The 94902-nt window shown below is 32.3% G+C and carries 85 protein-coding genes, 1 tRNA gene, 1 pseudogene and 1 other annotated feature (1 of these 88 cut by a window edge); of the genes and pseudogenes, 27 read left to right on the top strand and 60 right to left on the bottom strand.

The annotated features are described in order from the left end of the window. Positions 1-612: 612 nt before the first annotated feature. From ABEY15_RS14075 to ABEY15_RS14060, 4 genes are all read right to left on the bottom strand, one after another. Positions 613-894 (bottom strand): LysR family transcriptional regulator, encoded by a 282-nt coding sequence (locus ABEY15_RS14075; protein WP_429890758.1) that lies wholly within the window; start codon positions 892-894, stop codon positions 613-615. 165 nt (positions 895-1059) lie between these two features. Continuing rightward, entirely contained in the window at positions 1060-1374 is a 315-nt protein-coding gene (locus ABEY15_RS14070; protein ID WP_429890757.1) for a methyltransferase domain-containing protein, read from the bottom strand. 470 nt (positions 1375-1844) lie between these two features. Beyond that, entirely contained in the window at positions 1845-2231 is a 387-nt protein-coding gene (locus ABEY15_RS14065) for a FixH family protein (RefSeq protein ID WP_429890756.1), read from the bottom strand. A 100-nt stretch (positions 2232-2331) separates the two neighbouring features. Continuing rightward, positions 2332-3723 carry a PepSY-associated TM helix domain-containing protein gene (locus ABEY15_RS14060; protein ID WP_429890755.1) on the bottom strand — a complete coding sequence of 464 codons (1392 nt, stop codon included), beginning with the start codon at positions 3721-3723 and terminating at the stop codon, positions 2332-2334. 162 nt (positions 3724-3885) lie between these two features. On the opposite strand from ABEY15_RS14060, the pseudogene ABEY15_RS14055 reads away from it, so the two are divergent. After that, positions 3886-4047: pseudogene (locus ABEY15_RS14055) on the top strand (hypothetical protein); the annotation flags it as partial. A gap of 691 nt (positions 4048-4738) precedes the next feature. On the opposite strand, the gene ABEY15_RS14050 reads toward ABEY15_RS14055, so the two are convergent. Further along, the gene (locus ABEY15_RS14050; protein WP_429890753.1) at positions 4739-8866 is read right to left on the bottom strand and encodes a S8 family serine peptidase; all 4128 of its coding nucleotides are present in this window, start codon (positions 8864-8866) and stop codon (positions 4739-4741) included. Positions 8867-9961: 1095 nt separating this feature from the next. On the opposite strand from ABEY15_RS14050, the gene ABEY15_RS14045 reads away from it, so the two are divergent. Together ABEY15_RS14045 and ABEY15_RS14040 are read left to right on the top strand one after the other, a co-directional pair. Continuing rightward, entirely contained in the window at positions 9962-10096 is a 135-nt protein-coding gene (locus tag ABEY15_RS14045; protein ID WP_429890752.1) for a hypothetical protein, read from the top strand. 126 nt (positions 10097-10222) lie between these two features. Continuing rightward, entirely contained in the window at positions 10223-14335 is a 4113-nt protein-coding gene (locus ABEY15_RS14040; RefSeq protein ID WP_429890750.1) for a S8 family serine peptidase, read from the top strand. A gap of 560 nt (positions 14336-14895) precedes the next feature. Here ABEY15_RS14040 and ABEY15_RS14035 read toward each other — a convergent pair. The 6 genes from ABEY15_RS14035 to ABEY15_RS14010 form a co-directional block, all read right to left on the bottom strand. Then, positions 14896-16101 carry a CaiB/BaiF CoA transferase family protein gene (locus ABEY15_RS14035; RefSeq protein WP_429890749.1) on the bottom strand — a complete coding sequence of 402 codons (1206 nt, stop codon included), beginning with the start codon at positions 16099-16101 and terminating at the stop codon, positions 14896-14898. A gap of 19 nt (positions 16102-16120) precedes the next feature. Next, positions 16121-17296, bottom strand: coding sequence for an acyl-CoA dehydrogenase family protein (locus ABEY15_RS14030; RefSeq protein ID WP_429890748.1), 1176 nt, complete (start codon positions 17294-17296; stop codon positions 16121-16123). A gap of 60 nt (positions 17297-17356) precedes the next feature. After that, positions 17357-18127, bottom strand: a complete 771-nt coding sequence (locus tag ABEY15_RS14025) for a 3-hydroxyacyl-CoA dehydrogenase (RefSeq protein ID WP_429890747.1) — start codon at positions 18125-18127, stop codon at positions 17357-17359. Positions 18128-18157: 30 nt separating this feature from the next. After that, on the bottom strand, positions 18158-18934 hold the full coding sequence (locus ABEY15_RS14020; protein ID WP_429890746.1) for an enoyl-CoA hydratase/isomerase family protein: 777 nt from the start codon (positions 18932-18934) through the stop codon (positions 18158-18160). A 91-nt stretch (positions 18935-19025) separates the two neighbouring features. Beyond that, a complete protein-coding gene (locus tag ABEY15_RS14015) occupies positions 19026-20216 on the bottom strand; it encodes an acyl-CoA dehydrogenase family protein (RefSeq protein WP_429890744.1) in 1191 nt (396 codons plus the stop codon). A gap of 65 nt (positions 20217-20281) precedes the next feature. After that, entirely contained in the window at positions 20282-21460 is a 1179-nt protein-coding gene (locus ABEY15_RS14010; RefSeq protein ID WP_429890742.1) for a lipid-transfer protein, read from the bottom strand. Positions 21461-21773: 313 nt separating this feature from the next. Between ABEY15_RS14010 and ABEY15_RS14005 the strand changes: the two genes are divergently transcribed. Next, a complete protein-coding gene (locus ABEY15_RS14005) occupies positions 21774-22688 on the top strand; it encodes a LysR family transcriptional regulator (protein ID WP_429890740.1) in 915 nt (304 codons plus the stop codon). 67 nt (positions 22689-22755) lie between these two features. Here ABEY15_RS14005 and ABEY15_RS14000 read toward each other — a convergent pair whose 3' ends face one another. From ABEY15_RS14000 to ABEY15_RS13960, 9 genes are all read right to left on the bottom strand, one after another. After that, complete coding sequence (locus tag ABEY15_RS14000; protein ID WP_429890738.1) at positions 22756-23157, bottom strand: PaaI family thioesterase; 402 nt, start codon at positions 23155-23157, stop codon at positions 22756-22758. 31 nt (positions 23158-23188) lie between these two features. Next, positions 23189-24817: a long-chain-fatty-acid--CoA ligase gene (locus ABEY15_RS13995; RefSeq protein WP_429890737.1), complete on the bottom strand. Its 1629-nt coding sequence runs from the start codon at positions 24815-24817 to the stop codon at positions 23189-23191. A 49-nt stretch (positions 24818-24866) separates the two neighbouring features. Then, positions 24867-26420, bottom strand: coding sequence for a class I adenylate-forming enzyme family protein (locus ABEY15_RS13990; protein WP_429890736.1), 1554 nt, complete (start codon positions 26418-26420; stop codon positions 24867-24869). Between the two features lie 121 nt (positions 26421-26541). Continuing rightward, positions 26542-26922, bottom strand: a complete 381-nt coding sequence (locus ABEY15_RS13985) for a MaoC/PaaZ C-terminal domain-containing protein (protein ID WP_429890734.1) — start codon at positions 26920-26922, stop codon at positions 26542-26544. A gap of 11 nt (positions 26923-26933) precedes the next feature. Beyond that, positions 26934-27344, bottom strand: coding sequence for an FAS1-like dehydratase domain-containing protein (locus ABEY15_RS13980; RefSeq protein ID WP_429890733.1), 411 nt, complete (start codon positions 27342-27344; stop codon positions 26934-26936). A 102-nt stretch (positions 27345-27446) separates the two neighbouring features. Beyond that, positions 27447-28415 carry an electron transfer flavoprotein subunit alpha/FixB family protein gene (locus ABEY15_RS13975; protein ID WP_429890732.1) on the bottom strand — a complete coding sequence of 323 codons (969 nt, stop codon included), beginning with the start codon at positions 28413-28415 and terminating at the stop codon, positions 27447-27449. 22 nt (positions 28416-28437) lie between these two features. Continuing rightward, entirely contained in the window at positions 28438-29199 is a 762-nt protein-coding gene (locus tag ABEY15_RS13970) for an electron transfer flavoprotein subunit beta/FixA family protein (protein WP_429890731.1), read from the bottom strand. 58 nt (positions 29200-29257) lie between these two features. Continuing rightward, on the bottom strand, positions 29258-30040 hold the full coding sequence (locus ABEY15_RS13965; protein ID WP_429890730.1) for a citryl-CoA lyase: 783 nt from the start codon (positions 30038-30040) through the stop codon (positions 29258-29260). Between the two features lie 150 nt (positions 30041-30190). After that, positions 30191-31105: an SDR family NAD(P)-dependent oxidoreductase gene (locus ABEY15_RS13960; RefSeq protein ID WP_429890729.1), complete on the bottom strand. Its 915-nt coding sequence runs from the start codon at positions 31103-31105 to the stop codon at positions 30191-30193. Between the two features lie 244 nt (positions 31106-31349). Between ABEY15_RS13960 and ABEY15_RS13955 the strand changes: the two genes are divergently transcribed. Further along, entirely contained in the window at positions 31350-32798 is a 1449-nt protein-coding gene (locus ABEY15_RS13955; RefSeq protein WP_429890728.1) for a spore germination protein, read from the top strand. Between the two features lie 81 nt (positions 32799-32879). On the opposite strand, the gene ABEY15_RS13950 is transcribed toward ABEY15_RS13955, so the two are convergent. The 4 genes from ABEY15_RS13950 to ABEY15_RS13935 form a co-directional block, all read right to left on the bottom strand. Then, complete coding sequence (locus tag ABEY15_RS13950) at positions 32880-34334, bottom strand: aldehyde dehydrogenase family protein (protein WP_429890727.1); 1455 nt, start codon at positions 34332-34334, stop codon at positions 32880-32882. Positions 34335-34590: 256 nt separating this feature from the next. Continuing rightward, on the bottom strand, positions 34591-35343 hold the full coding sequence (locus ABEY15_RS13945) for an SDR family NAD(P)-dependent oxidoreductase (protein WP_429890725.1): 753 nt from the start codon (positions 35341-35343) through the stop codon (positions 34591-34593). 162 nt (positions 35344-35505) lie between these two features. Next, positions 35506-37179, bottom strand: a complete 1674-nt coding sequence (locus ABEY15_RS13940; protein WP_429890723.1) for a flavin-containing monooxygenase — start codon at positions 37177-37179, stop codon at positions 35506-35508. Between the two features lie 80 nt (positions 37180-37259). Beyond that, positions 37260-37538 carry a hypothetical protein gene (locus ABEY15_RS13935; protein ID WP_429890721.1) on the bottom strand — a complete coding sequence of 93 codons (279 nt, stop codon included), beginning with the start codon at positions 37536-37538 and terminating at the stop codon, positions 37260-37262. Positions 37539-37766: 228 nt separating this feature from the next. Between ABEY15_RS13935 and ABEY15_RS13930 the strand changes: the two genes are divergently transcribed. Continuing rightward, complete coding sequence (locus ABEY15_RS13930) at positions 37767-38465, top strand: helix-turn-helix transcriptional regulator (protein WP_429890719.1); 699 nt, start codon at positions 37767-37769, stop codon at positions 38463-38465. A 475-nt stretch (positions 38466-38940) separates the two neighbouring features. Here ABEY15_RS13930 and ABEY15_RS13925 read toward each other — a convergent pair whose 3' ends face one another. The 6 genes from ABEY15_RS13925 to ABEY15_RS13900 all read right to left on the bottom strand — a co-directional run bounded on the left by ABEY15_RS13925 (position 38941) and on the right by ABEY15_RS13900 (position 43012). Beyond that, positions 38941-40491: a recombinase family protein gene (locus tag ABEY15_RS13925; protein ID WP_429890718.1), complete on the bottom strand. Its 1551-nt coding sequence runs from the start codon at positions 40489-40491 to the stop codon at positions 38941-38943. Further along, positions 40488-41924 carry a recombinase family protein gene (locus ABEY15_RS13920; protein WP_429890716.1) on the bottom strand — a complete coding sequence of 479 codons (1437 nt, stop codon included), beginning with the start codon at positions 41922-41924 and terminating at the stop codon, positions 40488-40490. The genes ABEY15_RS13925 and ABEY15_RS13920 overlap by 4 nt, the downstream gene beginning before the upstream one ends. A 14-nt stretch (positions 41925-41938) precedes the next feature. Beyond that, positions 41939-42088, bottom strand: a complete 150-nt coding sequence (locus ABEY15_RS13915; protein WP_429890714.1) for a hypothetical protein — start codon at positions 42086-42088, stop codon at positions 41939-41941. A 75-nt stretch (positions 42089-42163) separates the two neighbouring features. Next, positions 42164-42334, bottom strand: a complete 171-nt coding sequence (locus ABEY15_RS13910) for a hypothetical protein (RefSeq protein WP_429890713.1) — start codon at positions 42332-42334, stop codon at positions 42164-42166. Positions 42335-42338: 4 nt separating this feature from the next. After that, positions 42339-42485, bottom strand: a complete 147-nt coding sequence (locus ABEY15_RS13905) for a hypothetical protein (RefSeq protein ID WP_429890711.1) — start codon at positions 42483-42485, stop codon at positions 42339-42341. 209 nt (positions 42486-42694) lie between these two features. After that, positions 42695-43012, bottom strand: a complete 318-nt coding sequence (locus tag ABEY15_RS13900) for a hypothetical protein (RefSeq protein ID WP_429890709.1) — start codon at positions 43010-43012, stop codon at positions 42695-42697. 572 nt (positions 43013-43584) lie between these two features. On the opposite strand from ABEY15_RS13900, the gene ABEY15_RS13895 reads away from it, so the two are divergent. The 5 genes from ABEY15_RS13895 to ABEY15_RS13875 all read left to right on the top strand — a co-directional run bounded on the left by ABEY15_RS13895 (position 43585) and on the right by ABEY15_RS13875 (position 47932). Then, on the top strand, positions 43585-43935 hold the full coding sequence (locus tag ABEY15_RS13895; protein WP_429890707.1) for a hypothetical protein: 351 nt from the start codon (positions 43585-43587) through the stop codon (positions 43933-43935). 289 nt (positions 43936-44224) lie between these two features. Further along, positions 44225-44398, top strand: coding sequence for a helix-turn-helix transcriptional regulator (locus ABEY15_RS13890; protein ID WP_429890705.1), 174 nt, complete (start codon positions 44225-44227; stop codon positions 44396-44398). 19 nt (positions 44399-44417) lie between these two features. Beyond that, positions 44418-45536 carry a tyrosine-type recombinase/integrase gene (locus ABEY15_RS13885; RefSeq protein WP_429890703.1) on the top strand — a complete coding sequence of 373 codons (1119 nt, stop codon included), beginning with the start codon at positions 44418-44420 and terminating at the stop codon, positions 45534-45536. Between the two features lie 382 nt (positions 45537-45918). After that, entirely contained in the window at positions 45919-46305 is a 387-nt protein-coding gene (locus ABEY15_RS13880; protein ID WP_429890701.1) for a hypothetical protein, read from the top strand. Between the two features lie 511 nt (positions 46306-46816). Continuing rightward, on the top strand, positions 46817-47932 hold the full coding sequence (locus ABEY15_RS13875) for a tyrosine-type recombinase/integrase (RefSeq protein WP_429890700.1): 1116 nt from the start codon (positions 46817-46819) through the stop codon (positions 47930-47932). A 128-nt stretch (positions 47933-48060) separates the two neighbouring features. Here the strand turns inward: ABEY15_RS13875 and ABEY15_RS13870 are convergent. The 6 genes from ABEY15_RS13870 to ABEY15_RS13845 all read right to left on the bottom strand — a co-directional run bounded on the left by ABEY15_RS13870 (position 48061) and on the right by ABEY15_RS13845 (position 53126). Continuing rightward, positions 48061-48133: transfer RNA gene (locus tag ABEY15_RS13870), tRNA-Val, on the bottom strand. Between the two features lie 133 nt (positions 48134-48266). Further along, the gene (locus ABEY15_RS13865) at positions 48267-48461 is read right to left on the bottom strand and encodes a hypothetical protein (RefSeq protein WP_429890699.1); all 195 of its coding nucleotides are present in this window, start codon (positions 48459-48461) and stop codon (positions 48267-48269) included. Between the two features lie 284 nt (positions 48462-48745). Beyond that, complete coding sequence (locus ABEY15_RS13860) at positions 48746-49960, bottom strand: DUF6944 family repetitive protein (protein WP_429890697.1); 1215 nt, start codon at positions 49958-49960, stop codon at positions 48746-48748. A gap of 100 nt (positions 49961-50060) precedes the next feature. Then, positions 50061-50717 (bottom strand): potassium channel family protein, encoded by a 657-nt coding sequence (locus ABEY15_RS13855; protein ID WP_429890696.1) that lies wholly within the window; start codon positions 50715-50717, stop codon positions 50061-50063. Positions 50718-50731: 14 nt separating this feature from the next. Further along, positions 50732-52048, bottom strand: coding sequence for a potassium transporter TrkG (locus tag ABEY15_RS13850; protein ID WP_429890695.1), 1317 nt, complete (start codon positions 52046-52048; stop codon positions 50732-50734). 163 nt (positions 52049-52211) lie between these two features. Next, a complete protein-coding gene (locus tag ABEY15_RS13845) occupies positions 52212-53126 on the bottom strand; it encodes a DMT family transporter (RefSeq protein WP_429890694.1) in 915 nt (304 codons plus the stop codon). A 116-nt stretch (positions 53127-53242) separates the two neighbouring features. Here ABEY15_RS13845 and ABEY15_RS13840 point away from each other — a divergent pair, with 116 nt between their 5' ends. From ABEY15_RS13840 to ABEY15_RS13825, 4 genes are all read left to right on the top strand, one after another. Continuing rightward, a complete protein-coding gene (locus ABEY15_RS13840; protein ID WP_429890692.1) occupies positions 53243-53971 on the top strand; it encodes an alpha/beta hydrolase in 729 nt (242 codons plus the stop codon). 113 nt (positions 53972-54084) lie between these two features. Next, positions 54085-54600, top strand: coding sequence for a YjcG family protein (locus ABEY15_RS13835; protein WP_429890691.1), 516 nt, complete (start codon positions 54085-54087; stop codon positions 54598-54600). Continuing rightward, entirely contained in the window at positions 54597-55028 is a 432-nt protein-coding gene (locus tag ABEY15_RS13830) for a GNAT family N-acetyltransferase (protein WP_429890690.1), read from the top strand. Before ABEY15_RS13835 ends, ABEY15_RS13830 begins: the two co-directional genes overlap by 4 nt. Positions 55029-55238: 210 nt before the next feature. Next, a complete protein-coding gene (locus ABEY15_RS13825) occupies positions 55239-57533 on the top strand; it encodes an ATP-dependent helicase (protein WP_429890689.1) in 2295 nt (764 codons plus the stop codon). A 456-nt stretch (positions 57534-57989) separates the two neighbouring features. Here ABEY15_RS13825 and ABEY15_RS13820 read toward each other — a convergent pair whose 3' ends face one another. The 3 genes from ABEY15_RS13820 to ABEY15_RS13810 are packed head-to-tail and all read right to left on the bottom strand — an operon-like array spanning position 57990 to position 61586. Continuing rightward, complete coding sequence (locus ABEY15_RS13820; protein WP_429890688.1) at positions 57990-59258, bottom strand: MFS transporter; 1269 nt, start codon at positions 59256-59258, stop codon at positions 57990-57992. Next, positions 59242-60426 (bottom strand): hypothetical protein, encoded by a 1185-nt coding sequence (locus ABEY15_RS13815; RefSeq protein ID WP_429890687.1) that lies wholly within the window; start codon positions 60424-60426, stop codon positions 59242-59244. The genes ABEY15_RS13820 and ABEY15_RS13815 overlap by 17 nt, the downstream gene beginning before the upstream one ends. An 11-nt stretch (positions 60427-60437) precedes the next feature. After that, on the bottom strand, positions 60438-61586 hold the full coding sequence (locus ABEY15_RS13810; RefSeq protein ID WP_429890686.1) for a ThiF family adenylyltransferase: 1149 nt from the start codon (positions 61584-61586) through the stop codon (positions 60438-60440). A gap of 719 nt (positions 61587-62305) precedes the next feature. On the opposite strand from ABEY15_RS13810, the gene ABEY15_RS13805 reads away from it, so the two are divergent. Continuing rightward, positions 62306-62446: a hypothetical protein gene (locus tag ABEY15_RS13805; RefSeq protein ID WP_429890685.1), complete on the top strand. Its 141-nt coding sequence runs from the start codon at positions 62306-62308 to the stop codon at positions 62444-62446. Between the two features lie 54 nt (positions 62447-62500). Here the strand turns inward: ABEY15_RS13805 and ABEY15_RS13800 are convergent, their stop codons facing one another. Further along, positions 62501-62851 (bottom strand): DUF1360 domain-containing protein, encoded by a 351-nt coding sequence (locus ABEY15_RS13800; RefSeq protein ID WP_429890684.1) that lies wholly within the window; start codon positions 62849-62851, stop codon positions 62501-62503. A 266-nt stretch (positions 62852-63117) separates the two neighbouring features. On the opposite strand from ABEY15_RS13800, the gene ABEY15_RS13795 reads away from it, so the two are divergent. Beyond that, the gene (locus ABEY15_RS13795; RefSeq protein WP_429890683.1) at positions 63118-63660 is read left to right on the top strand and encodes a CotY/CotZ family spore coat protein; all 543 of its coding nucleotides are present in this window, start codon (positions 63118-63120) and stop codon (positions 63658-63660) included. A 61-nt stretch (positions 63661-63721) separates the two neighbouring features. Here ABEY15_RS13795 and ABEY15_RS13790 read toward each other — a convergent pair whose 3' ends face one another. Then, entirely contained in the window at positions 63722-64249 is a 528-nt protein-coding gene (locus ABEY15_RS13790) for a CotO family spore coat protein (protein ID WP_429890682.1), read from the bottom strand. A 242-nt stretch (positions 64250-64491) separates the two neighbouring features. Between ABEY15_RS13790 and ABEY15_RS13785 the strand changes: the two genes are divergently transcribed. Both ABEY15_RS13785 and ABEY15_RS13780 read left to right on the top strand, forming a co-directional pair. Then, positions 64492-64965 (top strand): spore coat protein, encoded by a 474-nt coding sequence (locus tag ABEY15_RS13785; RefSeq protein WP_429890681.1) that lies wholly within the window; start codon positions 64492-64494, stop codon positions 64963-64965. Positions 64966-65344: 379 nt separating this feature from the next. Beyond that, complete coding sequence (locus ABEY15_RS13780) at positions 65345-66010, top strand: DUF2642 domain-containing protein (protein ID WP_114344829.1); 666 nt, start codon at positions 65345-65347, stop codon at positions 66008-66010. A 303-nt stretch (positions 66011-66313) separates the two neighbouring features. On the opposite strand, the gene fabI is transcribed toward ABEY15_RS13780, so the two are convergent. Next, positions 66314-67084: an enoyl-ACP reductase FabI gene (gene fabI / locus ABEY15_RS13775; protein WP_429890680.1), complete on the bottom strand. Its 771-nt coding sequence runs from the start codon at positions 67082-67084 to the stop codon at positions 66314-66316. 249 nt (positions 67085-67333) lie between these two features. On the opposite strand from fabI, the gene ABEY15_RS13770 reads away from it, so the two are divergent. Together ABEY15_RS13770 and prpE are read left to right on the top strand one after the other, a co-directional pair. Then, positions 67334-68497, top strand: a complete 1164-nt coding sequence (locus ABEY15_RS13770; RefSeq protein WP_429890679.1) for an FtsW/RodA/SpoVE family cell cycle protein — start codon at positions 67334-67336, stop codon at positions 68495-68497. 167 nt (positions 68498-68664) lie between these two features. Further along, a complete protein-coding gene (gene prpE, locus ABEY15_RS13765; protein ID WP_429890678.1) occupies positions 68665-69423 on the top strand; it encodes a bis(5'-nucleosyl)-tetraphosphatase PrpE in 759 nt (252 codons plus the stop codon). A 192-nt stretch (positions 69424-69615) separates the two neighbouring features. On the opposite strand, the gene ABEY15_RS13760 is transcribed toward prpE, so the two are convergent. The 4 genes from ABEY15_RS13760 to ABEY15_RS13745 are packed head-to-tail and all read right to left on the bottom strand — an operon-like array spanning position 69616 to position 72343. Then, positions 69616-70503, bottom strand: coding sequence for an RluA family pseudouridine synthase (locus tag ABEY15_RS13760; protein WP_429890676.1), 888 nt, complete (start codon positions 70501-70503; stop codon positions 69616-69618). 13 nt (positions 70504-70516) lie between these two features. Then, the gene (locus ABEY15_RS13755) at positions 70517-71308 is read right to left on the bottom strand and encodes an NAD kinase (RefSeq protein ID WP_069032994.1); all 792 of its coding nucleotides are present in this window, start codon (positions 71306-71308) and stop codon (positions 70517-70519) included. Between the two features lie 15 nt (positions 71309-71323). After that, complete coding sequence (locus ABEY15_RS13750; RefSeq protein WP_069032993.1) at positions 71324-71947, bottom strand: GTP pyrophosphokinase; 624 nt, start codon at positions 71945-71947, stop codon at positions 71324-71326. A 15-nt stretch (positions 71948-71962) separates the two neighbouring features. Beyond that, a complete protein-coding gene (locus tag ABEY15_RS13745) occupies positions 71963-72343 on the bottom strand; it encodes a hypothetical protein (RefSeq protein ID WP_429890674.1) in 381 nt (126 codons plus the stop codon). A 135-nt stretch (positions 72344-72478) separates the two neighbouring features. Here ABEY15_RS13745 and ABEY15_RS13740 point away from each other — a divergent pair, with 135 nt between their 5' ends. Together ABEY15_RS13740 and ABEY15_RS13735 are read left to right on the top strand one after the other, a co-directional pair. Then, positions 72479-73069 carry a CYTH domain-containing protein gene (locus ABEY15_RS13740; RefSeq protein ID WP_429890672.1) on the top strand — a complete coding sequence of 197 codons (591 nt, stop codon included), beginning with the start codon at positions 72479-72481 and terminating at the stop codon, positions 73067-73069. A 450-nt stretch (positions 73070-73519) separates the two neighbouring features. Continuing rightward, positions 73520-74392, top strand: coding sequence for a DsbA family protein (locus tag ABEY15_RS13735; protein ID WP_248266699.1), 873 nt, complete (start codon positions 73520-73522; stop codon positions 74390-74392). A 275-nt stretch (positions 74393-74667) separates the two neighbouring features. On the opposite strand, the gene pepF is transcribed toward ABEY15_RS13735, so the two are convergent. The 4 genes from pepF to mecA form a co-directional block, all read right to left on the bottom strand. Beyond that, positions 74668-76488 (bottom strand): oligoendopeptidase F, encoded by a 1821-nt coding sequence (gene pepF, locus ABEY15_RS13730; protein WP_429890670.1) that lies wholly within the window; start codon positions 76486-76488, stop codon positions 74668-74670. 53 nt (positions 76489-76541) lie between these two features. Further along, positions 76542-77747 carry a competence protein CoiA gene (locus ABEY15_RS13725; RefSeq protein ID WP_429890668.1) on the bottom strand — a complete coding sequence of 402 codons (1206 nt, stop codon included), beginning with the start codon at positions 77745-77747 and terminating at the stop codon, positions 76542-76544. Positions 77748-77921: 174 nt separating this feature from the next. Further along, the gene (cls, locus tag ABEY15_RS13720; RefSeq protein WP_429890666.1) at positions 77922-79469 is read right to left on the bottom strand and encodes a cardiolipin synthase; all 1548 of its coding nucleotides are present in this window, start codon (positions 79467-79469) and stop codon (positions 77922-77924) included. Between the two features lie 50 nt (positions 79470-79519). After that, positions 79520-80191 carry an adaptor protein MecA gene (gene mecA, locus ABEY15_RS13715; RefSeq protein ID WP_429890664.1) on the bottom strand — a complete coding sequence of 224 codons (672 nt, stop codon included), beginning with the start codon at positions 80189-80191 and terminating at the stop codon, positions 79520-79522. 319 nt (positions 80192-80510) lie between these two features. Here mecA and ABEY15_RS13710 point away from each other — a divergent pair, with 319 nt between their 5' ends. Continuing rightward, positions 80511-81182, top strand: a complete 672-nt coding sequence (locus tag ABEY15_RS13710) for a TerC family protein (protein ID WP_429890769.1) — start codon at positions 80511-80513, stop codon at positions 81180-81182. Positions 81183-81317: 135 nt separating this feature from the next. Here ABEY15_RS13710 and spxA read toward each other — a convergent pair whose 3' ends face one another. After that, a complete protein-coding gene (gene spxA / locus ABEY15_RS13705; protein ID WP_056473638.1) occupies positions 81318-81716 on the bottom strand; it encodes a transcriptional regulator SpxA in 399 nt (132 codons plus the stop codon). 527 nt (positions 81717-82243) lie between these two features. On the opposite strand from spxA, the gene ABEY15_RS13700 reads away from it, so the two are divergent. Then, positions 82244-82447, top strand: coding sequence for a hypothetical protein (locus tag ABEY15_RS13700; protein ID WP_069032985.1), 204 nt, complete (start codon positions 82244-82246; stop codon positions 82445-82447). A gap of 841 nt (positions 82448-83288) precedes the next feature. Here ABEY15_RS13700 and ABEY15_RS13695 read toward each other — a convergent pair. Genes ABEY15_RS13695 through opp3b form a run of 4 tightly spaced genes read right to left on the bottom strand, consistent with a single transcriptional unit; the run spans position 83289 to position 87236 of the window. Then, positions 83289-84224, bottom strand: a complete 936-nt coding sequence (locus tag ABEY15_RS13695) for an ABC transporter ATP-binding protein (protein ID WP_429890662.1) — start codon at positions 84222-84224, stop codon at positions 83289-83291. Then, positions 84214-85263: an ABC transporter ATP-binding protein gene (locus ABEY15_RS13690; RefSeq protein ID WP_429890660.1), complete on the bottom strand. Its 1050-nt coding sequence runs from the start codon at positions 85261-85263 to the stop codon at positions 84214-84216. The genes ABEY15_RS13695 and ABEY15_RS13690 overlap by 11 nt, the downstream gene beginning before the upstream one ends. Before the next feature lie 20 nt (positions 85264-85283). Beyond that, positions 85284-86306 (bottom strand): oligopeptide ABC transporter permease, encoded by a 1023-nt coding sequence (gene opp3C / locus ABEY15_RS13685; protein WP_429890658.1) that lies wholly within the window; start codon positions 86304-86306, stop codon positions 85284-85286. Between the two features lie 3 nt (positions 86307-86309). Continuing rightward, on the bottom strand, positions 86310-87236 hold the full coding sequence (gene opp3b, locus ABEY15_RS13680) for an oligopeptide ABC transporter permease (protein WP_429890657.1): 927 nt from the start codon (positions 87234-87236) through the stop codon (positions 86310-86312). Positions 87237-88061: 825 nt separating this feature from the next. Here opp3b and ABEY15_RS13675 point away from each other — a divergent pair. Then, positions 88062-88436, top strand: coding sequence for a DUF3899 domain-containing protein (locus tag ABEY15_RS13675; protein ID WP_429890655.1), 375 nt, complete (start codon positions 88062-88064; stop codon positions 88434-88436). A gap of 58 nt (positions 88437-88494) precedes the next feature. Next, positions 88495-88711 (top strand) — a binding site (T-box leader). A 60-nt stretch (positions 88712-88771) separates the two neighbouring features. After that, positions 88772-89770 (top strand): tryptophan--tRNA ligase, encoded by a 999-nt coding sequence (gene trpS, locus ABEY15_RS13670; RefSeq protein WP_429890654.1) that lies wholly within the window; start codon positions 88772-88774, stop codon positions 89768-89770. A 182-nt stretch (positions 89771-89952) separates the two neighbouring features. On the opposite strand, the gene ABEY15_RS13665 is transcribed toward trpS, so the two are convergent. The 5 genes from ABEY15_RS13665 to ABEY15_RS13645 form a co-directional block, all read right to left on the bottom strand. Continuing rightward, a complete protein-coding gene (locus tag ABEY15_RS13665; RefSeq protein WP_429890653.1) occupies positions 89953-90705 on the bottom strand; it encodes a YjbA family protein in 753 nt (250 codons plus the stop codon). 214 nt (positions 90706-90919) lie between these two features. Further along, entirely contained in the window at positions 90920-91699 is a 780-nt protein-coding gene (locus ABEY15_RS13660) for a DUF2268 domain-containing protein (RefSeq protein WP_429890652.1), read from the bottom strand. Between the two features lie 151 nt (positions 91700-91850). Further along, on the bottom strand, positions 91851-93089 hold the full coding sequence (gene fabF / locus ABEY15_RS13655; protein ID WP_429890650.1) for a beta-ketoacyl-ACP synthase II: 1239 nt from the start codon (positions 93087-93089) through the stop codon (positions 91851-91853). A gap of 25 nt (positions 93090-93114) precedes the next feature. Continuing rightward, positions 93115-94050 (bottom strand): beta-ketoacyl-ACP synthase III, encoded by a 936-nt coding sequence (locus ABEY15_RS13650; RefSeq protein WP_069032976.1) that lies wholly within the window; start codon positions 94048-94050, stop codon positions 93115-93117. Between the two features lie 465 nt (positions 94051-94515). After that, positions 94516-94902, bottom strand: partial view of a hypothetical protein gene (locus ABEY15_RS13645; RefSeq protein WP_429890649.1) — the final stretch only. Its footprint extends 420 nt past the window's final position; the window shows 387 of its 807 coding nt (coding positions 421-807); its start codon lies beyond the right edge, outside the window; it ends in the stop codon at positions 94516-94518.

The raw sequence follows: 94902 nt of genomic DNA, 5'->3' as shown, positions 1-94902 counted from the left end.
TACTTGACAGGGATAAGACCACAAATGATTGTACCCTTTAAAGTGCACACTTTAAAAAAGAGTTTGCCTATTATTCTTTTAATATTTTGCTCCGTACTCATGCGACAATTTTAATGAGAATAGGCGATAGTCTTAATATTGTTAGTGAAATATTGGGACAATAAAGAGTTGTAACAACACATATTTTCTACCCCAATTCAAATGAAGAAATGCAGAAAAAAACGACTGATCGATTTGATGAGAAATAATGAATATTATTCATTACAAAAAATGGAATAAGATGAAAACAAAAAAAGCCCAAACCCTGCTTAACCTTAGGTTTGAGCCTTCTCATTTGTATGTTCCCAAATGGAAGCCAACCAGCTCCCCTCCCCTGTCAATTACAGAGTACGAGTATTATTCAGTATTTATGAATATTTTTGGTCAATTAAGTCCTGTAGTTATCGCTTTCGGTACATTGTGAACCGTTTTGTTTTGTAGTCCAAAGTTTTTAATAATTAGAATCCATATCCTTCTTATCAACTGATCAAAATTAAAGTCAGCTGAGGCTTTATTTGTCCCTCAATATGTTTGGACAATTAATGCGTCTATAAACAATAGACAAACTTCATTTTAAATTGATAAAAGGTTTTTATTTAAAGATTGAACAAGTTCTTCAATTTCTTCATATTTCATCAATACTTCATTTACTAACGAAATAACTTGTAATCCTTCATAAGTGATTACCACTTTAGAGTCAGAAGAAAGCTCAATTAGCTTAAAACCTAATTTATTTTCTAAACGACGGATCGATAGGTTTATGATTTCTTCACCAACACCCAATTTTTGCGCTGTAAAGCTAAAGGAACCACTTTTTGACACTTCACTAAAATAATATAACTCTTCAATATTCATTTAGTTCCTCCTAAACTTAAATTCATCTGAAACTTAATGTCCGATTAGCAAAAGAGAATTTTCTAAAGAAACCTTTGATTCTCATCATGCTATAGATTCATTATATGAAGAGTTGATGCAATTTTTATTTTGAAGAAAAAAATCAACTTTGATTTTTTTCAAAATTTATGTGAGAACTATTTTATCTTTAAAACTATAGTACTGTTTGTTAAGATAATAATGTAGTAAAAATAAGAAACATCCACAAACCATTCCTAATAAGGCCTTACCATTATGTATTGCTTTTCTATTCCTAATTGTTGCTATGTTTACAGCAGTAGGAGATATATCTAATCCTACTATCTGATTGACAGATGATTGATCAAGTACAAGTTTCATAGCGTTACCAGCACCACATCCTAATTCTAATACACTATAATTAAGTAAATTCTCCAATAAACTAATTATCCACAATGTTTCCGGTTGATGTTGACGTACCATTTTTTCTCCAATATATAAACCAACTAATCCATTTGGTGTTTTATATTGATTGTCTATAAACTACCTTACCCGATCTAATAACATATAAATCGGCCCCATTTCAACTTCTTATCTAATTTAGAGATTAGTTATGTAAAATGAAATCCATAATGCCATTATCTATAATTGTGAATATAAAAAAACACCAAACCCATTCTTAGAGTTCGGCGTTATTATCTTTTATACCTCTTATTTCGATCCTAATCTCTTTAAAGTTGCAGGTCCAGCAATAACATCTGCCTTTAAAACATTAGCTTTTTGGTATTTTTTCAACTCTGATTGAGTTTATTTTCCAAAACTCCATCTGCTTTACCTTTTAAATAACTTTTCGAAATCAACTTCTGTTGTAATGCTTTTACCCTTGTACCATTGCTACCTAGTTTATATACATGGTTTGAGGATGAAGTAGACCTTTCTAGCATTAGTGGTACTTAATTTAAAATTGCCCCATTCACTTTACGCACAAATTTCTCTTGTTTTATTACAATTGTCTTATCCCATGAACCATTCATTGGTAACTTTACTTTTCCTTTATAAACACCTTTTGAGACTTTCTTTAATTTTCCATCTGCTTTATGATTCATGCTTTTCATTTTTAAAATTATAACCACTGAATCTACGTTAACTAATTGATTTTCTTTATTTTTTAAAGTTACCACATAGCTATGTTCTGAATCTATGGATGTTGGTTGATCCGATAGAGTAACATTAATATTATCTAAATATTTGTTTGAGACTGATGCTTCTTCCGACTTACCGCATCCATAGAAAATTGTTACGAGTAACAATAGAATTATTATGCTATTTATTATTTTCATGAAACACCTCTTGTTTACCTCGATTGTTTTTTTATGACTAAAAAAGCTAAGCTAACGTAAAATAGTAAGCTTAGCGTAGTCCCTCACTAATTTTTATTATTTATTGTATTCCAGATTGACGAACTTTCTTTTTTATAAATTTAACAATAAACTCTATTAAACCTATTACTAATATTGATATACCAACCATTGGCATTAAAAGTCCACAAATTACTGAAATAAATAATACACCTAAAAAGTATTTATTTCCTTCACTTGCTTTTGGAACTCCAACTGTTCCTGTCGGACGACGTTTCCACCACATTGTGATTCCACTAAATACGACTAATACAAGTGATAAGCATGCTATTAAATTAATAATTAAATTCGTCCAACCAAAAAATCGTCCTTCATGTAAAGCTATGCCCATTTCAACTGTTTTATCAAACTTACTGTAATCTTTCCAACGATAATCAAGTAATACTTTTCCACTGTATTGATCCAGATCCATTGTTACATAATTTTTAACGCTTCCTGCTGCCCATCCCCAGGTAGAAATTAAGTAAACTCCTTTATCACCTTCTGGCATAGTAATTGTGTAACCAGGATAAATATTTGTTTGTTCAGCAATTTTAACTACATTTTCAATCGGTAACATTCCATTATTACTATAAACGGATTCTGGAACAGGAATATTTTCAGCAGCCCATGGTGTTTTAGCAATATCTTTATTAATTTTAGTTGATTGAATACTACCATCCCATAAATGTTCTGGTGCATTTGAAAGCTTTGCTTTTGCTTTGAGAGTATCTAGTCTCTCACCAAAAGAGCTAGCCCAAGGTAAACCTGATAAAACAAGAACTAACAAGAAAATTGTCATCCAAAAACCTGTACTTGCATGTAAATCTCTCCAAAACACACGTGTTCCATTTCTCATACGAATGCGAAGAACACTTAAGAATGATTGCTTATTACGTGGAAAGTATAAATATAATCCTGTTGCTAATAAAATAATTGCCCATGAAGCCGATAATTCAACAAGATTGTCACCAATTTTCCCAACCATTATTTCTCCATGTAATTTTACAATAATCTCCATTAAACGTTGATCATTTTGTAATTCACCTAATACTTTCCCTGTGTATGGGTTTACAAAAACTGTGTAGTTAACATCACCTTTTGCAATTCCAATTTCCGTTGCACGTTTTGGGTCTTTGACATCTGTAAAAGAAGTAATCGCATCATTAGGGTAATCATCCATCACAGCTTTTAACTGTAAGCTTGGTGTAATCTCTTTACTACCTTGTTCCACATAGTATAGATTTTTGTCTAATATCGGTTCTACATATGGTCTAAATAAATAGATTGCACCAGTAATCGCTAACAAAACCAAGATCGGTGCAAAAATCATCCCTCCATAAAAATGCCATCTCCAAATCACTTTGTATAGAGATGTCTTTTTCGAAGAAACTTGTTCAGTTTGAACAGAATTTAATTGTGTATTTATTTCCATTCGGCTTTACCTCTCAATAATTTATATCTACTTAAGAAAGTTTAAATTAGAATTGTGATGAATTAATGATGAATTAATGAAGTTTTAATAATAATTTTATTTGGGAAATATACAAGCGTTTATTTCGTCATTACAAACTAGGTCAATTCAACCTACAAAAGTGAAGTTCAGATAACTAGTTTTGAAAAGGCTCAAAAAACAATTCGTGTCCATATAGCTCCTTATTTTCAATCAACACCTTTAGCTAAAATCACAACTTACCACATTCAAATGAAGAAATGCAGAAGAAAACAGCTGATCGATTTGATAAAAAATTTGGTTTAAATTAATATGTACGTGAAGATACTGTGCAGTCTTAGTACAATTTGGAGTTATCATTTTAAATGTAACACAGATCTCTGAAAACAAAGAAAAAGCCCAAACCCTTGATACACTTAGGTTTGAGCCTTCTCATTTGTATGATCCCAACTGGACTTGAACCAGCGACCCCTACCCTGTCAAATACAGAGTACGAGTATTATACAGTAATTCTGAATATTTTAGTTCAATTAAGTCCAGTAAATCAAATGGTCGCTGCAATTTTATTCACTGTAAATCTTTTAATTCTATTATTTCTAATAAGTCTGTGCAATTTTTGTGCAATAAATAATTAATAGTTTTACGGAGGTAGGGTGTCTTAATAGATCGACTAAAATAAAAAAGTGGATAAATAATCATCCACTTTTTTAACTATCTTTTACATTTAACTCATCTTTAATTTCGTTATATAATATTATATCATTTTTGAATATTTTTTCTTACTAGACATAAACCATTCTTATAATATTAATACTTAAAGCAATGAATGACTAAAATACTATAAAAATTCTAATTCCAATCTCGAGAGTGTACTTGAAACTTTTTTAAGTACTTCAAGCGTAATCTTAAAGAATCAGAAGATATTCAGGTAGCTCAGTGAGATTTTTAAAATTTGAAAAAGATAACATAATAATAGTCGCCTTTCCCATTCGATAAATTAATTCAACCCTAACTCTCTCTTAATATCCTCAAGTGATTTTGTTTTATATTTTTCTAGAGGTTTTGGAGCGTTTTCCGCCGTTGGATTTTGTATTAAGTAATTCTTTTCGATGAATGCAAAGTCTTTTGCGTCTACGATTTTGTCAAAATTAATGTCTGCACTGCGACTGTCAGTTCCCCAATTAGTTTGGATCGCTAGGGCGTCCATAATGTCAATAACATTATCTTTATTAACGTCTCCAGGAATTGCAGCATTGTAATTGATTTCAGGATTCCAGTGAGCAGTTAGTGTGCCTTCGTCATCTAGGAAGCCCACATGGAAAGGTTCATATATTGTGAAATGGCCAGGAATATCGAGTGATACTACCATTTCTTCAAGTGTTTTTGATAAATTATCTACAGATGCTTGGCCAAATTGATTAATAACTCCTGGAAAGATGTTTCCGTTTTGATCCTTTACTGATAGAACTGCGCCAATCTGCGATGGAGCTACTCTCCATGCACTCTTACCTTCTTTTTGCAATGATACTGGAATTCCAATACTTCCTGAAATTTTTGAATAAGTTGGTTTGAACCAAATTGGTGGTATTGTTGAATTCATTGCAATTGATTGGTTAGATTCATTTATATAAGATGCAGACGATGATTTAAAAGGTGAATAAAAATTATAAGTACTATCTTTTACTTTTAACGTTACTTCTGCAAATGGTACATCACCTGTCACTGTTCCGTTAGTCATCTCAATATTTACATTTACATTTGTATTCAATCCTGATGGAGCTGAATTAGATGTGAGTTTCGCTGAACCAAATTTTTCAATTGCTGGATTAAGCTTTACATCTACAAATTCTAATTGATTATTTGAAAATGAAAGGCTACTAGCTATTTTTTTTGCATCAGTAACGTTATATGCCGTTAGGATCACCTTTACATTTTCACCTGCATTTACAATTTTTTGATCAACACTTCCATAAACAAGTGGAGTGCCTTCTGGAATAAATGTAAAATATTTGTTTCTTGTACCAATCTTTGCTGAATTATATCCTGCAAGTTCAACATTTACGCTTTTAGCAGATGGATCAATCGGGATATTATATGCAAAGTTTCCTTTTGCATCTACATTGAAACCATTTGTAAAGGTAGTAGTATTATTTTTTATCATCACAAAATTACCCGATTGATCAATAGTAATACCTTGCGTATGATAATCATCTTGGGTTTTATCATAAACTGTACCTTTAATTGGATAAGAAGTTGTACCAGGTTTAACCTCGATAACCCCTTCTTCTAAATCTGTTGTAAAAGTAGCGCCAGTAATATCAACCATTACATGGTCAGTCATCGAAAATGTTTTACCATTTCTATTAGTACCGATCATTTTTATCTTATAATGTGCTGGCCCATAAGGTACTTTTACACTTGTAGATGATACTGGGTTTTTCGGGTCATTAGTGAAAGGATTATAGTATCCGGTAAATACACCAGTGACATAATAATCTGTATTTTCATTCAATTGCGATGCAGGGATTTGTCCTAAATAACCGATTTCTTCATCTGTTTCACTATCTAGTAAAACGAAATCAATAGTTTCCATACTAGAACTTAAATTAAAAGTTGCACCTGCGTTAAAATCAAGTAATGGGAAATAATTAGTATAATCTGATGTCATCATCTTATTGTATGTAGCCGCTGAATTAAATCCTTCTTTTACATAGTGAACACCGAATGGAATTTGATATTGTTCAGTTGGATCTGCATTATTCGTAAAGAAAATATAGCCTTCATAAATTCCTTTTTCGGCAGTTGCAGGTATTTTTAAATGAAAGTTAATCGGTTTTTGACTATTTCCATCTAAAGTCACAGATGAAGGACCAGTTATGGTAACATCATTTATACTTGCATCTCTAGATCCTCTTAATCCAGTTTGATATTTAACCTCAATACTGAATGTTTTCGCTTGCTCACTTCTATTGTTAAGTGTAATTTGGCGATTTGAAGCAATTTCTTCGTTTTTGAAACTAAAAGACCCAAAACTCATCGCACCAGTTAACTCTTTAATTGATTTTTCTTTTCCATCAATAATTGTTGGTGTACTATCTACTACATTTAATTCTACGTTTGAGTGAATTGCTTCATATGCATCTACTCTTCCGCTACCAACTTCATATACACTATAATCCTTCTTTAAAGGATCAGCCGTATTCATCAATATAGATTTTATATCTGCTGGCTGTAGATTTTTATTTGATTGTAGTAATAGTGCTGACACTCCTGCAACATACGGAGTCGCCATTGATGTTCCAGATAGGCGTTCATATGCAATTTTATAATCTTCCGGTTTTGATCCATCTCCTGTTTTATTATTTACATAAAATGGAACAGTCGAAAGAATTGCTGCACCTGGTGCCGTTACTTCTGGCTTTATATCATAATTTATGCGAGATGGTCCTCTTGAACTAAATGATGTTAGTTCATCCTCAGGTGTTTTAAATTTCGTATAATCACCAAAAGTAAAGTTAGAATTTCCTTGTTTAATCGCATTTGAGATTGCTAATCCATCTTCATTTGACATCGAAAATGTAGGAATGGCTAATAGAGATTCGCCGACATACCCTTGTATGATCCCTTCAGCTTTGTTGACGTCATTATTATAAATTATTACTGCAACAGCCCCCTTAGCCTTCGCTAGTTTGATTTTATCAATAAAAGAAGTTTCCCCTCTTTGAATAAAAGCAATTTTTCCTTTTAGATCTTTTCCGTTATAATCAATACCTTTTCCTAAACCAACATCAACTAGATTAAACGTTTTTCCTTTTAATGCTGTTAAATCATCTGTATAGTTTTTGGCTAATTCTCTTACAGTATATTCTTTATTATTTTGAAAACCTGAAAACTGGAAAAGATCAATTGCACTAGTTGATGCACCAACTGTTAATGCTAATGCTGATGATCCTGGAGAGCCAATTGTATACATTCCATTTCCACTATTACCAGCGGCAACTACAGTCGTAACGCCACTTAGAACAGCATTGTTTACAGCTACCGAAGTCGCAAAAAGCGGATCATTTATTGTTGCACCTAGTGACATATTAATGATATCCATACCGTCACTTACTGCTCTATCTAGCGCTGCTATAATGTCAGCGCCTTTTCCAGTTCCATATGGTCCAAGAACCCTGTATGAATAAATATCTGCCTCCGGCGCAGCTCCAACAGTTTTATATTCAGTATCAGCAACACCTCGACTACCGATTATTCCCGCAACATGTGTACCATGTTCCGTATAATATGTATTTGATCCCGAGAGCTCAGATTTTCCTGATTTTTTCCAATCAGCATATGTAGCTTCCATCGGATCATTATCATTATCAACGAAATCATAGCCACCTTTATAGGCATCTTTTAAATCAGGGTGGTTATAATCAATTCCTGTATCAAGAATTCCTATTTTAATCCCTTTCCCTGTATAGCCCTCGGCATGTAAACGATCTAATCCATCATAAGGTGAATAGTTTGCAATGTTAAATTCATCTCCTTTTAATTGTTCACTTTGTTCCTTTTGATTAGGTGGATCGATTGAAAACGTCTCATCACTCCATACATTTTTTACAGCCTTCGATTTTAATAGATTCTTAATTTGGTTTGCTGGTAGGCTAATCGAAACACCATTAAAAGTATGTTTATATGCACGATTAATCTTATAGTTTACTTTTGAATTAAATTCATCTGTTAATATTTGGTCTACATCTTCTTGAAAGATATTATGATCTTGATCAACTAATTGTGTAGCCTCAGTTTCAGATAATTGCTGCCCTTCTAAACTAGCTTCAATTTGAGCAACTTTTGCAGGCTTATGCACAAACTCAACAATGACATTTGCTTGTTCTGTAGTATTTAAGTCCATATTAGAAGAAATTTGAAGACCTGTCGTTTCATTCGTTGAAAGTTGATTTAAAGCAGCCCTTTGCGTTGGTGTTAACTTAGCGAGCATGTCCTCAACCTTTGTAGAGCTAACAGCTTTTGATACATTCGTTACATTACCAAATGAAGCTAAAAGAAAACTAGACGATAGAGCTAAAACAGTCATGCTTTTTACAATCTTACTACTTTGTACCGGTTGACCCATTTTCTTCCTCCTAGTAATTAATTATTGCCACTAAAATTAAATGATGGCTAAGATCTGTTTAACGATCATTTAATTTCTTTCCAATTATAATTATTCAGAAAATTCAATTTATGGTCAAATGGGTTATTTTAACCCTTTATTATCGGGATTACTAAAAAAATATTACGATTTTCGACTATATTCCCTAAAAATATTGAACAACATTTACATAGTAGTTTTAAACAAACCTACTTATTCAGTAATGCATTTATTAATAAAACACTCCGAATAGCTAACGTTAAGGCGAATACAGTGGCGTAGTTGCACTTATACTTAATTCCTAAAATTGGCCACCACTTCGAATCAACTTCCTCGCTACCAATTTATACTTTCTTAACGTGCAAAAAAAACTATTAGAAAATATCATTCCAATAGGACATTAAATTACTTTTTATTTGTTTACAGTACTTAACCCAAATCCTGATACTGTTCAGATTCATTTAAAATATCATTATTTTCTGTAGTTTGGATTTTCCCCCAATATTTTGAAGTCAAACCATATATTAATGAACTGCCATCGAAGTACCACTAATCGTATTATAAGTTCCGTCTTTCCAAGTGGATAAAATATTGCTGTCAAGAGCTGATCAATTTATTTAATTAGTGAAGAACTTCTTTTAATGTTGAGATTATCAATTACTCTTCAAAAAGTTGCTCAATTTTTGTAAATTATTTATTTAAACTATGGCTCTTTTTGCAAAATCAAAGCTGAGCTACTAATTTAATAAGACTTTAATAACCCAATAGACAAATAGTTACACATCTTAAATAATCAAAATATTAGGTAAATTCAAATGAAGCATTAATAAAAAGAGTGACATGAAAAAAATTTATATTTTTTTGTCAACCAAACTAGGCATTCATTTAATTTTACTTAAAAAAATTTTAAGGGGTGTAAATAAAATGAAATAGGGTTACTCATTTCCATTTAAGTTTCTACTAAATTTCTAATAGCAGTTTGCTATTTTCTAGTCATTCTTTTGCTTAACAGTCATGAGACCAAAGAACTAATACCTCACTCCTACAATCGACATAGCAATTTGAAAACCACTAGACATGGTTGTTCAAATTACACAAGATCCAGCAAAAACGAATATTAAAAAAGAAGCAGAAAAAGGGATAGAATTATCACTTGAAGACGGTTCGGTGGACGCACCAACAGCGAAAACGAAAATATTTGATAGTCATTAGAAGATATTTTAAAGGATTTGAATATTATTCAATAATCCCCCTATCTTTAGCTAGTATAGTAAATCGGCATAATATTCAGCATTATTATTAAATGTGAAGTTAGTAAATTTGATTAGGAGGAAGAAAATGAAAAAACAGGTACACAAGAGTAGGATTATTAAAAGTTTTACAGTTTTATCATTATATTCGGGCTTTATTCTTGGTTCCCTAGGTCATGTAACGACTGTATCAAAAGCAGCAAGTTATTCAAAAGTAAACGAAATGATAGCAAATTTAACACAATCTCAAAGAGCAGCGCTTAATCAACTTTCAACCAGTAATGAGACAGGACTTCAAATTTCTTCTGAGATTGATCTAGAGTCTTCAAACCAAACAAATGTAATTGTTGAATTTAAAAATAAACCCGCAAAAGTAGCTCAAATTGAATCTAGTTTAGAAGGTAAACAGCTATCAGAGAATGAAGCATCTAATTTAGTTGATCAAGATCATTTAGCTTTTGATCAAGATGTAAATGAAATTTTAACTGATAAGAATAATGAAAAAGTAGATTTTAAAATTAATCGATCATATAAACATGCGTTTAATGGTGTTTCAATGAGTTTACCGGCCAATCAAATTCAGAATCTATTAAAATCAAAAGTAGTAAAAGTAATTTGGAGTAATGAAGAAGTGCATTCTGAACCAGATGTTTCACAAGAAGAAGTGCAAACTGGAAGAACAACTAATAATTCAAGTCTTTCTTTTCTTGGAGTAGACAAGCTGCATGAGGAAGGATTTACCGGAAAAGGTGTTAAAGTAGGAGTAATTGACACTGGAGTCGATTATAATCATCCAGATTTAAAGGGTGCATTTAAAGGTGGTTATGATTTTGTAGACAATGATAATAATCCGATGGAAACTACATATGAAGACTGGAAAAAATCTGGTATGGCAGAATTTTTTTGGGCAAATGGTGCATCGTATTATACTGAACACGGAACTCATGTGGCTGGAATCATCGCTGGTCAAGGAAAGAACGAAAGTGAATATAAAAAGACTGGTATTGCTCCAGACGCAGATTTATATGCGTATCGGGTTTTGGGTAGATACGGTTCAGGGACAACTGAAAATGTTATAGCAGGGATTGATAAGGCTGTTGAAGATGGGATGGATGTAATCAATCTTTCATTGGGAGCAAACTTAAATAACCCACTGTATTCTACAAGTATCGCGATTAATCAAGCTGTATTAAGTGGTGTTACGGCAGTAATCGCTGCTGGAAACACCGGTAATGATATGTATACAGTAGGTTCCCCAGGTAGCGCAGCGCTTGCACTAACTGTTGGAGCAAGTAGTGAACCGACTAATCTCCATACTTTTAAAGGATCGCTCCAAAATGGAACGGAAACAGTCTCTGCTGACTTGCAGGAGATGGCAAAAGGATATACTGATCATATCGAGGAATTGAATGGAAAGACATTCCCAGTTGTATATGTTGGTTTAGGCTCACAGGCAGATTATAAAAACAAAGATGTAAAAGACAAAGTTGTACTAGTAAGTCGAGGTAGTATTACTTTGAACGATAAAGCAAGATTTGCAAAGCAAAATGGTGCATCTGCAGTCCTGATTTACAATAATAATCCAACTGAAGGCCAAATTCCTGCTTATATAGGTGAAGGATTAGATTATATTCCTGCATTCTCTTTAACTTATGATCAAGGTATAGCATTAAAGACTAAACTTAATACAGTAAGTACATTTACTTTTAATCAATTAGGGCAATTGCAAAAAGCTGGAGACGAATTGGCAGATTTCAGTTCACGCGGCCCATCTCGTATTACTTATGATATCAAACCGGAAGTTACAGCACCTGGAGTTGGCGTATTTTCTACCGTACCAGCTTATATGATTAATAAAGAGAAGACAAATGATTATCAATACTCATATCAACGCCTGTCAGGTACGTCGATGGCATCTCCTAATGTTGCAGGTGTTGCAGCTTTATTGCTTCAGGCGAATCCGAAATTAGAACCTAGTGATGTTAAAGCTATTCTTATGAATACAGCTAATCCATTAAAAAAGAGCTATAGCGTATACGAAGTAGGAGCAGGAAGAATTGATGCCTACAAAGCAGTTCATTCAACTATTGAAATTAAAGTACTCGATGAAACACCGATGATAAAAAAAGACAAAGAAAAATTGATCAAAGAAGAAACTGGCGCAATAAGTTTTGGTTCAGTGGATCTTAGTGATGATGTGAATGAAGATCGCACATTAAATCTTCATAATTCAGGTGATGAAGAAAAAATATTTGATGTGGCAGTTAAATTTCAAACGGGTTTAGGTGGAGCTAAAGACGCACAAAAGAATGGTTTACTAGTAAAAGTAGAGCCGACAATTAAACTTGGAGCAAAACAACAAAGAAAAACAACTGCATCCATCTTTATACCGAAAACAGCCGAAAAAGGTTTATATGAAGGGTATATTGTCTATACAAATGAGAATCATCCTGAAGAAACATATAGAGTTCCATTCGGCGTTCACGCTGTTGAAGAAGGCGTAAGTTTGTTTCAATTATCTTCAATGGGTATTTCAGAAGATCGATATCGAGATCCATACTCAAGCCCTTATACAAATAAAAGTATAGCTTCACAAATACAGTTTAATTCTAACATGAGAGATATTGACTTTACTTTAGTAGATGGCACTACAAATAAGGATTTAGGTTATCTTGGATATATGGATGGAATCACTAAGAGTGAAGATGTTTTGTATGATGTTCAAAATGTATTTAAAGGGATTTATTATCCTTTTGACGATAATTCCGCTAATGGTATAGGTTCTATACCTGTTGTGGCAAACGAAGGATTTTATAAGATTAAAATGGTTGCTACAGGTGACAATGGAAAACAATTCATAGAACTAAGAGAAGTTGTGGTTGATAGAGGCAAGCCAAAATTTTCATTTGACGGACCAGAAACTCGTATAGTTGAATATGAGGAAGGGCAAAAATCTGTTACGATTTCAGGTTCTATCTTCGATCAAGAAATCGAGAATTTCAGAGCAGCTGGTATGAATATAGACCGATCTGCAAACAAAATTTTGGATCTTAACGTCGGCCAAGGAGAACCACCTATTGAAATGCCGGTAAATAAAGATGGTTCTTTTAAGTATGAAGTACCGGTAGGTCTAGGTGTGAAGACCCTTAAATTAGCTGCAGTAGACCCAGCAGGCAATGGATCCGTGGTACCTGAATTTATCAGAATTGTAAAAAAAGGAACTCCGTACTTAGCGGAGACTTTTGATAAATCGAGTGTGAAACCAAATGATTTGGTTAATGTTAAAATCGTTTTGAAAAATGCTGTTAATTTCAAAAAAATAAATTTTAATTTTTCGACTTCAGCCGATTATTTTACTATTGAAAACGTCAAATTACATCCTGATTCTAGTAAATTAGGAGAACTAAAATTGACAAGAACGCCATCTAATAATCTTACAATTGAAACAGCTGATGGTAACACACAAACTTTAAATGGTGATCTTACATTAGCTGAGGCAACGTTAAGGGCTAAAGATTATAAATTTGATATAAGACCTGATGGAGCGACATTTAACACATCGACAATCTCATACCAAAATCGATTAGGAAATACTACCTATCTTTTCTCGAATACGCCTAATATTGAATTTGTACCAATTTATTCGAAAGTAAGGTCAATATTATATGGTGAGGGGCTATTAAATAAATATGGAACTTTTGATAATTTGAGAGATTATAGTAAAGTAGGGGCAGAAGTATTTATACAAGATCAAGAAGGTAATACGTATGACCAAATTCTTAACAAGTATGGAGTAATAGAAGGATTGCATCTATCTCTTACAGATAAACCGTTAAGTCTGGCCATTAAATTACCTGGTCATTTTAAAACGATTTATGATTTCAATATCGGAATGAGAAATAGCACAGGAGAGTTAATTGGTCAATATAAAAGATTAGATGTTCCAACATCCCTTGGAGGAGATGTAAATGGAGACGATGTAATCGATATTATAGATGCCATATCGATTCAAGCAAATTGGGGAACAAATTACAGAGATGCTGATATCAATTTTGACGGAACAATTGATGCCAAGGACTTGGCATATGTAGAAAAGAATTATTTAATGCAAAATCCTAATGTAAAAGATGCTCCTAAACCGAAAGATAAATTTAAAACACAAACATTAGAGAATATAAAAAGCGAATTAGGTTTGAAATAATATTAGGTTACGATCAACTATTTAAAAAGTAGTTGATCGTTTTTATTTGAATAGCATGAATTAAAAAAATCCAAAATCAAGTAACAGCTTTTTTCGTCGCAATGAACTTTATCTAGCTCTGCATATGAAGCTAGAATTGGTCCTCTTGCATTTACCACTTGAATGCTTAGGGTTATTATTGTAGTCTTTGTGCAATGAATAATATTCATTACAAAAAATGGAAATAATTAAAAACAAAGAAAAAGCCCAACCCCCTGATACAACTAGGTTTGAGCCTTCTCATCTTTATGATCCCAACTGTACTTGAACCAGCGACCCCTCCCCTGTCAATTACAGAGTACGAGGATTATACAGTAATTATGAATATTTTATTTCAATTAAGTCTAGTAAATCAAGCGGTCGATGTAATTTTATTCACTGTAAATCTTTTAATTCTATTATTTCTAATAAGTCTGTGCAATTTTTGCGCAATGAAAGAGATTAGTTCTGAGGTAGGGTGCTAATATTATTCCTCGATCTTTTTCTAAATTCTGTTTTGTAATTTCCCAGATTATGATTTCCTATTTAATGGACGTTTTACTATTTCCAGTTACTATTCCTTTAGATGTTAAATGTTGAATTTGTTGTTTAGAATAACCAATCTCGGCTAAAATTTCAGACGTATGCTCCCCTGAATTTGGAGCTAGAAAACGAATTGACCCTGGTGTTTTCGAAAATTTTATTGGTGGGCTAATTAACTTAACATCACCTAATTCTTTGTCATAATAAGTTTGAATCATTTTCCTCTCTTTTATTTGGGGATCCTGCTCTAAATTTTCGATTGTATTTACTGGAGAAACACAAGCATCAATATGTAAAAAGATTTCCATCCATTCTTTTTGAGTTTTCATCATAAGAATCGATTGTATTTCAGTTTTTATTTGATCCTGTTCATTCAAAGGCGCATATTGACGTATAATCAAGTCTTCTCTTCCAATTCCTTTACAAAACTCTGCCCAGAATTTTGCTTCTACTGCACCTACCGAGAGATAACGCCCGTCCTTCGTCTCGTAAACTTCATAAAAGGCATTCTCACCTGAAAGCCTGAGTTCTCCTCTTTTAGGCTGAATGTTTGATGCTAAATAATTTGGAAGTATTAACTGTAGCCAAGTAAGTGCTCCATCCATCATTGAAATATCAATAAACTGACCACTTCCAGAACGTTCTCTTTCATATAATGCCATCAAAATTCCAACAGTTCCTAGTAGTGCCCCTCCACCAATGTCTGCAATTGGAACAGGTGGAACTGTAGGTTTTCTATCTCTTTCTCCAAAAAACTCTAATAATCCAGCGTAGCTAATATAATTTAAGTCATGTCCTGGATGATTGGCATAAGGTCCTGTCTGCCCGTAACCAGTTAAGGCACAATATATTAGCGAAGGATTATGCTCTTTTAGTACTTCATATCCTAAACCAAGGCGATCCATTACACCAGGGCGAAATGATTCAACTACGATATCTGCTTTTTCAACCATTTTTAAAAAGATTTTTTTCCCTTGCTCCGTTTTCAAATTTAAACAAATACTTTTTTTGTTACGATTTACTGAATGAAATAATGCACTATTTTCTCCTATTTTAGGATTATTTAAGCGGACATAATCTCCACGTCCTGTATCTTCTACTTTTATTACCTCTGCACCATAATCGGCTAGTAACATAGTAGAATATGGACCTGGTAACAACCGTGTTAAGTCCAAGACACGGAGGGATTGCAGAGCAAGTGACATAATGGTACCTCCTTCTGAACTATAATCCTAAATTTTTAGCAATGATCACTTTCATAATTTCATTTGATCCAGCATAAATAGACCCTACCACCGTATCTCTATACATTCTCGCTATCTCGTATTCTTCCATATATCCATAACCGCCATGTAACTGTAAGCACATTGGGGCCATTTTCTTTGCCAAATTAGTAATCCACCATTTTGCCATCGATACTTCAGTAACAATATTTTCTCCTGCAATATGCTTTTCAATAAGGTTATCAACGAAAGTACGACCAAGTTGAACTTCAGTTGCTATTTCTGCTAGTTTAAATTGTGTATTTTGAAACTTGCTTATCGGTTGCCCAAATGCTGTTCGCTCCTTAATATACTTCAAAGTTACTTCTAACATTCTTTCTGCAAATGTAATAAAACTGATACAAACCATTAGCCTTTCTTGTTGAAGCTTTTCCATTAAATGATAAAAACCTTTGTTTTCTTCACCAAGTAAGTTATTTACTGGGACAATCGCATCCTCAAAAATTAATTCTGATGTATCATAAGCATGTTGTCCGATCTTTTTTAATTGTTTTCCTTTTGAAAAACCAGGTGTTCCTTCTTCAATAACGATTAAACTAATTCCTTTATGTGCTGGACTTGCAGTAGGATCCGTTTTACATGCAACAATAACAAAATTTGTATTTATCCCATTTGAAATAAAGGTTTTTGTTCCATTAACAATAAAATTTTCTCCCTTTCTAACTGCAGTTGTTTGAATCCCTGCAAGATTTGAACCAACACCGGGTTCAGTCATGGCAATTGAAGAAATGATTTCTCCACTACTTGCCTTTGGAATCCACCTTTTCTTCTGCTCATTTGTTCCATATCGTCCAATGTATGGCATGATAACATTATTATGAATATTAATTCCGCCTAAACCTGCACCAATTTTACATAATTCTTCTTGAATTACTACGCAAAACCCAAAATCCGCATTCATTCCACCATATTTCTCATCAGCCCATGGACATAAATAACCTTGCTCACCCATTTTCTCCCAAAAAGTACGTGGTACTAGTTTATTTTCTTCCCATTGTTCATAAAATGGAACTGCTTCTTTTTCTAAAAATTTCCGAAGTGACTTTCTAAAAATATCATGTTCTTCATGCAAGTATTTCTTTGTGCTCTGTTGCAATTCTCTATTTGAAACTTTCATAATCCACTTCCTCCAATTAGCACTTTCACTTCAAAAAAATGAATCATTACGTACTCATCTTTACCTTGGTTGCATACGAAGTGCTCCATCTAAACGGATAACCTCTCCATTTAACATTGGATTCTCAATGATACTTTCAACTAGTTGCGCATACTCGTGAGGCTGGCCAAGTCGTTTTGGAAAAGGAACGTTTGAACTGAAAACTGCCTTGACTTCATCAGATAGCCTCCCAATTAATGGTGTTTCAAATAAACCTGGTGCAATCGTCACTACACGGATCCCATATTCAGCTAAATCCCTAGCAATAGGAAGTGTCATACCTACAACACCACCTTTTGAAGCACTATACGCTGCTTGACCGATTTGACCTTCAAAAGCTGCAGCTGAAGCAGTATTCACAATTACTCCTCTTTCACCTAATTCATTCGGTTCATTTAAACTCATCTTTTCCGCAGATAATCGAATAACATTGAAAGTACCAATTAAATTAACTTTTATTACGTTAGAGAATCTAGTTAAATCATGCACACCTTTTTTACCAAATGTTTTTTGAGCGCCACCGATCCCAGCACAATTTACAACAGCTGTAAATCCCCCAAATTTCTCCATACCTTTATTTAAAGCAACTTTTACATCATCTTCTTCGGCTACGTTTGTTTTAACATATAATGCATTATCATTTCCAAGTTCTTCTACTAATCTATTTCCTCTTTCATCATTTAAATCAAGGATAATTGCTTTGCCACCTTTTTCGATCACGTTTCTCACTGTAGCCTCTCCTAATCCTGATGCTCCCCCTGAAACTACTACTACACTATTTTTTAATTCCATGATGATCACTCCTTATCAAATAGACTTTTATTACTTCCCCTGAAATTGAGGTTTTCTTTTTTCTAAAAATGCTTGAACTCCTTCTTTTGCATCTTCTTTTAAGAAAAGCTCTTGAAACAATTCTGCTTCCCTAGCAAGACCTTTACTTAACTCTATCTCCATACCTTCATCTACCGCTTTTTTAATATTCTTTAATGCAGAAGGTGAGTTTTTACAAATCTTTTTTGCTAGTTTAATAGCTTCCTCTAAGCCAAATCCTGTTGGCACAACCCTATTAACTAATCCGATGCTTAATGCTTCACTAGCCGTAATATGGTCTCCAGTGAACAATAGCTCTTTTGCCTTTGCTTCTCCAATTAAACGTGGTAATCGCTGTGTACCACCAGCACCTGGCAGTAACCCCAGTTTAACTTCAGGCACACCAATCAACGCATGTTCTTCTGCTATACGAAGATCACAAGTTAGAGCTAGTTCGCATCCACCTCCGAGAGTATAACCGTTCAATACAGCAATTGTAGGCTTTAATGAATAATCAATGTTATTAAACATTTCATGATTTTTCATAAATTGTGGTATTAAATTTGGATTTCCAATTCTTTGAGGTAATTCCTTAATATCTGCTCCTGCCATAAATGCCTTTTGACCAGCTCCTGTCAAAATGATAACTAATACTCCTTGATCTGCGTTAAGTTCTAAAAATGCATTTCTAATTTCTTCTTTGACAGCTGCACTTAATGCATTCATAGGTGGATTGTCTATGGTGACAATTGCAAAATGTTCTTGCTTCTCTACTTTAACTAAAGTCAATCCGCTCACCCCATCCTTATATTTTCTAAATATAAAAGCTTGAAAGAATTATAACCTTCCAAGCTCTTACGTTATTTTTTCAAAAAATAGTTTATAAGCCTAAATTTTTAGCAATAATATTTTTCATAATTTCATTTGTACCAGCATAAATCGGCATGACAGCAACATCACGATATCGACGAGCAATATCATATTCCTCCATATAGCCGTATCCACCATGAAGCTGTAAACAACGTGATGACATTCTTCTAGCCATATCTGTAATCCACCATTTTGCCATCGAAGCATTTGTAGTGATTTCTTCACCTTTCATATGTCTAATTGCAAGATCATCTAAGAAAGTACGTGCTAATGATAATTCTGTTGCCATTTCAGCAATTTCAAATTGAGTATTTTGGAAAGAACTAATTGGCTTTCCAAACGCATGTCTTTCTTGAACATAATTCATAGTTGATTTCAACATTTCTTGTGAAACAACAAAAGCTGAATTTGCACACATAATTCTCTCTTGTTGTAATTTATCCATCAGAATATAGAAGCCTCCACCTTCATTTCCTAACAGATTCGTCACTGGAACACGTGCGTCCTCAAAAATAAGCTCTGCGGTATCTTGAGAATGAGTACCAATTTTCTTCAATTTACGTCCACGAGAAAAGCCCGGCGTATTTCCCTCAACCATTAGTATACTTACGCCTCTACGTGCTGGAACTGCTTTCGGGTTCGTTTTAACAACAAGGAAAATTAAATCTGCATTGATTCCATTTGTAATAAACGTTTTTTGCCCATTAACGATGTAGTAGTCTCCATCTTTTACTGCTGTAGTACTAATGCTGGCCAAATCAGATCCTGTTCCTGGCTCCGTCATCGCAACGGCTGTAAGAATGTCCCCATTTACACATTTAGATAAGTATTTTTTCTTTTGTTCTTCTGTACCATATTTTTCAAGATAAGGTACAGTAATTGAACTGTGTAGGCTTGCACCACCTGGGCCACCTCCAATTCGAGCTACTTCTTCTGCAAGGACTAAATTAAATCCAAAATCAAGTCCTAATCCACCATACTCAGGATCGACTTGTGGGCAAAGAAAACCTTGTTCACCCATTTTTTTAAATAATTCACGTGGTGTCAAACCATTTTCTTCCCATTCATGAAAGAATGGCTCTACTTCTTTTTCCATGAATTTTCGAAGAGATGTGCGAAACATTTCATGTTCTTTTGTGCAGTATGGACGGTCAGACTTAAATAAATCAAATGTTGATTTATCCTTTGTATTAGTAGTCATTACATTTCCTCCTATAATTTGAATTAAATTTTGTACTAATGAACTACTCTGTATCCTAATTTCCCTTAAGGCCTTTTGTACATTGTTACAACAGCTGCACCACCAAGACCAAGATTATGTTGGAGAGCAATTTTGGCATTTTCTACTTGACGCTTATTTGCTTGTCCTCGTAATTGCCATACCAGCTCTGTACATTGAGCAAGCCCAGTTGCTCCAAGTGGATGTCCTTTTGACATTAGTCCGCCAGAAGGATTAACAACATATTTTCCGCCATAAGTATTGTCTCCATTATTTATGAACGATTCCGCTTCACCTTCACCACATAGTCCAAGTCCTTCATAAGTAATTACTTCATTTGGTGTAAAGCAATCATGTAGTTCAACTACATCCACATCCTCTGGCCCAATCCCAGCTTTTTCATAAACCTCACTCGATGCTCTACGAGTCATGTCAGCCCCAACGAGATTGATTGGATCCTTCAGTGATTCTTCTGTATCTGTACTTAATGATTGAGCAACAATCTCTACTGCGTATTCATGTCCATGCTTCCTAGCAAAATCTTCACTACAAACAATTACCGCTGCGGCTCCACAAGATGGAGGACATGCCATTAAGCGAGTTAAATACGGCGGATAAATTACTGGTGTATTTAACACTTCCTCAACAGTAAGAGGTTTATCAAATATTGAGTACGGATTATTTAGAGCATGATTTCTAGTTTTAACCGCAACCTTTGCAAAAATATCTGGGTTCGCACCATATTTTTTTATGTATGTAGTGCCAGCCTCTCCAAAAAATTTGATTGCTCCTTGGGGTGCATTATTCTCTACTAACTCATCTAATCGTTCGTTAAATGACTTAAGTGGTGAAGTTCGATCATCCCATTTACTTTTTAACCTTCCAGGTTGCATTTCTTCGAATCCAAATGCGAGTGCACAATCAACTACACCCGATTCAACAGCTTGACGAGCAAGGTAAAGTGCAGTAGATCCTGAAGAGCAATTATTATTTACATTGATTACCGGAATTCCTGACATTCCAACTTTATACAGAGAAGCTTGACCGCTTGTACTGTCACCATATACATAGCTTGCAAAAGCTTGTTTAATCTCTCTAAAGTCAATTCCTGCATCATTAATTGCATGTTGAATTGCTTTCGGAGCCATCATTTCATATGGTTCATTTAAACCAGGCTTTGTAAATTTAACCATTCCAACTCCTATAATTTTTGCATTACCTTTCATCAAAAGCCCCTCCTCACTTTGACTAAAATAGAAAATAACTAACAACATCCTGTTTTAGGAAGCGCTGTCATTTTTTCTTAATAATCAAAATATTTTAAATACAACTCAATCTTAGCTTGTTTATTTTAGCTAGTAAAACAAGTAATTTGGAAGATACATCAAGTAAAAATTTACTCCGCTATTAAATTTCCGAATTTTTCATATTTTTTGAACAAAACTCCTTTAATGTTATATAATCGTTGTATAAAAATGTAATAGTTTAAATGAAAATGTTTAAACCAAGATCCTTATAATTGAAAAGAAGGTGAACTACTTGCGTATAGAACAACTCATATTCATTACTGAAATTGAAAAAACAGGTTCAATTGCTATTACTTCAGAACGTCTTCATCTATCTTCACAAGGAATAAGCCAAGCTATTAAAAGTCTTGAAGAAGAGCTTGGCGTAATGATTTTTACCCGTTCAAGAACAGGACTACAACCTACAGAAATCGGATATGAACTAATAAGTAAGGCACATGAAATTTTAAGTAAAATTGATGAGTTTAGAGAAATGACAAATTTTGCTTCGGAGATTAGTGGGAACTTAAGAATAGCAGCTGTATCAGCACTAAGTAGTAGAATTCTTCCTCAAACCATGGCTGCTTTTAAAAATAAGTATCCGAAAGTCAATCTTAAATTTAAAGAGGTTTCTGCAGCATACCAAATAAAGAAGGATATATTAAATAATGAAGCAGATTTAGGCTTTGTATATATGCATTCCTCAAATAATGAATCAAATCAACAGTTTATTAAATCCCATCTCATCGATAGCACATTAATGATTTGCTTTCATAAAAATTTAGAATTGTCAAAAAAACAAAAGCTTTATGGCGAAGATATTGTGAAATATCCTATAGCTGGTTTCGGAAATAACGCTGACACGAAAGAATACTATAATTTATTATCTAAATATGGTGAACCTAATTTACTTTTTCAAACGGAAAGTCCAGAAACAAAGAGATATTTTATATCACAGGGATGGGCAATAGGTATTGAAAGTGAATTATCATTATCATATGATCCATATTTACAGAGGGGAGATTACATTGCTCTACCTATATATGAATTTGATTCTAAAGTTTCATATTATAGTATTCGATTGAAAAACCAACATTTATCAATCGCAGCAAAAGAATTTTTAAAAGAATTACAAGTCCAAGTAACTAATTTTAAAGAAAAAGTTTAATAATTAAATAGAAATTAATAATATAAATGAAAGGAATAATTTAGTTGTTATTATTCCTTTCATTTTTTTATTTGCTATACATTATTTTAAATGTTCCAATAGCTTTACTTAATAAGTTCTTTTTCCTATCTTTTACTTCTGATTCTACTGTTACCAGATTTTGTCCACGATTTACGATTTTAGCAGTTGCAATTAAAGTTTCATTTTCATTAGCAGGTGCCAAATAGCTTATATTTAAATTTACAGTAACGCTTCGTTCCCCAACAACTGTTCGTATCATCATTCCCATTGCTGTATCCAACAGGGCCGCAATTACGCCACCATGGACCTTTTGATTGTAGTTTAATAAAGATGGGGTGATCGTTAATTCTAAAATGATATTTGCTTCTTTTAATTCTTTTACCGTAATACCAATATGTCTATCAAAACTATGTTGCTGAAGTAATTTCTCCACTTCTTTGACCGACATACTTCCACATCCTTTAACATAATATTGTGAGTTAAGTATCTACTTTATTAATCTCCTCATCTTTTAACTGTTTACGAAGTATTTTACCTACGGTTGTTTTCGGAAGAGATTTTCTAAATTCGACAATTCTAGGTATTTTATATCGAGTCAATCGTTCTTTACACCATGTTTGAATTTCTTCTACAGTTACTGAAAAATCATTTTTTAATGCAATTGCCACTTTAATTGTTTCACCACGATAAGGATCTGGTACACCATAAACACATGCTTCTTGGACAGCTGGATGTTGGTAGATTACATTCTCTATTTCAACAGGATAAACATTAAATCCACCTGTAATAATCATTTCTTTTTTTCGACCGACAATATAGAAATACCCTTCCTCGTCCATTATTCCAATATCCCCTGTATAAAGCCATCCATTACGAATTGTTTTTTCCGTTTCCTGTTGATTTTTCCAGTAACCTTTCATTACCTGTGGCCCTTTAATAATAATTTCACCTTGTTCTCCAACTGGGATTTCATTCTCACCAGTTAAGGTGTCTACGATTCTAACATCTGTATTAGGCATTGGGAGCCCAACACTGCCAACTTTTTTCTTACCTGAAAATGGGTTCCTTATCGCCCCAGTTGTTGCTTCTGATAATCCGTAGCCTTCTGTAATTTGTACACCCGTTTGTTCTGCGAAACTTTTAATGACTTCAATTGGTAAAGGTGCAGATCCACATACACAAATTTTAAAACATGAAAGATCTTCTTTCTTTCTATCAGGATTATTTAATAATGCAATATACGTAGTTGGAGAGCCAGTAAATATAGTTGGTCTATGAATTCTTATTAAATCTAAAAGGTGCTTTATTTCAAACTTTCTAATCGAAACAAAACTTGCTCCGATCATAACTGCCTGTATTAAACTAAATAAACCCATACCATGATATACTGGGGAGATACCAAGTTGGCAATGACCTTCTAATTGTAATAGTTGTCTATTCGTTTCAAATGATTGATATAGATTTGAGACTAAGTTCAAATGTGTAATCATTACACCTTTTGGAAATCCAGTGGTACCTCCTGTAAAAGTTATGATTGCTAAATCCTCTGGAAAAACTTCCGAAAAGATTAGTTTATCTGTCTCATTGTTAATCCATTTATATAGATTCATATCTTCCTTTCTATCTTCGTCAGCTGATATAAACTTTATATGATTAGTTAAACCTGTTTTCATTAGCTTATCTTTTTCCTCATGGAAGGCTATTAAACCATTAGTCTCTGAATTTCTTAGTAGAGACTCTATTTCTGCTGGTTGGAAATTAGGATTTAGTTGAACAACGACTGCACCTAATCGTTGAATAGCGAAAAATGAAATGACATATTCGAGGCTAGTCGGAATCATTAAAGCTATACGATCACCTTTACGAAATCCTTGTTTATATAGCGATATCGCTACACGTTCGCAGTAAAGTTTTAAATCTGAATAATTTATATTCCTTTCACCATCAATTAACGCGATTTTAGAGGGATATTTTGATACGGTTCTCTCAAGTAAATCAAAAATTGTTAATGAAGGAATTTCAATCTGATGTGATACACCTTCTGGATAAAATTCCAGCCAAGGTTTTTTTAAGTATACTGACTCCTTTTTTGGAATATATTCACTCAATTTCCACACCTCAATCTTAAATAGTTAGTAAACATAATCAATCATCTAATTAAATTAGATTTTTTTGTTGCTTATTTTGACGTAATAGTACTTTTAAGACTTTCCCAGAGGCATTCCGTGGCAACGCTTCAAGAAATTCAACAAATCGTGGTTTTTTATAAGAAGCCAATTTAGTTTGACAATATTCGATAACTTCTTCTTCATTTAGATTATTATTTCTTGTAACGATATAAGCCTTTACACTTTCTCCCCACTCGGGATCAGGTATCCCTACTACTGCAGCTTCAATGATATCTGGATGTGAGTAAAGCACTTCCTCCAGCTCAGCAGGATAAATATTTTCACCTCCACTTATAATCATGTCTTTCTTACGGTCTATAATATAGATAAATCCTTCTTCATCCATTCGTACTAAATCTCCACTATGAAACCAACCACCTTTAAAAGCTTCCTTTGTGGCTTTTGGATTTTTATAGTACTCTTTCATAATCGTTGGACCTTGATAAACAATTTCACCAATATCGCCGATTGGAACATCATTCATTTCATTATCTACAATTCGTATACGTACATTAACACTTGCTTTACCAACCGAAGATGTTTTTCGTAATGAGTCTTTGGGATCTAAGTAGGTTACTTGAAGAGATTCAGTTTGTCCAAAGGACTCATACAGTTCAGCATTGTAGAATACCTTTAATATTTTTTTCTTTAATTCTAGAGGACAAATGGCTCCACCTGTTGCACATTTTTTCATCGTACTTATATCAAATTCCATCAGATTTGGGCTGTGAAGTAGAAAATTCCACATTGCTGGAACTAAAAATAAATATTCAATTTTTTCATTTTGAATTGTTCTTAAAATATTTTCTGGTTGGAACTCACGGTGAACAACCCCAGTACCTTCTTGAAGACAAATAGTAACTAATAAAGTTAAAGCGGCAATATGAAATAGTGGCGGAACAATTAAAACTTTTATATATTGATTTTTTTTTAAACTTGCCATCCGATTTAAGGATTGCATATAAATATTTTTATGAGTTAGTACCGCTCCTTTTGGACGGCCTGTTGTACCTGATGTATAGACAATTACATGTGCATCATTATCATTCTGGGTTTTACTAGGTAAATAGTTGACAGGCATTTCAAAAATAGATTCGTAGTCAACCATCTCGAATTTCTTTAATTCTTGATTAGCTTCTACAACAATAATTGTTTCTACTTTTGGAAGTTTCCCTCGAATTGATTGAATAATCTCGATATATTCAAAATCAATAAATAGAATTTGTATATCTGAGTTGTTTACAATATACTCGATTTCACTTGGTACTAAGCGAAAATTAACTGGTACACAAACACCTTCCGTTAAACCAATCCCAAAATATACCTCAACTAGGGCCAAGCTGTTTTTTAATAGGAAACCCACTTTAGTATCTTTTTTTACTCCTTGTTTTTGAAGCCATCCTGCTAAATGAGTAGCCCTATTTAATAATTGTTGATAAGTTACCCTTTTCTCCTGATAGACAAAAGCTTCCTTATTTGGATTATAATGAGCTGCGTATTTTAAAGCCTGACCGATTAATAGTTGTTGAGACAATGAATTCATGTCACTCCCCCTAAAAGATTAAATTTTGATTTCGAAAGTTTTATTCCCTTGCACTGGAATTAAGTAGAATAGGAAGTGATTGTTGTTTAAACTGTATAATCTACTTTACCTTTTTGAATTGTTATTTTCTGATTTCAAATGTAGCGCTTACTTTTACTTCCTTTTGATCATTTATTGCAACTGCTTCACAAACCCATTTATCCTTGGTTTCGTCTACGACCGATCCTTGAACTGTAATTTTCTCTCCCGGTATTGTCATTGCACGAAAACGTACAGAAAATGTTGTCAATTTTTCAGGTTCAAACCAACTAGTGATCGCATGTCCAATAAAACCCATAATCATCATCCCATGAGCAATTACTCCTCCAAGGCCAGAATTCTCTGCAAAAGGAACAACTGTATGAATTGGATTAAAATCTCCTGAAGCTCCTGCATATCGTACAAGCTGTATATGAGTAATTTCTTCTTTTTGTACTGGCATTAAATCATATCCTATATGCATTACGCCACCTCCTATTGTCTTTCAATGATTGTTGATCGACTAACTAAAATTAATTCACCGAATTGGTTAATATACTCTTTTTTAATAACAATAAACTTCATATTCGCCTTAAAATAATAATCTACCACTTCACCGGAAACAGTTATTGTATCTCCAATTTGAATTTTCCCCTTATATTCATAAGCTTGTTCCCCATGCAATACTTTTGAAATGTTTAGACCAAGTAGAGTTCCTAATCCAATTCCACTTGTTCCCCAAAAATCAATTACAGTAGGGAAAGTTGGTGGAACACATTCTCCAGACATGTATTCAAGCCGTTCATCACCAATCGCAATTGCTAATTCTTTAATTTTATTTAATTCAACTCGATATGAATAAGGTTCTAATTTCAACCCCACTTTTACTTCTAATTGATTATTCATTTATCTTCTCCTAACACATACAGAATTTAAAAATTTGAGTTTCTTCTATTAATCCTCACTAGTTACAACTCGTCTTAAAAAATTGTTACGCTATGAAACTACTTAAGAAGTAACAAGTAGGTTCTTAAATTCCTCAGTTAAAAGTGGAATTACTTCGAACAAATCTCCAACAATTCCATAATCAGCCACTTGGAAAATTGGTGCTTCAGGATCTTTATTTATTGCAACAACAGTTTTTGAATTGGACATTCCAGCTAAATGTTGAATAGCACCAGAAATTCCACATGCAACATATAAATCAGGCGTTACAACCTTTCCTGTTTGACCAATTTGTAATGAATAGTCACAATACTCCGCATCACATGCTCCTCTGGAAGCACCTACCGCTCCACCCAAAACATCTGCTAAATCTTGTAATATAGCAAAACCCTCTGCGGACTTAACTCCACGTCCACCAGAGACGATTACTTTCGCTTCAGATAAATCTACACTACCTGTTGTTTTCCTTACAACCTCCTTTACAATTGTGCGTAAATCTTTTAAATCAACTGTCATTTCGATCACTTCTGATACACATTCATTTTTTATAGATTGAATATTATTTGGTCTTATAGTTGCAAATATAATACCTGATAATACTTTCTTTTTCTCAAAAGCTTTTCCAGAATAAATGGGACGTGTGAAAATGATTTCATCGTCTTCAATCTGAATATCAGTGACATCTGATATAAGTCCTATACCTAATCGTGCTGCTACCCTAGGAGAAAGATCCTTACCTATTGAAGTATGTGGAATTAAAATTGCATCTGGCTGTACAATTTTTATAACTTCGCACACAGCTTGTACATATGAATCTGTCATATATAAATCTAGTTCTTTATTAGTTATTGAATAAATCCGGTTGGCACCATATTGTTGTAAAAGATCAAAATAATTACTTAAATTACTACCAATGGTTAACACTATTACTTCACCATTTTCAGCTAAACGCTTAGCGGCAGTTAGTGTCTCTAGTGAAACGTTTCTTAAATTACCATTTTTTGCTTCTGCCATTACTAGTACTTTTCTCATACTCACTAGTTCTCCTTTATTTTTAAATAACTTTCGCTTCATTTCGAAGTAAAGTTGTTAATTCTGTAATTTGAGCTTTTAATTCTCCGGTTAGAATCCTTCCGATATTTTTATTTGGTGGAAAGAATGTTTCACTCGTAATTGTTTTCACTTCCAATTCATCCATATCCAAATCGTCTATTTTCAGTACTTCAATAGATTTTTTCTTTGCTTTCATAATACCTGGAAGTGATGGATATCTCGGATCGTTTAATCCTTGTTGAGCTGTAAGGAGAACTGGGAGTGTAACCTCAATAATCTCTTTATCTCCTTCAACGTCTCTTTCTACTATTGCTTTATGTCCATCAATTTCTAGATTAGTAATCGTTGTAACTTGTGCTATATTCAGTTCCTCAGCAAGTCGTGGACCAATCTGACCCGAACCATAATCAACAGACAAATTCCCACCTAATATAATGTCAAATTCTCGTTCTTTAATAACGGAAGACAAAATTTTTACTGTACTATACTCGTCAAGTTGATAATCTTCATTTTCAATTAATATCGCATGATCTACACCCATTGCTAAAGCCGTTCGAAGTGCCGGTTCTGTTTGGTCAGTCCCAACTGAAATAACTGTCACTTCCCCTCCATGTTCCTCACGTAATTTAATTGCTTCCTCAATCGCATATTCATCATATGGATTGATAATATAATTAACACCATCCTCAATAATATTGCCGTTTTGAATTACAATTTTCTCTTCTGTATCGAATGTTTGTTTAATAATTGTTATTATTTTCATTTAGCACTGCCTCCTTATTCCCTCTTAAACTAGTTTACAAAAGGGTGTTTCAAATATTTTAAGCTTGATGTATAGGCTCATATACTGTATTTTCTTCAACGTAATCATAAAGCTTTTGAGACATACAGTTTTTCCTACCCGCTTCAATTTCTTCTACAATATGTCCAATTAAACCGACTGCACGTGCTGCTACTGCGAAGGATTTTACTACACTGAAATGTAACCCCATATCAGATAGAACTGCCCCAATTGCACCCGCAGCATTTAATGTAATTTCCTTTCCTTTTTGTTCACTAAATTGCATATGAATTTCTTTCAGTAAACCAATATGCTTTCCACTGAACCCTAATTGTTCGGCTAAAGCAAATAATTTAGGTGTGCGAGGATCCACTGGTTTATGCATTGGGTGGCCAAAGCCCATAATTTGTAAATTTTTCATTTTTCGCTCTGCTAATATGCTTGATGCAACAATTGCAACATCTTGTGATCGACCATAAGTTTTCCAACCCTCTTGAAGCATTTGTGCTGTATTTTCCATTGCACCAAGATAGACCGAACCCGCTCCAAGCAATCCTGCGGCAACCGCCGCTTGTACTGCCTCTGGTGCACCTAAATATGTGAGACGTGCCGAAATCGAACTGGGAGTATATCCATGTTCACAAATTGCAACCATGCAGGCATTTAACATTTTTGACTCTTCTTCAGTAGGTCGGCGATGAAGAGCACCTAAAAATGCCATATCAACAAGTGTAATGTTTCCAATTAAATCTTCTGTCAAATCATATCCATGCACAAAAATCTTATCTGGTTTAGCTATACCTATGTTCGTTTCAAATTTCATCATTATTCCCCTTTCTGCTTTGATTTCAAATGCAACATTTATACAACTAGCAAATTAATGATATTTTGAAATTTACAAGTGTAAACGTTTCCAAAATTTTTGTTAAGAAAATTAAATTAATAGATTTTATTAATTTAAGAGTATGAGGAATTATACGATTGGTTCATATGGAAATACATCCGATGAAACTTCTAAAGAAGTAAAACTAGATTTGAATGCTTTCATCGCCTGAGATCCAATTGTTTCGACTGTCCAGCCATCATTATTAACAGCTGATCGTACTGGGCGAGGCTGAGAAAATAATAAAATTTCTTTTCCGCGAACACAGAAAATTTGTCCCGAAATTTCAGCAGCAGCATCACTTGCTAAATATGCTACTAAAGGTGCAATATGATCTGGACTCATTTGTTTAACTTTCTCAACTCGTTTTTTCTGAGCCTCAGTTTCAGTTGGGATTGCACCAATCATACGACTCCATGCAAATGGAGCTACTGTGTTTGCTGTTACTTGATAACGATTCATATCTAATGCAGTTGATTTCGTTAGACCAACAATTCCGAGCTTTGCTGCAGCATAATTTGCTTGCCCTAAGTTTCCAATTAAACCAGAAGTGGAAGTAAAGTTGATAAAACGCCCACTTGATTGTTCTTTAAAATATGGAGCCGCCGCTCGTGTCATATTGAATGTGCCTTTCAAATGTACATTGATAACCGCATCCCATTCCTCTTCAGACATTTTAAATAACATACGATCTCGTAAAATTCCCGCGTTATTTACAACAATGTCTATCTTTCCAAAATGATCAATTGCAGTCCGTATAATTTTTTCAGCACTTTGCAATTCAGCAACTGAATCATAATTTGCAGCTGCTTCACCACCAAATGCTTTTATCTCATTAACAACTTCATCAGCAACATTTACATCTTGACCTTGTCCATCTACCCCAGTTCCTAAATCATTTACTACAACCTTTGCACCCTCTTGAGCTAGTAGAAGTGCAATGGCCTTTCCAATCCCTCTACCTGAACCTGTAACAATCGCTACTTTTCCATTTAAACTTCCCATGTTATATACCTCCTGATCTTAACTAAATAATTTTTAACATTCTAAATAAATAGAATATTTTACTTAATATTAGACTTAAAAACGTAATTACGTAAAACAACTATTTTGGATGGCTAATAAAGTAAAAGTTGATGAAGGAATACAATATTACAATACTAGTGTTTAAGTCAGAGTGTATTGGGTACATACTGTTAAAAAATTTGGATATATGCTATTTAAACTTAGTGTTATATGGAGAGTAAATATGAATAAAATGGAATCATTTTCTTTATCAATTAGTTTGCATAAGAATCTTATGCAAATAAGAGATAACATTAATAAAACATCCGATTTAAAAGTACGAACATTTACAATAAATGATGAAGTTGTTCGAGACGCAGCCATTCTTTATATAGATGGAATTACCGATACGAAAAATATACAGGAAAATCTTCTAAAACCTTTGCAAGGAATTTATCGAATTAAGAGTATCGAATCAATTATTTCAGGAAAACTTTCAATTATTGACGTAAGCGTTGTGACTAAGTTTGATGAGATTTGTATAGCATTAACAAAAGGAAAAGCACTCGTATTAATTGATGGATATGATCAAGGAATTTTAGCAGATTCATCTGATTGGCAAATGCGAGCGCTAGCTGAGCCAGATGCTCAACGAACTTCAAGAGGTTCATTGATTGGTTTCAATGAACAGTTAAAAGTTAATGTGAACTTGCTGCGCAATATGATTCAGGTCCCAGATTTTACAGTTGAAACGATATCAGTTGGTAATAAATCGAAAACAGATGTTGCGATTGTCTATATAGAAGAATTTGTTGATCAAAAAGTTCTAGATGAAACAAGAAAAAAAATAAACGGGATTGACGTAACCTATTTACTTGAAACTCGTGTAATTGAAGATGCTTTAGAAGAGAAAAAAGTTCTATTCCCACTGGTTTTCACGTGTGAACGACCTGATGTTTCTGTTTCAGCATTGTATGAAGGAAGAGTAATAATTTTGGTAAATGGTGTTCCTTATGTACTGATTGTTCCAACTTTATTTATTCATTATTTTCAACAGCCGGATGAATACACAGCAAAAGGTAGTCGATTTGTGATCAGATTATTACGGTTTTTCACTTGGTTTTTGTCTATAGGGTTGTTTGGGCTTTATGTAACATTAGTTCGATTTCATAAAGATTGGTTTCCGGATCTATTTTCTAAGAAACTATTAACTCAATCTGACACACTATTGCCACTTTTTATGGAAATCATGTTTTTGCTATTCATATTTGAATTACTTACTGAAGCTTCGTTAAGAATACCCAAAACAACAGTTATTCTCGTATCCCTTATTGGTGCAATCGTAGTTGGACAAACTTCCGTTGAAGCAAAATTAGTACACCCGTTAAGTTTGATTATTGTTGGGATAAATTTTTTATCAAGTATTTCAATAGCAGAAGGTGGATTATATGGTGTAATGCGAACACTTAGATTCGCTCTACTTTTGCTTGGTTATTTTTTTGGACTAAAAGGCTTTATTATTGGTATTGTTTTAAGTATTATCTATATGGCTTTTCTAAAATCGGTTGGAGTGCCATATCTAGCTCCTTTTATTCCTTTTCGATTCAAAGAATTAAAGGATGTTTTATTTCGAGGCGATTTACGTAAGTTGATTAATAGTAAACATACGTATCCACACAAAGATCAGAATTAATGTAATAGTTTGTATTTCTGTTAATTTATATTTTTAATACAAAAAGAGCTTGTTCAATTACACAAGCTCTTTTAACATTGATTACACTGGGTATTTTCTTTCCTCTTTTTGAACAGTAATCCAACGTACTGTCGTGAATTCTTCAAAACCATATTCTCCACCATATCGTCCGTGTCCTGATCCTTTAATTCCACCAAATGGCATATTAGGAGCAATATTAGCCGTAATGTCATTCACATGAGACATACCACTTTCAATAGATTTAGCAAATTCGAGACCTTTTTCAATATCTAATGTAAATACTGCACTACTTAAACCATACTCTGTATGATTTGCAAAATCTAAAGCATCATCTAATGTTTTAAAGGGAATTATTGTTGCGATTGGACCAAACACTTCTGTTTGAGCTAATTTTGAATCAAATTTAACATCTGAAAAAACATAAGGTGTGATAACATTACCTACTCGCTTACCTTCTAGAACAAGATTACAACTTTCCTCTTTTGCAATTTCAACGGTATTTAATACTTTTTGAATTTGTTTTTCATTAATTAGTGGACCAATAAATACTTTTGGATCACTTGGATCACCATATGGTATTTGTTTTGCTCGCTCAACATATCGTTTGACAAACTCATCGTATAGATTTTGATGAACTAATATGCGATTTGTAATGACACAAACTTGTCCCTGGTGCATAAATTTACCATATAATGCTGCGTTTACTGCCTGGTCGATATTCGCATCTTCTAATATGACCATAGGATTATTGCCACCTAGTTCAAGTGCTACCCTTTTTAAATGTTTCCCACAAAGACTAGCAATATGACGACCCACATTTGTAGAACCTGTAAATGAAATAATGCTTGGTATTGGATGCTCAATGAAATAATCTCCAACTTCAGAAACATCAAAATTTACCATATTTAATACACCTCTTGGTAAACCCGCTTCTTCAAAAACCTCTGCAATAATTGCTCCACCAGTAAGCTGTGTTTGAGGATCTGTTTTAAGTACAACCGCATCGCCAACCGCAATTGCAGGGGCGACAGCTCTTAAAGAAATAAAGAAAGGGAAGTTAAAAGGTGAAATAACACCGATTACACCTGCTGGTTCATGGTAAACTATATTTTCCTTACCTGGTATTGCAGAAGCTGTAATAACTGGTATACCTACTTTATCAATATAAGACATTGCATCAAGAATCGTACCGATACCGGCTAAATATTCTGAATTAGCTTTAATATACGAGCTTCCCGTTTCTTTAACAAGTAGTTCAATAATTTCATCTTTTCTTTTTTCAAAAGATTGGATGACTTTTGTTATTACGGCTTTTTTCTCTGAATTAGAAGTTTTTGCCCATTTTTTCTGTGCACTCTTAGCTGCATCATATGCTTCATTAATATCCTGTTTATTCCCTAATCTAAATCGTATAATTAATTCTCCATTATATGGATTTACATCATTAAAAAAATTTCCACTTGATCCTTCACGCCAAATCCCATTAATTAAAAGTTTTGTTTGTAATTCCGTCACTTATATTCCCCTCGCTAATTAGAATTTCGTAAAAATTGAAATGCTTGACCTATAAAATGATTCATATTTTCAAATATGCAATTTATTTTTTCTAAAGAAATTTCTCAAATTACCGCACCTTAATTACATTAAATAATATTCTTGATCACATTTTTTTGAAATTCTATTTATTTCCTACTTCTTCAGTCATACTACTAATCTTATGAACAAGAAATTACGAGGATAATTGAGTACTATTAAACGTGGAACACTTTAACTATCTAGCTGTTATACCGCCATCAATAATCATCTCAGTTCCAGTAATAAAACTTGATTCATCAGAGGCTAAGAATGTTACAAGATTTGCAATATCTTCTGGTGTGCCTAATCGTCTTAATGGAATAGACATTACCAATTGATCTGAAGTTGCATTTACACTGGCTGCAAGATCATCCCCCATTGCAGTTTGAATGATACCTGGGTGAATTGAATTGACACGGATTTGGTCTACGGCAACTTCAATTGCTAAATCTTTCGTCATAATGCGAACTGCACCTTTACTTGCTCCGTAAAGAGTAACATTTGAAGCACCTTTTATTCCAGCTACCGAAGAAGTATTAATAATTGATCCACTTTTTTGTTCACGCATAACTGGTACAATATGCTTCATACCAAGGAAAACACCTGTCACATTAATTCCAAATAAGTGATTCCACTCATCTGTCTCATATTCAGTCACTGGTTTTGAACTGAAGATTCCTGCATTGTTGAATAAAATATCAATTTTACCAAACTTCCTCATAGCTTCTTCAACTACATTGATCCAATCTGATTCTTGTTGAACATTATGCTGAATAAAAAGTACATTATTAGAAATTTTCTGCATTTCCTCTAATGTTTTCTTCCCAGCAACTTCACTAACATCTGTAAAAACAACATTAGCACCATGTTCTAAAAATTTTTGAACAGTCGCTTTACCAATTCCATTAGCTCCACCAGTTACAATAGCAGTTTTTTCTTTTAATCTCATTAATACCTTCTCCTTACTAATTCTTGATTTTAAGTGATAAATAATAGACATCTGTTACATATAATTCAAATCTTAATAAATTATTTTCAGTTGAATCTGAACCACATCACTCTCAAAAAGAGGACACAAAACTAAAACTTGAGGGTCTGTCTTGATTTACATTTATTCATTAAAATTATCAATTAGTTGCTTGTCAGTGAGTGCAGTCTTTTTAGAAGGAACTAATGTAAATCCTTGATATCCTTTAGCTGCAATTTCATCGCATTTCATTTTGTAAGCACCTACACCTCCAAGATAAATTAGGAACCCGCGAGGCTTACCTTCTATATTAGCTCCGTTATACCAAGAATCTGTTTTTGTAAAGAGAGTTGCTTCTGCAACTTCTCTGCAATGATTACTCCAAGCATTTTCCGCATCTTCCTTTGCTTCAATTGTTTCTATTTCATTCTTTCTTAAATATTCTATACAATCTGCAATCCATTCTACATGTTGCTCAATGGATACAGCCATATTACTAATTGCAGCAGGGCTTTCAGGACCAGTTATCATAAACATGTTCGGAAACCCAGCATTAGCGATCCCAAGATATGTCCTTGTTTGAGCACCACCTGACCATTTACTCTTTAGAGTTAACCCGTCTTTTCCTTGAATATCAATCTTCAAAAGAGGTCCAGTTATCGCATCATAACCAGTTGCAAAAACGATAACGTCAAATCCATATTCATTTTCTGTAGTTTTTACACCATTTACAGTAATTTCTTCGATTGGTGAGCTTTTTACATCGACGAGAGTAACATTTTCACGATTAAATGTTTCATAATAATTAGTGTCAAGTATTGGTCTTTTTGTAGCATAAAAATACTGAGGCATTAACTTCATAGCTACTTCAGCATCATGCACTATTTCACCAATTTTAGAACGAATATATTGAGCTACTGTTTTGTTTGCAGCTTCATTTAGCACGATATCATTATAGGTTCTAGATAGACCGAAACCGCCATTCTCCCAGCAATTTTCAAATACTTGTTTACGTTCAGCTTGTGAAGCTTCTAAAGCTGATTGTGTCGGAATGTTCGCTGGCTGGCCGAGTGGCGACTCCCGCAAATGCTTTTTGATCTCGTAAAAATTTTCTTTTGCATGAGTAATATATTCTGAATCATAAGGATAATTTCTCGCCGGTGCACTATACTGTGGCGTTCGTTGAAAGATAGTTAAATGCTCTGCCTCTTGAGCAATTACAGGAATTGCTTGAACCCCACTTGAACCAGTGCCAATAATACCGACACGTTTACCTTTGAAATCTACTTGTTGTTCACGAGGCCAATTCCCAGTATGATACCATTCACCTTTAAAATTTTCTAATCCTTTAAAGTTTGGTAGGTTTGTAGCGGAAAGACAGCCCACACCTGTAATAAAATATTTAGCTGAGACACTTGTACCATTATTTAGATGAATCATCCATAAATTATTCTCTTCTACATAATGTGCTGATCGAATTCGAGTTTCAAATGTTATATCTTTTCTGAGATTAAATTTATCGGCTACAAAGTTTAAATAATTTAGTATTTCAGGTTGGGCTGCATATCTTGACGTCCAATTCCATTCTCTATATAGTTCTTCTGAGAACATATAATTGTAATAGATGCTTTCAACGTCACAACGAGCTCCTGGATAACGATTCCAATACCAAGTACCACCTACTCCATCACCAGCTTCAAATACTCGCGTGGATAAACCAGTCTCACGTAAACGGTAAAGCATGTATAATCCTGAAAAGCCAGCTCCAACGACAACCGCATCGAAGTTAGTCACTATTTTCTGTTTAGTAGATTTCATTGTTATTCCTCCCATTAATTTTTGATAGAATAATAAGCAAATATCTTAAACTTTATCAAACAGATTTTGATCAATCTTTTTTAAAACTCACTAATTCTAGTAATTGTTCTTTTGATGTTTTCAGAGAATACTGCCACATTTGTAAAATACCCGTGTACTAATTCTTTCTCGTAAAAATTTTCGACTATGTTACCTTCTTGAATTAGGCGAGTAGAATATGCCATCCCCTCAATTTGGCCTGAAATTTTCGGACCGTTTAGCTCTTTAGAAATAAGTAAAACATCAGCTGCAAGATTTCCTCCTGTGCTATCACTGCATAACACAAAAAATGGAAGCGTTTCCATAAAATGATATGACATTATCTTTTCCACATTTTAATACATCGAATGCATCTTCTACTTGTACAGGAAATTGAAATTCTGCTGCGGATCAAAATTAACCAATATACATCTCCCTTTCTATCTAATCATTTTCACTCAATATGAGATTTGAGTAATCATTAGGGCTATCTTAAGATTATGTTTTTTTGTATAATTTGAATATTCGTTATTTTGTATATGTAATATCACTAAAAAGGAGGTAAAATGATGACAACTAAAGATACCATTCAGGAGCATGTTCGAAGGCTCGACCTTATTTCAAGTCATGAAGAACAAATTTATAAAATTCTTCAGACTTTTTTGAAACTCTTTCCAGTTAAGAAAGCATTATTATGTAGATACTCACATTTAGGATATCTTGGCGAAGGGATTATTTCTCTTACATCAACTGATATTCTAGGTCATATTAGAGAATTAAGAGATGATGTTCGGTCTATTCCTATCATTTATTCAGCTATTAGTGAAAATAAAGTAAAGTACTGTTCAGGAATTGAGTATTTGAAACAAACAAGTAGTAAGTATATCTTACCTTCCGAGGCTAACTCAATTGTGGTTGTTCCTATTACCTTTGGTACAGTAGTTGTTGGATATATTATCTCAATTGAATTTACTAACAAAGAAATTATTAAAGAAGAATTACTATCATCATTAACGTTATTTGGAAAATTAATTGGCAAATTTCTTAATAAAAACAGAGAATTAGAAAATACTACAAAATTAAGTAAAAGAGAGTTAGAAGTTATGAAAAGAATTGCGAACGGAGAGAGTACAAAAGAAATGGCCGTTTCTATGGTTATTAGTGAAATAACGGTAAAACAATATGTAAAATCTTCAATTAATAAATTGGGAACTAACAATCGTTCGCATGCTGTTGCTGAATTATTTCGAATGGGGATACTTACATAGAGTTTTAAGCAATTTATTTTAAAAAGTAATAAATTTTTCGACACAATTAACTTTCTTAAATAATTAAAATATCAGCCGATCAAAATATGAAAATTAATAAGTATAGATCCTAAATATCGAAACGGATTAAACATATAATTACTTAATAATTTGTAAGATAGTATTGAATGGTAAATTAGCCATATAATCTCATCAATTTAATTCGATTTTAAGTAAAATTCTCAAAAAAATTCGGAAATAAGTAAGGTTTAGGATCCTAAACCTTACTTATTTCCGAATATTTATAGTTAAAAACCGCTTGATTTATAGGGATTCTTCAAATATTGATCTGATTCAATATAAAGTAAAAATAACACTTTCGATTTTTAGTAAATCAAAAATAATGATTTTCACTAAATTCGATTTTTAGTAAATCTAACAATTTAGCATTACAAAAACAAGAGCTTGCACAGATACAAGCCCTTGATTCCCATTATCAAAAAAAGAATGATCCTGCCGTTAGATCGAACTCTGCCGATACTACTGGATTCTCTTTAAACTCACCAAACTTCACCTTAATTCTTTTAACAAATAACACGATCATCAAACGTTTTTCCATTAAAGAAAGCTTACGAAAATCCACATTAAACAATTCCATAAAATTGCTCTCATCATTTCCACCAAGTAAATCTTCAACCTTCTTAATTTGATAGTAAAGTAGTTCTAACTCATCTAACATCAATTTACGTTCGTGTTTAATGATAGAAATTAAACTACTATTATCCATATTAGTTGCTTTTAATAAATTCGATTTTGATATCTCTAGTTCATTTTCTTTAACAATAATAAGCTCTCTTAATTCTTCCATTAAGACTTTTAAATCCACTTTAATACTTCTATAATTATTTTTTCTAACATTGTTTAATTTCTTTTCAATGATATTTATTACTACTTCATGAATCTGCTCAATTGCTACAGTATGAATCTTCTTAATTTGTTTGTCTTTACAATTACATTGGTACGATAAATACTTTTTTTTCGCATTTTTAGGTGTATTATTAACTGAGAGCATGTATTGCTGGCATTGATCGCACCATAGAAAATTAGATAATAAAAACGGTGTTTTTAATTTTCCATACTTATCTTTTAATACCTTCATTTTTCCCACTAAATCCTTTAGATACGTAGGAATAATTTTATCTGTAAAGTTTGATTTCTCAAATCTTTTCCCTTCATGTTCACCTTTTTTAAATGTACGTGCGAGTGTACCACGGTAAGTGTCGTTACTTAGGATGTCTTTAATCTGTTGCTTTTCCCATTTACCTACATTTGTAGCTGTAGAAACATCTGCATCACTTAGTATCTTTGCAATGTCTTCCATACTATGACCGCTTGAATATAATAGGAAAATTAATTTGACAATTCCAGCTTGTTCGTAATTAATAATATTGCTTCCATCCTTGTCCTTTTTATATCCATATGGAGATTTAAACGATGGTTTTATATCATCATCAATCATTTCTAAATGCATATACGCCAAAGTATTTTTACTTTTAGTTGATGATTCACTATTTGCTGCAACAAACTTTTGAATCATCATTGGATCAAGTGGGTCGATTTTCTCTCCACTTTTTACATCAATAAATTCAACTCGACGATTAACTCGCTGAATAGGCAATAATACAAAGTTTAGAAATTCATCACCCGTTCGATCAAGTCTGTCAATATTGCAGAAATAACATGTTGTTATTCGATATTCTTTTAAAATCATTGTTTTCATATTGGCCATTAACGACCTGTCTAATATCTTTTTTCGATATGCAGATGTTTCTTTTTCAATATATATAAGTTCTTTAACCACTGTAATTCCTTTTTCATTTGCCGAATTAATACAAACTTTAAGTTGCGTCTCTAGCGATGAATTATTCCTTTGTTTTTTATCGCTTGTACGACACAGGATTGTAGCAAATTCAATATTTTGATTATCTTTAAAATCTTCAATTGAAGGCAATCGATTAATTAATTGTTCTAGCTGCTGGTTGCTCATATATTAATTACCTCATTTTCTTGTAATAACCAATTGAAATAAACATCCATTTTCATATTGTTCTCAGGTGTCAAAAAAATATCTTTGATAAGCAAATGAGCATCTAATAAAAGCTCTAGATCCGCTAAGTAATTCAAGTTTTGAAGATTTATCTTTTCTTTAAATTGTTTTAACATCAACTTGGCTTTTTCAATTTGTGTTAAAACAGCGTGTACATTCTCTATTTTCACTTTCAGACTTAATAATTCTTCCATTTTCTTATCCAACTTTTTTTGATCCACTTCAAGTGCAATATTTCTTGAAAGGTCCTGTTCTAACTTCTTCAATTTATTCAATACAACTTTATTTTCAGCAAAATATTTATTTATTTCTCTACTTGATAGCTTTTCATTTTCAGAAGATAACATTTTAACTAGAATTGTTTTCATAGCAATTATTAACATAGTATTATATCTATCCTGATCAATAATCACTTTTATATTCTTGTGAACTTTTCTATTACATATATATCGCCCATAATCTTCAAGACCACTATATTCAAGTTTCATATACTCATTACATTCTGAGCATTTGGGATTGATGAAATTATACTTGATTCTTTTTTCTACTGCCTGTTCGAACTCAGTTATATATGGTCCAACTTTTTTCATCGCCTCATCATATTGCTCAACCGATATAATAGGTGTAATATTAGACTCTTTTTCACGACGTTCATTTTTACCAAAAAAAAGGTAAGATGTATAAAAAGAGTCCTTTATATATCTAATAATATCTTTGGCTGATTTCTCGGTAATACTTTTATATTTTTTAACAAGTTGGGTGAATTCATCCTTATTAGCAACTGAAGTTGCATCATTAAACATTTCTTTTATAATTTCTGATTGCACAGGATCCGGGTCAAATAAATTGTTGCCATCATCGTCTTTACACTTTATATATCCATATTTACTGCTTGGATTGTAATAATTTTTATCAATAAGTCTCGAATATAAATTATAACTTTCTCCGTGCACTCTTCCTGCTTGCACACATTCAGCGCTATAATCTGAAGAAAATGGTTCATAGTGATTTCCAATCGTAAAAACAACTTCAACTTTATGCTCAATTAGTATTTTTGCAATTATACAATATTCAAAAAACCATCTAGCTAATCTTGTGCGCTCATAAACTAGAAGTGTTTTAACAGCTCCTTGTCTTACGAGCATTAAAAAGTCTGATAAACCTTTTCGCTGATGAATTGGTAGTTTCATTGCAGATTTCCCATGATCTTTAAATATTAATACCTCGTATCCCTCTTCCTCATATTTTTTCTTGAATTGATTTCCCATTTTAATTTGAAGTTCTAAGTCCTGCTTTTCATTACTTACTCGAATATAAATAACAACATATTTTTGTGCATGCACATGCTCAATTCCAAACTTTCTATTTCTCATAAATTCACTCTCCTTTAATCGTCAACTGAAACAATTACATTTCCCTGTATTTGCAAAGGGATGTTCAATTCTTGCATAAAGATTCTAAGTAACATCCTATTAATAAACTCTTGCCCCATGTTATTCTCTTCATCTATTACATTTAAAATTATTTTGTTGTTCATGTTCTTCCCTCCAGGTGGAATTTTTAAATAGATTCTACTTAGAGGGAAAATTTTATTCATCCATTTTCTACCAAACTATTCTTCTTCAAATTCATCAACGTCTATTTCTTCAAATTCAATTTGTTCAAATTCAATTTGTTCAAATTCAATTTGTTCAAAGAAATGATCATTTTTTTCTCCATTAAAAACTACAATTATAGTTTTTGTATCAAATAGATTAACCACATTTATTAAATCTAGTTTCATTGTTCTAATCCTCCAATTTTGGATATAGAACTTGTAAAGACGTTCTATACCGTTTAATAAAGGTCTCTGAAATTTGATACTTTTCACCGTTTGTTGTTAAGAATTTCAATAATCGCTCAATCGTAATAGGAAGTTCAAATTCGTTTTTCATTAAATCACCTCTAAAATGTATTTCCAGATTTTTAATCCGGGCTATACAATCCCATTAATTCTGCAAAATTCCTTTTTATAAAATTGATTACTTCCAAATTAACTGTAAAACAAAGAACTTCACCCTAGGAACCTTTAAATTTTTTTCGGTATAAATGTTAGAAGAAAATTGACTCAAAATATTCTGGCCACTTTTTTTGACTTTTCGGTTCATTCCTTTTTGTCTCCGGGCTGCTTCCGTTTACCCTTTTTGTCTCCGGGCTTCCGTTCACCCTTTTTGTCGCCGGGCTTCCGTTCACCCTTTTTGTCTCCGGGCTTCCGTTCACCCTTTTTGTCTCCGGGCTTCCGTTCACCCTTTTTGTCTCCGGGCTTCCGTTCACCCTTTTTACATAGCTTATAAAGCAAACCTATTCCATCCGTCATTTCCATTAACAGTAAACATTTTGAAACTTTTAGAAGCCGATTATCATAAAAACTCCTTAATTTATCTTTCTTTTTACTACTAATAATGGAAACTACAAATTGCATGAAAAAATATCTTTTCAAAAAAGGATATTCACTAGTTTTTTTAAAGGAGGAACCTTAGAGGTGATCACGTAATGGAAATATGAATTTTATACTAACCAAATCATTGAAGACTATTGGAGGAGAATTAATTTGAACTACGAAATTTTCACCGTACAAGACTTAATGAGAATCCTTAAAGTAATGGCAAATAAATTTTAAACAGGGTTAATAAACACTATGAATATAGAAAATAAATAAGTGTAAAACGGGTGAACCTGTGTCAGTAAGAAAAAGTGGTATTTCGTGGACGTTTAGTTAACAAGTAAGTTTAAATTTCTAATTCTAGTAGGATTGACAGGATTAAATGAAATTAGCATACATGCACTGCTCCATTCCAGTGCGATACTCTTATCAAAATGTTTATCAAAACTTGTAATCGTGCGTCTTGAACATTCAAATGGTGGAACAACTTAGCCTTAATACACGCACAGATTTTGAAATGCAAGAACATGCAACTGAAATTTTTTCTTTTACAACCATAATATTTTTTGTTCTGAATTCATTAATATTTATATAAAAAAGGAGCTAATCAAATGAATTTTATTAAAATAATTCCTCAATTACCTGTCGCAGAAATTAAAAAGAGTTTGATATTTTATAAGAAACTAAATTTTGTAGTACATTATCAAGATGATAATTTCGCGGTAATTTCAAGTGACAATGTTAAAATACATCTTTGGAAATCAGACGATCTTAAATTGGTAGGATCTTCAAATTGTCAAATTGAAGTCACTGGATTAGATAGATTATATGTGAACTTATTGTCTAAAGGTATAATTGATAGTTACGACACAATAGAAAATCATTCTAAGGTATTGCGTCTTTTAAATTTGTTCGATCCTGATAATAACTTAATTTCATTTATTGAACGCAAAGCTCTCTAATTTTTGAATTTATCGATATAAGGTTATAAAAAATTAGTTTATTCCTGAATGAATTGAAATTTACTATTTTAAATTTCAGCTGGTAAAGTTGATTTCCGGCTCCTCTTTTTGAAAAAGAAAATAAATATATTTTCGTTTTATATTGATATTCCTTGTTAAAAAAAATAAAAATTTTTTAATGATTTTTTGAAGATCGTTAGCAGGAATTAAACCTTATGTATAGAAACCGCCAATTAGAGGAGCTACATTTTGGTGTTCCAAATGAATAAATAAAAGGAGAGCTATAATAATGAGCATTGAAATTTACACTGCACAAGACATTATGAAAATTCTAAAAGTCTCTCGTGCAAAAGCATATGAAATTATGAATCTTCCAGACTTCCCACTGATTCGAATTGGGAAATGCAAAAGAGTCATTGCAAATGAGTTTCAAAATTGGTTAATAAACAATACACATAAATAAAAATTAGGAAGGCGATTATATGTCAATCAAGAAAAAAGGGAATACATGGTCATTTCGAATAGATATAGGTAAGAATCCTGAGACAGGCAATCGACGGCAGTTGTATAAATCAGGGTTTACTACTAAAAAAGCTGCCGAACTAGCTAAAGCTGAGCTATTAACTAGTATTAAAAATGATGGCTATCACGTACCTTCAAATGAAACGCTCGCACAATTAATGATTAATTGGTTAGAAACTACTTATCGACACGAGGTGCAAATCACTACATTTGAGAAGACAGTTGGCATCGTTACAAATAGGTTAATTCCAGCTTTTAAACATGCTCTTGTTAGAGAAATTAAGCCACTAGATCTTCAACTATTCTTTGCTGATCGATTCAAAGAAGGTTTATCACCTGCATATATTAAAACCATGCGAAATATTCTTAACAAAGCTTTCAATACAGCAATTACTTGGGAAATCATTGATAAAAATCCTATGGAAGCCATTAAAGGCCCTTCAATAAAAAATACAAAAAAAGCAGTGTGGAATGAGACTGAAATTATCATGTTTCTTGATCACTGTGAAGAATTACGCTGGAAAGTAGCATTCAACTTGGCGCTGAACACAGGAGTACGTAGAGGAGAATTACTTGCTTTAAGATGGAGCAATATTGATTTCAAAGAAAACACATTATTAATAAACGAAGCCTTAACTCGCACAAAAGAACATGGACTACTTTTTAAAGAGCCTAAAAGTAAGAATTCAAATAGAAAAATCCTAATTCCCGAGTCTATTGTCGAATTACTGAAACAATTAAAGGAAGAGCAAGTAAAAATAAAGCTTCAGTTGGGTAATAATTATCATGCAAATGATTTAGTAGTCGCTACATATGATGGGAAACCAATTGATCCACGTAATCTTGTTCGAAAATTTAAACAGATTACTGAAATCGCAGGATTGAAAAAGATCGCATTTCATGGGCTTCGACACTCAAACGCCACGTTATTAATGAATAAAGGTGTTAACCCAAAAATTGTAAGTGTGAGGCTCGGTCACTCAAATATAGGTATTACATTGGACTTATATTCGCATACAGATTTAGAAATTCAGAAACGTGCGACCGAATCATTAGAATCAATTTTTTCTATTAAATAAAAAGATTTCTGCGCTATCAGTTTCGAGCGCAAAAGTTAAATACCGTTCGTAATACAAATGACTATAAAATTTTAAAAATCGCAAATTACTAAAGTCAAGTTAAACAAAAACGCTTCTTAATGGAGCCTTTCGTTATTAGATTTCATTAATAGATAATGTATTTCTTGGTTGTTTATATTTATTGTATATAGTTTCATGTCTTTCATCATTTTCTGAATTGAATAGCTGCTAATCCCACTCAAATGTAGCAATTACATTGAGCCTTTATGCACAAACAGGTTTAGAAATACAAGAACATAGTGACTGAAACCTTAGAGCCTATTCTTCTAAAAGAATAATATTTTTCAAGCATAATCATTAATATAAAAAAGGAGCTAAACTTATGAAAATGTTAAGGTTAATACCACAAATACCTGTCGCTCAAGTCAGCGAAAGTTTGATATTTTATAAAAAGTTGAACTTTACAGTTGAATATCAAGAAGAAGATTTTGCAGTAATTTATTGTGGAAATGTTAAAATACACCTTTGGAAAACCAACGATCTTAAAATGCTTGGAAATTCAAATTTTCAAATTGAAGTTAATGGATTAGATCGATTATATACGTCTTTATTAACTAAAGGATTGATTGATAGTGATACTACAATCGAAAATTATACTAAAGTTTTGAGAGTATTAAATTTGTTAGATCCTGATAAAAACTTGATTTCATTTATAGAACGCAAAATTCTTGTTATTCAATTTAATGATAAAAGAAAACTAAAAAATTAGGTTAGATTGTAACTTTCTTATAAATTTCTTTCAGTTGGATGGATAAGGTTTTGCGACAAATCGGAATATTAACTTAAAGTATTTTTTGAAGAAAGATCCTTTACGAAAAGCTCACTTAAAGCTTAAGTGAGCTTTTCCTTTTTGTTCAACCTTTAAAATGAAGTCGACCGATAAAAATTTTCATTATTTTTTGAACTGGAAAGTTTTACTTTGCCACTAATACGCTTAAAACTATGTGTTAATAAATTAGAAAAACGATATGGAAAAAACACGACCAACTTTTGATTGTTCTAAACAAAATTATTTAACATTTATACCCTATTTAAAGAACAAAAATTAAATCTCATCTGAACCTCCTATTATTATATTTATATGATTAATATATTGTTGTAATTGGAATCGGAGTAGTTGAAAAAGTATGTGGTAAGCATGCTTTATTTGAATAATAACCACTTCAATGAGGAAACTAGTAATTACACCCTACCTCCATCAAAAAATTGGAGGTGCTAAAATGTCTATCAAAAAAGTAGGAAAGACTTGGTCATTTCGAATAGAAGCAGGTATAGATCCAAAAACAGGTAATCGTAAACAAGTATACCGTAGTGGATTTAAAACAAAACGCGAGGCCCAAGAAGAAATGACTAGGCTTAAAAATGAAATTGAAGAAGGAATTTTCATTGAACCTTCAAAAGAATTATTTAAAGACTTCATTACAAGTTGGGTCAATACAACTTACAAAAGTGAAGTTCAAATAACTAGTTTTGAAAAGGCACAAACAGTAATACGTGTCCATTTAATTCCTTATTTTCAATCAACACCTCTAGCTAAAATCACAACCTACGAGATTGATCAGTTTTATGCTTCAAAATTAAATGAAGGTTTATCGAACGCATATGTAAAAATTATGCATAATATCTTGTCAAAAGCGTTTCAGAAGGCTTTTCAGTGGGAATTGATAAAAACAAATCCAGTAAAGGAAACTACACCTCCAAGAATTTCAAAGACTAGAAAACAAACTTGGTCAGTTGAAGAAGCAAAAATTTTTTTAGGGGTATGCGAACGAGAAAATTATTTAATCCCATTTCAATTAGCTATTTTTACTGGAATGCGACGAGGTGAAATTTTAGCTCTTAGATGGCGTAACGTTGATCTAGTTAAAGGCGTCATTTATATTGAAGAAAACTTAGTACGATCGAAAAATAAAGGACTTCTTGCAAAAGAGCTAAAGACCGATCATTCGCTTCGTGAAATCTTTATTTCAGAAAGCGTCATTACTTCATTACAAAAGCATAAAACTAATCAGGATCAAATGAAATCAAAAATAAAGAAATTTAAAGACCTCGATTTAGTTGTTTGTGCAATGAACGGCAATTACTTAGAGCCTAGAAACTTAATACGTAAATTTAAACAGCTCATCAAAAAAGCGAATTTGCCTGTCATTCCATTTCATAATTTGCGCCACACTCATGCGACTATTTTAATGAGAATGGGTGAGAACCCGAAAATTGTAGCCGAGAGGATGGGCCATTCAAGAGTTGAAACAACACTTGGTATTTACTCACATTCAAATGAAGAAATGCAGAAGAATACAGCTGATCGTTTTGATGAAAAATTTGGATTAAATTAAAATGCTCGTGAAGTTTCTGTGCAGTCTTTGTGCAATGCATAATATTCATTACAAAAAATGGAAGTAACTGAAAACAAAGAAAAAGCCCAAAACCTTGATATACTTAGGTTTGAGCTTCCTTAATCGTATGATCCCAACTGGACTTGAACCAGCGACCCCTACCCTGTCAAGGTAGTGCTCTCCCAGCTGAGCTATGGAATCGTAATATATTGGAGAGACAATACTCTCTAATTAAGTCTATTATACTGTTTTGTCTAACACTCTTCAACCAATATTTAACAAAAAATTTCGAATATAAGTCCGTTAAAAAATATTTTTCAATTTTGAAAAATGCTCATCTATTCGACTTTGCTTCTATTTCGTTTATTGTATGCATCAAATCTTTCCATCTCAAATCTTTGTCTCTTGGTATATTGCTTAATAGAATACTACCAACTACAATTGTTAAGAACAAAAGTAATACACCCACACCAAACACAAATGTCTGAACTTTATAGTTTTTAATGATTTTAATCATTCTACTTTTCATAGGCAAATCTCCTTTATACTTAAATATTAATATTCCTTATCCAAACGTGATGAAGGAAACACTCTCTTTACTATTAATATTTTCCTGTTTGCCTATTATGTAATCAAAAATTTTGAAATCGTTTACTATTGAGTGTTTTAATACTCTTATAAATGTGTAATCACAATGATTTATCTTTTGTGTTCTTTCATTATCTACAAGATAATTTTAAACACCTTTAAGGAATGGCTTTATTCTACGATCTATGTATCTAGAACTAACATCCACACTATAGCTTATTTTTGTTAGCTCTTTTTCTTTATCTCTGTATATTTCGAAGTTTTGCTTTTCTCTTGATTGGATTCGACCTTATTTTCCACCGATTTTTTCTTTCTATTTCTTCTTCTAGGGTTTTTGTTCTCTTCTAGTTCTTCTTTCTCTTGCTCTTTTTGTTCAGCATTCGTCTTAAATAACTCTTTTTGTTCAGAGTAAACGGATACGATTGAACCGCCAGCTTGAATCCAACTTCCACTATATTTTAATAGTAATGCTAATTCTTCATATTCCTTCACTAATGGGTTTGTTTCAGTTTCTTCATCATATTGTTGGAGTACATCAAAAATAACCCCATCTGACAGATCACTAGGTCCACCTTGATCGCTAGAAATTGATTCATCCTGTTGTCTTGGAATCGGTTCGTCTTGTATTTCAATCGGTTCGTAATCTGGTATTCTACCAAAAAGATATTCTATTTCATTCAATATTTCTTTATTAGAAGAATCACTTGCTAATTCTGATATTTTTTCATTATGATCTTCAGTTTCAATTGAAAGTTCAACTGTATCATCTTCTGGGAATCTTCCAGTGTATTCTTGTACTTCATCAAAAATAATTCCATCCGATAGTTCACTAGCCTCAAGTACAGGCGCACTGCCATGATATTCTTGAAGTACATCAAATATGACTCCATCTGATAAATCGCTAGGTTGTTCTACTTGCCCAGTTTCTTTTAAATAGTCCTTTAAATCTTCTATTTCTAATTCTACAAGACCACCCAATACTTGTAATGTGTTTCCGATCGATTGTAAAAAGTTTCCCATAAAACCAGATACATCAAATTCCTCTTCACTTACTTCTTCTAGGGCTGCTATTAATCCACCAAATGCTTGTTGAGCATTCCCTGTCATATTTATTTTTATCGCTCGATCTGCATCTTTTTCTTCTTCTACTTTTTCTTCCTCTGCTTCAGCAGCTAATAAACTAAATAATACAGTAACATTACCTGAAGCTTGGATAATTTCACCTGCATCTTCTAATACACTAGGTTCGCCTAAAAAAGCTTCTATTAAATTTCCGATTGCTTGAAAAGAATTCCCACCAAAATCAAGATGAAAACTTATATCCTCCCATCTTTTTCGGTTTTCTCCCTTTAATCCTCTTATGGGTGTACTACTGATTGCTGAACTGATTGTTCCAATCGCATTCACCCAGGCCCCAATAACCTCCATAACTTGGCTCATTACAAAACACCAATCCTTGATTAGTCATTTAGGATTAGTATATTCATCTATGACGTTTAAACGTTCCAATTAGGTAATTGTAATTGAGCCCTAAATAAATTTATCCAACTTTCTTCTTAAACAATTCAATTTTTGATTTTTCTCCTACAATAAAAATTAAATCACCACTTTGAAAAACTACGTCTCCAATTTGCGAAACCATCGGCTCCCCGTCACGGATAATTAGGACAACAGTTATGCCATATTTAATCGAAAAACTCATTTCTCTTAGTGTTTTACCAACCAATTTTTCAGGAATGACCGTTTCAACACCTGCAACGTTCTTTGTAATTTCAATGTATTCGATTATGCCACTCATCGCTTCCATTCGTGCCGCTTTATGTCCAGCCTCCTCTTCAGGATAAATAACCAAATCCGCTCCAATGCTTTCTAAAATCCCACCAACTTCACGATTATTTGCTTTACAAATAATCCTTTTTACTTTTCTCTCTTTCAATCTTCTCGTAATTAAGATAGAAGCTAATGAATCCGTTCCAATCGCTACAAATACTGCGTCAAATTGACTTACACTTAAGTCCTCTAGTATAGACTCTTCACGCAAATCGCCAATTACTGCATATTCTGTGTACTCTTCTAATTGTTCTAACGTCTTTTTATCTTTATCACAAACAACAACTTCATGACCTAATCGATCAAACTCTTTTACAATTCCTCGACCAAAACGTCCAGCACCTATTACCAAATATTGCTTTGGCATATATACTCTCCTCCTTACCCAACTGCTAAATCTTTTTCAACATATTTTAATTTTTGATTATCTACCCGAAATACGAAATAAATCAGTGTGAAGATCCCAATTCTTCCAATAAACATTAGTAAAATTAATATTATTTTTGACACACTATGGATATTTGTTGTAATCCCTAATGATAATCCCGTATTTGTAATTGCCGAAATTGTCTCTAGTAAAATTAAATCTAACTGAAACGGTTCAAAAATCGAAATAATAATCGTTGCAGCTGTGATTAAGATAATAAAGCTCATCGCAATAACAAATGCACGGTCAACAACCTCTTTCTTTACACTTGTTCTAAAAATAATTGTATCGTCCTGTGACTTAATGACTGAAAACATCTTTGCAGCTAAGACCGAAACGGTCGTTAAACGAATACCTCCTGCTGCACTCGACGAAGCTCCACCAATATACATCAGCACTAAAAGGATTAAGATTGCAGGCAATGTTAGTTCTGCAATATCAAGAGGTGCATATCCTCCATTTCGACTCGTAACAGATAAAAAAAATGAATTTGTTAGTTGATCAAAAAAATTTAAATGTTTAAACGCATGGCCTTTTTCTAAAAGCCAAAATACAATTGTTCCAAGAATCATAAACGAAAAATGCAGTCGCATATTAATCCTTGTAAATAAGGACTTTTTCTTCTTGTATTTATAGATGTACTCCATAATAGTCGGATATCCTAATCCACCTATAAAAATTAACGCTGCTGTTACTATTAAAACTAAATTATTTTTTTGAAATGAAATTAAACTATTTCCAAATAAATCAAAACCTGTATTTGTAAAACTTGCAATGGAATGGAAAGCAGTAACTAATAAAGTTTCTAATGCAGTGTCATATTTCCCTCTAAATTGACTATAAAAAAAGAGTCCACCTATAAATTGAAAAAATAAAGATGTATATAAAACTGACAAACTTAATCTTTTAATTGACTTAATGCTACTTTGATTTTGATCCTTCGATACGACTAGTAAATTTGAAATCGTAATCCGAATACCTAGTATCATAAAACCATAACTAATAAATACAACAATTCCGATTGCACCAATTTCCATTTGGATCATTAATAGTATTTTTCCCCATACATTAAAGGTCTCAACTAAGTTAACTGTTGTTAACCCAGTCACACTAATCGCACTCGTTGAAACAAATAAACTGTCTATATAGCTTATATTCGAAATCCGCGTAAATGGAAGAAAGTATAAGAATGAAAATAAAAATGTAATGATGATATAAGAAATAAATATGTAATGGAGAGGATTTTTGGCTTTTTTCTTCTTTTTTTTCATAAGTAACTCTTTTCTCCTTTAAATTGGCTGGATAAAAGTTTATGGAATTTTTTTCTAATAGCTATTATCTATTCTACCTATTTTTAGTTAAAAAATAAAAAAACTTTCAAACCATATGAATGATTTGAAAGTCTTTTGAAATTTTTAAAATTAATTAGTTGATCTAAGCTGATGTAGAATTATCTGTTTTCAGTTGTATTGATGTAACTTCTTTTTGTTGTTGATATAGGTACAAGAATACACTCACAATTACGATCGTACCTCCAATTAGCTGAAATGATGATAACATTTCGTGAAGAAGGAAAACTGCTAAAATAGATGCACCAACTGGTTCCCCAAGTATGCTCATTGATATTGTCGTAGCATTTACGTAATTTAATAAATAGTTATTTATAATATGTGCTAAAGAAGGAATAATGGCAGATGCAATAAATATGATCCAATCTTTTGATTGGTAATCAAAGAAATTATCCATCGTTACGATATTATAGATTGTTAAAAATGCTGCTGAAAATGCGAATACCCAAAAACTATACACCCAATGTGATGTATTTTTTACGGTTGTTTGTCCAACCATTAAATAGAGTACTGCAGCAATTACACTTAAAAATGAAAGAATATCACCTTTAAACGCTGACATACTTAATCCGATATCGCCGAATCCTATTAGACATACACCAATAATAGCGATAATCATACATATTTTAGATTGCATAGACGTTCGCTCTTTAAATACAAAGAATCCAAGAATCATTGCAACTAATGGCTGAAGAGCTAATATAATAGTTGAGCTCGCAACAGAAGTGAAAACTAATGAACCATACCATAAAATAAAATGGACAGCTAACATTAATCCACCTAAAGCGAATGATTTATAATGCGATTTTTTTAAAGCTTTTAATTCATTCTTTCGCTTCAATACAAATGGTAGCATCCATATACATGTAAACCAGAGGCGATACATGCTTAAAACAGATGGAGAAGCTTTTGTCCATTTGGCTAATATAGCTGAAGTTGAAATTGCAATAATGGACAAAATTAATAATGACATCATTGCATTAGGTTGTTTTTTACTCATGTTTCACCTCTTTTAGACTTATTTTGTAAGCGTTTAATACATTTTACTTTTCTAAAGTTTTTGTATGAAGTAACATCTAATTATATCATCCTAGGGAAAAGAAGAGGAGACATTTTATGATTCAAACAAATGGTACTAGAGAAGAACATACACTATATAGTGAACACATCAAAAAAGAAATTACATTTACAATATACTATTCAAGCATGTACACTCCGTTAATAAAACATCACTTATTAATTGCCCAAGATGGACAGGATTATTTTAATTTAGGAAAAGTTCATCGTGTAATTGAAAAATTAACAAAAGAAGGTTCAATTCAACCTACAATCATTGTAGGAATACCATATTCTTCACCAGAGGAGCGTTTTAAACTATACCACCCTTCTCAAGCAGGCCAAAAAAATTATATTCGTTTTTTAGCTGAAGAATTACTTCCTTATTTAGATGATCATTTACCTTTACTTGGCTTAGCCCATAGTAGAACATTAATCGGCGATTCATTAGGTGGTACTGTTTCATTACAAGCTGCATTTACATATCCTAATACATTTGGACAAGTCATTATGCAATCACCATTTGTGAACAATGATGTTATGGAATTTTTAAATAGAACAAAATTAAATTCGATCCTTTCTATTGTTCAAACTGTTGGAAAACAAGAAGAAAATGTTTTTACACCAAGTAAGCAATGGGTTAATTTTGTCGAAGGTGGATTACAATTAAAAGATTTTTTAGCAAACTTCCCTGTAGAATTACATTATGCAGAATATGAAGGGGACCATACTTGGACAAATTGGGAAAAGCAACTAGAAGACGTATTAAAAATTAGTTTAGCAAAATAATTCGTGAAACTTAGCGATTTTCAAAAAATTTGGTATAATTAAAATTAGTTATTTTTCATTCGTTAATTTTTTCAAATTAAAATATAAAGTATTGTAAACAGGAGGTAATTTTTATGAAATGTGGCGTTGTTATTTTCCCATCTAATTTCGTTCAAGAAAAGGCTAATGAGTATAGAAAACGTTTTGATCCAGCTTATACGTTAATCTCTCCTCATGTAACAGTAAGAAGTGGATTCGAATTAAATGAAGATCAGCTTCCAAATATTATTTCACAATTAAATGAAATTGCGAGTCAAATTGAACCATTTGAATTGGAAATTAATAAAGTAAGTTCTTTTGCACCAGTTAATAATGTCATTTATTTAAAAGTTACACCTGTTGAAGCATTAAAAGAGCTTCATGAAAAAATGCACACTGGCGCTTTCCCAGAAATAAAAGATTATGCATTCGTACCGCATATTACAATTGGTCAACAATTACAAGATGCTGAATTTGCTGATATTTTAGGCCAGTTACGTATGATTCAATTTAATTACAATGAAGTAGTAGATAACTTTAAATTAGTTTACCAATTAGAAAACGGTGCTTGGGAAGTATATGAAACATTTAAATTAGGAGCAAAAAAATGAGTATTCGCACAATAGAAGCAGCAACAGATGAAGAAATAAAAGACGCTCTTAAAGTTCGAGTAGAAGTTTTTGTAGAGGAACAACAAATTTCAAGAGATTTGGAGTTTGATGGCCTTGATGAAGAGTGTATCCATTTTGTTTCATACGATAGAGAACAACCGATTGCTGCAGGTCGACTTAGATTAATCGAATCGACTGGAAAAGTTCAGCGAATCTGTGTTCTAAATGACTATCGTGGAAAAAAAATTGGAAATGAAATCATGTACTTAATTCATAAAACTGCAAAGGAAAAAGGTTTAGATCAACTAATCTTACACGCACAAGAATCTGCAATTCCTTTTTATGAAAAATTAGGTTATAAAATCTCTTCCGAAATATTTTTTGAAGCTGATATTCCACATGCAGAAATGAAACTAAAATTAAATTAAACACACTTAAAACTATGATTCAATTGAATCATAGTTTTTTCATGGGGCTTTAATAAACTATATACGAGGCTATGTAACAAACAACGGTCTTACTAATGTATTTGTTCGATACATATGAAAAGATACTTTTTTCCCATTAAAATTCACTTTTCGTACACAAATCTTTTTGGTAACATAGATGAGTCTGCTTTAATTTTAAGGGGGAAAATAATGAAAATTGCAAACTATCAAAATCAATCAATCTATTTACCAGAATTCCCTCGATCAAGATATGAGGAAATATATCAAGCCAGTATTCGCGGGGAAGTTAAATGTGTTAATTGCCATCAAAAATTAAGTTTCACTTTAACTATTTATGATATTCCTCATTTTTATCATATAAATAAAGAGCAAAATCTAGCATGTATGAATCATAACGTAGAGTTGGAGCAAGAAATTGTTGCTAGATTTGAAAATAATCATGCTACTACCGAAAATACTAACGATCGTATTATTAAACTACCTACTAAACGTTCGATCTCAAATACAGCTACAATCGAAAAAACAGATGAAAATCAATTTATTAACAGACTACCTTTTTACAATATCCCACCATATAAAAAGAATGAACAAAAAACGGATGAATTTGTAATCAATCAAATTTCATTAGATTCACAACAATGGAACGCTGTTACACATATCGGTTCACCATTACTTGTACTTGCTGGAGCCGGAAGTGGTAAAACAAGAGTCATAACAACTCGAGCAATGCACTTAATGAATAGCGGTATACTTCCTCATGAAATGATGCTCGTAACATTCACGTCAAAAGCATCTGCAGAAATGAAAGAACGAATGAAGGGTCTAGGTTACCCTATTCAACAGATGGAAATTGGTACCTTCCATAGTATTTTCTATAAAATGCTTTTACGATTTGATCGTGCAAAATGGGATTCAAGCCGTTTAATTAAATCGGATTTTCAAAAGGAGATCATGTTAAAGCAAATTGGTCGACGACTTGAAATTGATGAAAAGTCATTTGCATACGACCAAGCTATTCAACAAATCGGCTTATGGAAGAACTCATGTGTTTATCCAATTGAGATTAGATCAAAAGATGCTTGGGAAGAACAGGTCGCTTCTCTTTATGAAGGCTATGAATCATTAAAAAAGCAAAATGGGCAATTTGATTTTGACGATATGTTACTCGGGTGCTTTGAAATGTTAAATGAAAATAATGAATTACTTTTACATTATCAAAATCGATTTAAATGTTTATTAGTGGATGAGTTCCAAGATATTAATAAAATCCAATTCAATATTCTAAAAATCCTTTTTCAACATACAGAAAATATTACGGCTGTTGGTGATGATGACCAGTCAATTTATGCGTTTAGAGGAAGTGACCCCAGGTTTATATTAGACTTTAAAGAACATTTTTATGGATCTACAATTTATCATTTAAGTGAAAATTATCGTTCCACCCATGGGATTGTTTCATTGGCAAACGAAGTCATTAAGCCTAATAAAAATCGTTTTGTAAAATCAATGCATGCTCAATATGACTACGATCAAGTACCTTCTTTCTTCTTTCCATACGATGAAGAAGAAGAAGCAACAATGATTATTAATGATATTAAAGAAAAAATTAATAACGGTGCAAATCCAGGACAATTTGCCATTTTGTATCGCACAAATACTGCATCAAGGGCTGTTTTTGAGCGATTAATTGGAACAAGCTTGCCTTTTACAATTGATCAAGATGGTGACTCATTTTATGATCGACCGATTATTCGAAAAATGATCTCTTTCCTACTATTAATAGGAGATGAGGACCACCAAGCAGCATTGAAAGAAATATTACCTGTCTTTTTCCTAAAACAACAAGCATTTCAAGATGCAAAAATGAATAGTGTACTGCAAAATCTATCTTTCTTAGAAGCGTTCACCACGATTAAAAGTGCAGCACCATTTCAAATTAAAAAAATTGAAAACCTGATCAAGATTTTACGTTATTTAAAACACGCGTCTCCTTTAGAAGCAATTGAGCGAATTGAAGAAAGTCCAGCATTTATGGACTATATTAAAAAGCGTGGAAATGAGTCTAATAAAATCGAACGACCTTCTGATGATTTAAGAGATTTGAAGGTTGTAAGCAAAAATTTCAAATCAATTAGAGAGTTTGTTGAGCACGCATTTCATATTTCCGCTAAATTTAAAGAATATAAGCAGAAAAAAAATCAATCCACACATGGTAATATTTCGCTTTTAACAGCTCACCGTTCAAAAGGATTAGAGTATGATTATGTCTATATTCTAGGTGTTGTAGACGGAGGATTCCCTCATGATTATGCTTTAGAATCTTTAAAAAATGGTAACTTAGATCAACTAGAAGAAGAACGTCGCCTTCTATATGTGGCATGTACAAGAGCCAGAAAGCTATTATACTTATCGATTCTTCAAAAAAGAAGAGGCAAAAAAGCTAACTCTTCAAGACTAATTCGACGTTTTATTAATAAGAAATGAATAAAGTAAATAATCCCCCAATGTAGGAAGTAAAAAAAATATTGCACTGTCTGCTATAAGGGGATTTTTTATGAGACCAAAATAAAAGAACCATTCTTAACTTCTATAACCTATTTATAAACGTAAAACGGTTATATCTTTTATTATTCAAGTTTGTATTTAAATGAAAATGTTTTATACTCAAAAATTGAAAGAAATGAATTAAAACTCTTTTTTGGACAAAGAAAAAAAGTATAAAAAAGAGATGTAGCTAGACTCCTATTACATAACGATCAAGGATTCAGTTACATCTCTAAAGGATAAAATATAAAAATAATTATTTTCGCTAAAAACATCTTCTTTAATTTTTATCATCAAGCGACATAAAAATTATCTTACAGCCCTGTATACATAGTATAAGGTATAGAAAGGTTTAATTTATTTTTTTGATACGCAAACAAATATAAATAAAAGGAATTAAGCACTTTTTTCTAATGGTATCATATTAATAGTCTCTATTGTAGGTAATGATATTATCTCTCTACTTAACCACCAATAGATTGAAATTAGCATAAATAAAAAACCATTTACATACAATATCCACTCCGCAGCTATGAATGTTGCTAGCCATCCACCAACCAAAGCACCTAAAGGCATTGCAAGTTGAATCATTGAGCCAATTACTGTTGTCACTCGTCCTCTTATTTGATTTGGAATTAATTTTTGAAGCATTGAACTACTCAAAACATTTTTTATACCAAATGGAATTCCTGCGAAAACTAGTAAAACTAACCCTAAAAGCGGAGAATAAAAAGCGCATAAATATGCTCCAAACCATAGTAACCCTGTAATAAAATTTGTCATTACAAGAATTTTACCCATTGTAAAAATTTTCGAAAGTTTATGGGCAAATATTGCCCCGATAAGAGCACCTCCTGTTAAAGCTGCCATAAATAGACCATAATACTTAGCTCCACCAATTTTGTCAGAAAATGCTGGTAAGACAGCATAAGTAGCGCTAAATGCAAAATTGGTTAAGATCGCAGGGGAATACAGTTTAAAAACAGTTGGTATAAAAACATATTTAATACCTTCTTTTAAATTCTGTCTGTAATTATTTAATACATTTTTAACATTATTTTCCTCAGTAGTTCCTATTCCACTTAAATTAGTTGAATGAATTTTTATTAAATTAAATAAACAAGCAGCAATTAAAAAACTAAATACGTCAATAACAAATATATTAATTGCACCAGTAATCACAATTAGTAAACCAGCTAAACTATTAAAGATTAAAGAAGTTCCTTGATACGCGAATGACATGGCAGAATTTGCAGGAACTAGTTCTTCTTCGTTCACTGTATTTGGCAATAATACACTTTCAGATGGATAAGTTAATTGAACAAAAATAGAAGCCAATGGCATAATTATTAATACACTAGTGACTGATAATAAATCCATATAGTGTAAGATAGGTATTAATGATACTAAAATACATTGTGATATTTCGGAAACAATAAGAACTTTTTTTACGTTTATTCGGTCAATAATGGGTCCAATAAAAATGGCTAGAATTGAAGGAAGTTCAGTTAAAAATCCTGCAACTCCTGAATAGAAAGTATTGTGTGAAAGTTGAAATACCAACCACATGGATGCAATAGTATATAAACTATCACCCATATTTGTTATTAGTCTACCTAAAAATAAAAATCTAAAATTTTTATTCCTCCTAATTAACTGAATCATATAAGCTCCTCTTATTTCCTATATTCTTTTTTTTATCTTTAAATACTCGTAATACTACTGATTTTATAAAAGGGAATAATAAAATTGTTTGAATGATTACAGAACATAGACCACTTAATAAGTGCCATTGATATTTTTGTTGAAACCCTTGTGTTATCTCACAATAAGAAAAGTAATACACTAAACTAATAATATATAAACTTATTAAAAATCTACTAATAAAAGCAATAGTATGTAAAATAATACTTATCGATGTAATCAAATCAATTCGTTCTTTTAAGTTACGGTTTAAAATAGTTTTTTTAAAATCAGAAAAAGATAAGTAAATATCTTTTTTTGCAATTTCCTTAATTATTAAATACATATCCGTTTTGAACAAAAGTTGTATTTGGGACAAGAAACCTAAAATACAAACAGTTATAACTATTTTTAATGGAGTAACTATCAGAATACTATTTGAAAATGAATAAATAATAGACGATATTCCGAGTATCAATATTTCTATAATAACTCCACCTAAATATGTAAAGATACGTTCTCCACGTGTTCTGCTCCATAGTAATTCAAATACGGTATAAACAGTAATAAATGGACCATTAATTTTGATTCTCAGATTGGATTCAATTCCAACTAACTTAGCAGCAAAAACATGGCCATATTCATGTAGAAAAAGAATAATCCAAGATATTAATTGATAAGTAATTAATGATACAAAAGTATATCCAGACCAAAACAAGGAGTCTACTCTTATTGCATTAAAATTATTAATGAGATTCAAAAAAGTTAATAGAGTGAAAAATACGAGTAAAGATAATGTTATTGGATTTTTCACAAACCCAAAATTGTTTGCTTTCATGATTTTACTAGCAATCGATTCTATCTCATTTACCACAATATTATCCACTCTTGCTACAAAACCTAATTCACAAAGTTGTTTAACAAACACCTCTACATCATTAGTATTAAGAGATTCATTTCCAAGTATTAAAGCTGTTTCTTTGATATTATTTCCATGTCTTAATAAATGAATGATTTGATTCCCTATAATAGGGATTTTAATAATCTTATTATTTTTGTTAATACCAATACTTACTTTTCCATCCTCAACTGGACCAATAATTAAATCGTTGAATATAACATTTGATAGCTCCGTAATTTTAATTTCCATTTAAAATTACCTTAATTAGAAGAGTTTGAGTATTCTTTTTCAAAGTTTAATTCTTGCATAGGATCTTTACAAACGGAACAACGGTCATAGAAAGCTACATCAATATTGTGTTTTTCCATTGAAAAAAGGTCTAACTGAAAGAAAGTTGGTGACAACGGACTCTTTAGCCCTGTTATATAATTCATAGCTTCATGTGCAACGAGATTTCCAGCTAGCGCAGCTATCGGTGCAGTGATAGCATTTCTTGGTCCAAAATTTTGAAAAGATTCAAATTCTCTTTCAAAAAGCTTATCTTGTAGCCTTATTTGATTTGCGCATTCTTTGCATGGTGTTTTCCCCGGAATTATTAATGAATAATTTACAACAGTACTTGCATAGGATCCTTGTATCCACGGCGTTTTTGTAATTTGCGTAGCTCTATTAACTATTCTATCTATTAAATATTTAGGTTCGTCAGCACATAAAAGTAATAAATCAACATCTTGGACAACTTTTTGTACATCTTGGACTGAAGTAACTCTCATGTCGATTGGATCAATAGTAATCTCTGGATTAATTATTTTTAGTTTCCTTTCAGCTACATCTACTTTTAGAGAACCTATATCGGAGCTACTAAATAAAACCTGTCTGTTTAAATTAGAAGCTTCAACTTTGTCAAAGTCAACTATACGAAGATATCCAATTCCTAAACGAGCTAGTGAACTTACACAGTTTGAACCTACTCCACCTAATCCTAACACTGCTATTCTAGCGTTCTTTAATTTTAATTGAAGCTCCCAATGATTTACTCTATTTGATTTATCTAGCCATGAATACAAATAAATATTTCGTTGATAACGCTCGATTTCTTCCAACGAGAATATATTTTCTAAATCTGGCGTAGCTTCTTCAATTAAACCTTTATCCACAAGCATTTGAATAATTGTTAAAATGTTATTTGAATTAAGATTCCACTTTAATCTACCATATTCAATAAATTCATAAAGGTTTTTCTCACCGTTTAGATTTATAATAATATCCCATACTATTTCTATATTTGCTGTTTTTATCTCTCTAGCTAGTCCTTTTTGAACTCCTCCAAAACGGATTGTTTCTTCATCTTTTATAAATGGATAGAGGTTTGTCTTAATTTTAGGATATTTTAAAGTATTAATATTCATATAATATACCTCCCTTATTATTAATTAAAAAAAAGTGTATTCATATGAATACACTTTTATACATATGTACATCTATTACATGTCAAAGTCTCTTTGTTTCGGCGCTTCTACGTTTTCAACTTCTAATACTTCGATTTCGATCATAATTTTCACCTCCTTAAATTACAAAATATTACCAAATATTACATTTTTTTCTTTTTATAATTCTTATTATAGAATTGTAATTTTTTTCTGTCAATTTTATTATAGAAAATTCAAAAAATATATTTAAATATGTTATAGTAAAAAATTAAGTAAAATTCATGTATTAATGGCTTCTCTTATCTCCTTAATAAATAAATAATTTCCTCTTTTTTCACTTCATGTTTACATTATCACTCTAAGATTCATAAAATGATCTATTATATGAATTTTTTTCGAAAAATTTCTCATGATAATTATTATAGAAATTGAATTAGTATTCGAATAGCTTCTAGAGTATGGATATTCCATATATTTGTTTGGGTAGGCTATTTGATTACTTCCCTTCTTGCCAAGTACAAATTAAGATAAGCAAAATGGAACCGTTTCGTTCATTATGACGATCTCTATATAATCTTGTATAAAAAATAAAGGTGAGCAAAATATGCTCACCTTTTTTATGGATTAACGTCTAGTTGTTCTACCGCTACAGCCACAACCTGATTTTTTCACATAGCCGGCCGGAGCGCCTTGGTAATATGGGTTATAGTTCGCTTGATTCATTTGTTGCTGCATTTGTTGTTGTTGCATTTGGTACTGCTGATGTTGTTGTTGGAGTTGTTGCCATTGAAAAGGAGTCATTTGACCCTGACCTTGATTATACATATCTTCCCTCCTAAATAAGTCTATTCACAATAGTATATGAAAGGAATTTTCAATCGTTCTACCTAAAATTACGAATTCAGTCTATTAACAATCGTTTCTATTACGCCAGCTGCCCCTGCAATAGCTAACAAAATGATGATGAACCCTCCCACATGTGGAAAGAACACATATATTAATAGTAAAAACGCTGTACACCAAATTCCGCTACACCAAGTACAACTTAATAACTCACCAAAAAAGTATTGGATTCCACTTCCTTTAATCTTTGTATAAGTAACAGGCATCCCGTTCTCTTCAAGCGTTATTTCATCAATAAAAGGTCTTCTTAGAAAAGCTGTTATTTTATCGTGAACTACTAAACGAGTCAATCGAAAGCTTGCCAAAATTAAGATGAATAGCAACAACCAACTTATATCCATGTTAAGTACGCAGGACAAGGGATATGGATGCAAGGGGTAAATAATCTCACTTCCTTACCCTACATTTATGCTCCTCTAATCCCTTCCAACCCTTCTCCTCCCCTTTTCTTTTTACTCTCCCATTTCCCCTATTACTGATCTAAGAACTGTACTACTTGCTCCTAAGCCCATTTATCTAAAAAAGCAAGAATCTTCAGTAACCGTTTTTCGCCTGCTTAATATCATAGTAATGTAATATCCATCTAAAGTGATAAGGAGTGAAAATGATGAGTTGCAAAGACAACCACGACAAAAAAAGAAACCATTGTGTATGTGACGTTGTAAAATTCATAAACGATCTACAAGATTGCGCAACAAACACTTGCCCAACAGGTTGTGACGTTCCATTCTTAGGTGCTAACCCTAATGTACCACTTGCAAATACTCGCCCTTTCCTATTGTATTTAGCAAACGGTGAATTATTTAGAGTACCAGCATTTAATAATACTATGATGCCAATCATGGCTCAACAAGCTAATAATCAAAATCAAGACGGCAACCAAAACAAAAACGCACAAATCAACAATTGCCAAGATACAGTTGTTTTCCGTGTTGAAAGTGTAGATGATGATTGCTGTGCAGTATTAAGAGCATTAGTTCCTGTAAATAATAACAAAGACGGCAACAAAAACAACAACAACAACCAAAATACTTTCTGCGAATTAGTAGAAGCTGACATGTTTGTTGCTTCAAACACTTGTGTAACTGTTGACCTAGATTGCTTCTGTGCGATCCAATGCTTACGTGACGTACACGTATCAAATCTGTAAGTTTAATGTAAACTAAAAAACTATGGGTGGTAGATCATGGATCTACCACCTTTTTAATAATTTAAATACCTACCATTTGAATACTTACAATACTTTGAATATCCAATTCAACGTCATTAATTTTTGAAGAAACTTTAATTGAAACCCTTCCATTGTTGTATCCCATAATATAGCCAATATATAAATCTTTATCTGTTCGAATTCGACACTCAACTTTTGGTATATAATGAGGCTTATTTATCATAAATAAAACTTTTTCTTCATTCGTCATCGCTTTAAATGGTTTTTTCATCCAAGTATTGTCTGCTTCGACTTGTTCTTCTTGTTCTTGTTGTTCTTCTTGTTCTTGTTGTTCTTCTTGCTCATCTAAATTCACAACATCTTCTACTTCTTCTAATTCATCTATTTCATCTAGTTCTTCAATTTCCACATATTTAGAAGCTACATATTCTTTATCCTTTTGTTTTTGATCCTGATTATTTACTTTGACCACATAAGAGTGTTGTACGTTCAACTTGGCTTCTTGAAAATCTGGCTGTGCAATATATAGTAATGGCTTTACTCCCTCTTTAGACTCTTTTCTTGCCATTGTTGTTCCTCCCTCGTAAGTGTGCTCTCATAAATTATATGAACGGACAATATTTATCATGTTACTTTTTTCTCAATCCAGTAACCTATAAATTTGAACGAACTAAGAAATAATTGCCTATCAACACATGACTAATTTTGAACATATTCATCTAAATTGGACAAATATCCTAGTACAAACAATTGACAGGGCACATATAATTACATTGTAACCGCACAGAAAAAACAAGGAGCGATGAAAAAGTGAATAAAGAGTTATTCTCAGTATTCGTAGGTAAAGGAGTTAGAATTGGTCGAGGAGGTCATGAATCTAAAGAAGGTTTATTACTTGGTGCATATGGAACACATATTGCTCTTTTTACAGAGGCTGAAGGTGTAATTTACTTCCCTTATACTCATTTAAAAAGTGTAACTTCATTTGCTAAAGGTAGATTATCTTATGATGAAATGTACAATACGATTGAATTATTACCAAACGAGAGTTTTGTAGACTTATTAAATTCTCAAGTTAGACAATGGGTAAAAATTAATCGCGGTGGCCACGACAAAGTTGAAGGTATTCTTCTTGATGCAAATCATGATTATGTAGAAATTTCTTTTAACGATGAACTAGTGTATATTGCTACTTATCATATCAAGAGTGTAAGTTTCGGAGAAAGATTTGAAGTTTACGAAAGAAGTAATACGACAAGCCAAACATTAAGAAGAAGAAAATAATGTTTAGAAAGGTCGTTTTATTCAAATAAAACGACCCTTTTTTTTAAAACTTTGACCTCGATGCCATTCTAATTATGTAAAACCATTATAAAGCAATTTAAAACTATACTTAATTTTGAGTGGTAATCAATAAAACATTGGAAGTATGCTGTTATGAAATAACTGATCCAACTATAAAATTTTCAAACTTAATAATCTTTTTTCATTCATATTAGACAGGCACTATCTACCTTGCCAACCTTTAAATGAAATGATTGATTTTATTTAGACAAACTATCATTCAAATCGTTATGCCCATATTAATAAAATTGAAAATCCTTTTTCAGAAATGAACATGTCTGAATAATAATGATTTATCTTTTTAAGAAAGGAGAAAATCATGGCAAGTTTCAAAAATTTTCTCAACAAACAAGTTACAATTGAAATATCTGGTAACAGTAATGTTGATGGAATCTTAATTGAAGTTGGAAATGATTTATTAGTTGTTTTCAATGGTGAAAATTTCCTTTATATTCCACTACTTCATATTCATAATCTTAGTGAAAGTATACTCGAAGAATCCTTTGGTGTTGTTCCTTCCCTCCAAGAATTAGAACACGAAAAAGATGAGTTGTCTTTACGTAAAGTATTAACTGCTGCCAAAGGGATTTTTGTAGAAATTAGTCTATCAAATAATCGTTCTTTTCATGGATTTATTACAACCATCATGAATAATTACTTTGTATTCTATTCACCGATTTATAAAATCATGTATATATCCCTACAGCATTTAAAGTGGTTAACCCCGTATCTCACTGAAAAAACCCCTTATATGTTAAGTAATAATTTATTACCTGTTAATCCTTCTAATATCCCCCTAGCACGCACGTTAGACGTTCAATTAAATAAGTTGATTGGTGAATTAGTCGTAATGAACAGTGGAGAAAATTACGAATATATAGGTAAGTTGAGTTCCATTGACTCAAATTTCATAGAGTTGACTACATCTAGAGGAGAAAGCAAATTAGTAGGTCTTCGTCACTTAAAATCAATTTTTATTCCGTAAGAATTAATAAAATTAAAATGCTACATTTACAATAAAAAAGTGCCTATTTATGATCATCATAAGAAGGCACTTTTTTTATTTGAATCATGTCAGGTTGATTTCCCTAACAGAATGTTTACCCATATAAGGAAGAATACTTATTTCCACTGAAGGATGCACGTTTTTCTTAGGAATGTGGGCATGAGCTGAGTGCCTCGTCGCTTTTTAATCCCGCATCTCAATATGTTGAGCCCCATGACTAAGTATGTTATGTCAATACGAAAAAAATAGAAGTCATATAGACTTCTATTGATCTTACTCTTCTTATCCCATTATATGGTATCCTGAATCAACATGAATGTTTTCTCCAGTAATACCTCTTGCTAAGTCACTAAATAAGAATAAAGCAGAATCTCCTACTTCTTCTTGTGTTACGTTTCTACGTAATGGTGCTTTTTCTTCGATTTCTTTTAAGATTGTATTAAAGTCGCCTACTCCTTTTGCAGAAAGCGTACGGATTGGTCCTGCAGAGATTGAGTTTACGCGGATATTGTGTTTCCCTAAATCGTTCGCTAAATAGCGTACAGAAGCTTCTAGAGCTGCTTTAGATACACCCATTAGGTTATAGTTTTGCATTACACGCTCGCCACCTAAGTATGTTAGCGTAACAATGCTTCCACCTTCAACCATTAATGGTTTTGCTTCACGAGCTACACCTACTAAAGAGTAAGCACTAATGTTTTGTGATAATAAGTATCCATCACGGCTTGTGTCCACAAACTCACCTTTTAAATCCTCTTTATTAGCAAAAGCGATACAGTGTGCTACACCATGAATTGTGCCTACTTGCTCTTTAATTGAAGCAAAGCATTTTGCTAAATCTTCATCACTAGTCACATCACATTGAACTAAAAGATTGTTAGGATTTTCTAGTGAGTCAGCTAATTCACGAACACCTTTTTCTAATCTTTCATTTGCGTATGTAAAAATTAAATTTGCTCCCGCGCTATGTAATGATTGTGCAATACCCCAAGCGATACTACGGAAGTTTGCAACACCCATAACAACAAAAGTTTTTCCTTGCAATGAAATCATAACATTCATCTCCTTTATTATTAGTTATTAGTACTAGATACTAAAATAGTAGCACAAATACGATGAATTGAAAATAGTAAAGTTATTTATAGCTTTATCCACAAAAAATATAAATATAATAGTTTATTTAAAAAGAGTTTATAGTTTTGAATTCCTTTAAGGACAAAAATAAATTATAATGATGATTGTCGTACATTAAAAGTGCCTATTTAAAAGCATACTAATAAAACACATAAGAGAGGTGAGGACATGAAGGAAGACCGTACATCTCCCTTTCAAATTGATTTTAAATTACTTTTTATCCTTTTTTGTATTGCCGGTGTAAGTTATCTTGCAATTACTAGTGCAATGCCAAGCCTTCCTGCAAATCTAAGAAACATCAATTTCGCTGGACAACAAATTAAATGGTATATCATTGGACTTGTTGGTATTGCCTTTATTATGATTATTGATTTTGATCGATATAAGAATGTTATTTGGTATATGTATGGTTTTGGATTACTCCTACTACTTGGATTAGAACTGCATATTCCAGGTGCTAAAACCATCAAAGGTGCAACGGCATGGTATACTTTACCTGGGATTGGTAACTTCCAACCATCTGAATTAATGAAAATTTTTATGATCATTATTTTAGGAACGATTATTTCAAGACATAATGAAATGTACGCTGTTCGTGGAAAGAGAGAAGATATTTTACTTTTAGGTAAAATATTCGGTATTGCGTTGCCTCCTCTACTACTGATTGCGAAAGAGCCTGATTTAGGAAATACAATGGTTATGTGTGCAATTATCGCAACAATGATTTTAATTTCTGGAATTCGTTGGCGTTATATTCTTGGACTAGTTTTACTAACGATTGGCCTTGGTGCTTTCATGGTTTATCTATACTTTTATCATTTTGAATTTTTTACATCGCATGTGCTTGAGGAATACCAGTTAAATCGTTTTTACGGTTGGTTAGCACCGTATGAATACCCTTCTCAAGGATATCAGCTTACTCAGGCATTAATGGCAGCTGGTTCTGGTTTGCTAACGGGTAAAGGGTTCCATAACGGTGAAGCATACTTCCCTGAACCACATACAGATTTTATTTTTACAGTAATCTGCGAACAATACGGGTTCATAGGAGCAAGTGTAGTAATTTCATTATTCTTCTTATTAATTTATCGAATGATTCATATTGCTTTAGAAAGTAATGACAAATTTGGTAGCTATCTTTGTGCTGGTGTAGTCGGAATGTTTACTTTCCAGATTTTCCAAAATATTGGTATGACGATCGGTCTACTACCGATTACAGGGATTACTCTACCATTCGTAAGTTACGGAGGAAGTTCTCTAGCAACTAATCTTCTAGCAATTGGATTCATCCTTAATGTAAGATCTAGGACAAATAAGTATATGTTTGACTGATAGAGTAGAAATACAATAAAACAGGGGTAAAGATCATCTTATGAAGATCTTTACCCCTTCTTTTTTTATATTAGCAATACTCTTCTTGAAAATTTTTTTTACACTGCTTTTTTGGGGCATACTACGATTATTACTAGTTGAAATAACAGACTAAAAGGATTGATAGGATGAAATACGATATTATAGGCGATATTCATGGTTGTTATAATGAATTTGTTGAATTAACTAAAAAACTTGGTTATTCGTGGGAGAATAAGATTCCTGTTCACCCTGAAAATCGAAAGTTAGTTTTTGTTGGTGATTTAACGGATCGTGGACCTAATTCGCTTGCAGTTATAAAAGTAGTATATGAACTTGTGATGAAGCATAAGAAAGCACATTATTCACCAGGGAATCATTGTAATAAACTTTATCGCTATTTTCTTGGTCGCAATGTAAAAATTCAACATGGACTTGAAACAACAGTTGCTGAATTAGAATCAGTTAGCAGTAGAGAAAGGAGCCATTATCAAGCATCGTTTAAAAAACTTTATGAAGGCTCCCCACTTTATAATGTTTTAGACAATGGAAAATTAGTTGTTAGTCATGCTGGTATACGTGAGGACATGATCGGTAAGCATTCAAATAATGTTAAAACATTCGTTTTATATGGAGATATTAATGGAGAAGTACTTCCAAATGGGATGCCTGTAAGAAAAGATTGGGCTAAAGAGTATAAAGGTAAAGCACTAATTGTTTATGGCCATACTCCAATTAAGGAACCAAGAGAAATGAATAATACAATTAATATTGATACTGGCGCCGTCTTCGGTGGTAAACTAACAGCATTTTCATATCCAGAGCATAAATATACCCAAGTACAATCTTCCATGCCATACATTGAAGAAAAATTTAGTTTTTACGAAGAAAAAGAGAGCAGAGTTTAGGAAAATAGATACAAAAAAAGTAGGTTTCTGATCGGAACCTACTTTTTTGCTGATAATGTAAGCGCTCACTTATCAGCTTAATATATTAGTCTCTTCCATCCCCATGGAGAAACACTACATACTAAAAATAATCTATTATTCATATATTGTCAATAAATTATACAAAATTTAGACAAATTTATTACTTGACATTCACGATTTCAATAACCTCTCTAAATCAGCAGGTAAAGCGATTTCAAAGTTTTTTTCCGTTTGATCAATTGGATGAACAAATGACAATTGATAACTATGCAACGCCTGTCTTTTTAATCGATCAGTATTACCTCCATATAAGTCATCCCCGATTAGTGGATGTCCAATCGAAGACATATGAACCCGGATTTGATGTGTTCGTCCTGTTTCTAATTCTAATTCAACAACTGAGTAATCCCTATTTACTAAAAGGACTTTATAATATGTGATTGCTTCTTGTCCCTCTTCAGAAACAATTCTCTCGATAATACTATCATTTTTCCTAGCAATCTTTGCTCGTATTACACCTTCTGTATCATTCATTTGTCCATGAACAATCGCTAAATACTTTCTTTGTACATTTCTTAATTCATTTTTCGAAAATAAATAATGAATATAACGATTTTTGGCAACTAACATTAATCCTGAAGTATCTTTGTCTAATCGAGTGACAATATGGATGGTCGATTGGAGCCCAATTGTTTGATAATAAAATAATAAACCATTTGCAAGAGTACCCTTAGGATGCTCTCTAGAAGGTATACTTGGTATTCCAAAAGGTTTATTTACGACTAATACAGCATCATCTTCATAAACAATATCAAAAGGAATATCTTCAGCTATAAGATCCTCACTTGGTTTCTCGATTGGAAAATAGATTTGTACAAGATCTAATTCTTTTAACATCGTACGGACAGTTTTTTCTTCACCGTTTACTGTAATTTTTCCACCTTGAAATTTAATATCTGTGAGAGCACGTTTAGAGAGCTCCTTTAATTTAAGAAACTCTCTAAGTAAAATTCCATTATGCTCTTTTTTTACTTCCCATGATAAACTAAATTGCTTCATATTCTTCACCATTTTATTTAACAAAAGAATCAACGACACGCTTCCAAAATGGAAAAGGTCTAAAACGTGCAAAACGTACTTTTTCATGAGCTACTCGACATTGAATCGATTTAACATCTTGATGTACGATTGTTTTATGATCTAATGTAATTTGAAAATTTGCGTTTCTTACAGGTTTAAGTAAGCAAGTATGATGTTTAGGTAAAACTAGAGGTGAACCAATTGTACGAAAAACTCGATTATTAATTGAAGCCATCTCAGCAATTTGAATCGCTTCAATTGATGGATGAATAATTGCTCCACCAAGTGCTTTATTATACGCTGTACTACCTGAAGGTGTAGAAATACAAAGACCGTCACCTCTAAATGTCTCAAAATGCTGACCTTTTATTTCAACATCAATCACTAATGTACCTTCAAGACCTTTTATCGTACATTCATTTAAAGCTAATGTTTGCATTTCTTTTCTTCCATCCTTATAACGGATGATTACTTCCAATAAAGGATATTCAACTACTTGAAATGGAGTCTTAGCAATTGCAATAACAAGCTTTTCTACCTCACTTGGTACCCAATCAGCGTAAAACCCTAAATGCCCAGTATGAACCCCTACGAAAGATACTTTATCGAGAAGATGAGTGTAATTATGAAAAGCATGAAGTAAGGTCCCATCACCACCTACAGATATGACAATTTCAGGCTCTTCTTCATCAAATTTAAAATTAAAACTCTCTAAATAATCTCTCATTCGTTTCGTCAGTTCATTGGACTCTTGATCGCCCTTAGACATAATTACGAATTTCATTTTCTCGTCCTTTCCTTATTGGTCGTTTTTTTTCGAAAACTCTGCTTGCGCCTCTTGAATCTCTCCTCTAATAAGAGACATTTCTTCATCTAATAGAAACGCTGCTTCAGCCGCTCTTTGTAATCGTTCATGAATATTTTCAGGGTATTTCCCTTTATACTTATAATTTAAAGAATGCTCTATTGTTGCCCAAAAATTCATCGCAAGAGTTCTTATTTGAATTTCAACTAAAACTTTTCGTTCACCTTCAATTGTTTGAACTGGATATTCAACAACTACATGATAAGAACGATACCCGCTATTCTTTTTATTTGTAATATAATCTCGTTCTTCGACAATTGTAAAATCTTTACGTTTGCGAAGAAGCTCCACTACATTTTTAATATCCTCTACAAATTGACACATCATTCTAAGACCGGCAATATCCTGTAATTCAGTTTCTAAATTCGCTAAAGGAATTCCTTTTCTTATCGTCTTATTAACAATGCTATGAATAGGCTTAACTCTCCCAGTTACAAACTCAATTGGGGAATGCTGATTAGTTTCTTCAAACTGTTTTCTAATCCCTTTTAACTTTACTTTCAATTCACTTACTGCTTGTTCATAAGGTGCTAAAAAACTTTCCCATTGACCATTCATCCAATCACCACCAACTTACTTCTCTTCTAAAAATACACTTTGAACTTGCTTAACAAATTCTTCTCCATAGTTAAAATTACCTTCAACATTTTGGATTAAATAAGTTAACTCTTCATTCCAATTATTAAGCGAAAGGCTCTTTTCACCGACCTTTAAAAATACGTTTAAATTTTGATCATTTGCTTTTTTCAAGTCCGACCAATATTCATAAGGAAGTGTAACATATACAAACTCTTCTTTTTCTTCTAATATATACAATAGTGAACCCTGGTCTGAGTCTGCAATCATTGTTCCTACTTCATGACACTGTTCTAAATCCATTTTTGTATCGTCGATTAACAGGTATAAACCATCTTCATTTATATTTATTCCATTTATTTCAAGCATTTTTCTCATCACTAAAACCTCAACCTTTTTAATGTATGTATTTTATTTAAATTTGACCATTTCTATTGTAACATATCAAATAGAAAATAGACGAAGACTAGCACATTCAATAACAAAAATAATACTAAAAATAAGGAGTTATTTATGGCTAAAGAAATTGAAATTGAATTTAAGAACTTATTAACAAAGGAGGAATTTGCAAAGCTTAAATCGTATTTCCAAGTTATCGAGTCAAGTTTCCAATCACAAACTAATTATTATTTTGAGACACCTGATTTTACAATTAAAGAACATGGTGGAGCTTTAAGAATCCGAAAAAAGTCACTAACTTCATATACTTTAACTTTAAAAATAAAACAAGCAGTTGGACATTTAGAAATTAATCAAAAAATTAGTGAAACGGAAGCATCAACTATGCTAAAAACATATGTTCTTCCAGATGGAGAAGTAAAAGAATATATCAACGAAGCAAGATTAAACTTAAATGCCCTAGTATTAATAGGTGACTTAACTACAAACAGAGTAGAATTTCCATATGAAAGTGGACTTTTAGTTTTAGATCATAGTACATATTTAAATCACGAGGATTATGAGTTAGAATTCGAAGTTTGGGACGAAAACATTGGTAAACAACAGTTTATTAATCTGTTAGAGAATCTTCAAATTCCTCAACGTAAAACTTTAAATAAAATTAGACGCTTTTTTAATGTTAAACAAGGAAATCAACCTAACTGACATATGAGCAAATAACCCAACGCAAATAGTTACTTTCAAACGCCAGAGAAACCTAAAGGGTATATTTTGGCGTTTTTTAGTATGTAATTGCAGTTCTGACAATTTTATTTGCGATTCTCTAATTTTATTTGCAGATTATACTTTATTTGCACAGATAAACTCCTTAATTGCATTTCTCTCATCCATATTTTCAGACCAGACTTTTTCTTTGATTCCATTTCATAAATTTATTTTACAATTCGCTCAAACTTCTGGGACACCCTCTTTTTATCTCCTTACTCAAATGAATTAAGGAAATATTAATAGATTAATGAAAAATAGTGCATCATATTTGAAATATTAACTATCCGTTGCTACAATACGATTAGAGAATAAACGTGTTATATCTTACAAATTAATTTTCAAGTCTGTTATAGTACGGACGTATGAATTGCATTAAGGGTGAAATATATGAATGACAAACAATATAAAAATGAATCAATCACGCTTCCCGAGCAGAATTGTACAAAAAAATCGATTGAATTGTATGTATTCATAGATCCACTTTGTAGAAATTGTTGGGATTTTAGTACAATTTTAAAAAAGTTTCACTTAGAATATGGCCAATATTTTTCATCTACTTATATTCCAGTTAATCGATATTACACAACTAAAAAACTATTAGAAAAACGATCTTCTCAGCTTGCATTCGTGTGGGAGAAGACAGCTAGCAGATCGGATATCCTTTGCGACGATCACTTATGGATTGATAATAAAGAACTTTACCCATATTACTCTGCAATTGCATTAAAAGCAGCTGAGCTTCAAGGTAGAGTAGCTGGCGTTAACTACTTAAAGAAGTTACAAGAATATTATTTCTTGAAGGATTTAGACATTACAGATCAAGATGTTCTTATCGAATGTGCTAAAGATATAAATATTGATGTAAAAGAGTTTATGGAAGATTTACACAGTACCCACTCTATTAAAGCTTTGCAATGTGATATTAAAGTTACAAAAGAAATGCACGTAACTGAAATACCAAGCGTTGTATTTTTTAATGAAAATATTGAAGAAGAAGGTTTGAAAGTTTCTGGTTTTGAAAGCTATCAGACTTATGTAAAAATATTAGAACTAATGACGAATACAAAGTTAGAGAAACGAGAACTACCTGATTTAGCTGAATTTATTAAATTCCAACCATTTGTTACGATTAAAGAATTATGTATGATTTACGAACAATCGACTCAATGTATGGAGTTAGAATTAAAAAAATTAATCCTACGTAGAAAAGTTAAGAAAATTGTTCAAAAAGATCAAATTTATTATCAGTATGTTGTTTAAGAATCAAAAAAAAAGACCTAGCTTTCGCTAGGTCATTTTTTTGATGTAATATTTTACATCAAGGGGATGGGAGAAATTTTCACGTTCAACAAAGGGGTATTTGTGTTTGTGAAGTAATTCACACCCTTATAATACAATTTATTTTAGAGTTTGGCAACCATTTGAGAAATATTTCACATTTTAGACACAAATTAGTAGGTATAAAGATACAGAAAAAGTAGGATAAAAAAACAAACACATATAGCTATGATGCTACATGTGTTTGTTTAAATATGTTATTCGTTAAATAAAAGCTCTTCCATTTCGTTTAACATGTCTTCAAATACTTTCAATGCTTCTACGATTGGTTGTGAAGAGGTCATATCAACGCCAGCTTTTTTCAATACTTCAATTGGATAATCAGAGCTTCCTGCTTTTAAGAATCCTAAGTATCTTTCAACTGCTGGTTCGCCTTCTTCTAGAATTTGTTTTGAAAGTGCTGTTGCAGCACTGAAACCTGTTGCATATTGGTAAACATAGTAATTGTAATAGAAATGAGGAATTCTACTCCATTCTAATCCAATTAACTCGTCGATTACGATCTCATCACCAAAATATTTTTGGTTAAGCTCGTAATATGTTTTCGTTAATAAATCTGGCGTTAATGCTTCACCATTTTGAGCTAATACGTGAATCTGATGTTCATACTCCGCAAACATCGTTTGTCGGAATACAGTTCCTCTAAAAGTCTCTAAATAGTGATTTAGTAAATAAAGTCTTTGCTTAGGATCTTCAGTATTTTTTAGTAAATAATCATTTAAAATCGCTTCATTACAAGTAGAGGCAACTTCAGCTACGAAGATTGAGTAATCTCCATAAACATAAGGTTGATTTTTACGAGTATGATAACTATGCACTGAATGACCAAATTCATGTGCTAATGTAAATAAATTATTTACATTGTCCTGCCAGTTCATTAGGATATATGGGTTAGTACCATACGCACCAGAAGAGTAAGCTCCGCTACGTTTTCCTTTGTTTTCTACAACATCTACCCAACGGCTTTCATATGCCTCTTTTAGAATTTCAACATATTCATCACCTAATGGTTTTAATGCTTTTACTAAAATTTCTTTTGCTTCTTCATACTTAACTTCCATTTTTACTTCTTCTACTAATGGAGTAAATAAGTCATACATATGAATTTCATCAAGCTTTAACGCTTTTTTACGAATAGCAATATAACGATGTAATAAATTTAAATTATCATTTACAGTAGAAACTAATTGATCATAAACAATCTCAGGAATTTCGTTATTACTTAATGCTGCATGACGAGCATTATCATATTTTCTAACTTTTGCTTTGAAATTATCTTTCTTAACAGCACCACTTAAAGTACTTGCAAAAGTGTTTTTATACGCATCATACGTATGATAAACTGCTTCAAAAGCATCTTTTCGAACGCGACGATCTGCACTTTCTAAATAGTGAATATAACGACCATGTGTGATTTCTACTTCTTCACCATTCTCGTCTTCAATCGTCGGAAATTTTAAATCCGCATTATTTAACATTCCAAACGTATTACTAGAAGAAGATAAAACTTCAGAAGCTTGTGCCATAATTTCCTCTTCAGCTGCTGAAAGAACATGTGGTTTTTGCTTTAAAATTTCTTCTAAAGAGTGCTCGTACAATTTCAGTTCATTATTTTCTTCAATAAATTTTTTCAATGTATCTTCTGAAATTGTTAATAATTCAGGCACGAAGTATGACATTGCACTTCCAGCCTTAGTGTATAGATTTTTCGCACGATCATCTAAAGCTTGATATGTAGAATTTGTTGTATCTTGATCGTAACGCATATGTGAGTATGTATACAATTTACCTAATAAAAACGAAATTTCATCCTGCTTTTTTAATGCATTTAAAAGTGTTTGAGATGACTCACCTAATTTACCTTTAAACTCTGAAAACGATGGGATTAATTCAAGTACTTTTTTATACTCTGCTTCCCATTTTGCATCTGTTTCATAAATATCTTCCAACTTCCAAGTTAATTCTTCTTGAACCTCACTTCTAGTTGGTAATTTTTTAACAGCTTTTTGTTCTAGCATGTCTGATCCCCCTAAAATTATTATTAGTATTAATAACATTCCAGTGTCTGATATTAATCATCATTTGAATCAGTTCTTGCATTAAACAACAAATCAAATGCTGTATTAGCGCTCAGACAGTCTTCATCCAATGCTTGTTGGAATGATGATGGAATAATAGCATTAGCTATCTTCATTATTTTACCATTTTTAATGCGTTTTACGATTCTAATTTTTACTAAAAAGTCAATATACTTTTCTACACATTTCTCCAAATTATCAATTTCATTATCTTGAAATTGATTAACTCTCCATTTACCATTCTGTGCATCCATTTTTACAGACTGATTTATTCTATCAATAAAGATCAGTTGTCCAATTTCTACTTCATGAAAAAATTTAAAATATATTTGCCCTTGCCAAAAGATACAATGTTCTTTAATTATGCAATTACTTTCTAAAGGAACTCCAATTACTGCCGGAAAATAATTAATATTTGCATTGTATAAATACTGTTTAAAAACCTTTAAATTACCTTTAGTATGCAAATGTTGATATAGTCTAAAATCCTTTTTTAAACGATTCCATTTTGATACAAATACCTTTTTATCAATTCTATTTGGAGATAAAAATTCCTTAAGACTGAAATTATTTATTGGAAATACGTCCTTTTGACCAATATATTGGACTGGAGAAAATGCTATTAACGAGGAAAGCACAGTAAATGATTGTAATGTAGGATTATAGAAGAGAAGTGAAAAAACATTAATTCTAACAAGTGAATAAATAGAAAGGGAATTAATATAGAAAGATGACCATCTTTTTTGATTTAATAGTTTGTCATTTAAGATCCACAAAACTTTCATTCCACTATCTTTAAAAGAGTTTGTCCTCCTTATCATTATTTCTAAAGGAATAACAGAACATTGATATTCAACACACATTTGAAGAGTATTTAATTTGATAAATAAATCAGGTCTTTGATTTAATTCAGGTATAAATTTTTCAACCTCAACATTTACATTAAACTTTTTAAAAAATTGATACAATGCAAACTTCCCTTTATAATGGTCAATGCTCTCTTTTTTCTCATTTTCACATTCAGTCAAATCTATATGCGCAAAATGGGTTACCCTCTTTACTCCTATTTTAAGCCTCACTTGCTTTTTACAAATCGGGCAAAAGTATGGTCCGATTTGCTTTAATCTTAATAAATCCTCTGTTGTTTTAACTTCAAATAAATTAATAGTATGTCTTTTTGTATTTAATGCCACAATCATCTTAAACTACCTCCTTTCCAAATTACTTCACTATCCATTTCGTATTATCCTTCAAAAAAATTAAAAACGATTTTTCAAATAAAAAACCTACCAAATTAATCTTTTTATTTGGTAGGTGACTATATAAAATATTATAAAAATGTTCTATCAATGTTCTATCAATAAGATAGCTCATTACAAAAGTGGTGCCATTAATCTTGATAATGATTCAAATATCCTTTTGTATATAGGTCTCTTTTTGAAATCTTTAAAAATAATTGCTTCAGAATCATGGATATCATTATTAAAATCATTAACTAAGTGATTAATACTTTCTTCTAAATATAAAAATGCAGTGACCTCGAAGTTTAAACGGAAACTTCTCATATCCATATTTGCCGTTCCAACAGATGCGATTTCATCATCGACAATCAATATTTTACTGTGTAAGAAGCCTTGTCTATATTCATAGATTTCGACCCCTGCTTCTAATAACTCTGGAAAATATGAACGTGAGGCATAAAATACGATTTTCTTATCAGGACGATCAGGCATTAGAATTTTTACTTTGACTCCACCATTTGCTGCAACTTTAAGCGCAGTTAAAATATCTTCATCAGGAACAAAATATGGTGAAGCAATGTAAATACTTTTCCTTGCACTTGTAATCATCGCAAAAAATAACTCTTTTATCACTTCATGCTTTCGGTCTGGACCACCAGATACAAGTTGAATTGCTCCTTTGGAAGAATAACTACTAGCATTAATGTCAAAGTACTCTTTGTCATCAATTAACTCATTCGTCATATAATACCAATCTTGCAAGAAAATGAATTGTAGTGTTCGTACACCTTCTCCATTAAGGTATAGATGGGTATCTCGCCACTTTCCAAAATATTGGTCTTTCCCTAAATACTCATCTCCAATATTTAAACCGCCAACAAATCCTACATTCGAATCTATGACGATAATTTTCCGATGGTTTCGGTAATTTATCGTATCGTTTAAAACTGGAATTTTAACTGGAGAAAATGGTAGTATTTCTACCCCTGCTTTTCGTAAGTCTTTTACAAAATTTCTTGATAATTTCCAACTACCTACAGCGTCATAGAGAAATCGAACCTTTACACCATTTAGTGCCTTTTCGATTAGTATATCTTTTAGTTGATTACCAATCTCATCATTTCTTACGATATAGAATTCGATATGAATATGGTGCTTTGCTTTTTTTAGTTCCTCAATTATTTTTGGAAATGTTTCACTTCCGTTTGTAAGAACTTTTGTAAAAGTATTCATCGTGACTGGTGTATTACTCTGTTTAGCTGCGATATTTATTAGATACTCTAATCTTTGATTTTGCGCTATAAATTCTTTCACTTCTACATCTTCTGATCCACTAATTAAACCATTTGCATTTTGATCATTAATTGCCTTTTTTCGATAGACCATTTTCTTTTTGTAATTTTGTCCAAAAATTAAATAAAAAACAAAACCGAATAACGGGAAAATAGCTAAAAGAATGATCCATGTTAAAGTTCTAGCAGGATTTCTATTTTCTAGAAAAATAATAATCGATACACCTATAGCCGTTATCGAGAACATTATACTTATTAATCTAAAAATAGTAGATTTCTCAAAAAATGCAAAATTCATTAACCAAATGAATTTAATAGTTGGAGAAGCAAAATATAAAATGCATACTACAATTGATAAAAATATTAAAATCTTTAATCGAAATTGCATCAATATTCTCCTTTATAAAGAAAAGAAACCGATCCCTAAGGCATCGGCTATTACAATAATGGAAAAATTGATTTAAAATGAGGTAAAGCTGTTTTTTCATAAATCAATTTTCCATATTCCTCTAAAACATGTATAGTTACTTTTGAACGATGACCATATTCAAGTAACATTGATGATAAGTAATCGACTTGAACTTCATCAAGCAATTCTTCTTCAAATTTAACATAAAGATAGTAATAATCTTGGAAGGAATAAAGCGTAGTTTCAAATGATTCTTGATTAACAGCATGCGATAATGAAATAATGTCTTCAAGATTTTTAAAGGATAGAATAAGTTCTGTATCCTCTTCATCCATTGATTCAAAAATATCGTCATCATCATCTTCATCTGAATCATCGTCATCATCTACAGAGATAAATGGAATTTCTAAATTCTTTTCTCCTTCACCTAAATTCACTTCTACTTTTTTGCCGTCTTTAGAAATCACAGCTTTTGTTACAACAACTTCTAAACCCTTGTCTAGTGCCTGTACCTGAATCCATAGGGGGCCACCAGCAATGAATTCCTCAGTCAAATGCGCTTCATCAATTAATTCCCAGAAAAGCTCTTCACTTCTTTCTCGATCTAACCATACTTCATCTTTAGAGAAACCTCTCTCCTCGATGTCTAAGTAGGATATGGAGAACTTAAACGTATTTTCATTAATTCTTTCTATTTCCATTTGTTTTCCCCCTCCTTTAATGAACAACAAGTAATTGCGTTAGACGAAATAGAATAAATAAAGTAAAAGAAATTTATGTTAAATATAAAATTCTGAAATAGTAAATTAGAAAAATACTCTTAAAAATTTAGCTTTAATAAGTAAATTTTTATCTATCTTACCATGAAAATTTATTAAATGCGAATAGTAACTACAATTATATTTTATGATACAATTTATAATTTTGGAAATAAAATTCACCTATTTTTTAAAAATCATCATATACCTATTAATATTAGGACAATCATTTAAAGCTTTTAATAAGAGAGGTGAATTCATGATAGATCTTCATTATATATGGTCCTTTTTAATGATTGTAATAATAGACATTGTTTTAGGTGGAGATAATGCTATTGTCATTGCCTTAGCATGTAGAAAATTACCATATAAGCAACGTAACATAGCGATAATTTTCGGTAGTATTACCGCAATTGTTTTACGAATTATCCTAACAATATGTGCAATTTACGTTCTTAAAGTCCCATTCTTGCATTTAATTGGCGGAATATTACTTTTGTACATAGCTTGCAAATTAATTATTCAGGAGGATGACAACCCTTCTATAAAGGAGAACTACACAGTTTTCCACGCAATTCGTACAATTGTGTTTGCTGATTTAGTTATGGGGATTGATAACGTATTAGCAATAGCTGGGGCATCAAACGGAAAGCCATCATTAGTCATTTTAGGTCTTTCCATTTCAATTCCGATTATTATTTGGGGAAGCAAAATCGTTTTATGGTTTTTAGAAAGATATCCAATATTGAGTTTTGTAGGGGCTTCTGTTCTTTCAATAACAGCTAGCAAAATGTTAATAGACGAGCCATTTATCAGTCAATATATAAACGGGCGGAACGATATGGAATTAATTGTCGGATCATCTTGTATAATTTTCACTATTGTTATAGGTTTCTATTTTAATAATATTCGATACCGTAAGCGAACATCCTAATTGTTAAAAAAAAGCTGTAAAAAGTATGCATTTAACTTTTTACAGCTTTTTATATAATATGAGTAAGTATTTGTTCAATATGATTGAGAATCTTAATCAAGAATTGTAATTTTTTTCACAATTCAAAACGTAGATTTACTCATTTACTAAACGTTGCGCTTCACGTAATTGATATGTGCGAACAGAACGCGGTAAAAATCTTCTAATTTCATCTTCATTATAACCAACTTGTAAACGTTTCTCATCAATAATAATCGGTCTTCTAAGTAAACCAGGATATTTCTGAATGATTTCATATAAGTCTTGTAAAGGAAGACTTTCTAAGTCTACATTTAATTCTTGGAAAATTTTTGATCTTGTTGATATAATTTCATCAGTACCACTTTCAGTCATACGTAAAATTTGTTTAATCTCATTAATTGATAATGGTTCTGAAAAAATATTTCTTTCTTTATAAGGAATATTATTATCTTCTAGCCACATTTTTGCTTTTCGACAAGACGTACAACTTGGTGAATTATACAAAATTACCATTTTGCTCTCCCCCTAACTACTCTTTTAAATAAAAGTAATATAGTTATGTGTATTAATTTATAAGAATTGGTTAATTATAATTAGTTTAATCTACCACCATATGTTCACATTATACAGTATTGTGCAAAATAAATATATACAAATTTGTAAAAAAATTTTAAAAAACCTATACAAAAGGTGTACAATTTTCAGTAAATTTTTAAGTAAAATATAGGCTAATTTCTATGATACATTTTTCGTATGTGAAAGCTCCTTTTCACACCTTAAACTTCACTAACCGTAAATGAAACCTGCTTCCTAGTTTCAGCCAATTTTGCAGTCACTTACCTTCGAGCATCTTTCCCAAAGTAGTCAAGCACCCCTTTCATTTCACACAACTTTAGACTTAAAAGTTACAATACTAAAAGCCCGTTTGCTTTATAAAAGGCCCAAAAATAATTATTCGGAAAAAGCTTATTTATTCTTTCTATTTCACCAAATTTTTAATACAATAATAGTAACGCTTACATTCCTAGGAGGCTAATCTTATGGCAGCTTACATAACTGATCTATTGATTGTTGCAGTGTTAGTAATTGGAATTACTGCACTTAATGGTGTGTTTACAAACGCGATTGGCGAAAAAATATTTGGTAGAAGTAAAAAAAGTCAATTTGTTGATATGTCTGACAGAATGTCTGCAAACTTTAAACAAGTTGGTGGCCAAGGCAAGTTCCGTAAAAAAACTTATTAAGAACAGTATTATTAGAAATTTACGATTAAAAAAAGGGCAAAGGCCCTTTCTTTTTTTTGCCTTGATAAGGTTTAGTGTATAACTAATGTAGAATGATTAATGTCACTAGTTCGTCCTATGGTACAGTACTTTGAAATATTAGATTCAGGGGCTTTGAATTAAAAATTCGGTTATCATTGTACACTCTGGATTAATTTTCTTTTAAGCTTGTCCTACCATTATTACCCCTAGCCCTATCTACACTTTTTATCATAAAACCTCCACCTTAATTTTCCCTTAAAATGTATGATGATTAATCGTTAAAGATTGTTTCGGCTTCTGTTTTTTTTACTTGCCCCTTGAACTTTATTTGAGTAATCTTTTTTAACCTCTCATGAGGAACCTTTTTGCTTTTTTTGGCTTTTTTACTTCCTCATGAACCTCTTATGAAGAACCATTTTCCTTCTTTTGGCTGTTCTACTACCTCATGAACCTCTCATGAGGAACCATTTTCCTTCTTTTGGCTATTTTACTTCCTCATGAACCCCTCATGAGGAACCATTTTCCTTCTTTTGGCTATTTTACTTCCTCATGAACCTCTCATAAGGAACCATTTTCCTTCATTTTGCTGTTTTACTTCCTCATGAACCTCTCATGAGGAACCATTTTCCTTCTTTTGGCTATTTTACTTCCTCATCAGCCTCTTATGAAGAACCTAACACCATCTTTTTCCCTGTTTTACTTCCTCATGAACCCCTAATGAGGAACCATTTTCCTTCTTTTTGCTGTTCTATATCCTCATAATCTCATCTACTTAATCGAATAAAAAAATCCTAGCGATAAACTCACTAGGATTGATTTATTATTTATACATTTGTTGATAATTTTTAAATTCTGCTTCAGAGCAAAGTACGAAATGTCCAGGACGAACTTCACGTAATTTTGGTTCCTCGTTTGAATAATCGTGTTGTTTTGGATCATAAACGATACGTTTACGATTGCGCTCATAATCAGGATCTGGAAGCGGAATTGCTGATAATAATGATTTTGTGTAAGGATGCATTGGATAATCATATAATTCACTACTGTCTGCAAGCTCAACAATTTTACCGTGGTACATTACACCGATACGGTCACTAATGTACTTTACCATTGATAAATCATGGGCGATAAATAAATATGTTAAACCTTTTTCCTTTTGAAGCTTTCTCATTAAGTTTACAACCTGAGCTTGAATTGACACGTCAAGAGCTGAGATTGGTTCATCAGCGATAATAAATTCTGGTTGTACAGCAAGTGCTCTTGCAATACCGATACGTTGACGTTGTCCACCTGAGAATTCATGTGGGAAACGGTTAGCGTGCTCTTTATTTAAACCTACTGTTTCAAGTAAGTCATAAACCATTTTCATGCGCTCTTCTTTGTTACGAGCTAAACCATGAATATCAATACCCTCTGCAATGATATCTGCAACTTTCATACGCGGGTTTAATGAAGCGTATGGATCTTGGAAAATCATTTGCATACGACGGTTAAACTGCTTTAGTTCTTTACGACTTTTCTTACCATGTACATCTTCACCATCGAAAATTACCTGTCCATCAGTCGCATCATATAATCGAATGATTGAACGTCCAGTTGTAGATTTACCAGAACCTGATTCACCTACCAAACCAAAAGTTTCTCCACGGAAAATGTCAAATGTAACATCATCGATTGCTTTAACTGTTGTTTTACCTGTATTAAAGTATTGTTTTAAATTTTTAACTTCAACTAATTTTTCTGCTTTATTTGACATTTACTTCACCTTCCTTCATTCGTTGAATACGCTTCTTAACGGCTTCAGGTGGTTCAACTTTTGGAGCATCCTCATGTAATAGCCATGTTGCAGCATAGTGTGTATCAGACACTTTAAACATAGGGGGTTCCATTTCATAGTCAATTTTTAAAGCATTTGGATTACGTGGTGCAAACGCATCACCTTTTGGAGGATTTAATAGATCTGGTGGTGTACCAGGAATTGCTACTAATTCTGCTCCTTGTTCATTATCTAAGTCTGGCATTGAAGCTAAAAGTCCCCAAGTGTAAGGATGTTTTGGATTGTAGAAAATATCGTCTACAGTTCCCATTTCAACTACTCTACCTGCATACATAACTGCAACTTTATCTGCAACATTCGCAACTACACCTAAATCATGTGTAATAAAGATAATTGCTGAATCAGTTTTTCTTTGAATTTCTTTCATTAACTCAAGGATCTGAGCTTGAATTGTAACGTCAAGAGCTGTTGTTGGCTCATCGGCGATTAATAATTTTGGATTACATGCTAATGCCATTGCAATAACAACACGTTGTCTCATACCGCCAGAGAATTGGTGTGGATATTGTTTAAAACGAGCTTCAGCATTTGGAATTCCTACAAGATTTATTAATTCTAAAGCAATTTTCTTTGCTTCAGTTTTACTCATTTTTTGATGCTTTATTAGACCTTCTGTTATTTGATATCCAATCGTTAGTACTGGATTTAAAGAAGTCATAGGATCTTGGAAAATCATTGAGATTTCTTTTCCACGAATAGCTTGCATTTCTTTTTCACTTAATTTAGCTAAATCTTTTCCATCGAATAAGATTTCACCGCTCTTAATTTTACCTGGGGGGTTTGGAATTAACCCCATTAATGCTTTAGATGTAACTGATTTACCTGAACCAGATTCACCTACAATTGCTAATGTCTCACCTTTTTTAAGATCAAATGAAACTCCGCGTACTGCTTGAACTTCACCAGCATGAGTATAAAAGGAGACACACAGATCTTTTACTTCTAATAATTTACTCATAGTTCATTCTCCCTTCAAAATTACTTACTCATTTTTGGATCTAAAGCGTCGCGTAATCCGTCAGCAATTAAGTTGAAACTTAAAATTAATAAACTGATTACAACCGCTGGAATAATCATCATATGAGGGAAAGTTTGTAATGACTTGAAGCCATCGCTTACTAAAGAACCTAATGATGCTTTTGGTGGTGCAATACCTAAACCGATGAAACTTAAGAATGCTTCAGCAAAGATTGCGTTTGGAATTGTGAACATCATCATAACGATGATCGGACCCATAATATTTGGAACTAAGTGTTTAGCAATTAGTTGAGTATTTGTTGCTCCTAATGTTCTTGAAGCTAAAACGAACTCTTGATTTTTTAATTTTAACATTTGACCACGAACGATTCGGGACATACCTACCCAACCCGTAATTACCATCGCTAAAGCGATTGAAAGAATACCTGGGTTTTTAAATATTAAGATGAATAGGATTACTACGATTAGATAAGGAACACCCATTAATACTTCGGCAATACGTTGCATGATTGTATCTGTTCGACCGCCAAAGAATCCTGAAATACCTCCAAAAGTAACACCAATTACCATATCAATTACTGCTGCTAATAAACCGATTAAGATTGATACTCGAGCACCAGCCCAAGTTCTTGTGAAAATGTCACGACCTAAATCATCAGTACCAAACCAGTAATTTTCTTTAATATTTTTGTTTTTATAAACATCGTTTCCATATTGATCAATTCCGTCAAATGGTAGGAATTTTACATTTTCTAAAACACCAATTTTTGGTGGTAATTTTGATCTTTTTAAGTCTTGATCTTTATATGAGTGTCCACTCATCATTGGACCAAACAATGTAAAGAATAATAAGATACCAAGGATAATAAATCCTAACATTGCACCTTTATTTTTTCTAAAACGTCTTCTAGCGTCTTTCCAAAAAGAATCTGAAGGTCTTGAAATTTTATCTGCATTATTCAAATCTACGTTTGCAGGTTGGAATAAATCAGATGAAATTTTTTGGGCTGTGTTGTTGTTCATTATTTATTTACCTCCTGCTAAACGGATACGTGGATCAATTACACCGTATAAAATATCTACTACAAAAATTACGATTAATAATAACGCACTATAGAAAATTGTTGTACCCATAATTAATGAATAGTCATTTGTTTGGATTGAGTTAACGAATTGAGAACCTAGTCCAGGTACAGCAAACATATTTTCAATAACTAATGTTCCAGTCATTAAGTTTACAGCCATTGGGCCTAAAATTGTAACTACTGGGATTAATGCATTTCGTAGGGCATGTTTTAGAATTATGCCTAATTGAGAAATACCTTTTGCTTTTGCTGTTACGATATATTCTGAGTTCATTACTTCAATTAATTCTGTTCTTGAGAATCGAGCTATAGTTGCTGTAACGAATACTGACAATGCAATTGTCGGTAGGATTGTGTATTTAAAGCTTTCCCAATATGCTACCGGGAACAAATGTAATTTTACTGCTAAATAATACTGTAGGATTGCCCCGAATACGAATGACGGGATGGAAATACCTAGAACTGCTAGAACAGTAGAACCGTAGTCCCATATAGTATTATTTTTCAATGCTGCTACGATACCGAAGATTAATCCGATAAATGTTCCTAATAATAGTGCTTGTGCACCTAATTGAGCTGATGGACCAATACGAGTTTTAATCATATCAGTTACTTTACGATTATCGTATCTATATGAAACTCCTAAATCTCCTTTAGCTAAATTCTCCATATACTTTGCATATTGTACAGGAACTGGTTTATCTAACCCAAATTTAGCAAAGATAATTTGTTTTTGATCTGGTGTTAATTTCTCTGGGTTTTTTAATGGAGAACCTGGTAACAACTTCATTAAGAAAAATGTAACAGTACAAATTAAAAATAGTGTGACAAACATGTAAATAAATCTCTGTAGCACGTAACGTCCCACAACTGCACCCCCCTATTAATTTAAAAAAATTTTATTTTTTTTATTTTTTGATAATTCTTTTGTAAAAATGAGAGCATTTGGACTTTCCCCTATTTGGATCTATTCCACATACTCTTTAGTACCAATTATAATTCTGTAATTTTTTCGATCGATTTAACTTCTTGTCCATATTATTCTCAAACATGGGATTAATCATTTAATCCTTTTTTTTCATTTGATGTAAAATGGTGTAAATTTTTGCTTAAGCTTTTTTTTCCAACAATGTAAGCGTATTCGTAATGACGCTTTTGGTCAATATTTTTTTACTGGAAAATTCTAAATTATTATTCTAAACAGATTATTCCTTACAATTTCTCCCTTATTAATTGAGCTGGGATCCTTATAAAAAATAGCTTATTTAGATATTTATTCAAAAATTTAGTAAAAAAATGAATGCTTATTCTAAAATTCAAATTACAATTTCACTATAACAAATTTATTTATCGTAACATATCTCACAATCCATGATTATTCCCCCTAAGATGCTAATGCAATGTAGGTTAAAATGCAGAAAGTTAATATACAATTCTGAATTTTTATAGTAGAATTTTCGATAAGTATCGATTTTTTTCTACAAATTTTATTATACATTTTTATTAGAGTTTTACAACAATTTTGACAAATAAAATTAAATAATTTGTTAAAATAAAGAGAATTGTCTTAAAAATGCTAACAATTTAAAAATATTTTGTAACGATTAGTTGAAACTGTTTACATTGTTATTATAGTATAGCATTATTAAGTCTACAATATATAATTCTTTCCAACAGGAGGATCACAAATTAAATGTCGAAACACTATATTATTGTCGTATTATCTACGATAGTACTAGCAGCAATCTTTTCTTTTACCCAAGGAACATTAAACTTTTTCCTTCATTTCACGAACACAATATTCTATATTGGACTAACATTATTTGTTATTGGTGGTTTTTTATTAATCGTACAAAGTGGATTTTTTAATATCACTCGCTTTGGAATGCGTAAAGTTTTCGGAACGAGAGACCAACAGATGGCAGAAATGACTGGTGATGAATCACTTACTGTTAAAAAGGATATGATCTATAGAAGATATAGATTTTCAATTACAAAACCATTACTTATGGCTTCAATTACTTTAGTTATCCTTTCTTTTTTATTCAGTTTTATCATTATTTACTAAATGATGTATCAACATCTTGAAAGTTGAATATAATTAAGATATTATCTATAGAAAGTATATATAAGCTATGAAGAAGAGTAGTACACAGATTTAGCATGTTAAGAGAGCTTGTGGATGGTGAAAACAAGTCATGCTCCCTGTCGAATGGACTTCTGAGCTTCGAACCGAACATATAGTATAAGTAGGCTTCGACGTAACTCAAACGATAGATGAGAGCATGAGTGATTCCTTATTTGGAATAACTAGAGTGGTACCGCGGTTTAATCGTCTCTATGTAATAGAGAGATTATGCCGCTTTTTTTATTTTAATTAGCTTTATTTAGGAGGATTTTAAGATGCAAACTATTTTTAGTGGAATTCAACCAACATCATCTGGAGGTATTACTTTAGGTAACTATTTAGGCGCGGTTAAACAATTCATTGAATTACAAAATGATTATAACTGTTATTTCTGTATTGTTGATCAACATGCAATAACAGTTCCGCAAGACAGACTTGCTTTACGTAAAAACATTCAAAGTCTATCTGCAATCTATGTTGCTGCTGGATTAGACCCAGAAAAATCAACTATTTTCATTCAATCTGAAGTACCTGCACACGCTCAAGCAGGATGGATGATGCAATGTATATCATATATCGGTGAATTAGAGCGTATGACACAGTTTAAAGACAAATCAACTGGTAAAGATGGTGTATCTGCTGCTTTATTAACTTACCCACCTTTAATGGCCGCAGATATACTTTTATACGGTACCCACTTAGTTCCAGTTGGAGATGACCAAAAGCAACATTTAGAGCTTACTCGTGACTTAGCAGAGCGTTTTAATAAGAAATATAACGATATCTTTACAATCCCTGAAGTTAGAATTAGTAAAGACGCTGCTAGAATTATGAGTTTAGCTGATCCAACTAAAAAAATGAGTAAATCCGATGAAAATCAAAAAGCTACGATTTTTGTTTTAGACGAACCTAAAGTAATTGAAAAGAAAATTAAAAGTGCTGTAACTGACTCTGAAGGCATTGTTAAGTATGATAAAGAAAATAAGCCTGGTATTTCAAATTTATTAAGCATTTACTCAGCATTTACTGGTGAAACAATTCAGGAATTGGAAAATAAATACGTTGGTAAAAATTATGGAGAATTCAAACAAGATGTTGCAGATGTAGTAGTAAACGGATTACGTCCATTACAAGAACGCTATAAAGAAATTATTTCCTCGACTGAATTAGATGATATTTTAGATGCAGGAGCTGCAAAAGCAAATGCCGTTGCGAGTAAAATGATAAAAAAAATGGAAAATGCTATGGGATTAGGTCGCAAAAGAAAAAAATAATCCTGTTTTACGTAAAAATTAAAATAGTAATGGGTGTCTTATAAGTCAAAGGACTTTAGGGGCACCTTTTTCTTTACTGTGAGGAAAAGGACGAATTATCAAGAAATCATTAAAAAACCCACAAGGCACTTAATCACCTAGTGGGTCTTTCTCGTTTTTGAGGTCATTTTAAATAACCTCTTTTAGTTTACTTTTTGTTCGTGTTCCATTTCCCATAGTTTTTCAAAGAAAGGTTGACCTTTAACGATTCTTCCACATAATTGCTCATGTCGCTCTGACCAACCACACTTTATTTCGTCATATAATTGGGACCAAATGTCCTCAAATGACAAATCCTGAATTTGTTGATACGATCTTGGATTCCACTCAGTGTACCAATACCTGATCTCCGATGGGTTTTTTGATGAATGGAGTTGATCTAGCGCCATAAATAATAACTGCTTTAGTTGTCTTTCTTTTCTTGTTAGTCCGCTCATAATAATTGGCGACGGTGACAGTATATGATGTTCTTTTGTATCATCATTTACTAAATTTTGAAGATTATAGTGACTTTCTTCAATCTCAGCTGTCATATCATACACCATTTGTTCTTGCCTTGGTATTAAACGACTTTTTCGAATTGGAATATTATACCCAATTGTGTCAACCGCAATAATACCATTACCGTCAGTTACTACAAAGCAATAATCTAGTTGAATACGCTCATGATTCTTTCTTACATAAGACTTTTGAAACACTTCAGTTAATAGACCGGAAGGAAGCTCTAATAGTTCATTTTCAATATACTGATATAACTCTGGAGTAACTTTAATGACTGGAACTTGGTCTAATAATTCAACACTATCATCTTTTCTCCATTCAAAAAAATGACAGACATTGTAACCATTTTCTTCACCTTCAAACCAATTGACCCATACATCATGTAAATACAACATTTACTACCCCTCACTTCACAACTGTATGTAACTTTCAGTATGGTCAGTGATTCACTAATTTATTCCATTTTCCACTGAATTACAAAAAGTGTTTAACAAACTGAATGAAAAATCGTCAATAAATCATTAAAATATCGTAGATTAAAGCCATCTCTGATACATTAATACTGCAATACATTATATTAGCTCTGATAGGCTCATGAATCGTTTGCATTCAAATCGAAATATAATGTATTGCATTTTCCTTAATCTTTTTACTTGGCGTTCGTAAAAGGATATCAGTTGACCATTCTGTCTGCTCTGTACAACTTTTAACAATGTCATATCCAACACTGTAACCCAATAATTTTGGAATTCCGTTCCCACCATACAAGTATTTAGAAAAATTATCATCATTACTTGTTATCTCAAGTTTATCGATTAAATATTTTTTATAATATAATTCACATTGCTTGGAAGAATACTGATTTGTCCATGGTGCCTGAACTGCTTCTCCATATTTATCTAAAACTGCAGTTTCGGCTAACCCTTCTAAAATCATTGCATCAAGTAATGTGACCTTTTTGTTTTTATATAACTTTGTCAATCTTACAATATGATGATACTCATGTAATAATACTGCTTTATGTTGTAAAATTCCTTCTAATGGGGACAAAAATAAACAAATACAATTTTTATGTGCGATTCCGCCCCTTTGATAAGTCGTGTTTTTAAACATACTTGCACTTCTATGACAAGGTAAAATAAAGATAGGTATGTCTGGTCCATTAAATTCTCTTTTTAACTTCTCAAACTCTTCTGAGAGGCTTTTCCATATACTTTCTTCATCTAGTTGTTTCAGATCATCTTTACTCAAGGTTGACAGCCTCGATAAACCGTGGGAAAGAAGATATTTATATAAACTCTCCTCATTATATTTCGGAAAATATGGTAAAAGTTTTTTCATTACTATTTGTTTATCTTCAATAAAATCAACCCATTTATAAGTAGGCATTATCCCAAGTTAATCACCTCAATTTACTATTAAAGTATGATAATTAACTAGTGAAAGTTACTTTTTTTTACACTGTGATTTCTAATATAAAAAAAGCTTAGGTAAAGACCTAAGCTTTCGTGCCCAAAAGATATATAAATAAATTTTAAACTTATTTAGTGTATTCTTTAAATGCTAAAGTGACATTATGTCCACCAAATCCTAATGAATTAGAAATTGCTGCTTTTACATTAAATGGTCTAGCAACATTTGGTACATAATCTAAATCACATTCGCTATCAGTTTCTTGGTGATTAATCGTTGGAGCAATTACTTTATTATGAATTGTTAGTGCTGTAATAATTGCTTCAATCCCACCAGCTGCTCCTAGCATATGACCAGTCATAGATTTTGTTGAACTAATTGGTACATTGTATGCATGTTCACCAAATACTTCTTTAATTGCCATCGTTTCAAATTTATCGTTTAATTCAGTACTTGTTCCATGCGCATTAATGTAATGAATATCTTCAACTGATAAACCAGCATCATCAAGTGCCATTCTCATTGCACGTGCGCCACCTTCTCCTCCTGGAGCTGGTGCTGTAATATGGTGCGCATCACCAGTTGTTCCGTATCCAACGATTTCAGCATAAATCTTCGCTCCACGAGCTAATGCGTGTTCTAATTCCTCAAGGAATACGATACCAGCACCTTCACCAATGATAAAGCCATCACGAGCATTATCAAATGGACGACAAGCTTTTTCTGGATCTGGATTTAATGATAAAGCTCTTGCAGCACAGAATCCAGCAAGACCCATATCAGTAATTGGTGCTTCTGCTCCACCTGTAATCATTGCAACTGCATCGCCACGTTGAATAATTTTGAAAGCATCACCAATCGAACTTGCACCAGAAGCACAAGCTGTAACTGTACAACCATTTGGACCCTTAGCACCTGTTAAGATAGATACTTGTCCAGATGCCATATCAGGGATTAGCATCGGAATAAAGAATGGGCTTACTCGACGTGCACCTTTTGTTTGGAAAGTATTAAACTGTTCTTCATATGTCTCCATACCACCGATACCAGAACCAATCCAAACACCAACTTTTGGAGCAATTTCTTCATCAATCGTAAAGTTTGCATCTTCTAATGCCATTTTTGAAGCTGCAATTGCATAGTGAGTAAAACGGTCCATGCGTTTAACTTCTTTTTTATCAATATATTTTTCAGGATCAAAGTCTTTTACTTCTCCTGCAACTTTAACAGGGAAATTATCAGGATTTTTTCGAGTCAGAACGCCAATTCCACTCTTTCCATTCATTAAACTTTCCCATACTGTATTTATATCATTACCAATAGGTGATACTGCACCTAAACCTGTAATAACAACTCGTTTTTTCATATCTAAAAATCCTCCTTCAATTAGATTATCTTCCGAATCGAAGTGCAATTGCACCCCAAGTTAATCCGCCGCCAAATCCAACTAATACTAATACATCGTCTTCTTTAACATTTCCTTTTTTATATTCTTCAACTAATGCAATTGGAATTGAAGATGAAGATGTATTACCATGACGATCAATAATTACACTCATTTTTTCTTTAGGAAGCTGTAATCTTTCTCTTGCAGCGTCCATTATACGAGTATTCGCTTGGTGTGGAATTAAGAAATCCACTTCTTCTTTTGTTAATCCTGCTAATTTTAATACAGTTTCACAAGAATCTCCCATTTGACGAACTGCAAATTTAAACACTTCTCGACCATTCATTACTAAGTGATCTCCACCTTTATAAAGATGTTTACCACCTGTACCGTCCGCTCCTAATTCATAAGAAAGAATTCCTCTACCTTCACTTACTGGACCGATAACCGCAGCACCTGCACCGTCACCAAATAAAACTGCCGTATTACGATCTTCCCAGTTAACAATTTTAGTTAACTTTTCAGCTCCGATTACTAGAATTCTACTGTATGTACCAGTTTTTACAAACTGAGCTGCAGTAACAACTCCGTAAATAAATCCAGCACAAGCAGCACTAATATCCATTGCAGCTGCATTTTTAGCTCCAAGTCTTTCTTGAATTACACATGCAACTGATGGAAACGACTTATCTGGAGTTACAGTTCCAACTAGAATTAAGTCAAGTTCTTCTGCTTTTACATCTGCATCTTTTAAAGCTTCTACCGCAGCTTCATATGCTAAATCAGATGTGTCTTGTTCGTCACTAGCAATTCTTCTTTCTTTAATACCAGTACGACTAACAATCCACTCATCTGAAGTATCCATCATTTGTTCTAAATCATAATTAGTTAACTTTTTTTCGGGTACGTATGAGCCAATACCTAAAATTCCAGCATTCATTAATATCCCCGCCTTACTTTATTATTTTTATGTCTTCTTATTATTACCTGGTACTAATTTTATGAAATAATATGTACTTTGTCTACATTTTTATCTTTTAAAATCTAGGCTATGTAAAAAAGAGGAATCATTTCTTAAAAAGAATACCACTCAATTGGACGAACCTCAAAGCCACAAAGCGTATTTTTAAACGAATAGTATTCTACTACAAAAAAGGAAATAGTTCAAAATGAACCATTTCCTTCACGCTGTTGAAAAACAATCTTGTCAATTATTAACCATGTTTTCGTAAAGGAGCCCACGTAAGGTTGATTTCCGCTACAGGATGCTCGCTTTCCAACTTTCCATGGAGCGAGACCTGAGCCTCATCGTCACGTACGTTCCTGTGGGGTCTCAGCCTTCCCGCACATCCCATAGGAGTCGAGCACCCCTTTAGCTTCAATCAACTTATTCATCAAAAAAGTTTTAGTAAAGATGAAAATGCTGTTGAATTTGCTGTTTTTGCTTTTGTATACCATCCTCAAATGAAGTTGTATTAATAATAATAAAAGGAGTTGCATCAATATAGTTTCTCATTTGAGTGAATTTTATTCCGTCGATCATATTTTGTAATCCGGTGAAACTCCCGTCCTCTGGTAAGTACATACTTTGTTTAGCTGTAATGATATATTTATGTTCTTTTAATTCCTTCTCAGAAATTATCCGAATTGCTTTACCTACATCTTCTACAAATAGGATTTCATTCGAACCGTATACATTTTTTATGGAAACATTTCTCTTTCCTAAGTCTTGAACAATCAATTCATGTACTAAGCCTGCGGATGGCTCCCAAGGTCCATATAAAGATGGAAT

Source organism: Gottfriedia acidiceleris, from assembly GCF_050457485.1.
Taxonomy (GTDB): Bacteria; Bacillota; Bacilli; order Bacillales; family Bacillaceae_G; genus Gottfriedia; species Gottfriedia acidiceleris_D.
This window is presented reverse-complemented; position numbering and strand designations above follow the sequence as displayed.

Excerpts from the sequence above, each read along its gene's own strand:
- ABEY15_RS13745 (WP_429890674.1), bottom strand. The coding sequence starts at position 72,343 with ATGAGAAAAATGCTTGAAATAAATGGAATAAATATAAATGAAGATGGT.
- ABEY15_RS13735 (WP_248266699.1), top strand. The coding sequence starts at position 73,520 with ATGAATGACAAACAATATAAAAATGAATCAATCACGCTTCCCGAGCAG.
- trpS (WP_429890654.1), top strand. The coding sequence starts at position 88,772 with ATGCAAACTATTTTTAGTGGAATTCAACCAACATCATCTGGAGGTATT.
- ABEY15_RS13920 (WP_429890716.1), bottom strand. The coding sequence starts at position 41,924 with ATGAGAAATAGAAAGTTTGGAATTGAGCATGTGCATGCACAAAAATAT.
- ABEY15_RS14025 (WP_429890747.1), bottom strand. The coding sequence starts at position 18,127 with ATGGAATTAAAAAATAGTGTAGTAGTAGTTTCAGGGGGAGCATCAGGA.
- ABEY15_RS14075 (WP_429890758.1), bottom strand. The coding sequence starts at position 894 with ATGAATATTGAAGAGTTATATTATTTTAGTGAAGTGTCAAAAAGTGGT.
- ABEY15_RS13890 (WP_429890705.1), top strand. The coding sequence starts at position 44,225 with ATGAGCATTGAAATTTACACTGCACAAGACATTATGAAAATTCTAAAA.
- ABEY15_RS13660 (WP_429890652.1), bottom strand. The coding sequence starts at position 91,699 with ATGCCTACTTATAAATGGGTTGATTTTATTGAAGATAAACAAATAGTA.
- ABEY15_RS13760 (WP_429890676.1), bottom strand. The coding sequence starts at position 70,503 with ATGAAGCAATTTAGTTTATCATGGGAAGTAAAAAAAGAGCATAATGGA.
- ABEY15_RS14015 (WP_429890744.1), bottom strand. The coding sequence starts at position 20,216 with ATGACTACTAATACAAAGGATAAATCAACATTTGATTTATTTAAGTCT.
- ABEY15_RS13675 (WP_429890655.1), top strand. The coding sequence starts at position 88,062 with ATGTCGAAACACTATATTATTGTCGTATTATCTACGATAGTACTAGCA.
- ABEY15_RS13915 (WP_429890714.1), bottom strand. The coding sequence starts at position 42,088 with ATGAACAACAAAATAATTTTAAATGTAATAGATGAAGAGAATAACATG.
- fabF (WP_429890650.1), bottom strand. The coding sequence starts at position 93,089 with ATGAAAAAACGAGTTGTTATTACAGGTTTAGGTGCAGTATCACCTATT.
- ABEY15_RS13770 (WP_429890679.1), top strand. The coding sequence starts at position 67,334 with ATGAAGGAAGACCGTACATCTCCCTTTCAAATTGATTTTAAATTACTT.
- ABEY15_RS13725 (WP_429890668.1), bottom strand. The coding sequence starts at position 77,747 with ATGATTGTGGCATTAAATACAAAAAGACATACTATTAATTTATTTGAA.
- ABEY15_RS14070 (WP_429890757.1), bottom strand. The coding sequence starts at position 1,374 with ATGGTACGTCAACATCAACCGGAAACATTGTGGATAATTAGTTTATTG.
- ABEY15_RS14065 (WP_429890756.1), bottom strand. The coding sequence starts at position 2,231 with ATGAAAATAATAAATAGCATAATAATTCTATTGTTACTCGTAACAATT.
- ABEY15_RS13860 (WP_429890697.1), bottom strand. The coding sequence starts at position 49,960 with ATGAGCCAAGTTATGGAGGTTATTGGGGCCTGGGTGAATGCGATTGGA.
- ABEY15_RS13945 (WP_429890725.1), bottom strand. The coding sequence starts at position 35,343 with ATGAGATTAAAAGAAAAAACTGCTATTGTAACTGGTGGAGCTAATGGA.
- ABEY15_RS13940 (WP_429890723.1), bottom strand. The coding sequence starts at position 37,179 with ATGAAATCTACTAAACAGAAAATAGTGACTAACTTCGATGCGGTTGTC.
- ABEY15_RS13885 (WP_429890703.1), top strand. The coding sequence starts at position 44,418 with ATGTCAATCAAGAAAAAAGGGAATACATGGTCATTTCGAATAGATATA.
- ABEY15_RS13815 (WP_429890687.1), bottom strand. The coding sequence starts at position 60,426 with ATGGAAATTAAAATTACGGAGCTATCAAATGTTATATTCAACGATTTA.
- ABEY15_RS13900 (WP_429890709.1), bottom strand. The coding sequence starts at position 43,012 with ATGCAATTTGTAGTTTCCATTATTAGTAGTAAAAAGAAAGATAAATTA.
- ABEY15_RS13965 (WP_429890730.1), bottom strand. The coding sequence starts at position 30,040 with ATGAAATTTGAAACGAACATAGGTATAGCTAAACCAGATAAGATTTTT.
- ABEY15_RS13805 (WP_429890685.1), top strand. The coding sequence starts at position 62,306 with ATGGGTTATAGTTCGCTTGATTCATTTGTTGCTGCATTTGTTGTTGTT.
- ABEY15_RS14040 (WP_429890750.1), top strand. The coding sequence starts at position 10,223 with ATGAAAAAACAGGTACACAAGAGTAGGATTATTAAAAGTTTTACAGTT.
- ABEY15_RS13895 (WP_429890707.1), top strand. The coding sequence starts at position 43,585 with ATGAATTTTATTAAAATAATTCCTCAATTACCTGTCGCAGAAATTAAA.
- cls (WP_429890666.1), bottom strand. The coding sequence starts at position 79,469 with ATGCAATTTCGATTAAAGATTTTAATATTTTTATCAATTGTAGTATGC.
- ABEY15_RS13980 (WP_429890733.1), bottom strand. The coding sequence starts at position 27,344 with ATGAATAATCAATTAGAAGTAAAAGTGGGGTTGAAATTAGAACCTTAT.
- ABEY15_RS13695 (WP_429890662.1), bottom strand. The coding sequence starts at position 84,224 with ATGTCAAATAAAGCAGAAAAATTAGTTGAAGTTAAAAATTTAAAACAA.
- ABEY15_RS14035 (WP_429890749.1), bottom strand. The coding sequence starts at position 16,101 with ATGTCACTTGCTCTGCAATCCCTCCGTGTCTTGGACTTAACACGGTTG.
- ABEY15_RS13850 (WP_429890695.1), bottom strand. The coding sequence starts at position 52,048 with ATGAAAAAAAAGAAGAAAAAAGCCAAAAATCCTCTCCATTACATATTT.
- ABEY15_RS13820 (WP_429890688.1), bottom strand. The coding sequence starts at position 59,258 with ATGATTCAGTTAATTAGGAGGAATAAAAATTTTAGATTTTTATTTTTA.
- ABEY15_RS13935 (WP_429890721.1), bottom strand. The coding sequence starts at position 37,538 with ATGTCATATCATTTTATGGAAACGCTTCCATTTTTTGTGTTATGCAGT.
- ABEY15_RS13700 (WP_069032985.1), top strand. The coding sequence starts at position 82,244 with ATGGCAGCTTACATAACTGATCTATTGATTGTTGCAGTGTTAGTAATT.
- pepF (WP_429890670.1), bottom strand. The coding sequence starts at position 76,488 with ATGCTAGAACAAAAAGCTGTTAAAAAATTACCAACTAGAAGTGAGGTT.
- ABEY15_RS13755 (WP_069032994.1), bottom strand. The coding sequence starts at position 71,308 with ATGAAATTCGTAATTATGTCTAAGGGCGATCAAGAGTCCAATGAACTG.
- ABEY15_RS13955 (WP_429890728.1), top strand. The coding sequence starts at position 31,350 with ATGAATAAAATGGAATCATTTTCTTTATCAATTAGTTTGCATAAGAAT.
- ABEY15_RS13855 (WP_429890696.1), bottom strand. The coding sequence starts at position 50,717 with ATGCCAAAGCAATATTTGGTAATAGGTGCTGGACGTTTTGGTCGAGGA.
- ABEY15_RS13845 (WP_429890694.1), bottom strand. The coding sequence starts at position 53,126 with ATGAGTAAAAAACAACCTAATGCAATGATGTCATTATTAATTTTGTCC.
- ABEY15_RS13910 (WP_429890713.1), bottom strand. The coding sequence starts at position 42,334 with ATGAAACTAGATTTAATAAATGTGGTTAATCTATTTGATACAAAAACT.
- ABEY15_RS13975 (WP_429890732.1), bottom strand. The coding sequence starts at position 28,415 with ATGAGAAAAGTACTAGTAATGGCAGAAGCAAAAAATGGTAATTTAAGA.
- ABEY15_RS13665 (WP_429890653.1), bottom strand. The coding sequence starts at position 90,705 with ATGTTGTATTTACATGATGTATGGGTCAATTGGTTTGAAGGTGAAGAA.
- ABEY15_RS13985 (WP_429890734.1), bottom strand. The coding sequence starts at position 26,922 with ATGCATATAGGATATGATTTAATGCCAGTACAAAAAGAAGAAATTACT.
- prpE (WP_429890678.1), top strand. The coding sequence starts at position 68,665 with ATGAAATACGATATTATAGGCGATATTCATGGTTGTTATAATGAATTT.
- ABEY15_RS13970 (WP_429890731.1), bottom strand. The coding sequence starts at position 29,199 with ATGAAAATAATAACAATTATTAAACAAACATTCGATACAGAAGAGAAA.
- ABEY15_RS13960 (WP_429890729.1), bottom strand. The coding sequence starts at position 31,105 with ATGGGAAGTTTAAATGGAAAAGTAGCGATTGTTACAGGTTCAGGTAGA.
- ABEY15_RS14050 (WP_429890753.1), bottom strand. The coding sequence starts at position 8,866 with ATGGGTCAACCGGTACAAAGTAGTAAGATTGTAAAAAGCATGACTGTT.
- ABEY15_RS13750 (WP_069032993.1), bottom strand. The coding sequence starts at position 71,947 with ATGAATGGTCAATGGGAAAGTTTTTTAGCACCTTATGAACAAGCAGTA.
- opp3C (WP_429890658.1), bottom strand. The coding sequence starts at position 86,306 with ATGAACAACAACACAGCCCAAAAAATTTCATCTGATTTATTCCAACCT.
- ABEY15_RS13840 (WP_429890692.1), top strand. The coding sequence starts at position 53,243 with ATGATTCAAACAAATGGTACTAGAGAAGAACATACACTATATAGTGAA.
- ABEY15_RS13825 (WP_429890689.1), top strand. The coding sequence starts at position 55,239 with ATGAAAATTGCAAACTATCAAAATCAATCAATCTATTTACCAGAATTC.
- ABEY15_RS13990 (WP_429890736.1), bottom strand. The coding sequence starts at position 26,420 with ATGAATTCATTGTCTCAACAACTATTAATCGGTCAGGCTTTAAAATAC.
- ABEY15_RS13880 (WP_429890701.1), top strand. The coding sequence starts at position 45,919 with ATGAAAATGTTAAGGTTAATACCACAAATACCTGTCGCTCAAGTCAGC.
- ABEY15_RS14045 (WP_429890752.1), top strand. The coding sequence starts at position 9,962 with ATGGTTGTTCAAATTACACAAGATCCAGCAAAAACGAATATTAAAAAA.
- fabI (WP_429890680.1), bottom strand. The coding sequence starts at position 67,084 with ATGATTTCATTGCAAGGAAAAACTTTTGTTGTTATGGGTGTTGCAAAC.
- ABEY15_RS13865 (WP_429890699.1), bottom strand. The coding sequence starts at position 48,461 with ATGAAAAGTAGAATGATTAAAATCATTAAAAACTATAAAGTTCAGACA.
- ABEY15_RS14030 (WP_429890748.1), bottom strand. The coding sequence starts at position 17,296 with ATGAAAGTTTCAAATAGAGAATTGCAACAGAGCACAAAGAAATACTTG.
- ABEY15_RS13930 (WP_429890719.1), top strand. The coding sequence starts at position 37,767 with ATGACAACTAAAGATACCATTCAGGAGCATGTTCGAAGGCTCGACCTT.
- ABEY15_RS13875 (WP_429890700.1), top strand. The coding sequence starts at position 46,817 with ATGTCTATCAAAAAAGTAGGAAAGACTTGGTCATTTCGAATAGAAGCA.
- spxA (WP_056473638.1), bottom strand. The coding sequence starts at position 81,716 with ATGGTAATTTTGTATAATTCACCAAGTTGTACGTCTTGTCGAAAAGCA.
- ABEY15_RS13740 (WP_429890672.1), top strand. The coding sequence starts at position 72,479 with ATGGCTAAAGAAATTGAAATTGAATTTAAGAACTTATTAACAAAGGAG.
- mecA (WP_429890664.1), bottom strand. The coding sequence starts at position 80,191 with ATGGAAATAGAAAGAATTAATGAAAATACGTTTAAGTTCTCCATATCC.
- ABEY15_RS14010 (WP_429890742.1), bottom strand. The coding sequence starts at position 21,460 with ATGAAAGGTAATGCAAAAATTATAGGAGTTGGAATGGTTAAATTTACA.
- ABEY15_RS13800 (WP_429890684.1), bottom strand. The coding sequence starts at position 62,851 with ATGGATATAAGTTGGTTGTTGCTATTCATCTTAATTTTGGCAAGCTTT.
- ABEY15_RS13790 (WP_429890682.1), bottom strand. The coding sequence starts at position 64,249 with ATGGCAAGAAAAGAGTCTAAAGAGGGAGTAAAGCCATTACTATATATT.
- ABEY15_RS13690 (WP_429890660.1), bottom strand. The coding sequence starts at position 85,263 with ATGAGTAAATTATTAGAAGTAAAAGATCTGTGTGTCTCCTTTTATACT.
- ABEY15_RS13835 (WP_429890691.1), top strand. The coding sequence starts at position 54,085 with ATGAAATGTGGCGTTGTTATTTTCCCATCTAATTTCGTTCAAGAAAAG.
- ABEY15_RS13810 (WP_429890686.1), bottom strand. The coding sequence starts at position 61,586 with ATGAATATTAATACTTTAAAATATCCTAAAATTAAGACAAACCTCTAT.
- ABEY15_RS13905 (WP_429890711.1), bottom strand. The coding sequence starts at position 42,485 with ATGAAAAACGAATTTGAACTTCCTATTACGATTGAGCGATTATTGAAA.
- ABEY15_RS13795 (WP_429890683.1), top strand. The coding sequence starts at position 63,118 with ATGAGTTGCAAAGACAACCACGACAAAAAAAGAAACCATTGTGTATGT.
- ABEY15_RS13830 (WP_429890690.1), top strand. The coding sequence starts at position 54,597 with ATGAGTATTCGCACAATAGAAGCAGCAACAGATGAAGAAATAAAAGAC.
- ABEY15_RS13650 (WP_069032976.1), bottom strand. The coding sequence starts at position 94,050 with ATGAATGCTGGAATTTTAGGTATTGGCTCATACGTACCCGAAAAAAAG.
- ABEY15_RS13780 (WP_114344829.1), top strand. The coding sequence starts at position 65,345 with ATGGCAAGTTTCAAAAATTTTCTCAACAAACAAGTTACAATTGAAATA.
- ABEY15_RS14000 (WP_429890738.1), bottom strand. The coding sequence starts at position 23,157 with ATGTCGGTCAAAGAAGTGGAGAAATTACTTCAGCAACATAGTTTTGAT.
- ABEY15_RS14060 (WP_429890755.1), bottom strand. The coding sequence starts at position 3,723 with ATGGAAATAAATACACAATTAAATTCTGTTCAAACTGAACAAGTTTCT.
- ABEY15_RS13925 (WP_429890718.1), bottom strand. The coding sequence starts at position 40,491 with ATGAGCAACCAGCAGCTAGAACAATTAATTAATCGATTGCCTTCAATT.